Annotated in this window: 74 protein-coding genes and 2 tRNA genes (1 of these 76 only partly in view); 28 read left to right on the forward strand and 48 right to left on the reverse strand. The window is 54.8% G+C overall.

What is annotated here, in order from left to right:
- From ACLHIL_RS00645 to metG, 5 genes are all read right to left on the reverse strand, one after another.
- Nucleotides 1–339, reverse strand: partial view of a 4-(cytidine 5'-diphospho)-2-C-methyl-D-erythritol kinase gene (locus tag ACLHIL_RS00645; protein WP_411295928.1) — the beginning only. The gene continues 564 nt to the left of window position 1, outside the view; 339 of the gene's 903 nt are visible here — the first part of the coding sequence; the start codon lies at nt 337–339; its stop codon lies off the left edge, out of view.
- Between the two features lie 4 nt (nt 340–343).
- On the reverse strand, nt 344–1,282 hold the full coding sequence (rsmA, locus tag ACLHIL_RS00650; protein ID WP_411295929.1) for a 16S rRNA (adenine(1518)-N(6)/adenine(1519)-N(6))-dimethyltransferase RsmA: 939 nt from the start codon (nt 1,280–1,282) through the stop codon (nt 344–346).
- Nucleotides 1,282–2,481, reverse strand: coding sequence for a G5 domain-containing protein (locus ACLHIL_RS00655; RefSeq protein ID WP_411295930.1), 1,200 nt, complete (start codon nt 2,479–2,481; stop codon nt 1,282–1,284). The genes rsmA and ACLHIL_RS00655 overlap by 1 nt, the downstream gene beginning before the upstream one ends.
- Nucleotides 2,482–2,763: 282 nt before the next feature.
- Complete coding sequence (locus ACLHIL_RS00660) at nt 2,764–3,714, reverse strand: TatD family hydrolase (protein ID WP_411295931.1); 951 nt, start codon at nt 3,712–3,714, stop codon at nt 2,764–2,766.
- A gap of 12 nt (nt 3,715–3,726) precedes the next feature.
- Nucleotides 3,727–5,556 (reverse strand): methionine--tRNA ligase, encoded by a 1,830-nt coding sequence (metG, locus tag ACLHIL_RS00665; protein ID WP_411295932.1) that lies wholly within the window; start codon nt 5,554–5,556, stop codon nt 3,727–3,729.
- A 100-nt stretch (nt 5,557–5,656) separates the two neighbouring features.
- Between metG and ACLHIL_RS00670 the strand changes: the two genes are divergently transcribed.
- Nucleotides 5,657–6,664: an isochorismatase family protein gene (locus ACLHIL_RS00670; protein WP_411295933.1), complete on the forward strand. Its 1,008-nt coding sequence runs from the start codon at nt 5,657–5,659 to the stop codon at nt 6,662–6,664.
- 402 nt (nt 6,665–7,066) lie between these two features.
- On the opposite strand, the gene rsmI is transcribed toward ACLHIL_RS00670, so the two are convergent.
- Nucleotides 7,067–7,897 (reverse strand): 16S rRNA (cytidine(1402)-2'-O)-methyltransferase, encoded by an 831-nt coding sequence (gene rsmI / locus ACLHIL_RS00675; RefSeq protein ID WP_411295934.1) that lies wholly within the window; start codon nt 7,895–7,897, stop codon nt 7,067–7,069.
- Between the two features lie 400 nt (nt 7,898–8,297).
- On the reverse strand, nt 8,298–9,437 hold the full coding sequence (locus ACLHIL_RS00680; protein ID WP_411295935.1) for a metallopeptidase family protein: 1,140 nt from the start codon (nt 9,435–9,437) through the stop codon (nt 8,298–8,300).
- A gap of 117 nt (nt 9,438–9,554) precedes the next feature.
- Between ACLHIL_RS00680 and ACLHIL_RS00685 the strand changes: the two genes are divergently transcribed.
- The 3 genes from ACLHIL_RS00685 to ACLHIL_RS00695 all read left to right on the forward strand — a co-directional run bounded on the left by ACLHIL_RS00685 (nt 9,555) and on the right by ACLHIL_RS00695 (nt 13,417).
- On the forward strand, nt 9,555–11,507 hold the full coding sequence (locus ACLHIL_RS00685) for a dolichyl-phosphate-mannose--protein mannosyltransferase (protein ID WP_411295936.1): 1,953 nt from the start codon (nt 9,555–9,557) through the stop codon (nt 11,505–11,507).
- 114 nt (nt 11,508–11,621) lie between these two features.
- On the forward strand, nt 11,622–12,893 hold the full coding sequence (locus ACLHIL_RS00690; protein WP_411295937.1) for an O-acetylhomoserine aminocarboxypropyltransferase/cysteine synthase family protein: 1,272 nt from the start codon (nt 11,622–11,624) through the stop codon (nt 12,891–12,893).
- 179 nt (nt 12,894–13,072) lie between these two features.
- On the forward strand, nt 13,073–13,417 hold the full coding sequence (locus ACLHIL_RS00695; RefSeq protein ID WP_411295938.1) for a DsrE family protein: 345 nt from the start codon (nt 13,073–13,075) through the stop codon (nt 13,415–13,417).
- A gap of 358 nt (nt 13,418–13,775) precedes the next feature.
- On the opposite strand, the gene ACLHIL_RS00700 is transcribed toward ACLHIL_RS00695, so the two are convergent.
- Complete coding sequence (locus ACLHIL_RS00700) at nt 13,776–15,029, reverse strand: class I SAM-dependent methyltransferase (RefSeq protein ID WP_411295939.1); 1,254 nt, start codon at nt 15,027–15,029, stop codon at nt 13,776–13,778.
- Nucleotides 14,999–16,075, reverse strand: a complete 1,077-nt coding sequence (locus tag ACLHIL_RS00705; RefSeq protein ID WP_411295940.1) for an aldo/keto reductase — start codon at nt 16,073–16,075, stop codon at nt 14,999–15,001. The genes ACLHIL_RS00700 and ACLHIL_RS00705 overlap by 31 nt, the downstream gene beginning before the upstream one ends.
- 232 nt (nt 16,076–16,307) lie before the next feature.
- Between ACLHIL_RS00705 and ACLHIL_RS00710 the strand changes: the two genes are divergently transcribed.
- Both ACLHIL_RS00710 and ACLHIL_RS00715 read left to right on the forward strand, forming a co-directional pair.
- A complete protein-coding gene (locus ACLHIL_RS00710) occupies nt 16,308–17,612 on the forward strand; it encodes an AI-2E family transporter (protein ID WP_411295941.1) in 1,305 nt (434 codons plus the stop codon).
- Between the two features lie 267 nt (nt 17,613–17,879).
- Complete coding sequence (locus tag ACLHIL_RS00715; RefSeq protein WP_411295942.1) at nt 17,880–20,153, forward strand: HtaA domain-containing protein; 2,274 nt, start codon at nt 17,880–17,882, stop codon at nt 20,151–20,153.
- A 566-nt stretch (nt 20,154–20,719) separates the two neighbouring features.
- On the opposite strand, the gene ACLHIL_RS00720 is transcribed toward ACLHIL_RS00715, so the two are convergent.
- Nucleotides 20,720–21,439: a TetR/AcrR family transcriptional regulator gene (locus tag ACLHIL_RS00720; protein WP_411295943.1), complete on the reverse strand. Its 720-nt coding sequence runs from the start codon at nt 21,437–21,439 to the stop codon at nt 20,720–20,722.
- 121 nt (nt 21,440–21,560) lie between these two features.
- Here ACLHIL_RS00720 and ACLHIL_RS00725 point away from each other — a divergent pair, with 121 nt between their 5' ends.
- Nucleotides 21,561–24,287 carry a YhgE/Pip family protein gene (locus ACLHIL_RS00725; protein ID WP_411295944.1) on the forward strand — a complete coding sequence of 909 codons (2,727 nt, stop codon included), beginning with the start codon at nt 21,561–21,563 and terminating at the stop codon, nt 24,285–24,287.
- A gap of 447 nt (nt 24,288–24,734) precedes the next feature.
- Here the strand turns inward: ACLHIL_RS00725 and ACLHIL_RS00730 are convergent, their stop codons facing one another.
- The 5 genes from ACLHIL_RS00730 to ACLHIL_RS00750 all read right to left on the reverse strand — a co-directional run bounded on the left by ACLHIL_RS00730 (nt 24,735) and on the right by ACLHIL_RS00750 (nt 29,118).
- Nucleotides 24,735–25,679 carry an L-lactate dehydrogenase gene (locus ACLHIL_RS00730; protein WP_411295945.1) on the reverse strand — a complete coding sequence of 315 codons (945 nt, stop codon included), beginning with the start codon at nt 25,677–25,679 and terminating at the stop codon, nt 24,735–24,737.
- 48 nt (nt 25,680–25,727) lie between these two features.
- Nucleotides 25,728–26,504: a hypothetical protein gene (locus ACLHIL_RS00735; RefSeq protein ID WP_411295946.1), complete on the reverse strand. Its 777-nt coding sequence runs from the start codon at nt 26,502–26,504 to the stop codon at nt 25,728–25,730.
- Nucleotides 26,505–26,506: 2 nt separating this feature from the next.
- On the reverse strand, nt 26,507–26,665 hold the full coding sequence (locus ACLHIL_RS00740; protein ID WP_411295947.1) for a ribbon-helix-helix protein, CopG family: 159 nt from the start codon (nt 26,663–26,665) through the stop codon (nt 26,507–26,509).
- A 352-nt stretch (nt 26,666–27,017) separates the two neighbouring features.
- Nucleotides 27,018–28,073, reverse strand: a complete 1,056-nt coding sequence (locus ACLHIL_RS00745) for a S66 peptidase family protein (RefSeq protein WP_411295948.1) — start codon at nt 28,071–28,073, stop codon at nt 27,018–27,020.
- 64 nt (nt 28,074–28,137) lie between these two features.
- The gene (locus ACLHIL_RS00750; RefSeq protein WP_411295949.1) at nt 28,138–29,118 is read right to left on the reverse strand and encodes a sugar-binding transcriptional regulator; all 981 of its coding nucleotides are present in this window, start codon (nt 29,116–29,118) and stop codon (nt 28,138–28,140) included.
- 178 nt (nt 29,119–29,296) lie between these two features.
- On the opposite strand from ACLHIL_RS00750, the gene ACLHIL_RS00755 reads away from it, so the two are divergent.
- From ACLHIL_RS00755 to ACLHIL_RS00790, 8 genes are all read left to right on the forward strand, one after another.
- Nucleotides 29,297–30,499 carry an ABC transporter permease gene (locus ACLHIL_RS00755; protein WP_411295950.1) on the forward strand — a complete coding sequence of 401 codons (1,203 nt, stop codon included), beginning with the start codon at nt 29,297–29,299 and terminating at the stop codon, nt 30,497–30,499.
- Between the two features lie 266 nt (nt 30,500–30,765).
- Nucleotides 30,766–31,773, forward strand: coding sequence for a substrate-binding domain-containing protein (locus ACLHIL_RS00760; RefSeq protein ID WP_411295951.1), 1,008 nt, complete (start codon nt 30,766–30,768; stop codon nt 31,771–31,773).
- A gap of 219 nt (nt 31,774–31,992) precedes the next feature.
- Nucleotides 31,993–33,705 carry a sugar ABC transporter ATP-binding protein gene (locus ACLHIL_RS00765; RefSeq protein ID WP_411295952.1) on the forward strand — a complete coding sequence of 571 codons (1,713 nt, stop codon included), beginning with the start codon at nt 31,993–31,995 and terminating at the stop codon, nt 33,703–33,705.
- A gap of 17 nt (nt 33,706–33,722) precedes the next feature.
- The gene (locus tag ACLHIL_RS00770; RefSeq protein ID WP_411295953.1) at nt 33,723–34,337 is read left to right on the forward strand and encodes an SIS domain-containing protein; all 615 of its coding nucleotides are present in this window, start codon (nt 33,723–33,725) and stop codon (nt 34,335–34,337) included.
- Nucleotides 34,338–34,340: 3 nt separating this feature from the next.
- Entirely contained in the window at nt 34,341–35,945 is a 1,605-nt protein-coding gene (locus ACLHIL_RS00775; RefSeq protein WP_411295954.1) for a xylulokinase, read from the forward strand.
- Entirely contained in the window at nt 35,935–36,774 is an 840-nt protein-coding gene (locus tag ACLHIL_RS00780; RefSeq protein ID WP_411295955.1) for a hypothetical protein, read from the forward strand. Before ACLHIL_RS00775 ends, ACLHIL_RS00780 begins: the two co-directional genes overlap by 11 nt.
- Nucleotides 36,775–36,777: 3 nt before the next feature.
- Nucleotides 36,778–37,419: a transaldolase family protein gene (locus ACLHIL_RS00785; RefSeq protein WP_411295956.1), complete on the forward strand. Its 642-nt coding sequence runs from the start codon at nt 36,778–36,780 to the stop codon at nt 37,417–37,419.
- Nucleotides 37,420–37,855: 436 nt separating this feature from the next.
- Complete coding sequence (locus ACLHIL_RS00790; protein ID WP_411295957.1) at nt 37,856–39,850, forward strand: MFS transporter; 1,995 nt, start codon at nt 37,856–37,858, stop codon at nt 39,848–39,850.
- A gap of 207 nt (nt 39,851–40,057) precedes the next feature.
- Here the strand turns inward: ACLHIL_RS00790 and ACLHIL_RS00795 are convergent, their stop codons facing one another.
- The 9 genes from ACLHIL_RS00795 to ACLHIL_RS00835 form a co-directional block, all read right to left on the reverse strand.
- Nucleotides 40,058–40,894 carry a PRD domain-containing protein gene (locus ACLHIL_RS00795; protein ID WP_411295958.1) on the reverse strand — a complete coding sequence of 279 codons (837 nt, stop codon included), beginning with the start codon at nt 40,892–40,894 and terminating at the stop codon, nt 40,058–40,060.
- Nucleotides 40,895–40,934: 40 nt separating this feature from the next.
- The gene (locus ACLHIL_RS00800) at nt 40,935–42,968 is read right to left on the reverse strand and encodes a glucose PTS transporter subunit IIA (protein ID WP_411295959.1); all 2,034 of its coding nucleotides are present in this window, start codon (nt 42,966–42,968) and stop codon (nt 40,935–40,937) included.
- Nucleotides 42,969–43,552: 584 nt separating this feature from the next.
- Nucleotides 43,553–44,182 carry a hypothetical protein gene (locus tag ACLHIL_RS00805; RefSeq protein ID WP_411295960.1) on the reverse strand — a complete coding sequence of 210 codons (630 nt, stop codon included), beginning with the start codon at nt 44,180–44,182 and terminating at the stop codon, nt 43,553–43,555.
- Nucleotides 44,169–45,422, reverse strand: coding sequence for a hypothetical protein (locus ACLHIL_RS00810; RefSeq protein ID WP_411295961.1), 1,254 nt, complete (start codon nt 45,420–45,422; stop codon nt 44,169–44,171). The genes ACLHIL_RS00805 and ACLHIL_RS00810 overlap by 14 nt, the downstream gene beginning before the upstream one ends.
- Nucleotides 45,415–46,200 (reverse strand): ABC transporter ATP-binding protein, encoded by a 786-nt coding sequence (locus ACLHIL_RS00815; protein ID WP_411295962.1) that lies wholly within the window; start codon nt 46,198–46,200, stop codon nt 45,415–45,417. Before ACLHIL_RS00815 ends, ACLHIL_RS00810 begins: the two co-directional genes overlap by 8 nt.
- Nucleotides 46,201–46,266: 66 nt before the next feature.
- Nucleotides 46,267–46,593: a hypothetical protein gene (locus tag ACLHIL_RS00820; RefSeq protein WP_411295963.1), complete on the reverse strand. Its 327-nt coding sequence runs from the start codon at nt 46,591–46,593 to the stop codon at nt 46,267–46,269.
- Nucleotides 46,594–46,854: 261 nt separating this feature from the next.
- Nucleotides 46,855–47,850, reverse strand: a complete 996-nt coding sequence (locus ACLHIL_RS00825) for a class C sortase (protein WP_411295964.1) — start codon at nt 47,848–47,850, stop codon at nt 46,855–46,857.
- 124 nt (nt 47,851–47,974) lie between these two features.
- Entirely contained in the window at nt 47,975–49,573 is a 1,599-nt protein-coding gene (locus ACLHIL_RS00830; protein WP_411295965.1) for a SpaH/EbpB family LPXTG-anchored major pilin, read from the reverse strand.
- Between the two features lie 139 nt (nt 49,574–49,712).
- On the reverse strand, nt 49,713–53,420 hold the full coding sequence (locus tag ACLHIL_RS00835) for a hypothetical protein (protein WP_411295966.1): 3,708 nt from the start codon (nt 53,418–53,420) through the stop codon (nt 49,713–49,715).
- Nucleotides 53,421–53,967: 547 nt separating this feature from the next.
- Here ACLHIL_RS00835 and ACLHIL_RS00840 point away from each other — a divergent pair.
- A tRNA-Ala gene (locus ACLHIL_RS00840) sits at nt 53,968–54,040 on the forward strand.
- A 382-nt stretch (nt 54,041–54,422) separates the two neighbouring features.
- Here the strand turns inward: ACLHIL_RS00840 and ACLHIL_RS00845 are convergent.
- The 3 genes from ACLHIL_RS00845 to glp all read right to left on the reverse strand — a co-directional run bounded on the left by ACLHIL_RS00845 (nt 54,423) and on the right by glp (nt 57,916).
- The gene (locus ACLHIL_RS00845; protein ID WP_411295967.1) at nt 54,423–55,049 is read right to left on the reverse strand and encodes a hypothetical protein; all 627 of its coding nucleotides are present in this window, start codon (nt 55,047–55,049) and stop codon (nt 54,423–54,425) included.
- A 62-nt stretch (nt 55,050–55,111) separates the two neighbouring features.
- Nucleotides 55,112–56,284: a DUF6667 domain-containing protein gene (locus tag ACLHIL_RS00850; RefSeq protein WP_411295968.1), complete on the reverse strand. Its 1,173-nt coding sequence runs from the start codon at nt 56,282–56,284 to the stop codon at nt 55,112–55,114.
- A gap of 417 nt (nt 56,285–56,701) precedes the next feature.
- Nucleotides 56,702–57,916 carry a gephyrin-like molybdotransferase Glp gene (gene glp / locus ACLHIL_RS00855; RefSeq protein WP_411295969.1) on the reverse strand — a complete coding sequence of 405 codons (1,215 nt, stop codon included), beginning with the start codon at nt 57,914–57,916 and terminating at the stop codon, nt 56,702–56,704.
- A 96-nt stretch (nt 57,917–58,012) separates the two neighbouring features.
- On the opposite strand from glp, the gene ACLHIL_RS00860 reads away from it, so the two are divergent.
- Together ACLHIL_RS00860 and ACLHIL_RS00865 are read left to right on the forward strand one after the other, a co-directional pair.
- Nucleotides 58,013–58,636, forward strand: a complete 624-nt coding sequence (locus tag ACLHIL_RS00860; RefSeq protein WP_411295970.1) for a 5-formyltetrahydrofolate cyclo-ligase — start codon at nt 58,013–58,015, stop codon at nt 58,634–58,636.
- 915 nt (nt 58,637–59,551) lie between these two features.
- Nucleotides 59,552–60,340, forward strand: a complete 789-nt coding sequence (locus ACLHIL_RS00865; RefSeq protein ID WP_411295971.1) for an SAF domain-containing protein — start codon at nt 59,552–59,554, stop codon at nt 60,338–60,340.
- Nucleotides 60,341–60,389: 49 nt separating this feature from the next.
- On the opposite strand, the gene ACLHIL_RS00870 is transcribed toward ACLHIL_RS00865, so the two are convergent.
- The 6 genes from ACLHIL_RS00870 to ACLHIL_RS00895 all read right to left on the reverse strand — a co-directional run bounded on the left by ACLHIL_RS00870 (nt 60,390) and on the right by ACLHIL_RS00895 (nt 68,064).
- A complete protein-coding gene (locus ACLHIL_RS00870) occupies nt 60,390–60,719 on the reverse strand; it encodes a hypothetical protein (protein ID WP_411295972.1) in 330 nt (109 codons plus the stop codon).
- Nucleotides 60,720–60,724: 5 nt separating this feature from the next.
- Nucleotides 60,725–64,990, reverse strand: a complete 4,266-nt coding sequence (locus ACLHIL_RS00875) for a hypothetical protein (protein WP_411295973.1) — start codon at nt 64,988–64,990, stop codon at nt 60,725–60,727.
- 303 nt (nt 64,991–65,293) lie between these two features.
- Nucleotides 65,294–65,366 (reverse strand) — tRNA-Arg (locus ACLHIL_RS00880).
- A gap of 110 nt (nt 65,367–65,476) precedes the next feature.
- Nucleotides 65,477–66,403 (reverse strand): universal stress protein, encoded by a 927-nt coding sequence (locus ACLHIL_RS00885; RefSeq protein ID WP_411295974.1) that lies wholly within the window; start codon nt 66,401–66,403, stop codon nt 65,477–65,479.
- A 116-nt stretch (nt 66,404–66,519) separates the two neighbouring features.
- On the reverse strand, nt 66,520–67,260 hold the full coding sequence (locus tag ACLHIL_RS00890; protein WP_411295975.1) for a C40 family peptidase: 741 nt from the start codon (nt 67,258–67,260) through the stop codon (nt 66,520–66,522).
- Between the two features lie 120 nt (nt 67,261–67,380).
- Nucleotides 67,381–68,064: a metal-dependent transcriptional regulator gene (locus tag ACLHIL_RS00895; protein ID WP_411295976.1), complete on the reverse strand. Its 684-nt coding sequence runs from the start codon at nt 68,062–68,064 to the stop codon at nt 67,381–67,383.
- A gap of 242 nt (nt 68,065–68,306) precedes the next feature.
- Here ACLHIL_RS00895 and serC point away from each other — a divergent pair, with 242 nt between their 5' ends.
- Complete coding sequence (serC, locus tag ACLHIL_RS00900) at nt 68,307–69,644, forward strand: phosphoserine transaminase (protein WP_411295977.1); 1,338 nt, start codon at nt 68,307–68,309, stop codon at nt 69,642–69,644.
- A 709-nt stretch (nt 69,645–70,353) separates the two neighbouring features.
- Here the strand turns inward: serC and ACLHIL_RS00905 are convergent.
- From ACLHIL_RS00905 to ACLHIL_RS00920, 4 genes are all read right to left on the reverse strand, one after another.
- Entirely contained in the window at nt 70,354–71,859 is a 1,506-nt protein-coding gene (locus ACLHIL_RS00905) for an NCS2 family permease (RefSeq protein ID WP_411296005.1), read from the reverse strand.
- Between the two features lie 157 nt (nt 71,860–72,016).
- Nucleotides 72,017–73,300, reverse strand: a complete 1,284-nt coding sequence (gene manA / locus ACLHIL_RS00910) for a mannose-6-phosphate isomerase, class I (protein ID WP_411295978.1) — start codon at nt 73,298–73,300, stop codon at nt 72,017–72,019.
- Between the two features lie 44 nt (nt 73,301–73,344).
- Complete coding sequence (locus ACLHIL_RS00915) at nt 73,345–74,154, reverse strand: DUF3027 domain-containing protein (RefSeq protein ID WP_411295979.1); 810 nt, start codon at nt 74,152–74,154, stop codon at nt 73,345–73,347.
- Complete coding sequence (locus ACLHIL_RS00920) at nt 74,147–74,521, reverse strand: cold-shock protein (protein WP_411295980.1); 375 nt, start codon at nt 74,519–74,521, stop codon at nt 74,147–74,149. The genes ACLHIL_RS00915 and ACLHIL_RS00920 overlap by 8 nt, the downstream gene beginning before the upstream one ends.
- 275 nt (nt 74,522–74,796) lie before the next feature.
- Between ACLHIL_RS00920 and ACLHIL_RS00925 the strand changes: the two genes are divergently transcribed.
- From ACLHIL_RS00925 to ACLHIL_RS00940, 4 genes are all read left to right on the forward strand, one after another.
- On the forward strand, nt 74,797–76,743 hold the full coding sequence (locus ACLHIL_RS00925) for a hypothetical protein (protein ID WP_411295981.1): 1,947 nt from the start codon (nt 74,797–74,799) through the stop codon (nt 76,741–76,743).
- Between the two features lie 527 nt (nt 76,744–77,270).
- Nucleotides 77,271–78,026: a PspA/IM30 family protein gene (locus ACLHIL_RS00930; protein ID WP_411295982.1), complete on the forward strand. Its 756-nt coding sequence runs from the start codon at nt 77,271–77,273 to the stop codon at nt 78,024–78,026.
- 218 nt (nt 78,027–78,244) lie between these two features.
- On the forward strand, nt 78,245–78,997 hold the full coding sequence (locus ACLHIL_RS00935; RefSeq protein WP_411295983.1) for a response regulator transcription factor: 753 nt from the start codon (nt 78,245–78,247) through the stop codon (nt 78,995–78,997).
- 22 nt (nt 78,998–79,019) lie between these two features.
- Nucleotides 79,020–80,504: a sensor histidine kinase gene (locus ACLHIL_RS00940; protein WP_411295984.1), complete on the forward strand. Its 1,485-nt coding sequence runs from the start codon at nt 79,020–79,022 to the stop codon at nt 80,502–80,504.
- Between the two features lie 391 nt (nt 80,505–80,895).
- Here the strand turns inward: ACLHIL_RS00940 and ACLHIL_RS00945 are convergent, their stop codons facing one another.
- Nucleotides 80,896–81,846, reverse strand: a complete 951-nt coding sequence (locus ACLHIL_RS00945; protein WP_411295985.1) for a lysophospholipid acyltransferase family protein — start codon at nt 81,844–81,846, stop codon at nt 80,896–80,898.
- Nucleotides 81,843–82,655, reverse strand: a complete 813-nt coding sequence (locus ACLHIL_RS00950) for an SDR family NAD(P)-dependent oxidoreductase (RefSeq protein WP_411295986.1) — start codon at nt 82,653–82,655, stop codon at nt 81,843–81,845. Before ACLHIL_RS00950 ends, ACLHIL_RS00945 begins: the two co-directional genes overlap by 4 nt.
- 96 nt (nt 82,656–82,751) lie before the next feature.
- Between ACLHIL_RS00950 and ACLHIL_RS00955 the strand changes: the two genes are divergently transcribed.
- Nucleotides 82,752–85,163: a hypothetical protein gene (locus tag ACLHIL_RS00955; RefSeq protein ID WP_411295987.1), complete on the forward strand. Its 2,412-nt coding sequence runs from the start codon at nt 82,752–82,754 to the stop codon at nt 85,161–85,163.
- A gap of 493 nt (nt 85,164–85,656) precedes the next feature.
- Here ACLHIL_RS00955 and groL read toward each other — a convergent pair whose 3' ends face one another.
- The 3 genes from groL to ACLHIL_RS00970 all read right to left on the reverse strand — a co-directional run bounded on the left by groL (nt 85,657) and on the right by ACLHIL_RS00970 (nt 88,823).
- A complete protein-coding gene (gene groL / locus ACLHIL_RS00960; protein WP_411295988.1) occupies nt 85,657–87,276 on the reverse strand; it encodes a chaperonin GroEL in 1,620 nt (539 codons plus the stop codon).
- Between the two features lie 632 nt (nt 87,277–87,908).
- Nucleotides 87,909–88,526, reverse strand: a complete 618-nt coding sequence (locus ACLHIL_RS00965; RefSeq protein WP_411295989.1) for a LytR C-terminal domain-containing protein — start codon at nt 88,524–88,526, stop codon at nt 87,909–87,911.
- 9 nt (nt 88,527–88,535) lie between these two features.
- On the reverse strand, nt 88,536–88,823 hold the full coding sequence (locus ACLHIL_RS00970; protein WP_411295990.1) for a DUF3263 domain-containing protein: 288 nt from the start codon (nt 88,821–88,823) through the stop codon (nt 88,536–88,538).
- A gap of 71 nt (nt 88,824–88,894) precedes the next feature.
- Between ACLHIL_RS00970 and ACLHIL_RS00975 the strand changes: the two genes are divergently transcribed.
- Nucleotides 88,895–89,575, forward strand: coding sequence for a uracil-DNA glycosylase (locus ACLHIL_RS00975; RefSeq protein ID WP_411296006.1), 681 nt, complete (start codon nt 88,895–88,897; stop codon nt 89,573–89,575).
- Nucleotides 89,576–89,934: 359 nt separating this feature from the next.
- On the opposite strand, the gene ACLHIL_RS00980 is transcribed toward ACLHIL_RS00975, so the two are convergent.
- The 6 genes from ACLHIL_RS00980 to ACLHIL_RS01005 form a co-directional block, all read right to left on the reverse strand.
- A complete protein-coding gene (locus tag ACLHIL_RS00980) occupies nt 89,935–90,987 on the reverse strand; it encodes a LacI family DNA-binding transcriptional regulator (protein ID WP_411295991.1) in 1,053 nt (350 codons plus the stop codon).
- A gap of 107 nt (nt 90,988–91,094) precedes the next feature.
- Nucleotides 91,095–91,976 (reverse strand): carbohydrate ABC transporter permease, encoded by an 882-nt coding sequence (locus ACLHIL_RS00985; protein ID WP_411295992.1) that lies wholly within the window; start codon nt 91,974–91,976, stop codon nt 91,095–91,097.
- Nucleotides 91,973–92,947 carry a carbohydrate ABC transporter permease gene (locus ACLHIL_RS00990; RefSeq protein ID WP_411295993.1) on the reverse strand — a complete coding sequence of 325 codons (975 nt, stop codon included), beginning with the start codon at nt 92,945–92,947 and terminating at the stop codon, nt 91,973–91,975. The genes ACLHIL_RS00985 and ACLHIL_RS00990 overlap by 4 nt, the downstream gene beginning before the upstream one ends.
- Nucleotides 92,948–93,041: 94 nt before the next feature.
- A complete protein-coding gene (locus ACLHIL_RS00995) occupies nt 93,042–94,394 on the reverse strand; it encodes an ABC transporter substrate-binding protein (RefSeq protein ID WP_411295994.1) in 1,353 nt (450 codons plus the stop codon).
- Nucleotides 94,395–94,448: 54 nt separating this feature from the next.
- Nucleotides 94,449–96,809 (reverse strand): glycoside hydrolase family 36 protein, encoded by a 2,361-nt coding sequence (locus ACLHIL_RS01000; protein WP_411295995.1) that lies wholly within the window; start codon nt 96,807–96,809, stop codon nt 94,449–94,451.
- Nucleotides 96,809–100,099, reverse strand: a complete 3,291-nt coding sequence (locus ACLHIL_RS01005; RefSeq protein WP_411295996.1) for a hypothetical protein — start codon at nt 100,097–100,099, stop codon at nt 96,809–96,811. Before ACLHIL_RS01005 ends, ACLHIL_RS01000 begins: the two co-directional genes overlap by 1 nt.
- Before the next feature lie 482 nt (nt 100,100–100,581).
- On the opposite strand from ACLHIL_RS01005, the gene ACLHIL_RS01010 reads away from it, so the two are divergent.
- Genes ACLHIL_RS01010 through ACLHIL_RS01020 form a run of 3 tightly spaced genes read left to right on the forward strand, consistent with a single transcriptional unit; the run spans nt 100,582 to nt 103,524 of the window.
- Complete coding sequence (locus tag ACLHIL_RS01010; protein ID WP_411295997.1) at nt 100,582–101,448, forward strand: PRD domain-containing protein; 867 nt, start codon at nt 100,582–100,584, stop codon at nt 101,446–101,448.
- Nucleotides 101,420–103,030, forward strand: coding sequence for an N-acetylglucosamine-specific PTS transporter subunit IIBC (nagE, locus tag ACLHIL_RS01015; RefSeq protein WP_411295998.1), 1,611 nt, complete (start codon nt 101,420–101,422; stop codon nt 103,028–103,030). The genes ACLHIL_RS01010 and nagE overlap by 29 nt, the downstream gene beginning before the upstream one ends.
- Before the next feature lie 8 nt (nt 103,031–103,038).
- Nucleotides 103,039–103,524 carry a PTS glucose transporter subunit IIA gene (locus tag ACLHIL_RS01020; protein ID WP_411295999.1) on the forward strand — a complete coding sequence of 162 codons (486 nt, stop codon included), beginning with the start codon at nt 103,039–103,041 and terminating at the stop codon, nt 103,522–103,524.
- Nucleotides 103,525–103,576 lie beyond the last annotated feature (52 nt).

The raw sequence follows: 103,576 nt of genomic DNA on the forward strand, positions 1-103,576 counted from the left end.
GTCGGCTGAACCACCAGCCATCCCGCCAGCAACCGGAATACGTTTTGTTACCTGAATGTGAGCCCCATAGCTTGACCCCTGATCTGCCGCCCTACTGGCATAGCGTTCGCGCAATAACATGGCGGCTCGCATAACCAGATTTCGTTCATCACACGGCAAATCGCTGCCTAAGCCGGTTATCGACATCGACAGATCCGGCGCCAATGTGGCCTCAATATCGTCGAAAATATCTAAGGATTCAAAGACGGTATCGAGCGGGTGGAATCCATCTGGACGCGGAGCTCCAACCCGCAAGGCAAGATTAATTTTTGCGGGAACACAGACTTGTATGCGCTTCACGTGCTTATGGTAGCGAATTGGCATTGCCAAGGGCATCTGCTGTGTGGGCAATCGCCATGAAGTCATCTACTCCGAGCCGCTCTCCACGCACACTCGGATCAATCCCTGCCTGCACTAAAATCTCTTCCGCCCGCTGGGCACTGCCAGCCCAGGAGGAAAGCGCCGCCCGCAACGTCTTTCGCCGCTGCGCAAATGCCGCGTCAATCACTCGGAAAGTTGACTCCCGTAAACGTTCCGGACGTGGCGTAGCACGTCGTTCCAAATGCACCAGAGCAGAATCAACATTGGGAATCGGCCAGAAAACAGAGCGCGAGATCTTCGCCCCCTGGCGAACCTCCATATCCCAGGCGGCTTTAGCTGACGGCACACCATACACCCGCGATCCTGGGCTAGCTGCCAGCCGCTGTGCCACCTCCATTTGAACCATGACCGTCACACGGTTAATCGTCGGGCATAACTCGATTAACCGCAGGAGAACCGGAACTGCCACATTGTAGGGAAGATTCGCGACTAAAAACTGCGGATCGAAGTGGTGAGTGACCTCTGTTTCTCGGGCAGTGCTGGCGCTCTCAGCCGCCTGGTAGCACGCTTTCGGAATTGCGAACTGCTCTGGAGTTATCCGTAAGGCGTCTGCCTGGCACACCGCAAACCGCTCGTTATCCTGTGGAGCGTACTGCGCCACCGTCTGAGGTAACAGGGCTGCCAGCGGCGGATCAATCTCTACCGCACTCACCACAGCTCCGGCCTCCAGCAAAGCCAAAGTTAGCGATCCTAACCCAGGGCCGATCTCTAATACCCGATCTGCGGGACCTACCCCAGCATCTCGCACAATACGGCGAACAGTTCCACCGTCATGCACAAAATTCTGACCGAGAGTTTTTGTTGGTCGAATTCCCGCAATATCTGCGAGCTGACGGATCTGCGCTGGCCCTAACAGGGGCATTAATACCAGCCAACTGACTGCGAATGGCCCCACGCCCCGCACGGCGTGCCGTACCGACCGCTAATATATCCCAATCCCCAAGCAATCTGGGTTGCCGGGTTGGTTTGCCAATCCGCACCAGCCGATGCCATCTTCGTTCCAGGCAGTGCCTGCGGAATCCCGTAAGCGCCAGAGGAGCGATTCATCGCGAGCGAATTCCAGCCGGATTCCCGCTGCCAGAGTGCATCCAAGCAACCCCACTGATCCATTCCCCAGCCGTATCCGCCTAACATGCTCTGGGCGATGGCTCGGGAGGATCCCGGAGAGACGGGGGTGGCGTTCGCCGGCACGGAGACGCCACCAACGGGGGCGGGAGTGCCGGCTGGTCGAGTTCCCACCCGAACCACTTGAGGTTCGGCGGCTTGGGTCACGGTTTCCATCGTGAGTACCCGTGAGCTCTCCACACCGTCACGGTACGTCACCGTGAAGCTGCGCGTGCCTTGACCATCAGCACCTGGCTTTTCCACTTCTTCCTTGCCCACTTCCAGCTCATTCGTTTCTACCCGCTGAGTTGGATGCGGATCGGTAAAGGCTTCATTTACCGTCGCCGTCGTCACTCGGACGATCTGAACTGCCTGATCGGTTACCTCGCTAGATAACGGCACCGAGATTTCGTCGCGCGCACCGATTGAGATTCCGGCTTGGGCAAATGCCGCGGCATACGTCTGACCAACTGTGGCGCGTAAAGTCTTCGTCGCCCCATCGACGGTAACAGGGAAAGAGATCGTCGAACTGGGAGTCATCGTTTCCTGAGGCTGCCCAGCATCAGATGTAGCAGCTTGCGCGGGTTCTAACTGGAGTGGCCCGGAAACAGAACTTAACGGAGCAGCCACCGCGATTCCGGCAGCAACCACGGCGATTGACGCCGTACCGATCAATTGCAGATTCTTCGAGCGTGGCCGCCGACCCGTGTGAAGATTGCGCGCCCCGGAGGTCACCAATTCAAAGTTCATCTTCTCCGCATACGATGGCCCACCGGCGACGATAACGCGATTGAGAACGGGAATCTCAGCGGTGTCAGCAGATGGCGTGGATAGTTGCGCTTGTGCGGCGCGTTCTGCCATACGACGGGCACGACGCGAGCCTGGCTTAGGAGCCACGCTAAGGCGGGACGAATCAAAATCCACGCTCGGGGTGCGGTTGGAGCTATGAGCTGCCACGTATTCTCCTCATGAATCGACTAGGCATATTCCTAGCGGTCACGAATAGTGTTCCGACATAGATTGTAATCAAATCGTTATCTTCTGCAACGCAAAGTGTGCAAGATGACATCTCACCTATGCGTGTCGCTCCCGCTGAGCTCTTTCAGATACCTGACAATACCGGCCAGATATAACGCCAATATTTCACGGATATAGCAAAGAAAACAGCACGCACATTGAACGATAAAAAGCCGGATTACCAGTAATTAAATCAGTGACATCGCAAGCAAACAGCGCCACTTATATCCCGTAGACGCAACGCGTATTCTCATCGACCAAAGCACAAAAATCAGCCACATCCATCCCCCGCAAATCCGCCAAGAACTGCGCAGTATAGACGACTGCCCACGGCGCATTCGGATGCCCGCGAAACGGTACTGGAGTCAGATAAGGCGCGTCAGTTTCCAACAAAATCAACTCATCAGGCAGCTCACAAAAAGCCTGCCGAATAGCAGTATTTGCAGGATACGTGGCACTACCACCGAAAGAGCCGTACCACCCATTTTCCCGACAGATCTGAGCTAGCTCAACATCACCGGAAAAGCAGTGAAAAACCGTTTTGCTTGGAGCACCATCCGCACGTAGCACATCCACAACATCTTCATGCGCGTCGCGATCGTGAATCTGCATGGGCTTATCGACGTCTTTCGCTAATTCAATATGCGCGCGAAATGCCTGCACCTGGGCTTCCCGCCCGGCAGGACCCGTCCGGAAATAATCCAATCCCGTTTCCCCGACGGCACACACCGCATCGTCGCGTACCAGCTCAGCAACCCGCGCGAGCGCAGTATCTAAATCAATGGCGTGATGTTCACATACGCGCGGCTCTAAACCATCTGGGGCAATCTCCCGCACCCCCATGTGCATTGCGGCTTCATTCGGGTGAATCGCGATGGCAGCCCAAATCTGTGGGTACTGACGTGCCAGCTCCACCGTCCATTCCCACTCAGGCCACTCACACCCAGAAGTAATCGCTGCCCGAACGCCGCAACGCTCCATTGCTTCCAGGAGGTTGCTCAGCAATAGCGGTGGCTTCCACATGCCCGCCTCATTGCACGCCTGACGCATAACGCCATCTGGCCCAACTGGCGGATCACGTCGGATATGCGTGTGGTTATCCACAATAGGGACCGCCAGCGGCTGCGGAATATCCGGGAAGGCCCGCTTGCGATCCTTTTGCGAGGTAGTCAACGGCACGCCACCTCACGCCTTCGGCGCAGATGTATCGTCTGATAGCCCTAAGCGCGCCAGCTCTTCAGCCACTACTGACTCGTCAAGTTTGACGAACGCCGGTTTCGGTTTGGCAATCGGAGCCCCGGGTACGACCCATTGCCGCCCCCACGGGCGAACCTGCCGGTAATCGCCAGTGATGATCGGATACGGATGACCATTATCCAGATCTTCCACCTCAACAAGCTGCGGCATAGGCGCAATATCGCCAGTGCCACCCAACACTGCGTCAATAGTGTTCGACGAATGAGGCAGGAATACGCACATCATCGTATTGAGATCTGCCACTGCTTGAATCAGCGTGTGCAAAACCGTTGCCAAACGCTCGCGCTGGTGCGGCTCTTTCAACTTGAACGGCTCAGTGCGCGCCACATACGTATTCGCTTCAGACACCAAACGCATGATTTCCGCCAGTGCCGCCCGCTGCTGATGCGCTTCAATCAAGGAGCCAACCGTCGCAAATCCAGCTTCGATAGCCGACAGCAGGGCATCATCAATATCTTCACGCACGCCCGGCGTAGGAATCTCGCCAAAATTCTTCGCAATCATCGCCGCTGTGCGGTTGACCAAATTACCCCAGCCGGCCACCAACTCCGAGTTGTTCCGTCGGACAAACTCACTCCACGTAAAGTCTGCATCCTGGTTTTCTGGCCCAGCGATCGAAATGAAATACCGCAGTGCGTCTGGCTGGTAGCGTTCCAACACGTCACGCACGTAGATCACAACATTCTTCGAGGTAGAGAGCTTGCGCCCTTCCATCGTCAGAAACTCAGAAGCCACGACTTCCGTCGGCAAATTAAGCTGACCAAGCGCACCTGCTTGACCGCCGCGCGCCCCAGCTCCGTTATAGGCCAATAGCTCAGCCGGCCAGATTTGCGAATGGAAAACGATATTATCCTTGCCCATGAAGTAATACGACTGAGCCTGTGGATTCGTCCACCACAGCTTCCAATCTTCTGCACTGCCCTCACCTGCGGCTTCACGGCGGCGCGCCCATTCAATAGCTGCAGACAGATAGCCGATCACCGCGTCAAACCAGACGTACAGCCGCTTATTCGGCTTATCTTCCCATCCCGGGATCGGAATTCCCCAGCTAATATCGCGGCTCATCGCCCGTGGACGAATGTCTTTCAACAGATGCTGGGAGAATGCAATGACGTTTGGCCGCCACGAACCAGATTCTTCAACACCATCGAGCCACTGCCCTAATGCCTGTGCCAACGCAGGTAAATCCAGGAAATAGTGCTCCGTGGAGGTAAATTGCGGCGGCAATCCGGAGACTTTGGAAATTGGCTCAATAAGATCTTGCGGGTCAAGCTGGTTTCCACAGGTATCGCACTGATCCCCGCGCGCTCCCGCACAATGGCACAACGGGCAGGTGCCCTCAATATACCGATCCGGCAGGGTATTACCCGTCTTAGGGTCAATAGCGACGGCAGTTTCCTGAACGATCATATAGCCGTTATCGCGGCACGCCACGAAGAGTTCCTGCACTACATGCTCGTGATTCTTCGTCGTCGTCCGGGTAAATAAATCGTAGGACAAGCCGAGTTTAACCAGATCCTCAACGATGATCCGATTGTTGATATCAGCAAGTTCCTGCGGATCTAAGCCCTCTTTTTCCGCAGCGACCAGGATCGGGGTGCCATGTTCGTCTGTTCCCGATACCATCAGCACTTCGTGACCAGCCATACGCATATAGCGCGAGAAAACATCTGAGGGAACGCCGAATCCGGCGACGTGACCGATATGACGCGGGCCGTTTGCATACGGCCATGCAACTGCGGAAAGGATCTTAGCCATGATACAAGGTTAGAACGTTTCTCCCCATTGCGTGAAACCTGAGCCAGCGGCGTAAACTTGTTATACCCCACATTCGCGGAACTACGGAAAGGCAGGGATCATGTCTGATTCACGTCGTGCTCTTTTGATTGTCGATGTCCAACCGACGTTCTGTGAGGGCGGTTCATTGCCGGTGAGCGGCGGAAATGCCGTTGCCGAGCGCATTGCTGACTTTGTGACGGATAACGAGGATGAGTACGCCCTGATCGTCACCACTCAGGATTGGCACGTTGATCCTGGCAAACATTTCAGTGACGAACCAGATTTCGTTGACTCCTGGCCGCCGCACGCTATCGCCGACACTGCCGAAGCCGAGCTGCACGAAGCAATAGCGTCACTCGCGCTGGACGCCTCCGTGAAGAAAGGGCAATACTCTGCTGCATACTCAGGTTTTGAGGGAACAAACGACGAGGGTGATACGCTAGAGCAAATTCTGCGAGAATACAGCATTTCTGCCGTGGATATTGTTGGATTAGCCGAATCACACTGCGTGAAAGAAACCGCGCTCGATGCCTTACGGGCGGGATTCCGGGTGCGTGTCTTTTCCGATCTGACTGCTCCGGTTTCACCTGAACTTGGTGAGGCTGCCCGCGAGGAGATGGATGAGGCTGGTATTGAGCAGCTCGATTCTGAGGATGCTTTTGGTTTTTATGTCGAAGGCGAGGATATCCCCGTTCCAGGTTTAGAGCCGATGGCTGACGAGTCACGGCACTGGCATCCGGAAGACTGGTCAGATATGCAGATCGGCGATCTCGATGGCGATGGCATCCCAGACGATCTCGAAGATGACGAGTACGGGGCCGCAGATTTTGAAGATGACGAACTTCCCCCTGCGCATGACTTCGACGATTTCGCTATGGATGATTACGATGACGAATCTGATCCGGAGCTGACTGTCGATGGCGAGGACGACGAACTAGAGGTCATTGCTAACCAGATTGGGTTGAGCGAAGATCTATCGGCATACGACCTATCGGATTTTGATATTGACGTTGACGATGAGTTTGATTTCTCGGATGACGTTGATGAAGCCGATTTTGATTTCGGAGACATTGAACGGGAGTTCTAACGGATCTAAAGAGGCAGCGTCTGGCGTTTCTAGGGGGCGCTACCTATCTTTTCTACTTTTCTGGAAAGTTCGGTGTCTGTCTTTCCTAAGGGCTCAACGTCTAGCACTTCTAGGAGATCTTTCCAAAAGGTCTACTGCCTAGCTTTTCTAAAAGCCCGACGGCTACCGCTTCTAAGGAGCCGACGCTACATTCTGTACGCTTGACGCTTTCAGGATCTAAGAGTCTCACCAGCCTAAGGTCGAAACTATCAATAGCTTGCGTCCATCTGCTGAAAGCTGGGATATGGGAAAGGAACGAAAAGCGGAAGCAGGATACGGGGAAACAAAAAGAAACGCGCAAACGGAGGCGAGCGAAGGCAGAACGCCGGCTAGTGATTGTGTACGGCCGGATCTTCGCAAAGATTACGCCGTGCGATCTTCGCTAGCTGCCAATGCCAGCCGATACAGCTCGTTAGCTGCTATCTTTTCTCGATGGGCAACGTGTTTTGCTGCGTCCTTGAGGCGCAGCCCGGCGCGATGTAAGGCAAGCACTTCAGCAACGTGTTCCTCGGTGGCAAGGCGAACTGGATCCGCTCCAGCCACCACCACAGTCACTTCCCCGAGAATATCGTCTGCATGGCTGGCCAGCTCTCCAAGAGAACCGCGGCGGATCTCCTCATGTGTTTTCGTCATCTCGCGGCAGATTGCTGCCTGCCGATCTGCGCCAAAAGCGGCAGCCATTGCACGCAAACTGCCAGTGATTCGCCGCGGGGAATCAAAGAAGATCATCGTTCGGGTTTCTGATCGCATAGCGGCGAAGTACCGTTCACGCTCGCCGTCTTTACGAGGCAAAAAACCCTCGAAGGTGAAGCGATCTGAAGCCAGACCGGATAGCGCCAGCGCAGTTAACACTGCTGACGGCCCAGGCACGACTGTTACCGGCACTCCCACCTGCGCAGCTAGCGCCACCAAACGATATCCCGGATCAGATATTGAGGGCATCCCCGCGTCCGTCACCACAACAACGCGCTGACCATTTTGCGCATACGACACTAAGGCAGCACTGGTTTCTCGCTCATTATGTTCGTGGTAGGCAAGCACCCGAGCTGATAGTGGAATCTCCAAACGCCCAGCCAGATTGAGTAACCGGCGAGTATCCTCAGCAGCAATCACATCCGCGTGTGCTAATTCGTGGCGCAGCCGCGGCGAGGCATCATCGTCATTCCCTAGGGGCGTGGCAGCTAAAACGATCATGGCAGTAGCCTACTGTGCCAACACTATACTGACCAGATTCCTTGACGGAGGGCTACATAAAATACCCATCCATCGTAACGGACGTGAGACACCTGCCCGCAGTATCAGCTAAATAGGATAGCGGGCATTACCTGGTAAATGCCCGCGGGATCCGCGCCCGCAACCATCTCTCAATCATCGCGGGCTTATATAGGAGTATGCCCCCCTCCTACCGGCAGTAACGATCTATTCGTGCAACCGTAACGACCTATTCGCGGTTTGACCGTTCAGCCATTTTGACCAGCAATTACCCAATTACCCTAACGGTCTCGACCAGCCACAATTCAACCGTTTTGCCTCGCCTACTCGCAAAAGGCCTAGCTGCTCTGCCGGCGCAGACGCCTCCGCACTCTGGCGAGGACTATGCCCACCCCGTTTCATGCAACATCTCATCGTCAATACCAAAATGGTGCGCTACCTCGTGAAACACCGTGATACGAACCTGCTCCGCGACTTCTTCCTCTGATCGGCACATCCGCAAAGTCGGCTCACGGAAAATCCAAATTCGATTCGGCTCGGCATAACCGAAGAAATCCCCATCGGTCAATGCCCGCCCGTCGTATAAGCCAAGCAATTCTTCTCCGGCAGCGCGGGGCGTATGCTCAGGTAGCGGGTTATCTTCGATAAGAAAGACGAGGTTGTCGAGCTGCTGGGCGAAGGCTTCCGGCAACTCGTCGAGAGCCTCCCCGACGAGTTCTTCAAATCGTTGCGCGCTCATCGGGAACATCCCATCGGGATACCGCTCGTCGTCGCATAGCTCATCAGAACATTCCGCCGTATCAGACGATGATGCCGTATCAGACGATGGTTGCGTCATACATGTTGTGTTCGAGCCTGCATCTTCGAGGCACAATGATCCGTCCTGCCCACCTGGAAACGCATTACCCTCGTGCTCACCTACACGTATCTCATCATTATGCTCGCACGGGTAGGGATTGCCGCGATGCGGCGCATCAACATGCATATCACCGCTGGCGCTAGGTAACTCGCCCTCTGGTGCACAACATTGCGAGGGTGGAATATTAGTTGCCCCTAGTTCGCTATCTGCCATAGCGTTCGCGATCTCCGAGGAACTGACCGACGGATCACTTAGCTCAGGCAAGCCAATACTATCGGCAACATCTGCCACCCCATAGGGGTCAAACTGCGAACGAGGCTTATCTGAGTGGACTGGTTGAGCTGAGCGAGGTACGCGATCCGGCTGTGATAGTTGATCCGGCTGTGATGGTTGATCCGCCACCACGTGCCTTACTCCAGTGTGCCCCTCCTCAAAGAGGCGCACCCCAGCTTGCAGCGTATCAACATGCGTCATAGCAACTGACGGCTCCTCATCACCTCGCGCCGCAACACGACGTGGACTCTCGCTTCTTTCCCCGCGATTTTGCCCACTGCGTATATTGTCCGACGCATAGTCCCATCCATAGTTTTCCCTACTACGCTCGGCACGATTTTCTCCCTCGCGCTCAGCATGATCGGATGGCTGCTGCGAATGTCTCCCCATAGATTCTTCCCCTCGTCCTACCTGACAGTGTAACGAGCTAAGCGCCCGCCTCCTACTGCCCATTACAAGCTACCGTTCTTTGGCAGCGAAAAATCACTCAACCATTAGACTGGCTTCATGTCGCCAACTCAGCCTTTCCTCCTTGGTAGCGGGAAACGCGAGCGTTACGAAAATGAATTATGCGCTCGATTGGGGATTGCCCCGCGTGGGGTCACTCTCCCATATCAAGTGAAACTACATGGCTGGCTGATGACTGTGCTCATTGGCGTCATTGCCGCTCTTACCCGTTTCATTCGGCTCGGCTCCCCGCACGCTTTAGTTTTTGATGAAACCTACTACGTCAAAGGGGCATATTCGCTCCTGCATTACGGCTATGAACGCCGCTGGGAGGGCGATAACCAGAACGATCTTTTTATCCACGGCGACCTCTCTGCGCTGCGCCACGAACCAGACTATTGGGTGCATCCTCCGTTCGGTAAATGGCTCATCGCCCAAGGAATGCGCCTATTCGGCGATAACAACGGATACGGCTGGCGCTGTGCCACTGCCCTATGCGGCGTTCTGGCGGTCATGCTGGTGGTACGTATTGCCTTGCGGCTGTTCCATGCGGTCTTTCTGGCGGGTTGTGCTGGCCTTTTTGTTGCGCTTGACGGCATGGGTATCGTCTTATCACGCTGTGGTCTACTCGATAACCTGTTAGCCTTTTTCGTTCTCCTCGGATTTTGGGCGCTACTGCGAGATCGAGAGAGTCATTTACGTCAGATAGCGCAGCGCGTCGCCGCTGGTCCGGTGGTTGTGCACCATATCCCGCTACCCGACGGAAACCATCGACGTATCCTGCAACCAGCGCCCAGATGGGGTGTGCCTGGTGGTCCGCGCCCGTGGCTGCTGGCGAGCGGGCTATTTTTGGGGTTATCTTGCGCGATAAAGTGGTCCGGTATCTATGCCTTAGCCGTATTTGGGATAACCGTTTTTGTGTGGGGCAGCGCGGCCCGACGGCGAACCCACCATCAGTTGTGGCTTCCGGTGAGCGTAGTGCGCGAAGGGGTTGCAGCGTTTTTCTGGTTTATCCCCTCGGCCTGCCTTGCATACCTGCTTGGCTGGTTGCCGTGGTTTATCAATCCTCATGGATGGGGGCGCCAGTGGGCGCATAGTCAGCGTCTTGCACTGGAGCACGTAACGCACATTGGTGCGACCCACACACCGCCTCTTCTTGATCCGCTTCCGATTAGCTGGGCACCGGACGTCGTCAATTCTTTTATCCACTATCACATCCAAACCTGGCAGTTTCACACCACGCTAACCACGCCACACACTTATCAATCCCAGCCGTGGCTGTGGCTAATCCAGGGGCGTCCGGTAAGTTTTTTCTGGCGCGACGAGACGCAACTATCCGCCAGCTCCTGCCACTGGGATCATTGCGTTAGCGCAATCACGTCAATCGGAAATCCAGCTATCTGGTGGTTAGGGTTGGTTGCTTTGGGTTGCGTTATCTGGGCGGCATTGCACCGACGCGATTGGCGAGCCTGGGCCATTCTTAGCGGTTATGGCGCGATGTATCTTCCGTGGTTCCTTTACAGTCAACGCACGATTTACCAGTTCTACGCGGTGGCTATTCTGCCTTTTGTCGCTCTATCCTTAACTTTCGCGATAGCCGTTCTCACTAAATCCCTGCCGACTCGGTCTCACACTTTGCGCGATATTGAGCAGATTTTCTTCTTACCCCGCCGCCTGGTTGCACCGACGCCATATTCCGAAACAGGCCACCGAACTGCCCCCTTACCCACCCCGACTACTATCTGGCTGCTATCTCAACCCGATTTGACATCACCCACGCGAGGCTCACGCGCATTAAGACACAAAAGGGCAACAGCTACCAGCGCCGGGCAGCACCATCCCTATCCACAGTGGCGAACGTGGCGTTCCTTATCCCGAAGCGCCCGATACCTTATTGCCCTAACACTAGGACTGGTCATAGCGCTCAGTATTTTCTGGCTGCCGCTGTGGTGGGGGATTCCGATTCCGTGGCGGTTCTGGCATATGCACATGTGGTTCCCGTCATGGATATAGCCACAGGCGAAGGTCAATGCAAATCTTTCCGCGCTGTGAACATCTCATTCACCGCCAGGACGCGCGCATTAAACTGACGATACTTTTCTTTTCCCCGTCGCTAAGGAGCGTGCCATGTACGATGCCACTGAGTTAATTCATGCAGGATACCGCCCTGGCAACGGCGAACCTCGCCAATTGCCGATTATCCAATCCACCACCTACGACTACGATTCATCAGAAGCAATTGCTGCCGTATTCGATGAACCAACCCATGCGCTGATTTATTCACGCTTTGCCAATCCCACCGTGATGGCAGTGGAAGAAAAGATTGCCGCTTTAGAAGGTGGCGCCGCCGCAATGGCGACAAGTTCCGGGCAAGCAGCCACACTCATGGCCATTGTCAACCTGTGTTCTGCTGGCGATTCTTTTATTGCGTCAAGTCAGATCTATGGCGGATCAATTAACCTGTTTTCCCACACTCTCAAGCGCTTCGGTATTCGCGTTATTTACGTCGATCAGAATGCCTCAGCCGAGGAAATATCTGCCGCTTTCGAGCCGCGCACGCAAGCAGTTTTCGCTGAGGTGATCGCCAATCCCTCTATGGCGGTATTAGATATTGAGAAGTTCTCCCAGGTCGCACATGCACATGGGGTGCCGCTAATCGTCGATGCCACCTTTGCAACTCCGGTTCTATGTAAACCGATCGCTTATGGGGCAGATCTCGTCATCCATTCCACGTCAAAGTATCTAGATGGTCATGCGGTACAAGTAGGCGGAATGATCGTCGATTCCGGGCGTTTTGACTATGCAAACGGGCGTTTTCCTGGTTTTACTGAGCCGGACGAGACGTATCATGGCGTGGTCTACACCCGAGATTATCCGCAAGCGCCTAATATTATCCGCACCCGCATGCAATTGCAGCGCGATTTCGGCGCTTATCCGGCTGCTCATTCGGCCTTTTTACTGAATTTGAGTTTGGAGACCTTGGACGTCCGTATGCGGCGCCATTGTGAGAACGCTCTGCAGATTGCGCAGTACCTGGAGAGTCGAACGGACGTCATTAAAGAGGTGCGTTATCCTGGTTTGCCGTCCTCGCCATATCACGAGATAGCTACGCGTTATCTATCGGGCGGCTATTCCGGCGTGCTATGTATCGATCTGGCAGGCGGGCGCGAAGCTGGCGTGCGTTTTATGGATTCTTTGCGGCTCATTGCACGTGAGGTTCACGTCGCTGATTCGCGCAGTTGCGTCCTCCATCCAGCTTCGACAACGCACCGCCAACTTTCCGATGCACAGCTTATCGACGCTGGTATCACTGCCGGATTGGTGCGTATTTCGGTCGGATTAGAGGATGTGCGGGATCTGCTGGAGGATCTAGACTACGCCCTGAGCCAACTGACGTAGGGCGAGTTTTCATAGTATTTATCTAGGGTGCGGCTCGGTTTACCCGAGCCGCACCCTATACATTTGCATAAAGCAAGTCACCAAAATATCTTGACGCAAAGCTAATTTTGCTACACCATGGAGGTAACGGAAATCACGGTCGTTATACCGTGCGAATGTATTGTTCAAAGGGGAGATACATGTCGGATTACAAGCTCGTCTTCCATGTCAACGAAAATGATCGCTGGCCGTTCACACTGCGCTCTGTACGCAATTTCGTGCGAGCCAACCCAAGTTACGAAGCAACCGTCGTTGCCAATGGTGCCGCTGTTCGATCCTTCTCTCAGCTCGACACCGATCCGAACCGTATGGCGCGTATTCGCGGTCTAGAAAATGAGGGCGTGAAATTCGTAGTATGTTCCATCGCCCTTGAGGAACGCCAAGTCAAACGGGAGCTCATTCCCGATTACGTCACCGTCGTTCCCGCTGGAATCGTTGAAATTGCGCGCCTGCAAAGCGAGGGATACGGCTACGTCAAGGCATAACCCCTCATCTCACTAGATGACACTGTGGTCCGGCTACCAGCCGGACCACATTTTTCTTCGGCACACCTGTTGAGTGGTTTTTACTATCAGTTCTCCGTCGCCCTACCAAAACACGCAGCTACCGGAAACTGCAAGGGCTTTATACCACCACTTGTTTTACCGAGCTTCATCCGAGCAATCTCCTGCCGCCGTATAACAAAGTTGTTGTGGGGCACTACGCCGCCCAGCTATAGCAGCAATACAGCTATGGCGAACAGCAGCCGCGCAGATACCTGTTACCTGTGAGGCGGGAGGTCTAGGAGCAACGTAAGAGTAGCTCGGCTCCCCTTTATATGTGCAGGTAGCTTAGCTACGCTATCTATTCACTCCCAGTCTCATCATCCGCATCGCGCACTGCTCGCAACACTGTGAAGCGGCGATCCCGCGCGATTTGTGATACATCCACAAAATAGCGCTGAACGATTGCCCGATAGCGTAAATGACTATTGAACACGATATACAGCTCGCCCTTAGGGCGCAGGAGACGAGCTGCGGCCGCAAGCAAGGGCTGAACGCAGGTCATATCCAATGCTGATCCGGCATGAAACGGCGGATTTAAGGCCACGACGTCAGCGCTGCCTGATAATTCACTCGCCGCCGCATCATCCCAGGTTACCCGCGCATGCCCCGCACGAATCTCGGAGGCTAAACTCAACTCCGCCGAAGCAACAGCATCCGAATGTATATCAGTAGCGAGTATCTCCAATGCGCGCAGTCGGGAATCTTCGGCGCGCATATCCTGCCAGGTTCGCAAAAGCGCCAGCGAGACAGTGCCGTTTCCGCATCCTAAATCAACACACGCCAGCGCCCGTTTCACCGCGCCATCGCTCTGTGGCGGATTGAGCAGCCTGGGTAGTTCCTGGGAGACACATCGCGCCAATAGTTGCCCGCCAGGATCTGCGCCCGCCCCATGAAAGACGCCACCAACCCCGTACACCTGCCCCACCGCAGTGTGAGCCTGCGCCGGGCGATAGGGCCGAGCAGGCACTTTGAGCTCCCGAGCAATCAAAGCCCGAAATTTCCCGCGCCCGCGACTCGCATAGACCTGTGAAAAGTGTTGCGCCAGCGCGGCATTGTGCCCACGATCCATATGCTTGTTGTGTGCCCCGAAGATCGCCTTTACATCTCGCCTATGCACATCGGCAATATCGCCCGCTCCTAGATTGGAATAGCTCATCTGTAGTGCGCTAGCAAGATAGTGCAATTCAGCGTGCGACTTCGGCGTTCGCCCAATCATCACGTCCACTGACTGAGCAACGAGTGCCATATCGGGGCGCATCGGTGCGTCTATCCCACATACCGCCACATGGGATTGCACCCCTAGGTGCTGAGCATAGAGCTGCGCCTGGCGAGCTTGCGGTAAACTCCGCGACGCGATCGTCACCCGCAGCGCCCGCCCGTCAACACACAAGGAATACGCCCACCGACACAAGGCACCTGTAGGATCATCCGCAACCACAATATGCAACCCGCGCCGATCAGCGATCTCCTCACTAGCTACCTGAATAATGAGCCGATCACAGGCCGAAACCGGAGAATCGACTACTTCCGCGAGGCCGTCGCGCTCCACCACTGATTAATCCCCGATTCCACTGCGTGCTCATCAATTGCCCGCAGCTCCTCGGCGGAAAACTCCAGATTTTCCACTGCTCCCAAAGAATCATGAAGCTGCTCGACGCTCGATGCACCAATAAGGGCAGTTGTTACCGAACCATGCGATTGTTCACGCAGCACCCAGGCGATTGCCATTTGCGCCAGGCTCTGCCCCCGCTCAGCCGCTAACTCATTGAGCTGACGAACATGATCGAGAGCCTGATCGGTAAATAAATCCTTTGAGACGTTACCCCGCCCCAGGCGCGAATCGCTGGGCACACCGCTCAAGTACCTATTCGTTAACAGCCCTTGCCCGAGCGGGGAAAAGGCGATCACTCCCATCCCCTCATCTGCTGCCGTATTCAGCAGCGACGGCTCCCCATCCTCAACCCAACGATTGAGCATAGAATACGAGGGCTGATGAATAACTAATGGCGTGCCAAGCTCGCGCATAATCTCCTGAGCTTGTGCGGTTGCGGCTGCCGAATATGAAGAAATACCCGCATATCGCGCCTTGCCTGAACGAACAGCATCGTGGAGCGCCCCCATCGTTTCTGCCAAGGGCACATCTGGATCCGGCCGATGATGATAGAAAATATCGACATATTCCAAGCCCATACGAGCCAGTGATTCATCTAAGGACGTCAATAGGTAGTGCCGAGATCCGCCAAAGCCCATCGGCCCTGGCCACATATCCCATCCCGCTTTCGTCGAAACAATGATCTCATGACGATACGCCTGCAAATCTTTGCGCATGATCCGACCAAAGTTTTCCTCTGCCGAACCGTAGGGTGGACCATAATTATTTGCCAAATCAAAGTGAATCACACCCCGATCGAACGCCGCACGCACCAATTCACGCTGCGTTTGGAACGGACGATCATCACCGAAGTTATGCCACAAGCCCAGAGCAATTCTCGGCAACATCAAGCCAGAGCGCCCACAGCGCACAATCGGCACATCCTCATAGCGTGTTTTTGCTGGTAACCATTGATCTTTTGGAGAGAGATAATTTTGATTTGCCATGTCTTTATTATCTCACGACGGATTGCCTCGCATACCTGTTTTCCACAACACACATGAGGCCTCGCTGAGCCAATATAGACGGGATCAAACGCAGCGATCCATTCATCACTGCCCGCCCCTTAGAAAAGGCTCAGCTTTTCTTTATATTTCCCAAGTTTTATTCAGCTAATGCCCAACTCTGGTGGGCTAGAATGAGCCAAACAAAACGCGATCACGACAAGGATCAACAACTATGGGACTCTTTGCTCGTCTGCGCTCAACCAGACATACGAGTGCCAAGCAGCCTAAGACCAGCCATACCTCTCAGCAGCGCCCGTTAACTACTGCAATTACTGACGAGCAGCTTGACACAATCGCCGACAAAAAACAGGCTGGCGTTTGGGACGGCATGGTCGCTCCACCAACCTCACGACCTGGCGCTTTAGGGATCCCCCACTGGTTAGCAAAATACGGCTTAGCCTCCTGGGCCATCATCGGAATAGCGATCGTCGCTTTCGGGATCTGCCTGGTGTTATCCACCATCACGGAAGTATTTCTCGGTGTTTTCCTTGCCTGTGTATTGACCTCCGTTCTCCTACCGATCGTTAACTTCCTGGACCGTTTCATGCCGCGCGCATTGGCAACCGCGCTAGCCATCATCGGCGGTTTCGCCGTATTCGGCGGGCTGGTTAGCTACGTCGTATTTTCCGTGGCAAATGAATGGGATGATCTAGCCACCGAATTCCAACATGGCGCCGACGATGTCTTTAATTTCCTGAGCAACGGTCCATTGCCGTGGCACATATCCCGCGAACAAGCCACCCAAGCGCTATCGAATGCCGTTGCGGAGAGTACTGAATGGGTACAAAATAATTCCGGTACGATTGCCACAACTATTCTGACGAACGCCAGCCAACTTGCTGTGGTTGCCACCGTCTTAGCTCTCGCTATTTTCGTTACCATCTGCCTGCTTGCCCAAGGCTCGAAGATGTGGCTCTGGTTCTTAAACTGCCTGCCAGAGCGCAATCGCGAGCGCATCAATCTTGGCGCGTATGCCGGCTGGGTTGCTTTCTCCGGCTACGCTCGCGGAACCGTTATCATCTCACTGTTAAACGGCACGATGTGTTTCATTTTCTTATTGCTCGTCGGCGTCCCTCTCGTTGCCCCGCTTGCCGTCCTGGTCGTAATGGGCTCATTCATTCCCCTAGTTGGCGCTCCCATTGCCATGTTCATTGCCATGATCGTCGCTTTAGCTTCGGGGGGCGCTATCAAGATGGCTATCGTCGGTTTAGGTATTGCCGGTATCGGGCAGATTGAAGGCCATATCTTCCAGCCGCTCATTATGGGCAATCAGGTTTCCCTCCATCCGGTCGTTGTGGCTATTGGCGTGGCGGCGGGTGGTTTTGCCGGAGGGCTCGTCGGTGCGGTTATCGCTATTCCTATCATGGCGATTGCTTGGTCGGCGTTCCGCACCTTGCATCAGCCCGATCCGAAGCTGAGCGCTATTCCCTACGTTCCAAAGTCGCGAGTTTTGCCTGCGCAAAAATCGCGAAACTAATTCCACATATCTAAATACCCCTGCAGCCCAGGTCGCCAGGGGTATTTTTATGCACATGCCCGCGCTAGTACACCTAATTATTCGCGACGATCTCCTGTCATACTGTCGCTAACTTAATAACTATAAGAAAACACTATCTCCTGGTCACAGCCTAAAAATATATTTATCTATAAAAATTAGGTAACCCTTGCCACGATAGCTGCCATTAAGTTAGGATCGCCTAAGTTGGAAATATGCACACCAACTCATTACCCACAAGGAGAAAGAATGAGACACGCAAAAGCCGGGGTATGGCGCTTTATCTCCGCAGCCCTGACTCTATTCCTCGCATTAATCCTCACATTAAGCGCATATACAGTATCAGCATCCGCCGACGAATCCCCCGCAAACGAAGCGCCCTACGCCATAACCAAAGCAACCTTCACCTGGAATATTCGCGACAGCTGGTACAGCTATTTAACCAGCCCACACGGCGGTGCTCCCGGTAGCGTCACCCCTCGCAACGGCGCCCGCATCATCCGCAAGCAACTATATTGGGGCACTGGTTACGGAAACTGCAGCACGTCAGGAAACTGCACTATCACCTATCCCGGCACATACATTTTTAAAAAACACTCCGATTCTCAAGGTGGGTATTTCCTCGACATCACCATACAAAATCTGCGCATCACGACAGAAGGTAATCATGGCTTCATACTCGCCCACACCCGTTCGCGAGATATGAACAACCCCTCCCAATATCTCGAAAATCCTGATCTTCGCCTGGCAACTTTCGAGCTCGCCACCCCCGTCAGCATCGAAAATAATCAGCTACACCTCAACGGCATTACCCCCACTATCACCCAAGATGCCGCTCCTTATTTTGGCGGAAACTACGGCGGTGAAGCAGGTAGTGCCTTCACGCTAACCGCCGAGGCATACCAACCCAACACTCCTGACGCCCAAGACATCATCCGAGAACAACAACAAGACACCGACCGTATCGACGTCAATGCCTTGCAGTGGTCCGTCATTAAAGATTTTCTACCAAAAGCCACTAAGGACAATCTCCTCTTCCAAACCGATTCCGGAGCATCCCCCGTCTCGAATTACATCGAGTTCAAGGATCCCACCGGAGTTATGGAAAACGGCGTTTTAAAAGTGACGTACCCCGGGAAACTGACGTTATACAAGAACGGGACAGAAGCCGACAAAAAATCACCTATCTTTAGCATGTCAGGAATCCGCCTAGAAATTTCCCGACATGACCGCGGCGAAATCTATATGACGGTATCGCGCGACGCAGGAGCAGCCGAAGAGATACATTTTGGCACGTTCTATGCCCCGATATACACCGATTGGGGGCAATTCACCATACACGCTTCCAACGCCACTGTTCGCCTGGATGATAATGCCCGCCTGGAGTTGCCATATCTCGGTACTTCCGACGATGTTGCCCCATTAAACTTCCGAATCAACTTCGACTGGCTCTCTCCCGATGACGACCAACGCGCTAAAACGTTCCATGCGATATATGACGAACCCCGCCCCGATTGGACGAAACGTTGGCCCATTTTCATTCAAACAACGCCAATCTACCGACCTGAGGTGCCCCACGATGACGTTGTACCAAGCGTCGAGGAAGAAAACGCCGCATGGCAAGATTCACCTGCGCCAGCCGCCCATGATGGGCAGTTCATTTGGGGTATCAAGCGATCTTGGCAAAGCTACATTGGGCGTGGCACACTCGCTGACGGCCTAGAATTCAGCAATAAGAATTACATATGGCCAGCAGCAAATAACACCTCCGCACAACGCTTGGATGATGGCACTATCGTCTTGAGATTCCGCGGGAACGCTTCATGGAATGCCTATGGCGGTTTACTTGACATTGCCCTAGGCGACATCGAAGCCCATCTGCGCCCGCTCAATCCGAACGACTACACACAAGGTTTCGAGAAAGACATCCGAATCTATGGCAAGCTCGCCAACACCAGCTCTTATCGCGATTCACATATGCTCCTCGGCGCCATCCGCGGCGATGTCACCAGCAAAGTCGCTGCCGCTGCCAATGATTCAAGCACCGCTGAACTCGCATTAAACTTGGAAAACCAGCCTTTCTACCTTGGAGAAGATCCAGCACCCATATTCATGAACGTTTACCGAGCGGGTTTACGCATGGACAACGCATCGTTTGCTGGGACAGTTCGCATACCATTTTCCGTTTCAGGATTACCGCAACCGCCTAATCCAACACCAATTTCTCCAGTACCGACGCCACAGCCTGCACCGACTCCTGGGGAAACTCCATCCCCGACGCCACATCCCAGTGGAGTGCCAAACACGATTACACCTGGCACACCGCACATTATCAACACCCTCCCGGCGCACAGTAACGCCACACCAGAAGTCAGTGGCGCAACCCTGCCACACACCGGAGCATCACTCTTTGCTATCGTTTCTGCCGCTGCCGCACTATGCATAGCCGGTATTACGCTCAGTATCCGAGGGCATGCTCTTAGCAATACCCGCATTGCAGGGGGAGAAGATAGCTACAGATAGGGATTTCATCACGCGGTTCGCCCTATCTGGCTCGGTGGTGGAGAGAAAACTCTCCACCACCGTTTTTATTAAGCATGCACTATTCAATTTTTCCTAGCGATGACCGTTACCGCCGTTCAGTAGCCACACACCGCGTACTCCTGTAGTAGTTCACCTGTTTGCCCGAATTTACGACACAGCACGTCGGCTTTTCCCGCTTTACGTCAGCCCAAACTCACACCCAGTAGCAACGATCCGATTCAGGAAACGTCGATAATTTCACCGCACGATCTTGGCTTCTGGCAATAACCAGCTTCACCTACTCTCAGATACAACACGCCATTCGACATATACCATCTCGCTTACCCCCCCCGTCATTACCTAGCTCAAATACCCTATCTACCAAGGAATTCAGAACTTTCGTAATATCTGTAGCCATATTCTGTAGGCAAGAATTGCTCCAATAGCGTTAATCCATGCCTATACACAGCTTCACCATCGGCAACATAGCCAGAGCTTGCCCTACGACAGCGAGATAGCCCGACCAGGCGAGCACAGTGAATGACTACGCGGATTGGCTAAGCGAGCTAAACGGATTTTTCCACAGCGGGTGCAACTGGGCCGTCATAAACCGAGATCATCTTCAAAAACATCGGGATAGAGCCGCGAACCGCCACCGCAATAGAGGCTCGCGTTACGGATTGATCGTGATGATGTTGGAGGAGCAGCCGACGGTAGAGCCGCTCCGCAAAGGCTAATACATAGTGGCCCAACATGTGCGAGGGCATATTGAGCCGGTATCCGCTATCCATCAAGGAGTGATCGACGACCTGCGCGATGTGCTGGGCTAGCCGCTCCTCGTATGAGGACATCAGTTTGCCGATTATCTCGTGCCGTGCTCCGTACAGATTTAGTTCTTCTTGCAGGAGGTAAAAATCGCGGGTTAATGGTAGCGCACAACTAATTCTTTCGGCCGCTTCCATGAGGCGCGCCTCTGCTTCGTCTTGATTGTGCGGCGGCGAGTGAAAGACTACTTCTTGTTCTGCCCGAGACAGGATATTTTCGAGTTGGGTAAGCCGGTTATCGACGATGGCCTGCAGGATATGGTCGAGATCGCGGTAGGAGGAGTAGAACGCGCCACGGGTGAATCCGGCTCGCCGGCAGATTCGCTGAACGCTGATTTGCGCCATTCCTTCTTCCGCAATTATTTGGGCTGCTGTTTCGCGCAGTTTTTCGGCGGTATCTTGCCGACGCGCCGTGGGAGGTGTCGCCAGCCGTTTGGCTCGGGCCTCCGCAATTTTCCCCACTGTGCGCTCCTTCCACGCCGTTGTGTCAACTGTAACACGAACACACTTGATACAGGGGTGTATCATTACGTATCGTCGATACTCTCATATCCTTGCCGATACCGACAGAAGAAGGTGCGCCATGGTTCGTTTTGCTGGTAACAAAATTGCCAACATCGTCATTGTGATCGCTCTTGCGCTCGTCCCCTTTATGTACGCCGGTATCCTCACCTGGGCATACGAGGCGCCCCTTGACCGAATGGATCGCATCCCCGCGGCAATCGTCAATCTCGATCACGAGGCCCAATCCAGCTCTGCTGACGGCACAACACACACCTTCGCCACCGGAGACGAACTCGTCAAACGCTTAACCTCCGACGAAACCCAAGCAGGTTTCGATTGGCATATCACCGACGAGGAATCCGCCCGAGCCGGGCTGAAAGCTGGCACATATCAAGCCATGCTCCTCATCCCCGAAGATCTCTCAGCACATCTGGCAGCAATGTCTGACCCAACCCAAACCCAACAGGTCAGCTCAACGATTCACCTTTATACCGACGATGGAGTCAATTACCTGACCGGCACAATGGCCTCCTCCGTCGCCCTCAAGCTCCAAGAAGCCGCCGCCTCGCAAGGCGCAAGCAAATATATCGACTCCCTCCTCCTATCTATGGGACCACTGCACGACGGATTCTCTCAGGCCGCTGCCGGCGCCGGAGCCCTAGCCGAAGGCAGCGGGAAACTTGCCGCTGGAGCAAACGATCTCGATACCGGCGCCACCAAACTCAACACCGGCGCACAATCCTTGGCCAGCGGCACCGGAGAACTTAAAAATGGCTCCGCCGCGCTATCTTCCGGTGCTGATACGTTGGTATTAGGCGTCGGGCAAATCGCCGACGGCGCTCGCCGACTTTCCACAGGTGCTGCCGGTTTGGATACGGGCATTACGCAATACACTGCTGGCACCGCACAACTTGCCGCCGGCCTCGATGCCGTTAACACCGGATTAACCGTCGATTCCACCAACCCCGACGGCACAACCCGTCCGTCTTTCCTCACCGGATTCACCCAACTAGTCGCCCAATTCCACCCAGGAACTGGCGGGGCTAGCACATTGAAGGACGGAGCTAGCGCGCTAGCAACTGGTGCGACCGCGGCCGATAACGGCCTCACGCAGCTCAACACCGGAGCACAGCAGCTCCTGACTGGCGTCACCCAAGCCAGTCAAGGCGCACATGACCTGCACAGCGGCGCTACTACTCTCAGCGCTGGCGCACAAGAACTTGCTAATAAGCTCGGCGCCACAGACGCTCAATCCCTGCATGGCGGGCTGGCGTCTTTGAAAGAACTGACGGATGGGCTCAATCAAGCCTGTAGTGGCATTGGCAAGATTGATCCGGTCTGTATCGGAATCAGCACCAAACTAGCGGTGAAAGGTATGAGCATAGCTGACCTCTCCCGCGCTATCGATACGATGTCTGCTGGAGTTAGTGCCGCCTCAGATGCGGCCAATCAGATTTCCGCTGGAGGAACACAACTAGCCACCGGCTCTCAGCAGCTTGCTTCCGCATTGACCGCCGGAAACGACCCTGCTCATCCCACTATCTTTGACGGGGTGCAGCGCATCGTAACGAGCACGCAGCCCTCTGCCGATGGTCTTGCCCATCCAACAACATTGAAGGACGCCACCAGCGCCCTCGCCAGCGGGGCAAATACCCTCCACCAAGGCATTGATACCGCTGGAGCTGGTGCCGATCAGCTAGCTAGCGCCCTATCAGGGCAGATCGTTCCCGGAATTCAACAGTTGCGATTCGGCGCTCTGACCCTCAACAATAACTCCCCTGCTTTGATCTCCGGCGCTAATCAGATTCATAGTGGCGCAGCGGCGCTGGCTGCCGGATCAACTACTGCCGAATCCGGCAGCCAGCGTCTGGCCGCCGGTGCGCAACAGCTCGATTCTGGATTAGCTACTGCCCATTCTGGCGCACAACAATTAGCGCAGGGCACGAGCCAGTTAACCGACGGAGCGAAGGTCCTGCATGAGGGCTCCACACAGGTGCAGGCCGGATCTCAAGAATTGCAACATAAGCTCACCGAAGGAGCGAATAAGATTCCGGTTTTGGGCACCACCCAAGCCGCCCATACTGCCGAGATTGCCGCACAACCCATTGACGTGCAAGCCACTCGCCTCAATCCGGTATCAACGAACGGCATTGGCTTTTCCACTTTCTTCATGTCGCTGTCACTGTACGTCGGGGCTATCGGTATCTTCTTCGTCATTCCTGCCTTAGATTTACGCCGCTCTGGCCATGAGCCATTTTGGAAGTCGGCAGCGCGTTCAGCCAGCACTGCATGCCTTTTCGGTATCGCTCAGGCAGCTATCGTCGTTCTCGCCCTTGAGTTGCTCCTCGATCTGCATGCGGCCGATATTATGGGCCTGCTTCTCATCAGCATCCTGTCATCCCTGACGTATGTGGCGATGAATCAGGCCTGCCTGGCGGTCTTTGGCTTCCGTGGACGCTTCTTCTCCCTTGTGCTGATGTGTTTGCAGCTCGGCGCTGCCGCAGGCACATTCGCTTCCGAAACCTTGCCGAAGTTCCTGCAAGTATGCAATGCCATTTTGCCCATGCCTTATACCGTCCGAGGAGTGCGCACCTTGGTTGCTGGCGGCTCTGTTTCGCTGACGGGCGTGGTAAGCGTCTTGCTCGTGTGGATGCTCGTCAGCATTGTCGTCACCTTGTTTGGCGCATACCGACGCACTGGGCTTAAACCAATGCCTTATGATCCAGCTCTGGCGTTCCCTGGTGCTGCCCCAGAAGATCGCCGCTCGTTGGTATCTCAGATTGGTGCGCAACCGGCACGCTCCTGAGGTATCCCTAATCGGGGCTAGGTGGGCGTATGCCAGTCCTCCCAATGCATGACGCCCACCTAGCCGTCCACACCATACGGCTCGCCAGCACGGCGAAAATTATCCGTACTGGCGAGCCGTAGCAGTTATTCAGTTATTCGCTTTTGGTAGCGGCACCCTGGGCATTGCTCATGTAGCATACATCGTGCCGCGAACGTCGTTCTTTCGCCTTACCACGCGATACCGATCAGGAGGAATGCGATCACAGCCGAGAGCAGCCACCGCCAAACCTAGACTCGAGGCCACATACCGAGCGGTCTGGCCCTTGCCACTCCACACCCTGGCCCTCTGCCCGCTCCAGACCACAACATGGCACGCCGCAGGCAAAGCCCCTTAGGAAGCAGGCTATTACCCCTCTCCCTCCTCAACCACATAGGGCGGAAAAGAGGGATACCCAAATATCCTCAGTTAGTACCCGAACTGCGCCGCGACTTGACGTACCGACTGGGCGGAGGCATGCAAGCCATCTAGCTCATTTTGCGTCATCGCCGGAACAACTAGGCGACCAACGCCCGAGCGCCCGACAACCGTCGGCATCGATAGGCACACATCATTAATGCCAGCGATCCCGTCAATATAGGAGGATACCGGCAGGATCGTGCGCTCATCACGCAGGATTGCCTCCACGATACGCGCCCCCGATAGACCGATCGCGTAGTTCGTCGCACCTTTGCCTTCAATGATTCGATATGCCGAGGCCATCACGTCATGCGCTATCTCTTCACAGCGCTGCTGGGTAATACCGCCCCATTCCTTAACTGGCACACAACCGATATTCGTGGAGGACCACAAGGCAATCTCTGAATCGCCATGCTCCCCAACGATATAACCGTGAATCGAGCGCGGGGCAACACCTAGTTCTTGGGCAATCAGGAGTCGATACCGCGAGGTATCCAGCACGGTTCCCGATCCGAACATGCGCTCGCGGGGTAAGCCCGTGATTTTCATCGATGCGTACGTCACTACGTCAACCGGATTAGACACCATCAGGTAGATCGCATTGGGCGCTACTTCGAGAATACTGGGCAACATTTTTTCCATAATGCCGATCGTCGCACCAGCTAGCTCCAACCGGCTCTGACCTGGTTTTTGCTTTGCTCCGGCCGTCACGATAACAATATCGGACCCGCGGCATACCTCTGGATCATCCGATCCCAACACATTGGATACATGGGCAAAGGTCTGCCCCTGGGCAATATCCAAAGCCTCCGCTTCAACTTTGGCTCGGTTAATATCGTATAGGGCGATATCGCGCGCTGATCCTCGGGTAAGACACGCATAGGCAAGCGTGGCACCGACTGCCCCTGCCCCGAGGATGGAAATTTTCGTTGGACGAGAAATAGTGTCACTCATGGCGACAGCCTAACGAGTTTTCTCTTCTAACGGAATGGTCTGATGGACCTATCTTTCCTCAGCCGGGTGAATCTCCACGTGGTGACCGTCTGGATCATGAACGTGTACTTTGGTTGCCGCCGTATCCGTCACTACCTGCGCTGGGTAACCGGCTTGAGTGAGCCGACGGGCAACTTCCGCTAAGGGTTGTGTTGTTTGGAAGCTCAGGTGAACGAGAGGGACTGCGCCACCAACAGGATTGGCAGCTTCTTCACGGACAACGAGCTGCCCCGCATCACCGTGATGCAGGCCGATCCACCCCGAACTATCCGAAGCAGACATCTGCTCCCACCACGAATCTGCTCCTGGGGCACTATGGAAGCCGAGCTGTTCAAAGAATTTCCGATCTGCGGAAAAATCAACGCTGTAGCGTACCATCATGACCTCTACCGATGACGACTCATTCGATGGTGACTCGTTTTCCTGATCGGTGTATCCATAGAGATCATGGCACCATTCATTGATCCATATACCACCACCAGATGGATCAATAATGCCTGCCTGCTTTCCCCAGGCTTCATCCCACACCTCGATCTCGACGCCACGGGCACACATCTCCTGGGCATACGTCTGGGCATCATCAACCAGTAAGACGAGATGCGCCTCGCCAGGATGCCCAAAATCTGCCCCGCTAGCGCCGTGCACGGCAACCGACCCAGCTTTACCGCGCAGGACGGTGTATTCTTCACCGCTGGTGCGAACTGGGCTCAGACCAATCGCGCGCAGAAAATCCGTCATGCGCTGGGGCTGAGTGGTGAAGTAGTAGGGGCACACACTGATATTCATAACTATTCCTCGCTCACTGTTTGTTCGCCGCTGGCAAGATAATGCGTCAATGCGGCCGTCACTAATGCTGATAGCGATATGCCCTCATCAACTGCGCGATGTTTGACCTGCCTAATTAGCTCTGGGTCGAGATAGATATTGAACTGCTGTTTTGCAACCATATTAGTATGCTAGCATGCTAACGATGAATCGCAATAGTGAACAGCACACAATTTATTCCCGACGCCACCTGCGTCGCCGCCGATATGAACAGCAGCAACTAGCCCCGACCACACGGCACACCCAGCACATCACATAAGAAATACGCAAATGAGATTCACTGCTTCACCATCCGGAGAACTCATCGCCTTCTCCCAGGCATATCAAAGAGGGGCTCCAGCACCACACATAGGCCACAGTAGAGCACCGCACACCATAAGACCCCTACGCACGCTATCCGCCATTCCGCCAAGAGTTTTGCTATTAACCACTACACAAGACAGGCTATTCGCGACCATTCAACACCCCAAACAGTTAGCGCCTGTAATGTGCACACACCTGTTGCGCCCGCGGATCGAGCGTCACCTCCCCGCCATACGGAAGCAGAAGTTGCGGGCGCGTATGCCCGAACGGCACACCCAGGCAAATGACCGCATCGGGAGCATAACGCTGGCACGCCCCCACAAGAACCTCATCCATCGCCCGTCGGTACCGCTCCTGCTCCGCAAGCGTCGGCTGGTAATCCAAGGTCGTTGCCGGAACGCGCGCCAACATCACCCCAGAAAATCGCTCCAGCAAACCACGTTCCCCCAAAGCCCGCAAGAAATAGCCGAAAGCAAGCGGCTCCATCAGATCATCGGAAAATTCCAGCAACAAAATTGCCCCATCCAACTCCGCATCCACCGGAGCATGATCGGCCAGAAAGATCTCCTGCAAAACCTGGACACACCCACCCCAGGTGCGCGCACGAATCGGGCGCGAGGATCCAGCCCATTGCCACGGGCCAACCTGCTGGCGCACACCATACTCCGTCAGCGCTCGCGGATCAGCCCAATCATGACCATGATCTTCACTCTCACCAGGATTTTCCAACACCAGATCTACACCAGCGAGCGCACTGCGCAAACACTGCTCATGCCAGGAATCCACCTGCGGGCCAGGCCCAATCTGCACCTGCGTCGAACCACCATAGATTGATGGAATCCCGTGGCGCCACAGCCAGTTAAGCAAATGAGTGTTATCCGAATAGCCGAAAAACGGTTTCGGATTTTCCTGAATAATCTGCGCATCAAGATAAGGCAAAATGGTGATCTGATCGCTGCCGCCCACGCTGGTCATAATTGCCGTGATCGCCGGATCGGCAAAAGCCATATTGACGTCATGCGCTCGCTGAGCAGCAGGAGCTTGCAACATTCGAGTCGTCGGAAACTCCACAACCTCACAACCAGTTATCTCCTGCAAACGACGAACGGCTTGCTCATGCACACGCAGCCCGTATGCCGGCCCTGCCATTGCCGGAGAAAGCACTGCAATGCGTTTATCTTTCTGAGTAGTTACCCTGCCGCAGGAACTCGCCAGTACCTCGCCCATTATCTATCTCATCCCCACCTTAACCACACGCCCATAACGCAATACAGACCGCCACAAACAGCCGTTAGGCTCGTTCTGGTGACTTCTTTTGCGCCCTGTCGAGTTTATCAAGTTGGACGATGCGGGCGGCCGTGGCCGTGGTCGTCACCAGCGTATTTATCACTCCCGAGCGAACCATTGCCAAGATAGCCTGAGCTTTTTCCACCCCGCCAGCGACCGCCACAACCTGCCGAGTATGGCGTAGCTGCTCAACACTGACGGAAATGCGCCGACGCCCTAATGCCGTCTTAACCGCCGTCCCATCGGAGGCGAAAAACAATCCAGCACAATCCGCCACGACTTGCGCCCGATCTAGTTCTGCCACATCGGCTGCTGGCAGCACTTTATCAAGCTGCGTGATACGCTCCGTCCACGAACCAACCGACAGCAGGGCAACATCGAGACTGTCATAACGCTCCATTACCTGCACTGTACTGGGCTCTCTGCGCAAGCGCTCTGCCAGTTGAGCACTGGAGGCAAACATCGGCGCAGCTAAGGCGAAAGTGCGATACGGGCGGTTATCCGCAATGGACGCGATGATACGCAAGGGCGACTGCTGAGCATCTGCTTCCAACATGCCCGTCAGTTGCACCAAATTAATGGGGGGAAGTAGTGGGAGGTAACGCCCGATACATGCCAGGGTGCGCCCCCAGGACACCCCAATACTCATTCCACCACGCACGTATGCCCCGAGAAATCCGGCAGCGGCTCGCCCCAGTTCTTCGCGCAGCTCATCTGGCCCTGCGGGATCGGGAACCAGGATAACCTTTTCCACCTGTAGGTTTTGCGCTAGATAGCGATGCAGATCTTCAGCTTGCACCGTCGGATCAACGACTTCAAAGCGAACAATTCCGCGTTCGCGCGCCGCCTCTAATAACCGTGCAACCTTAAATCGAGAAATCCCCATATGCTCAGCAATGGCAATTTTGCTCTGCCCATGAAGATAAAACGAACGGGCGGCTTGAACCATTAATGCCACTTCCGTTAGGGAATCATCTGCTTCCATAACTCACACCTCGACCACAAGATACGCGCGGAACTACTTACTATACGTAGCATCTTCTATTCTACAGCGCTCAAATGAGCGTAATATATTTGCTCAATTGTTGACATTAGATGTGAGCGAGCTTATGCTCTAGATAATCCACAGCAATGAAGCTGCACGTCATAACGAAGGAGTCGAAATGAAGGCTCGCCGACGAGTACCTCAAGAACTAGGCGTTTTCGGTGTTGTTATCCTGGTGGCAATCATCATGGGTCTGCTGTCCCCACAATTTCGCACCCCGGGAAACCTGAGCGTCCTCCTCCTCAACGGCAGCGTGGTAACATTCCTCGCACTCGGGCAAACCTGCGTCCTGCTAACCGGCGGAATTGACCTATCTGTCGGCTCCAATATCGCCCTCACCGGAATGATCGCCGCCCTCGCCATGAAAGCCGGACTCCCCTGGTGGGCCGGAGCTGCCCTTGCCATAACAACCGGAATCGTCGTCGGGCTATTTAACGGCCTTGCCGTTCACTACGGCAAAATGCCACCCTTCATCGTCACCTTTGCCACCTTCGGCATTTCTGCGTCCATCCCGAAAATTTTGACGAACGCAAAATCCATCACCGTCGAAGACCCCATGTTTGCTTTCTTTGGCAGAGGCTCCCTCTTTCACATTCCCATCCCCATCATCATGGTTATTGTTGCCGCCATTGCCATCAGCCTGCTCCTAACACGAACAGCTACTGGTGTTCGGATCTATGCCGTCGGTGGCAATAAAGAAACCGCCCGCCTCGCCGGCATCAACATCGCCCGAACCACTGTTTTGGTCTACGTCATCTCCGGCGTATGCGCCTCATTCGGCGGCATTATCACCGCTTCTCGGCTCATGGTCGGCTACCCCACCGCAGGATCTGGAACAGAGCAGTTCTACTCCATCGCATCTGCTGTTGTAGGCGGCGTCTCCCTATTCGGTGGCATCGGCACGGTGCTGGGCGCTTTCCTCGGATCACTACTCATCGCAGAAGTCTCCAACGGCATGAACGTTATCGGGGTCGATTCCTACTGGCAGCCCCTCGTCATCGGCGTCATCATCCTCCTCGGAGTAGCTATCGACACTAACAAATCCGCTTTGACCGCCCGACGCAAACGAGGGCAAAACACCTCCGCCGAAATCCCCGCACCCGATACCACCCCATCCACGGGAGTTACCTCCCACTCATCCACTCAGTCAGCAAACGGCAGTCGGTCACTCGCTCTCGTTTCACAAGCTGCCGAATCAACCCAACAACGCTCAGGCGACTCGGCGCAGCTTCAACCCACAACGCAGCGCACACCAACGCCTCGCGAAACCCACTCCACAACACAAACCCCGCCGGCACAACCCCCAACGCCCGGCACATAACGCCTACTAGGCCAGATCGGCACATACGCTTCCATGCCAAGCACTACGGAACCGCCACAAACGCTCAGATAGCACGAGATAGGGCGAACCGCAGCTAAGGCAAAGGGAAACGACCATTCTCCCAGCCAGTGCGAAACGATCACGGAAATAATCCCGCACTACCAAAACAGATACCACCCCTCCTCACAACCCAATCCTCATACGACCAACATAGCGACTCATCCGAGTGCCCCGCACCGGAACCATCACCTACAAGGAGAGAAAACATGCGCAAAACCATATTCGCCGCATCCGCATCTGCCCTCGCCCTCGCCAGCCTCGCCGCCTGCGGCGCTGTCGATACCGGCACCGGCAACAATAAAGAACAAACCGGCGCAGCCAGCAGCGAGGTCAGCGTCCCCGAACAGTGCAAAGCAGATGGCGCCCTACTCGCCGTCCTACTGCCCAATCAGACGAACCCGTACTACGTCGCAATGAAAGAAGGCTTCGAAGAAGCCGCCACCACCCACGGTTTCAAAGCTGAAGTGCAAATCGCTGGTGACGATGATGCCCAGCAGCTCGCCCAGGCTGAAGCCCTCCTGCAAAAGAAACCCTGCGCACTGGCACTCAATCCGGTGAAATCTGAGCCCGCAGCAGCTATCGTCAAAGCCGCCAACGACGCTGGAGTTCCCGTCTTTACGGTCAACGTTCTCGTCGATTCCAAAGCCCTCCAAGCTCAGGGCGGCAGCATTATGCAGTACCTCGGGGCCGATAACCGCGCCGGCGGAGAGCAAGTTGCCGAACAGATCCTCACAGATTTTGGCAAAGACGCAAAACTCAATATCGGTTTCGTCACCGAACCAGACGAAGTGCCCGTCGTGATTCGCGACGAAGGATTCTCTGAGAAAATCGCCAGCGATCCGAATGCAAAAATCGTCGCCAAGGTAGACGGCAACGTCAAAGTCACCGACTCCCTCAACGTCACCTCGGAAATGTTGCAGGGCAACCCCGATATGAACGCCATCTTCGCCTCCACTGGCCCGGCAGCCCAAGGCGCACTGGAAGCAGTCCAAGCCTCCGGCCGCGACGTGAAAGTTTACGGTTTCTGCGCCCCCGAACTACCGCTGACGGCTACCTACCCCGGCTGTGTGGCCCAAGAACCTAAAGATTACGGCATGCGCGTCGTCGAACAGATCCGCAAATTTGTTAACGGCGAAAAGATCGAATCTGAGATTCTGCGCCCGCTGAAGGCATACGTCAAGGGGCAGACCCCTGCTCCCGGCGAAGTGGGCTGATCGCCGCCTACCCGTCAATTCTCCTATCCGCCCGCGCCCTGCAGGGCTAAAGTCCCGCAGCAAAGCGAAAGCCGCAACCCTGCAGAGCAACGGCAACATCTCGGCTCGTTGGTGGCACTGCGAGGAACACTCCTTCAACAGCCTTGATCGTGCCACCACATGCCAGATACCCATTACGGAACCCGATACACCGCAAGAGATAACAGAAAGGTGACCCCCATGAGCACCCGTGGACTGAGAGCCATCGACATCACGAAAGATTACTCCGGAGTGCGCGTTCTCATGGGGGTGAGCCTCTCGCTAGCTCCCGGGGAGATCCTTGGATTAGTTGGGCACAACGGCGCTGGAAAATCCACCTTGCTCAAGATCTTCTCCGGCGCTCACAAACACTCTGGGGGACATTTGATCGTTGACGGCAAAGAGGTCACTTTCACTAGCCCAGCCCACGCCCTCCACCACGGAGTGTCCACCGTCTATCAGGAGCTTTCCCTACTGGGCAATCTCAGCGTGACGCAAAACGTCTTTCTTGGTCGAGAAATTAGCTCCCTACGCGGCCTGGATAAGCGGCGCATGAGCGCACAAGCACGCGATATTATCCAAGAATTCGGCTTAGATCTTGACGTTGACCGGAAAGTCTCCAGTTACCCTATGGCGACCCGCCAGCTCTTAGAAATCGCGATAGCTGCCTCACGCCAAACTCGCTACCTGCTGCTGGATGAACCAACCACCTCCCTAGAAGGTGAGCAGGTCAGCCACTTACTTTCCTACGTGCGAAACCTGGCCACCGATAAGAATATTGGGGTTCTCATCGTCAACCACAAACTTGATGAGTTATACGGGGTAGCTGACCGTATCGTTGCCCTGACGAACGGGCAAGTCGTCATTGATGCCCCAGCAGCCACCGTTGATCGCCGCCAAGTCGTTGCCGCCATTGCCGGGCATGCTTATGCCCAGGCCGACCATCATGCCACAGATCCGCTTAGTGAAGCCGAATCCCGCGCTAATGCGAGCGCACCCGGCGGTGATGGCAGTGGGGCAGAATCTCAAACCAAAGCAGCAACATCCCACACCACGATAGCTACATCCCATGCCGGCAGCGCCGAACCTGGCAGCGAAAATGCCCAATCTCGCAGCGGCACACACCTCAGGACGATCACACCCACACAGCGCGACACCTTAGAACAAGCCATGGCGATTTCTCATGTGACTTCGCCAGCACTGAACGGAGTTGACCTAGATATTCGCGCCGGAGAAATCCTGGGCATCTACGGGCTTTCCGGCTCGGGGCGTTCAGAAACCCTACGGGCAATCGCTGGTCTGGATAAAATCACTGGCGGAGAATTCCGCGTCTTTGGGCAGCCCTACCGCCCACGCACCCCGCGGCATGCAATGCGCTACGGCATAGCTTTCGTCACCGAAGAACGAAAATACGACGGTGTTGTGCCGCAAATGAATTCCTACCAGAACACGGCACTTCCTGTGCTCAATCAGTTCACCACTAATTTCTATCTACACACCCGCCGAATGCGTAACGCCACCTCGCAGCGCTTGAATGAACTCGGATTACGCGGCGATGCCCGTCAGCCCATCGTTTCCCTATCAGGTGGCAACCAGCAAAAAGTGCTGCTGGCTCGCGCCCTCATGCAAAATCCTCGAATTTTATTGCTTGACGAACCCACCAAAGGCGTCGATATTGGCGTCAAAGGCGAGATATACCACCTCTTGCGCCGACTCGCCCACCAAGAAGGGCTCGCCGTCGTTGTCGTCTCCAGCGAAGAAGAAGAGATCTTAGAGGTATCCGATTCCGTCTGCGTCTTTGCTGGTGGAAAAGTCATTCACGGCCCAGTTCCCACCTCCACGATGACGCAGGCCACGCTCCGAGAGTTGTCGTGGACGGAAACCCCCACACCCTTGGCCTCATCCACCCATTAAGAAAGGTCGCGATCCTTATGGAAGACCACGAACTATTAGCGATTGCCCAGCAAGCTGCCCGTATTGAAGCAGCATCTCTATGCGATGTCGCTAACCAGCTAACCGATACGACTGTTGCTATCGCCCGTCGGATTATCGCCCTAGCCGGAAAAGTTATTATCACAGGCGCCGGCACTTCATCTTTTGTGGCCCGACGCATGGCCCATCTGTTATCCGTATCCGGCTCACCTGCCTTATTTATGCACTCTATGGACGCCCTGCATGGCACGATGGGGGCCTTACAAGCCACGGATTTACTCATCATGTTTTCTAAGAGCGGGGAATCTGATGAACTCGTCCGACTGTGCCAGGCTGCGCAACATAAGGGGGTGGCGGTTGTGGCTGTAACCGAAAATACTCATTCCTCCCTCGGGCAGGTTGCCGATATTGTCGTCACTCTTCACACTGCCGATCAGGCAGATCCGGGCAATGTTCTTGGGATGGGATCGACGTTGACTGCGAGCCTGTGGGGAGATTGCGTGGCGCGGGCAGTCATGGCCGAACGCGGGTGGAATATCTGCGATTCTATTGATATGCATCCGGCTGGCGGGGTGGGAAAACGGGCCGATGAGCTACGCAAGGAGCTGAGCTAAATCATGAGCAATCCAGGTTCGCTGGTGCTGGGGGTGGATGCTTCCACCCAATCGGTTACGGTGGAAGCCCGACGCAGCGAGGATTTTACTGTGGTCGGATCGGCGCGTATCCCCTTGGCACGGGCCGTTCCGCCTTGCTCAGAACAAGATCCCCATTCGTGGTGGGCAGCCCTGAGCCAATGTTTGAGCAGGCTGCGCGCTGATGGTATTGATACCCGCGCTATCAGCGCTATCGCGGTGGGCGGGCAATGCCACGGGCTTGTCGCGCTCGATTCGCACGAGGAGGTTATTCGCCCGGCAAAGCTCTGGAACGATACGACCGGCGCTCCATATATTCAACAGCTTGTTCGCGAATATGGCTCGGATTATTGGGCGAATATCTGCGGGAGCGTCCCCACGGCCGCATTTACTGTCGCCAAACTCGCCTATTTAGCAGCTCATGAGCCCGATACCTGCCACCGTCTTGCCCGTATATTACTGCCCCATGATTATCTGAACTTCCGACTCAGCGGAGAATTTTTTAGTGATCGTTCCGAAGCATCAGGCACTGGCTATTTCGATTCACGGGCCAACGAATATCGCCGCGAGGTCATCGCGCAGTGTTTGCGTGCCGGATTGCGTATCAACCTTGAACGCGAAGATGTGCGCACCTGCCTGCCACCAGATGAAAACCATCTGGCCAGCCACAATACTGAGGAAATAGCCGATCAGTGGGCCAAGCAAATCGCTGAGCGTGTTACTTTACCTGAGATACGTTCTGTCGAGAATATTTCCGTGACGGTCAGTGACGATGCCGCCGCTGAGCTGGGTTTGAGCCGCGGGGTTCGCCTCGCTCCCGGCGGCGGAGATCAACATTTAGCTGCCGCCGGAATCGGCTTAACCCCTGGAGATCTGTGCTTTAGTTTAGGGACCTCAGGTGTCGTCTTTACGATCAGCGATACTCCGATTATTGACCCCTCCGGCATGATAGATGGTGTTGCAAGCGTAACTGGTACCTGGCAACCGCTCGTCTGCACCTTAAATTGCACCCTTATTACTGACCATATAGCGCAACTGTTTGGTGTTGATGTTGACGAGCTTGGCCAATATGCACTGGCGGCTGATATTAGCGCTCCACGCCCGGTGATGGCTGCATATTTTGGCGGTGAACGCTCTCCGCAATACCCGAATGCACGCGGTTTATTAGCCGGAATTTCCTCCGATACCGGCCGCGCCGAGCTGGCGTGTTCCGCTTTCGAGGGAGTTATTTTTGGGCTATTGCGCGGGGTACGAAATATGAATAATCACGGTATTGCCACGGATGGGCGCGTATTGGCCGTCGGTGGTGGTGCCCGATCTGCTGCTTATCACCAGCTCCTTGCCGATCATCTGCAACGCACGGTTGCGAGCGTTGACGTGCCCGAAGCAACTGCGCGCGGTGCGGCGCTGCAAGCTATGGCGGTACTGCATGGCACATCCATGACGCAGATGTGCCGTCAGTATGCCCCTGAGGAGAAAACGCGAACTCACCCGCGAGCGCTCCCCTGGCCTGAGGCCTTTTCTTCATATCTTCACGCCTGTGAGCTATCGGTCGCTTTTTGTTCCGAGGGTGCTTCCCATGCCGGTTAATCCCATGCCGGTTAATGCGCAGCCGTCTCAGTTTCAGCCACGGGTTTCTTCAATGCCGGTGGCTCATCGCATACCGGCTGTTGCTACGTCAGATTTCTGTGAGAAACCAGCAGACGGTGGCGAGCTGGCGGGGGCTATCGGCGTACGCATAACCGACGAGGCACGCAGAGATGACGAGCCGGAGCCAGAGGGAGACGCGAAGCTGGAGATTTGGCCTTCGCTTTATGCCCGTATAGCTGACCCGCTGGGGGAGGTTCTGGCGGAATATGCCGCACTGGGGGTCAGCCATCTCCATCTGGATCTTATGGATGGGCATGCCGTTCCGGCGCGTTCTTGGCCAATCACTGAGGTTCGGCAAATCCGTAATCAGTTTGCCGGTTTTCTTGAAGTCCACGTCATGACCCATGAGAGTGCCCGTATCGCCTGCCAGTTAGACGATATGGGAGTTGACCGCATTATTGTTCATCCGCATTTGCTGGCACATGCCTCGCTTCCCGAGCTTGAGCATGCGCGGTGGGGAATTGCTGTGCAACTGACGGATCTTCTCGACACGGAGAATCTCGCTATCGTGGCGAGCTACTGCGAGGCGGCAGATAAACTGTTGTTCATGTCCGTCGCGCCCGGAGTGGCTGGCGAACGCTTCTGCCCGGCGGTGTATCAGCAGATTGAGCGAGCGCGCCAGCAGGGGTTATGCCACGGGAAAGAGATCTGTGTTGATGGTGGAATCGGTCCGGCACAGTTACGTTCTCTAGAGCAGGATGGGGTTCACTGCGTTGTCGTCGGGCGCCAGTACCCCCGTGTTGTTGCAATGCTGCAGGGATTGGAGTGAGCCATGTTGTTCATTGATAGCGCCGATATAGCGGCCATTACTGCTTTACAACGGAGCGGGATTTTTCGCGGTGTGACGACGAATCCGACCATCTTTGCTCGGGCGGGGCGCAACCTGCGGGAAATCCCTGATCTCTATGCCGCGTTGAATGAGCTGCATATAGAGATCATCATGTTCCAAGCTGTTGGGAGTAGCGCCTTGGAGATGAGCCAGCATGCCCGCAATATTGCACAGCTAGGCTCGAACGTCATTGTTAAAATTCCGGCTGCGCCGATTGGTTATGAGACAATCGCGGCGTTAACTGCTGAGGAGTTTCCCGCTCCTATTCTTCTGACGGCGGTCTATCATCCGGCGCAGGCAGTTATTGCCTGTGAACTTGGCTGCTGGGGAATTGCACCGTATGCCGGGCGGCTCAGCGATATGGGTCGTGACCCTGTTGTAACGATCGGCAAGATGGCAGATATTTTAAGTGGCAGTAGTACACGTGTGTTAGCAGCTAGTTTGCGTAATGCCGATATTGTTGGGGATTTAGCGGCGCGGGGAGTTCGTGATTTTACCGTCAGCCCGGAGACTGCTCACGAGCTTATCCACAATCCAGATTCTTTGGCGGCCTTAGCGGGATTTGATCGCGATGTTCGCTGGTAAATGCGGGTGCTACTGGAATAATTAGAGAATAGTCAGCATTTCGCGTGAAGAACCGCTGTACTTGACGATATGCAGTTCTCGGTTTGAAAGTCACCTTGCATTATTTGCAAATTACTACAAATATCGCGATGTTCGCTGGCGGCACGAGTAGTTTGCCGTCGTTCAAAATAGCTCTCGCCTACGAGCAATTCCCGGCGCCTCAAAGAACTCCGAACTCCCAACCCCCATAGAAAATGAAGAAGAACACATTTTCTACCTTGCCCTCATCCCGAAAATTCCGCGTCTTTTAGCGGAAAAACTGCTTTTCTTTAGGGCATATAGCTGACTTACGAAGCGCAAAACAAAAATGCTACGTTGTGCCACGCGCGCATTTTTGCGCGTTAACGTCGTAGTTACCTGCGGCGTTATTTCTTTGTAACAAGGAGAACTACGCTATATGACCCATGCGGCTTCGCACACGCAGCACCGTCCACGCACCGCGCATCCTGGACTTATCCTGGCAGCCGTTGCCACCTCCAGCTTCCTGGCCACCTTTAATGAAACCTTCCTCAATGTTGCGCTAACTCCGATTATGCGCGAGTTTTCGATCAACGAGGCGACGGTTCAATGGGTGACGACCGCATACATGCTGGTGGCCGCCGTGGCTGTGCCGTTAACCGGATTTTTGTACCGCAAATACCCCACCCGTCGGCTCATGCTCACCTCTCTCGGGCTACTGCTTGCCGGTTCAGTGATCGGGATTTTTGCTCCGAGCTATCCGATCCTCATTCTCGGACGGGTTATTCAGGCGGCTGGCACTGGCATGATTGTGCCGCTGGGCATGAATCTCACTCTCGCGGTTGCGCCGCCACAAAAACTCGGCACATACATGGGGATCGTCTCAGCGATGACGACCCTCGGCCCAGCTTTTGGCCCAATTGCCGCTGGCGGTATTTTGGAGTTCACCTCCTGGCATGGTCTGTTCGTAGCTTTTGCCATCATGATCTGTTTGGTCATTGCCCTGAGCATGGTTGCCGTGACGGATATTGCTGAGTTGAGCAATCCCACGCTGGATGTGATCTCCACGGTTTTGGCCTCCCTTGGACTTATTGGAACGATGTACGGGGCGTCCATCCTGTTCTCTGGTCAGGCTCTGACCGGCGGAATTATTTTCCTCCTTGGAATCATCATCTTGGCAGCCTTTATCTTGCGGCAACGCACCTGTGCTCACCCACTGTTGCACCTGTCGCCGTTCCGTATTACTGGATTCAACTTGGGGCTTCTCGTCGTTGTTATTGCACTGATGACGGTGTTCTCGATGAATATGATCCTGCCGGTCTTTATGCAATCTGCTCTCGGTTTTAGCCCGTTGAAGGCCGCCCTGACCTTGCTGCCCGCCTGCCTGGTTTCGTGTCTGCTTGCTCCGGTGGCGGGCAAGATCTTCGATAAGCATGGGCTGCGTATCATGGTCCCACTGGGGATGATCGTCATCGTGGCGTGCGTCTTTGGCTTATCGCGTAGCAGCGCATCGACGACTTCAGCAATGCTCATTGCACTGTATGCGCCCACTATTGCCGGATGCGCGTTAGTGCTTGGGCCTTCGCAGTCCTTTGCCTTATCTCGCTTGGATACCCACCAGTATCCGCATGGCACCACAATCGTCGGCACGAGTTTCCAGTTGGCTGGCTGTTTCGGTTCGTCGTTGTTTATGGGCGTCTTTTCTATGGCGGCTCAGCGTTCTGCGGCAAGCAGTTCGGCTGCCGTAGCTGCTGCGAATGGTTTCCGCGTTGCGTGTATGGTGGCCTGCGCGTTAACTTTCGTCGGCTTGCTGCTGACCTTCGCCTTGGCTCGTACCGAATCTCGGGGCGCTCAAGCCTCTCACACACAGCACCCCTCGCACGTCGTGCATATTTCACCTGAGGGCAATAGTGGCTCTGCCTCAGTTTCTGCACAGCCAAGCGCTTCTGATGAGCTTTCTACATCTATTGGTCTTGCTCCCTATTCCACGGCAGCGTCAGTAATGGAAACTGACGTGTTCTACGCTCCGGCGTCGGCAACGGCCTATGATGTTTTGGCGCTCATGGTCTCACATCGCACTTCTGGGCTGCCCGTGCTTGACGATAACGGCGCACTCGTCGGCTTTGTTACCGACGGGGCAATCCTGCGAGCACTCTCCAGCGAATCTCAAGACAAGATCAATATGGCCTACGTATTTGCACTGTGGGCACAAGGTAAGGCAATGAGTGATCGAGTCGCGGAGCTAAAGGAAATCCCGATTATGGATCTGGCTTTCCGTCGGGTTATCTCCCTCGATAAGGATGCGCCTTTGCAGACGGTGTGTGAAACCCTCTCGGATCGCCACGTCAAGAAGGTGCCGGTTACTGATGGTGATCGACTTGTTGGCGTGATCAACCGGACGGAACTACTGCGTTCTATGGTGAGCGTGGCATAGAGCAGCATCGCACTATCCGTTAATGCAGCAGGTGCGGTGTGCCGGCAGACATTATCCGGCACACCGCACCGCTTTATTTATACTGCGGTGCAGGTTTGTATATCCGCCGCCTACGCCGGCTTATCCTCCCACCTGCTAGCCCAGCGGTCGCCACAACCGGCAGCTTCACTACCAGGGTCGCGGTAACGTCATTTTTAATAACTGGAATTATTTATCAAAGGCCAATCGGGCAACGTGCAAGGTTAAATAGGACAATTCATCATCCGTCAGCGCAGCCCCTAACCGCAGTTCCATAATCGCACCAAGGTGTTGTGCACATTGGAAGGCCTGCGGGTAGGTTTCCTGAATGGTTTGCGCCAATATCGAATGATCACTGACGAGTTGCCGGTGTTGGGTGATACGCACAAATAAATAGCGCAAATGAGTAATGAAACGCGCAACGTGGACGGAACTGGGATCAAAACTCATTCCCCAGGTCGCCTCCACCACAGACAGCATCTGCTGGATAACTCCGGTCATCTGATAGGTCTGCGATAAATCCCCACTCGAAAAGCCCGCATTAACGAGATGTAAGGAAATTGCTACCGCTTCACTATCGGGAAGGGGCGTGGGAAGATGACGGTTAAAGATCTCCAGCAGATGCCGAGCCTGTGCGTATTCGCGCGAATAGAGGTGACGAACCTCAGCTTCCAGCGGGTATTCCACCACCATCTCGGTTTCGATCCGCTTTAGCGCGAACTGTAAGTGGTCGGCGAGTGCCACGACTAACGTCGGGCTGGCCTGCATGCGCTCACTAGCGCAAATTTCTTTGAGCGCATTGCCAATAATGTAGAGATGGTCGGCAGAGATATCTGACAATAGCTGGGCCATGTGGTCAGAGTCTCTGCCGTCCATCGGAATGAAAACCCGGAACAGTTTCGTCTCATCGACGAGATCCCCCGGTCGGGCCTGGAATCCCAGACCGCGACCCGTCGCAATGACGTCTTGGCCTTGCTCATCGCTGGCCAAAACAACATTGTTGTTGAAAACTCGGAGGATCTTCATTCGCTTTATCCAGGCTCGTTTTTGTTATCTGTTCGCAAGTTTAGCGCTGGATGTCGATAACTGGAGCGCCGACAGCGACATTTGTTGCCGGTAACGGCGTCACGCTCGTCAGCGAAGCGCTGTTCGTAACCGTGACGATCGTTGTGGTGTCGAAGCCTTCTGCGGCGATCAGCCCGAAATCAACGTTACACAACGGCTCACCGGCCGCGATGCGATTGCCTTGCGTTACCAAGACCTCGAAACCTTTTCCGTTGAGTTTAACGGTGTCGATACCGACGTGGACGAGCACCTCGATACCGTCATCGGATTTCAAACCGAAGGCGTGACCTGTTCCAGTGACGGAGACTAGGGAACCAGAAATCGGGGCAAGGATTTGGGAGCCAGTGGGGGTAATTCCCACTCCGTCACCTAATACCTTGGTCGAAAAAACCGGATCGGCGACATCGCTAACCGGAATCACATCCCCGCTAACCGGAGCGAGAACCACATTCGTCGGCTCGGCATCTGGCGAACCATCATTTGCTTTGCTTGGCACAGTACTGACGGTACTCTGAGCGCCCTGGGAAGCCGGAGGAACGCTACCTGCACCGTTGACAGCCGCTGCCGCTTCTTCTTTATCGCGGTAACCAGAAATGACGATCAGAGCCATTGCGGTGAAGAAGGCCACCGCAATAGAGACGCCGTACACCCACATCGGCTTAAATACCGGAATGGTTAGCAAGGAGGTGAACACAAAGGCATTCGTCTTTACCCCGTGGTAAGGCAAGCTGAGCAGTGCAATCGTCAGACCACCGGCGAAGCAGCCGACCAGCATACGCGGGTAGATACGCTTGAAGCGCAGGTGGATACCGTAGAGGGATGGCTCGGAGATACCGCCGAAGAGGCCGGCAGCCAGAGCACCAATTGCCGTCTGGCGCATGGTGACGTCTTTATCGCGGATCGACAAGAAGAGAACACCAGCAGTTGCGCCGAAGCAGGCGAAGTTCCAGGCGCCCATCGGGCCTTGGATGAAGTCGTAACCGAGGGTATCGATGTTGATGAGCATGAGTGCGTTCAGCGGCCAGTGCAGACCCAGTGGCACGAGGAACGGGTAAAGCATCGGGATGAAGATCGCAAAGACGAATGGAGCGTGCGTATTCATCCAGGCCAAGCCAGCGCCCAGGCCGTTTCCGAGCCAGATGCCGAGCGGGCCAATGAGGAAAGCGGTCAACGGAATGATGATAAGCAAGGAGAAGAAGGGGACGAACACCATCTGGACGTTCGACGGGAAAATCTTCTTCAATAGCTTGTAGAACACCGCCAAAATAGCCACCATGATAAGTGGCACGAACACGTTGCCACCGTAATCATTGAGCTGCATAGGCAGACCAAAGATCTTAGCAGTACACGCATCCGTACCCAGGACGGCATTCTTCGAGCACACTAGCTCGGTGAACTGCTTGGCGTCCGAGAGCTTCATGAACTCGGGGGTCATCAATGCTGCCATAGCAGCGCCGCCCACCCACGGATCAATATTGAGTTTCTTTGCGGCGTTGTAGGCGATCATGATCGGCAGGAAGTAGAACACGCTGCGCCACATCGCATCGACGAATACCCAGCTTGCTGCCTTATCCGGAGAACGGAAATCGACGTAGCCCAAGGCGTCCATGACGGCTGCGAACGCAATAATCAAGGAGGCGCCGAGCAGAACACCCAGGATCGGACGGAAAGAATCCGACAGGTACTCGAAGAAGGCGTCCACTGCGTGGAACTTGCCCTTAGCCTTGGCGCGAGCTTGCGCTTTAATATCAGCGTCTGACAGCGCACCCGCTCCCCGATAATCCGGATGGTTGGTGATCTGATTAAAGACGCTTTGGACCGCGCCACCGATAATAACCTGGTAGCGGTTACCGCTTTGCGGGACTCCTCCTAATACCTCAGGGATGGCATCGAGTGCCGCTTGGTCAACTTTAGCGGAGTCAACTAGTTCGAAGCGTAGTCGAGTTGCACAGTGCGTCAGGCTCTTAATATTGCTTGCCGAGCCGACGGCACGAATGATTGCTCCAGCGCAATCAGTGTTCGAAGTAACGGACATTCGTTTTCCTATTCTTGTGGTGCATAGGTTTGCAACATTGCCGCCGAGATTCCTGGACTATCGGGTTATAGCCCAGATTCTTTGTGCCCGTCTTTAGGCACAAAAAAAGACCCGAGACACGCGAAGCGTGCTCAGGTCTTGCCTCTGCCATAGAGTTACAATCCTCGTTCTCGACGAACTTAACACCTGCCACAGATCGTGTCAAGACATTTAGACCTCGTATTTTTAGCGCCAGATACGGCAGCTATCTGACCAGCATCTTCCCTCCAGCACCCCACGCAACAAGCTGCCAGCGCCACGGCACCGGCAAAGTACCGCCGCCCCTATGCCTTAACTGAGCAAGGGGTACTCGCTGACCTGAGGGCGATCTACGATCAGCAGCTAGGCAGGTAAGCCCCACACCTCTCTTTACTAGAAGATCACGCCCGCTTTCTAGCACCAGGCACACATACCGCTAACTAATGGACCCGCACCCGCAACTGACATCTGCCCATACAGTAGCCGTTTATTACCGTGCAATAAGCCAATTAATCTCCCGATTACCCGATAGCCAGCACCGGCACAGTTTTAACAACTAAATGTTTTTAGCGATTGCGCCGCGCGGTATATCGCCACGCCACGGCAAGCGGAGTACCAATCACACTCACCGTGATAACCGCAATGACCGTCCAATTCCAACTCGTCGCAAGGAAAATATTGTAGTTATCAAAGGTATGCGCATCACCGGAGAGCTCCACCAGAGATAGCACCACGAAAAGCACAACAAAATAACTGACCGGCCCGACGACCCACACCTTATCGGCGGGTATCCATCGTAGCGATAGCGCTGTTACAAAGAAGAAAAGAGCGAAAATAGCTGCCCAGGCTGGCGCGTAAGGCAAGCGCATAATAATCTCGACAACAGCCGCCATTGCACTACCGAGCACCACAGCCAACGTCGCCGCCGCTATCGTTATCCGGCGAAGCAGCCCGCTATCTTGCGGATCAAAAGAGGTTCGAGCAAAAATTGCTCGCGCCAAAATTGCGACCACTACAATCAGGGAAAACGAGCGAAACGGGACACTCCCTAGACCGCCCACAATAGGCACAACGACGCTAGATCCCGAGAAAATGATTGCAATAACTGCCACCGCCGCAACCACCGCACATGCTCGATTCATACGGCGGGCTTTCCACCACAACAGCAGAAAATTGTTGACGCTACTGGCAGCCATTCGCATCACCTAATTTTGCCAGATGTTGGCTCACCCATTGGTGTTGCTCAGTTAGCGGAGCTAATGACATGCGGCGCATTGCCTGCGGATCAACGTCTGGATGCCCTCCGTGAACAGGTGACGGCTGACCGCCATGCATGCGAAAATCCATCCAACTCACCAGTTCGTGATATGCCTGCGTCTGTTCGGCGAAGGCTTGCTCCGAGCTTGCCGGGCAACGATTCGTGAATGACGCATCCACAATGCCGAATGCCCACTCATGCGTAGTGAACCACATCGTTCCACCGCGAATCGAAAAGATAAGCGCCTCGCCGGTGGCGGTTGGCAAACCTTGCTCGCTTATCACGTCGGGAATTGCGAACCCGAATTCCTGTTTAAGCGTGGCAAGCTGCGCACTGTAGGATAAAAGCTCCGGCATTTTTTGGCTATTTTCTTGCCATACGCATATTTGTGGATGTGTATGTGAGCATTGCATAGCCTGCGGATCGGTGCGCAGCGTCAGATAATCTCCTGGCAGCCATACGCCGAATGTTGCCGCGATGATCGCAAGTACACATCCACTGGCGCTGACCACAAGCAGTGAAAAACTTTTCCACCTGCACGCTACCAAGACTTTCACATAAGCCGTCAGGCACGCACTGAGCAGCACAACGGCAACAAAGAGCGCAAGAGCAGCAATTTTATAACGGTTGACGTCCGTATCAGGATAGCCGTACGTCTGATTGACGATCGCTCCGGAAAAATCCCATGACACCGTCAGCCACAAGTAACTCAGGAAGAATGCGATTGCCTGAGCAAACCATCCACCGATCCAAATGCCACATCCGTAGCCAATCGTCACGCTTCCGAGAAGTTCCAGCAGGGCAAGCAGCACATACGACCACCAGATTCCACCCGTACCAAAGCGATTCCAGCTCACGGCTAGGATGTACATCCAGCCAACCAGATACGGCACGACGGAATAGCAAAAACATCGCACGATACGCACAATATGTATTCGCCAGGGACGCAGCGCCGCACTGACGGCAAAGAAAGAATTTTCCTGCGTTCGCACCGCATAAAAAGCGGCGAATACTGCCCAAATAGGCCCGATATACACGAGAGGAATCTGGCAGATAACCGCCATTCTCGGCCAAATTCCAACCCACGATTCCGCGTCGCGAATCGCCAGGATAACAACCTCTAAAATAACCGTGACCAGCACGACCCAGGTCACAGATTTTTGGCAGATCTTACGCATCGCGCTGCCCCGCTGCCGAATCAATCAGGGCCAAGTATCCGCGCTCCAAAGCCGTATCACCATAGCGCGCATCACCGCCACGGCTAGCGAGATCCGTTGTTGAACCAATGAATCTGACCGTGCCCTGATCGATGACGATGACTTCCTCAGCCACTGCCGCAACATCTTCAACAATATGTGTGCTCAGCAGGATACTCGCGTCACTATATTCTCGTAGAATTCGCTTAAAATCCCAGCGTTGAGCCGGATCCAGACCGACGGTTGGCTCATCTAAAATAAGTAACTGCGGGCGACCGACTAAAGCACATGCCAATCCTGCACGTTGCCGCATTCCACCGGAGAGTTGTTTAACTTTAGAATCGGCGCGATCTGTTAGCCCGACAATCTCGATCGCGTCCATCACGTCAGATTTTTGCTGAGATGGGCTTATTTTACGAAGGTGGGCCACATAGGAGACTAACTCACGAACAGTTAACGTATCCACGCCATCAACACGCTGGGGAAGATAGCCGATATGTGGGCGCACCGCTAAAGCGTCTTTATAGCTGACGACGGATCGACCAAGAATCCTCAGTTCGCCACTATCGGCTGCAAGCTCCGTCGATAAGATCCGCAGTAGCGTCGTTTTACCTGCACCATTTGGCCCGAGTATCCCGTAGATACCGCGCCCGCAGCTCAAAGAAACATTATCTAAAACTCGCTTCTTACCGTAGGAAAACGAGACATCTTTGACACCAAGGATTTCATCATGTGCCGCAGAAGATATAGAGCGTTGCATGGCCAGCCCCTCTCACAATTACAGGCGAGTTTTGGGTAACGCAGGGTTACCCAAAACCAACTTATTTTAGTTATCTCGCCAATTCACTTCTGCAGTACGAACAGTAAAACGAGCTTCATTATCGTCAAACGGACGATAATAGCGATTTGCAACTACGCGAACAAAAGGTCCTGAATAATCAGTTTGGAATCCCTGATCTGCCCAAAGCTGCACACGACCATTAGTACTCGCCGGCTCACACATACCCTTACTATAGGTGTTGTACCACTGTGCATAGCAGCCATGAGTAGTGGAACTCACGCCTCCTGCCAGTGCAGGTAACCCCGTAGTCAGGATCGCACCGCAAGCAAGGACTCCCGTCAGGACCATTTTTCCAATATTTTTACGACCCACAACTACTCCTAATGTAATATTCTTCACATTACAACCGCGGTAAGCGAAGGCTACCACAACTCTTTTTATGGGTCTATAAATTTAATAAATCTCTATATTGAAACTTTTCTCACTGCGATTACTTACATTATCGCTGCAGGATATCGCACTGAATCCTAAAATTCGGTATTATCACCAGCATATCAACATGCGGACTTTATGTTTATTTCTCAAATAAATACAGGAATATGGAAGGCCGCATATAGATCTGATAATCAAGAGCTATCGAGCTTTCTTCGGCCGCGTCGGGGTGCTATATCCAGCACGCCATATAATGATCCCACCAGCAACTAAAGTCACCACATAAATAACGATCCACCACGGAAAGCGCGGCACCTGCGGCTTTTCGCCCGTCACTGCATCAGCCTCCGGAGTGGGGATCCGCTCAGCCGTCACCAAAATACGATGCGTATTGATTCCCAGCGGCGTACACGTCACTAAAGTAAGTAAATCTTTACCAGGCACAATCCGCAGTTTCTCCTGCTCCTCCGGTTCTACAACCTCAATAGTGCGTACCTGATACGTCAGGATCTCCCCAAAAATTTCAATCCGAATATCGTCGCCAACCTCAACTTTATCTAGGTTCGTAAACATCGTTGCCGAGGCTAAACCACGATGCCCAGTAATAACCGCATGAGTATCCGCCCCGCCCACCGGCAATGACGTCCCCTCCAAATGCCCCAAGCCTTTGAGGAGAGTGTCATCCGAGGTGCCATGATAAACCGGCAAATCCAAATCAATAGATGGAATCTGTAGACGTGCCATCATTCCCGACGGGGACGTCACCAGTAAATCGTTATAGTTGAGCTGATTGTCATTACTCGTTCCGGTTCCACTGGGAAGCCTATGATGCGCCTCAAGCTCTGCCCCGAACGTTAAAGATGTGTTGTACCGCCGCGCCAGCGCCAACTGCTCACTGGCTGCTGGCTTGGCTGCTTTCACCTCATTTTCGTATCCGGAAATGATATGCGACTGATTGTATTGATCGACCCAACTCGCAGCACTCGGATACACCATCGAGCCGACCCCCAAAACCACCAGGAGGACAGCAATAAACGTACTCCACGGCCAATGCCACTGACGCCGAACCTGCCGATTTCGACGCAGTAATCCGCGCTTATCGTGCCTCTTTGCCGTCTCGACACTCTCAACATTTTCCGCACGTATCCGCAAATCACTGCGATGTGCTGGTCGGTAGCCTCTGATGCGCAATCTCACATTGCCCTCCAATAGCCGCAGAATCAATGAAACGAGGTGGCGAAGAGTGCAGACTCCTCGCCACCTCGTCAGGACCTCAGATAATGCAGGTCATATCTGCATACCTGACAGTCATAACAATGTGTTACGCCTTATTCGTACGCATACGACGAGCAGCGTAAATCGCCACACCACCGAGGATCAGCATGACACCGGCGATCTCCATGATGACGCGAGCCTGCGAACCCGTCAGCGGCAAGCCGGGGATAACTGGCTTATCGTTGGCAACCTGCACGTCGTAGGTACCCTCGGCAGTCATACCAGTAGTAACCTTGACAGCCATATCATCCTTCAAACCGATGTAGCCATCAGGGGCCTCCGTCTCAACGAGGACGTAGCAACGGCTCTTAGCATTAACCGTCGGATTGATGGAGTCGGAGACAAACAGACTATCAATCTCCAGAACACCGTCGACACCAGTGAAGAAGGTAACCTGATTACCAACTGAAATTGGCTTTGCATTTTCGGCGCGTTCCGCCTTGCACTGACCATCTGCCGGATACGGATCCTTTGCCTCATAAATCTGGAAGGCAGCATTCGCCAAGGCTTTGGAAGGATCATTGCCATCGTGCTTGTAAAGGCGGAAATTACCCCAGTGATCTTCGACTTCGTTAGAGGGAATCGGCGGGGTGGTCGGCGGCGGCGGGGTGGTCGGCGGGGTATCACCCGGCTTGGAATCAAAGTAGAGATTCGCCGTATTCTTGATGGTACCGTCACCGATCTGCCCGAGAGTGCCCTTGAACGTGACAACGAGATCTTGACCTGCAGCAGCCTTAATCTTGATTAAACCAGCCTGCGTCAAGCTCATTGTAACCTTTGAGCCATCCTTAGTGACCGTGTAGTCACCCTTTTCTAGCGCAGTACCGTTGAGCGTCACAGACGCCACATCGCTATATGCCGGAAGGAAACGGCTATCCATCGGATCTTCGACCACGAAGTATTGGAACTGTTCATTTGCGGGGATAGCAGGAATCGTTGCCGTCACCGGGAAGTGAACCTCAGATCCAAAACCTAAACCGTGCTTGTTCTGCTGCTCAATGCTCTTGGAAAGCTTGGAAACAGTGTTCTTCGGGAAGACGGTAACGTCGTAAATCCACTGCTTCGTCTTGCCATCGCGCTGAGTATCCGGGTACGGAATCGTCACGAGAATTGGCGCAGCCTTCTTGTTCACCGTATCAGGAGCTTTGTATTCACAAATCAGGTAGGCATCGACATAGAGACCCGTCAGCTTCGTCTTGCCAGCTTTATCGGTTGGCTCGAAAGCCTTTCCAGCATCGAAGGTGAAACCGGAAAGAGTCGGAGATCCCGTGCCATCTGCGTTGACCGTCGAACACGCATTAGCAAGATCTGCTTCCTTCAACGCACTCAGCTTAGCCCAATTGGCATTGGCATCAAGGTCGTTAACGAGCGGTAGGTTCGAGAAAGGGAAAGCCATGAATTCCACTCCGGCAACTGGAGCCGAAGGAATCTTATCCTCTTCCTTGGTTGGGTCACCAACAACGGGAGACGAAGAGCTCTGGTTCTCGTGCTTGAAAATAGTAATTGAGCCTGTGGCATTGGGATCAATATTGCCCGGGCCTAAATCTCCGCCAGAGATGGCAAGGGCAGTACCGCCACCGAGGCCGAGGGTCAAGACGCCCGCCAGAGCGACCGTCTTAGCCCGCTTCATCCATGTAAGAGCCATGGATTATCCTTTCTTTTTGGTGTTGACCGAGGGGCCAACATCTGTGTGTTTCAGCAACCTCTCCTGTTCGGCTGCTATGGAGGCGTGCCGTGCCCGTATTTCGTGGTGAGATAGCGCTCGGCAACGCAGGTAAGGTAGATTAGCGATTTCCGTTTCTCCCATTGGTACGCAGTACCACCCGACGGAGACCTGACGTGGAAATCAGGGTGACACCGCCAAGCACAGCAAGAGCCATACCAGTGAGGATGAAGAGATCGCGAGCACTTCCGCCACCCGTCAAAGGCAGAGAAGGCAACTCAGGGGTAAACGGCGGCGGCACACGCACCGGAATACAAGCGATATTGTCGGCAATAGGGATTGCACTGTACGTCAGATCTTCATTATCCAGATCCACACTATTGGCGATACCGCTTGCTTTCGAGGTGTGCTTTTGCCCAGAAGTCTCAAGGTTTTCACAGCGTCCAAGCTGCTGAGCATGCGACTGTGCATTGTTCTGGCTATCGCTGGAATTATCCAGCTTGAGAGGAATCGTCAATCGCAAGACGACGTTCCCATCATTAGCCAGACCTTTAATGTCTGCCAGCGCAGCGCCCTCTTTAGCCTTGAGTTTATCTTCAGTTAGATCTTTGGCGAGTGAATCAACAGTGACGCCATCGGGTGAGGAAACAACCTGTAACGTCGCAGTAGTGGAGGTTTCCGTATCCCATACCAGACCAGCAGGAACTGTGAATTGATCGCGAATCATGCCGGTATCAACGGTAAAACCGGAGGTATTCGTAATCGTGATGTCGTAGCTGGCAGTGAAACGGCCATTCTCGCCGGGAATGATCGTATCGCCAATATGAGGATTAGTTCCCACACTCTGGGTTGGGGTCTTAACCACGTGGACTTTCGTCGGCGGCTGATTGCGGATCTCGCAGGTGACAGATTGACCAGACTTTACCGCAACCTGCCCGTTATCGGTGACGGAGACGGCAGCTCCAGTTTGATCCGTACAGCTCCAGGTTGTTCCCCACGTGTATGCGCCGGTGATTTTCCCGTCGTCATTAGGAGTCTCAAAGAGCTGATACGTGCCCGCGGGAACGTTCGTATCCACTGCAAGCTCGCCCGAGTGTGCAGAGCTTCCGGTGACTTGTGCCCCGCCGCCAATTAGACCAGCACCCAGCGTAAAGGCTGCTGAATCAGCGGCAAATGGCGAGGAGGGATCAACGTCCGTGGTAGTACCCGGCAGCCGAATAAACTTCTTGAGAGCCAGATGCGCTGAGGGTTGGGTGGGCACACAGGCGTAGTTGTTAGACGGACCATCAGAATCCCCATCCATTGCCACCTGGTTATAGAAGCCGCCCCCGTAGGTTCCGTTCATCGCACCACAGGTTTGGGCTTGCTCCCAGTTCACTGACGGAATATCGGCACTGAGTTTGAGCACAATATCGTGTTTTTCTACCCCGCTGGCGGCAATCTGCCCTGGGGTGATCGTGAACTGCCCGGAAGTTCCCTGTGATTTCCCATCTACCAGGACATCGCGAATCGTGAATCCATCAGGAATGGAGATGGAATCCGTGATCTGACCAGGAGTACCGGCAGCCTGCCCAATATTAGAGACGGTGACGACGTAGCGAACCGTAAAGGGCTGTGGGCCATTGAGCGACAGCGGATTCATTGCCGGACGCCCTGGGGTAACCACAATGCCGGTTGCTGGATCAATCACTGACTTTTGTAACTTGAACTTCGGCTGGTCGGGCTGGCCAGCGATCTTACCGAAGTGGCATCCAGCCAAATCGTCACCAGAATAAACATTTCCTGATTGAACCGGCGCCAGGATCGTGGAGCGTTGCGTGATCGTCACCGGATGAACGATGCGCTGATCTTCTGGCAGCAACTCGCCAGTGTCATGGTTAATGAGGTCAACGCGCCATAGCTGTTTACCTTGCTGACCAAGGTAGAGATTACCGTCGGGGCCAAAGGCTAGACCACGATAGTTCTGACCTCCCGAGATATTCACCGAGGCGACGACTTTTTCGTAGTCACGCATGACGACGTAATCGCCTTTCCACGTCCCGGCATACATGGACTTATTCCAGTTCTTCGGTTGGAATCCTTTGCCAACATCAATGGAACCATGCGAAGCTGACGCACCATACCATTCGTCTTTGGTCCAGCGCACAAGCTTTCCTTGACCATCGGAGGTCGGCGAGGAGGTGGTGACGTAGGCGTTATCCCAAGCATCAAAGGCAATATCAAGCGGTTCCATGTTGCCAATGCCCATCTCCTTGATAGTGTGGGAGAATTCCCACCGAGGATTAGGCTTAGTCATGTCAATCTTGTAGACCTGAACATTGTTTGCCCGGATAGCATCAGCCGTTCCAACGTGGGTTCCGTAGGTAGCCCAAATCGTTCCATGGTTATCAAAACCAATAGCGAGAGTGTTTTGGGAACGCGGGTTAAATTCTGGGCTCGAAGCTACTGCACGATATTTCTTGGTCTGCATATCGTATTCAATAAGCCCCGTAAAACCAGCGTTCGCGCCCTTCGTCGCGCTACCAACAAAATAGAGTTTCTTATAGAACTTATCTGAAGCAGCGACCGAAGTGTAGAAGGCATCGACCGTCATTGTACTGCCGGCCTGCTTGGGGGTTTTCGTTGTATCAACAGCTTTGACAACCGCTTTATCGTCGCCGGTAAGCGTAATTGTTCCCCAGTCACGCGGATTCATATTAAAACGATCAATGTAATACAGGTCGTTTTGGCACCACGCGCCGGTTTCCGGTGGCGTACCTGGCAACTGTAATGGATCAGTAGCCGTCTCCTGAACATCAAGGATAGGGCGGGTAACCTCAAGCGCCGCAATCACTGGGCGATCTGACTGCCAATCCGTTGCGATTCCAGCCACACAGTTCAAATGCTGACCGTGCTTACGTAACGTCACTGTGGAATTCGCCGGAATCCAGGTATCGCCGGTAAACGTGGAGGTATCAATCCGCCAGTTAGCCGATTGCTTCCATTTCGTATTGGGGTACTGGGCCTGGTAGGGATTGCCCTGGAATGGCGCAGAATTGTCATTCGATTTCCAGGAAGCCATATTGCCCACAACCTGAGCACTGATATCGCGACCTTGGGCGTCCGTTACTGATAGCGAATTCGGCCCCGTGCCTGCTGTTGGGGCAGCATCATCGAGGACGATCTTGCCGCGCCCAGCCGCGTCGCCAATTTTAATATCGGCTAGCCACGCGCCCGAAGTCGTCTTCCACTGATACGTAAAAGTACCTACACACGGATTACCACTGTCTGGAACGAAATAGTAATTACCTGGCATGAGCGTAATATCAGGCGCCGCTGAGGTTTGCGCCATTGAGGATGCCCAGAGCGTAGCGCCTTCAGCCGGAGCGCCTGCGGCCCCCTTTGCTGGGATCTTTGTGCGCTTAACTAAGGTAACTGTGCCATTGTGGGCCGAAGATGGCACCTGGATTGAGGCAGTGTAATTGAGCGCTGTCTGCTTCGTAAGATTGGTAATCTGCCATCCATCAGGAAGGGTGAAATCAGCTTCGGTAACATCCGTCGTCGGAGCAAGACCTTGCGGAAAGCTAATAACAAGATCTACTGGCTTTTGCGCACTGCCCGGCTCGTTGAGATTGGCGAACTCCCAGGTGTAGGTGTAATCGACGTAATCTCCCCAGGTAGGTTGACGCGCTGGCGATACCGCATTACCGCTGGCATCTTTCGCTTCAGAGTGCGTCACACTTGGCGCAATAGCCGCGGTTCCACCCTCGCCAATAGCAGTATCAAACTGCGCTGGCTGAAAGGCATAGGCGATTGATGGCGCAACAAGAGCGCAGGTCGCCAAGGACACGAGACACGCTGCAACAAACCGAGATCTTACCCGGCGAGGCCGCGCGGAACGGGAGGTACCATCGCTGTGTGAGCGACGGGAATACCCTCGCTTTGTATTCATATGTAAAACTCCGAACGGATTGGTGAGGATCTGTAGGAGTACGGCTGAGATTGCTGTCACTGCCGTGTTGGTTTATACAACCACTATTTAGGATGACATCCCCCCCCCTAGAGTGTCAAATGATTTTTCATAACTGACACCCGCGCTGAACTGGCAACATAACAGATAACCTACCCCCTCCATATAAGACAAAGGGAAGTTTTCCTCGATTTGACGCCAAAATATTATTTCTGCGCGATCTGAAAATTCCAGATCATCACATTCACTTAAACCTTGAATTAAAAACATCACAGGCTTAATAGGACCACCCTGCAGACCTGCAATTACGCCTTCAAAGCCTGCAATTGGCTGACAAAGTCTACCGCGACAATAAACGTGACGCAGTAAACGAAAATATCGACACGGTAAATACGCTGGTTCTCTGCTAGAATCATCCGAGTACAGCGGGGCTATGGCGCAGTTGGTAGCGCGTTTCGTTCGCAATGAAAAGGTCGGGGGTTCGAATCCCCCTAGCTCCACAACACATCCCGTATTTTCCGGTTTGACCAGGGAAGATACGGGATTTTTTGTTACCCTCTAAAACCTCTATTCCCCCCATAGTTTCCCCCCCATAAAGCGCGCTTGAAGTATGGACTCCCAGCTATCTAGTCAAGCCGTTCGCCCGCTTACTGGCAGAAAAGCAGATGACCCAACGGGCCCAGCACGCGCACCCCACCAAGCACAACAACACGGTTAGATCCACCATGCAGCCAAACAGATCTACTACATAACCGAACACTCCATCACCCGACAACCAGGGGTGTATAAGAGAAGCACAGCCAGATCTGCGAGTTCATCACCCCTACCGATACCGCATCAGCGCGCAATGGCAAAGGAATATCCGCCACCCTCGGGATAGCTCTAAACACTAGAATATGATGAGTTTTCACTGAGCGTTTCTGTAATAAACGCCCGCACATGGGCAGCGAAATTCACCGGCGCATAGTCAAACCAATCCCACTGCGCCTGGGCAATCTCTGCTCCCGACCAGCCAGCTTTCTCCAGTGCGTGCAGCGTCGATACCGCTCCGCTATCCTTTTCTGCGACGACGACATGCCGCCGATAGCCCACCTCTGGCTGGCAGGCCAGACTTCTCACATCTCTCCCGCTCACCGCATCCAGGAATTGCACAGCGTGGGTGCGTTCCAACCGGTGGCCGGCATGACGAGCCAGACGTGCGGTTGCTTTGAGGTATCGCGCGGTACGCCCAGATATTTCTAACGACGGACCACTAAGAAAAATGCCCGCCACCGGATGCATCCCACTATCGGCAAATTCAAGCGCAGGGATTGCCCCTAACCCCTCAGCAACGAGATAGATCGGCTCGTCAATACCCGTCGCTGCAATATCGCGAGCAATAGCTTGCACTGGCTGTGATTGTGCGAGGAATGGCGCCGCCACTGCCCAGGTTGGTGGCAAATAATCAGCAACTGCTCGCCACACCATCGGCCCATAGATCCGACTATGCGCAAAAACCACTGCGACCATTACGCTGCCCTTATCGTATCCAGTATCACCGGGTCGAGATCAGCACAGATAACTATGCATGACTACGCGCGGCGGCGATCCAGCAAGGCATCGAGCGTGGATCCGCCCCCAAGAAGATCCTGACGCGTCTCCTCTGCGCCAGTTGCTTCCGGAGCAGCATGTGGCGCGTCAAGCTGTGCGTCTCCCAGCCGCTGCCCTAAGCGAGTCGGACGGAAAGGAACATCAGCCGTCGGCGCTTCTGGCGCAACATACGGTTTGACCGCGCGCTTAGTAATCTCGGGTTTAACCGTGTAGCTCGGCATATCAGCAACAGCAGAGGGCTGGGCGAAGGCAGAGGTACCAGCCGATTCCATACTACGCGAGGCCTTCCCATCATTCGCCTGCGCCGCCGCGCCACGAATCTGACGCATACGCGCTGCGCTATGGCGCAGATTATCTGCCGGAGCATGATGTGACGCCACGGCACGGCGCGCAAGCGCTGACTGATTGCCATCAACACCCTGGGAATCGCGGGAAACCTGAGCTGTACCGGCAGCCACAACGCGCTCATACGGCTGTTGTGCCTCATCATTGGCTTCATTGGCTACCGCTTGCGCGCGAGCAACTACAGCTTCCGTATCCGCATATTCAGCGTATTCAGCACGTTGATCCGTTGCTCCACGATCGGCTTCGGAACGAATCTTGTTTTGCAAGGTCGCACGATATGGCTTAGCCGCGCCCAACAGGTTGTTTGCCCGCGCAATACGCGTGCGGTCCTCGTCGTTGAGCTTCGTCCAGGTTGATACCAGGCAGCCAAAACCAAAGAGATACGCCCCGGAAATCACGGTAGCAAGAATTGGTAGCACGACAGGCATAGTCGTCAAACTGGTAACGACCCATAACGCTAAAGTGATAACGGCACATACAATCCCGCCCAATAGCCCACGCTGCTGGTATGCGTCACGGCGAGCAATTCGCGCCCGCGCCCGCGAACGGTCACGTGCGACGCTGCGCATCTTTGTTGCCTCTGGGGTCCGCGTCGTTGCCTGCACCATTTTCCGCTCCGTTAAATAGATTCGTCCATGCTCTCCGCCGGTTTGCGTCAATTGCCGCTCCTGTAGGAGCCTGAGGTTGCCGCTGTAGCGTTCTTCAATTGGCGCGTCAGCCATGACGGATCGCTTTCGGGTGATTTGTGGAACGACGTATGCCAGGAGAAATAACACTCCTAACGCGAGTACCGCCCCATCAACACCCATGCTTCAAAGCTATGCAAGACTTCCTTTAATCGCGGTATCTCGCGGGGCGTGTTGCTTTTTCATAGGAAAATACCCAACATACACACGGCGACAAAACGGGCACTAATAACAGGATCACCATACTGCACATGACAAGTGCGTCACACCGCGCCTATCAGCGCCGCATTAGGAAGAAAGGCACAGCAAGGATGCACAGTTGAGGAGCCACTCAGTTAAGAAACACTGAGTAACACCGATAATCGAGCAGAGACTTCCCATACATCTCACAACTGACGCAAAACGGCTATCAGAGGACCCTCGGCAGATACTACAACTGCACACACAACACCAAGACCACCAGCGCGACAACGCAACCGGCCAAAACTGCCGGCGGTTATCTTTTTAGCTCCTGCGTCTTAACTGCGCCTCATACCAGCCCTAGCGATCCAAAACCACGCACTCTAAGCGATCGCCAGGCTGAACAATGCGCTGCTGTTCCGGAACAACCGCCAAACAATTCGCCTCCGACAGCGCAGTAAGAAGCGGCCGTGCCGGATCGCCAACCGGCTCAACAATGTAGCCATCATTCGGATTGCCCACCACACGCGCTCGCACAAATTCCCGAGACTGCGCTGGCGACTCCCAACCCCGCTGAACCACTGCTTCCACGGAACGCCGATGAATCCGAGAATAGCCCGCCATATGCAATAACGCCGGACGGATAAAGACCTCGAAAGCTGTCAGCGCCGCAACTGGCGAACCCGGCAAACAGAACACCGTCGTATCCGATTCCAACGTTCCCACGCCTAATTGCCGCCCCGGCTGCATGGCAATATTGTCAAAACGCACCGTCCCCAGCGGTGAGAGCACCTCTTTTAAGGTGTCACCCCCACCATAGGAAAGCCCACCTGTGGTGATGATAATGTCAGCCCGCACAAGCTGATCTTCCAGCAGTTCCCGCAATTGTCGTTTATCGTCAGGCACTGCACCGACGCGAAATACTTCCGCCCCCGCATCTCGCACCGCCGTTGCGAGCGCATGAGAATTCGCGTCATAGATTTTCCCTTTTGTGGCTGGCATTCCCGGCTCTTGCAACTCGTCACCAATCGCCATAATCACAACCCGAGGAGCCGGATGGACGCGCACCGTCGCATGACCAGCCGACGCGAGTAAAGCAATCTGCCGCGCACCAATTCGCACTCCAGCGCGCAAAAAGACTTGACCAGCTTGCAGATCTTCGGCGCGCGCACGAATATTTTCGCCAGCATTCGCCCCGCGGGTAATCCGCACCTGCGCTCGACCCTGATCGGTCGATTCGATAGGAACGACGGCTTGTGCCCCCTCAGGAAGAACCGCCCCTGAGGAAATCCGCACTGCCGTGGCCGGAACCAGGAGCGGCGGGTCGATCGTATCTGCCCGCACATCCTCCGCCACTGCGACGATAGCCGGATTTTCCGCGCTCGCCCCCGCAATATCAGCACACCGCACTGCATACCCATCACGCGCTGCCAAATTAGCCTGCGGCACATCCACGAAAGAGCGAACGTCCTCCGCGAGCACGCATCCCACAGCATCGCTCAAGGCAACGTCGAAAGCGCGCAACGGCTGGGCAACGCTGATACATTCATCAAGATGCTGGGCAACGCTCTTCATGTGATCTCCAAACCCCGTTATCCACAGATGACGTTCTCAGTTTACCCGAGAGCTGACAGCGCACTGTGAGGTTGCGATCCATGAAAGAATGGAGCTATGTCGATCCCAACGTTGAGAATCCCGAATTTAGCAGCCGCCGATGTTGAAGAAGGAAAACAATTGCTGCGTTCGGCGATTCGAGAGCACCGAAAACAGCGCAGTCGCAAACTCCTGGAACGCTTAGGGCAGTCCTGGGCACAGACGATCCTACCGCTGCTTGACGGGCGGCATCGCGTTGCGTGTTACGTCAGTACTGGATTTGAACCGCCATCATTGCCAACGATTCTGGCCCTCCATGAAAGCGGCAAGGAAATCCTGCTCCCTAAACTTGGGCCTGGGCTATCTCGGTGCTGGGGCATATTTACCGACGTGGATTCGCTAGTGAATATGGCCCCAGGTCGCCCACCAGAGCCAGATGGTCCGGCATATCCGAATGAGATTTTGCATGACGTTGACGCACTAATTATTCCAGCGTTGGCGGTATCGCGTCAGGGTGCGCGCCTTGGGCAAGGCGGTGGCTGGTACGACCGCGCCTTGAAGAAAGCGCATCCGAATGCACTCATTGGGGCGATGATTTTCGACGAAGAGCTGTTGAGCGAGGAGATTCCGCAAGACGAGATGGATGTGCGCGTCCCCTACGTCTTCCACCCCGAGCAGGTCATCCGCACGGCAACGGCTTAATTTCTACATCCGCCGCCATATTTCAGAGATTGTTTCACGCGGATCTGAACGAAACTGACGCAGCATGCCGTTTTCGTTGGCGGGTTGCTGCGTCGTAAAAGTGTTTGATTTTGCTGGCTAATGCTGAATCTGGCAGTTCCAGGTTCGCTCTGGATGGCACAGCTCCATGAGGTATTCCACCGGCTATTTGTCGGCATTATCCGCCTGATACTACTCCTTAGATGGGTAATTCTACGGCGGCCGCCGAGGATGAATCGGGAAACCTCATCCAGGAATTACCCGAAGAAAGCCCAGCTGGGTGTAGGCAATCTCGGATAGCTTGGCAGTAGCCTGCGATCTTGCATATTCAATCCATATGCACATCCCGTTTACCCCGGATAGACATCCCGTTTAATCCAGATGCACATCCCTGGCGCTGCACGCCCGCTTTATCTGTTCTCGCAGTTAAGATCCGCCTCATAACGTGGCACATGGCGGCACTCCCCAGAGGAAAACACGAACTAGGGCACAGCAAAAACAAATAAGCACTAACTAGGGCTGGGAAAACAAAACTGCAGTATTTCAAGTTCTCTTAGGCACTCAATAGTAGCGATTCACCGTGCAGTTGGTAGCGTTTGGAGGCGCGATAAGAAGGACCCCAATTTATCTCTATCGCTTTCATTACTGTTGCCTTTTATCGCTCTCGCCGCTGCCGATGATATGGCGGAGCTGATGAGCGCTGTTGCTATTGGCAAGATGCGCTAAACGCAGAGCACTCAATGGGCTGAAAGAGAATATACACAAGATTCATGGTCAGCTTGATGGGGGCGAACAGGCGAAATAAAAACGTTATCCACATGTTCTTTACTGTCATCCTTTTCCACAGGCTAGCGCCCGCGCTCATTCTCAATAGCGCTGACGGTAAGACTGGGTTACATGGCTCCTATCTTTTCCGCCCGCAATTCCTCCGCGAACGCACATTCCTCGGGTTCTCATGGCTCATCCCGCACGCGTCAGTCTCCTCATGCTGCCCGTTCTGCTCGATCTAGCCCGTTACGTGCCGTCTTATGGAGATGGCGTTGGGTTATCGCCAGCGTCATTTTGGCAGCAACCATCTACACATTCATTCCTCGTTCTGCACCTGAAGCGCGCTATCCTATCGTCGTTGCTAGCCATGAGATTTTTGGCGGACGCAAACTCAGCACTGACGATCTCGAATTACGTATGAGCACTGAGGTTATCCCTGATGCCGTCACAGATATCGAAGCTGCTACTGGGCATTACCTCGTCGCCCCGCTCTCCGAAGGCGCCCCCATTTTGACGCGCCACCTGCTAACTGCACAGTTTTTCCATAATGCTCCGCCAGGCACTGTTATTGCCGCCGTCGAGTTAGCAGCCGCAAGTGCAGTCATTATCGAAACTGGCGCAACAATTGATTTATACGCGCCTCCAGATGAATTTTCCGGAGCTGGGCAGGCCACCCAAATCGCCACCGAGGTATTCGTTGCCGGAATAGCCACCGACGAGCACACCAAGAATTTCCTCTCAGAAACTCCCGATACCCACACCTACTATCTGGCAATCCCACGCCAATCCATCGAGAACGTGATTGGCTACGCAACGCATACGCCGCTATATGCCGTTGTGAATACCTCAGCATATCGGGGTGAATCTGGCGATCTGACCGCCCCATCTCAAACGAGGATCCCTAAATCGGATCCCTAGGCGGCAACGCCATAGCTACAACAGCCCTACAACGGCTCTACAGCGTTCCCTACAGCTTGCCAAAATGCGGTGGCAGATCCCCCAAGATCTCTCGATCTCGGGCGGATAACTCAGCCTCAGCAGAACGCGCTGGGCGCCCAGAGCGCCCTGCAGAGGCCGACGCAACCTGCGAACCCATCGGGCGAGCATCCGTTGCGTGGACTGCCGCTTCAATACCAGCAAGCTCTCCCGATTGGATACGCTGTGCGTCAACGCGCGATAACCGCACAACTCGGCGGGAATTACCCTGACGCACCGGCTGCTCCGGAACCACCGTTTCCAGAAGCTCCTTTGCCGGATCAATATTCTGGGATAGCTGAGGCAAATCGTCACAATCCACGGTAGCTAGTCCTCTGCCCGTTCCAGGTCAGCCTTTTGGCTATCGAACATGCCATCTGCAGATTCTGGGGCGTCCATATTCTCCGTATGGCGGCTCAAAACACCCTTGCCATCAGCCAGATCATCACCACTATGCTCCTCATCAGCGCGAATATCATCACCGTATGCCCCTGATACTCCGATCAGCCCAGAACGCCGCACAACATTGCGCAAGATTATCTCCACTTGTTCTCCACGGCGTTCAATACCCAGCTCGGCGCGCAATTCAGCGATAAATTCCCGCTCATCTCGCGCCACTCCGTCGGTCGCAATCCACGTGACCATATCGTCAAGCTGATCGTCAGTGTAAGCAGCTAACCGCAATCCGGAAACAATCTCCGGACGCCGCGCCCGCGGGCGGATTGCCGGAATCACCGCGCTGGGCGCACTCGAATCCGGAAGTTGCACTTCCGCACCACCAGCCTCTTCACTGGCACTTTCCTCGCCCACAACATCCATTCCGTCATCGCTTAAATGCGGAACGACCACCGGAATCTGATCCGGCCCACTGTAACGGCTGAGTAACAGCTCCTCAATACGCGCAACCTGACCATCTGGATCAACAAACAAAGACGACGAGAACGTCTGGAATACTGACCATCCTCGCGCCTGTAGTGCCTCCACCCAGAACCGATCTCGTCGGCGCAACGAATGTTCCGCAACATAATCAGCATCATCTACCACAACCGCAACCGCAAAAGTACCATCGCGACCTGCGACCAGTGGAATACGACGAGAATTCGGATAGCCGTATGCGCCGCGAACATCCCAGCCGCGTTCCTGCAAACGGCACGCAACATCAACAAGCAGCGGATCCGTCACCTCGCCACTGACCACCCGTGAACGCTGCTCACGCCCTGCCTGGTCAATCAGCTTTGCCAATAACCGCGGCCCCGGAGTGGAAACTCGTCGAATATCAATATCTCCTGGGCCTAAAGCCGAGAAAATCGTCAACTGCGAACCGGCAGCAGCAATCGCATCGATCAACCCCGCTAGACCAACCGGCGTCGCCAAAGCACCAAACGTATGCAATACGCGACCATGAACCGTCTTGCCGTAGCCGACACTTAAAATGATGTGATCGCGGCGAATTCCACTGGCCCGAGTAATATCCGTGACGAGGAAACCCGCTAACCGAGAAACATCCGTTGAGCCGACGCTCGCCAAAGCCTCCCGCACTCGCTCCGCATGGCGAACCGACACAGTAATAACCGCTAAAGATTCCTCCGGACGAGTCATCGCATGTTCGAGAACCGCGTCCACAACCGCGTCCGTCTCAACCTGCGTCGTCTCCACCGCCCCATCACCAGAGCTACTCGGCACACCACGGCCATCCACGGCAATAAATCGCGAGGAGCGCGCCCGATGAACCGAGGGAATCGGCTGCAATTCGTAACCAATCTCCGTCAAGGCTTGAGTGGCTAACTCGTCATACTCCGCCCCAAAAGTCGGCAACTGTGCAACCGGAAGGACCTGCGAGAACGCTGTCATCGCTCCTGCCCCAGGCCGTCGAGTATCCCCTACCACCACGGCTTGACGCCCGCGCATCATCGAAGAAATCAGCGGAGCAACCGACTCATTCGCATCCACAATCACCAGATCTGCCCACGGCATTGGCGGAATATACTGCGCCAACACCGTCGGCGGAATCACCCACACCGGACGGGCAACCTGTACCAAGCGCGAATGAGTCGCGATAATATCCCCCAGATGCGATACGCCTTTACTGAGCGCCGCGTCTAGCTTCAACGTCTCCGAACGCCGCGACAACATCATTGACCGCGCATTATTAATAACCGCCCGTAACACCGGCCCTGCCAGACTTGCCGTGTGCTCACGATCCAAACGGCGCAATTGCCCTAATAGCTCTTCTAAATCACGCGGACCAAAACTGGCCAGCACCGGCGAGCTTGAAATCAACTGCTCAAACTGCGCAGCAGTTAACGCCAACTCCAGTTCACCGTTAATCCGATCCGCCGGCACCGCCCGGCGCATAACGTCATCTAAGAAATCCTCAAAGCCACTATCCCGCAAGTCCGCCAATGCGGCATTGCGCTGCGGCAACGTCGTCATATGGTCGGCGTCTGCCGTCAGCCTAGAAAGCAGCTCCTGCAAATCCGTGAAATCGAAAGTGCGCAGATCCACCCCGCCGAGGTAGCCACTCAGCACATCAATATCCGCTTCCACATCCTCGCGGGTACTGCGAATCTGAGCCATCCCATCAGGTAGCGACGGCCATCCACCATCAGGTGAGTACCGACGCCACACCTCGCGTCGCTCATGAACTTTCACTAATTCGGCATGAATATCCTCTGGGAACTCCCCCGGACGCACCAGATCCATTGCCTGTTTCTTATAACGGCGCCGATCCGCCGATTTCATTGAGTGCCCCTGAGAATCGCGCCATTCCCGCGAAGCCGTTGCAATAACCATATTCATCGGAGACGTCTCGAAAATCTGAGGCAAGAACGTATCCAAAGAATCTGAAATTCCGTCAAGCACATCAATCTGTTCAAACCACTGCGCCAAAGTGGTGGACTGTTTCAGCCCCGTCTCCCCAGCCGCGCGAGAGGACTGCGAAATCGCCTGCGGAACGTGAATCTCTGCCAACCGGCGAGCGCGATCTAAAGCGTCAGCACCATCAGCAACATTATCGATCCGCGCATTCGACCACGCTGAGCGCGTCACCTGCGGATCAAAAGCTCCTAGCTCGCCAGCCTCCTTGAAAGACTCTTCAACAGCCTCCAGCCCCTGCGTGCGAATCGTCCGTACTGCACGCGACGATAGGCGCACCCGAGTCTGCGGGGCGTCTGCCTGGCTAGTGAGCGTAGCCAACTTTTCCAAAATATCGTGAACCGAGGTTTGCCACACATCATCGTGATGGTGAAGATCGTGAACGAATTGGCGAAGTTGCCGCCGAACCGCAACTAATTCCTCCCGCACCTGCAGCATTGATTCGGTTGGCATATCCGGGCGCGCTAACCGCAGCCCAGTACGAATCCGCTGGGGTACAGCGTCAATATCTGAAAAATCTAAAACCAGATCCCCCAAGCCGAGCCGATCAAGCTCAGCTATAACCGAATCCGCTGCTGAACGACGCGAGGGAACGACAATAACTGAACGATTCGACGCCGCCGCATCCGCGCAAATCGACGCGACGGTTTGTGTGCGCTTCGAACCAGGCGGGCAGTCCAAAACGATTGAACGCCCCGAGGCCACCGCTTCAACTGCATTCAATTCCGCGACGTCAAGATCCCCCGCACCGCGCTCCACTTCCGGCGCACGATCCTCATCACCCCCAGGGGGCAAAGGTGCCGCTGATAGCTTTCGCGTCTCTTCATCCCCAGCCAAGGCCATCATAATGCCAGAGGTGCGAATATACGGCTCCATCGCTTCCAAATCCGCAACGATGGTGCGCTCGGGACGTTCAAAACATCCCAGCAGTACTTGCGGCTCATAAGCGAAAGACGGCAGATACATCCGCCCAATCGTCGCCACCATATCCACGATACGGTCCGTGCTGGTTTCCTCAGCCGCTGCCCGATTCAGTTGCGCCACATGCTCATGCGAAGCACCATGATCGCGCAAGGCTTCAATAACAACCGGATTAATTGAGATCCGGTTGAGCTGGCGCACCGTCGCGTCGCCGCCTTCTTCAAAAGTCAAGGAGACAGAACGCATCAACGCAGGGGCGGAACCGGAACGCGGGCATCCCTGCCAGGTTAGCCGCCCGACGCTCATCGCAACCGGCGCATTGCCATATATCTCCGTCATGCGCTGCACTGTGGCATGCAACCGAGCCACATTATTTAAGGCGCGTTTTTGCGCAAAAGACTCCCGAATTAGCGAGGTGATCCGAACTGGCGAACCCGAGTAGAACGTCGCTGACCCCGTTGGGTGGGGGTGGGTCAGATCAATGACTCCATTCATTGCGTCCGACTGTTTTTCTTCAGCCCGACGTGCCCGCGCCGATAGCTCCTCATGCCACTGTTGATAGGCGGTATCGAGGAGCTGCTCACGACTTGGCGTCGGCTCAGGTGCAGGAATCGACACCATTGCTTCTGGCTCGTCTCCTGCCTCCGCAGGCGCTTCGTTATTCTCTGCGGCACTGTCAGCCGAGAGGGCAGATTGCGCGTCAGATACCGGCTCGTCCTCAACGCTCGGAGCGCTATCGGGATGCGGCTCAGTATCGGCACTTTGATTCTTATTCTTGCGTCTAAAGAAAGGAGTCACGTCTTTACAGTACCTATCTCAGGGATTCAGCGGGGAGAACGCCGCCCTATCGCCTTCGCTTATCACACATATTCTGTGTAGTACCGACGCTTCCAGCCTTTATGAATAAACCTCGGGTACTACGGCGAATTGGCTATCAGATCATTCCGACGGCATGCTCTAGCAAGCCGAGATTTCCGCGTTATTTCAAGATTTACCGGCAATGAATGAGCCGTAAAAAGTGGTTACGTGCCGAGCGTGAGAGGATAAAAATGACTGGGAGTGAGCCACAAAATCCTTGTGATAGCAAGGAAAAATCGGTAGTGCCCCCGATAGGAATCGAACCTACGACACCGGCTTTAGGAGAGCCGTGCTCTATCCACTGAGCTACGAGGGCCAGCCTGTTGATCTTATCGGATGGGCTGCGGTGTCGCCATTTATCACCGCAGCCCATCCGATCATGAGAGGTTAAATCAGCAGATCATCTCCTGTTAGCTTTACCCTGTTTCACTCTTCGTCATCAACGATTTGTGCGGGTAGTGGCCCTACGTCGTCACCGGGGCGCACACGCCGAGGAACCACCATCGTCGGGCATGCTGAATACCCGAGCAACGTCTGTGATGTTGACCCGAGCAATAACCCAGTAAAGCCGCCTCGCCCTCGCGTTCCTAGCACCACCAGATCGTTTTCGTCGGATAGTTGCGCAAGAATATGCGCCGGGCTGCCTTCGCTTGCCGTCACGCTGTACGAAATCTGGGTATCGCCCGCTACCTCTTTAAGCTGTTGCGTAACAGCGTCCTCCATCTCCGCCAGGTGTTCTTCCCGGAAATTCACCATCGGCACCCATCCGGCCGCCGCTGGATTCACAACCGTCACTACCTGCAGGTGGGCTTGCCATCGCTCAGCCTCCCACACCGCCCGCTGTAAGGCGATCTTGGCAAAGTCTGAGCCGTCCACCCCGCATACCACGCGCTTTATGGGTAAACACTTTTCGTCGCTATCTGTTGGGACGACAACAGTTGGGCAATACGCATTTGCCGGAACAGCCGAGGATACCGTTCGCAAGAGCCGATCTGCTAACCGCCCTTTCTTCTGCGAACGCCCACCGACAACGATCAGTGCCACCCGTTTTGACATCTCGACGAGCACCTCAGTGGGATCACCAAATTCTAGGGCTGAGGTCACTTCCACCCCTTGCCCGTCAACTTGAGATACCGCGGCGTCAACAATCTCTTTTGCTGCCTCATAAAGATAGTTAACATTCCCTTGGGAAGCCTGGAACTCAGGGAACATGTACTGCGAGGGCAATTCGTACCCGCAGACGATATGTAGCCGCGCATCCCGCGCCCGCGCCTGAGCATGTGCCCAACGCAGAGCGGAATTTCCGGCGTCAGATCCATCAATTCCTACCACAACAATGTTTTCGTGTGCCATAGCATCCTCCTCACCCCTCATTATGTCACCATTTTGTGAGGTGGAACATAGAAAAAGGAGCCCTTTCGGACTCCTTCTCGAAAATCTACGCTTTTGCCAGTGCGTTGCGAAAAATATCAGCCAAAGACGCGGATAACCGTCGGCGTGTAACCTGCCCACGAATCCGGACCAACGCGGGTTCCCATTGCTTGATTCCATGCAGCGACGTTCTGCCCGCCACCGACGGAGATGGCGACGTGCCCTGGCCAGTAAAGAATATCGCCTGGCTGCGCCTCCGAATACGGAACTTGATGACCGACGGAGAGAACCGAAGTCGTTGACCCGCCAATAGCAACACCATGCTGGGCATATACCCACCGGACGAAACCGATGCAATCCCAACCGGCTGGCGTCGTGCCACCCCAGATGTACGGAGATCCAGTGTGAGCCATCGCCGTGCCCAGAACAGATCCGCCAGCAGCCGAATCGTAGGAGACTTCAACTGAAGCAGCTTCTCCGACGAGGGAGCTACGATCAACATTTTGCGTAGCTGCCGGAGTTTGCGCTTTCTCATCCTTGTTTTCGTCTGCCTTTGCCGCAGCTTGCTGCGCATGGGCATCCAGGGAGACTGTGTGCATCGTCCATTGAGCATCGGATTGGGTGTTCAGTTCGACGGAAACTGCTTGGGGAGCTTGGACGGTGTGCGTTGACGTTGTGGTGGCTGTGTTTGCTGCTGCGTCAGCGTCCGTGGACTTAGCAAAAGCCAGTGGCGCACTTAAACCCATAACCATTCCAGCCGCAGAAGCGGTCGCAATCGTTGCGAGAGTCTGTTTCGAGAAAGTTTCACGCTGCTTAATCAGTACGTGACGTCCCGCCATGAATATCTCCGTCGTTGTTGCTTATCTCTGTAACGTTTATGCGGTCGCGAAAATCGACCTGACACAAGCATAACGATTAGATCTCAGATTGTCACAATTTGATAACAATGGAATAGCTCACTACCGCTCACGGATGAAAATACCGCGGGCAACATCCCCCGACAGACGGACTGCATGTTCCCCGCAAGAGACTAATACATCCCCGTCGCGCACTTCATTAACGACGATATCTGCCCCCGGCAGCACTCCCTCGTCATAAAGCATCTCAAGAATATCCACATCCAATTGCACCGACTCGGCAATCCGCGCAATTGTGTATATACGCCCGTGAGCAGATTCCTCTAAAGTACTGAGCGCAGTCACGCCATCCTGGCTCACCGTATAGATCTCCTGAGCCTCCCGATCAGGAATGGGATTACCGTAAGGATCAGAATGTGGATCATCAAGCAACTGCGCGATTTTATCCGCCACATCTTCAGAAACGACGTGCTCCCAGCGGCAGGCCTCGTCATGCAACTGCGGCCAATCAAGTTTGATAACATCACTCAACAATCGCTCAACCAGCCGATGCCGACGCATCACATGAAGCGCTTGCTGCAATCCCTCCGCAGTGAATTCGATATGACGATTCGAACCGACGTGCAATAAACCGTCGCGCTCCATACGGCTGACGGTTTCTGAAACCGTCGGGCCAGACTGCTCTAATCGCTCAACAATTCGGGCGCGCAAAGCAGGAATATCCTCTTCATACAACTCATAGACCGTCTTGAGATACATCTCAGTGGTATCAATCAGTTGACTCACGACGCCTCCCGCTTCTTTCTTTGTTCATATTATCGAACACCTCTGCACAAATCGACGACGTGCGATTTCGCAAGCCAACTATCCCTTATTTACCCTCACCGCCGCGTATTTACCCTCACGCCATACGCTTCCCGCTCGCCACTCGCATAACCAACCGTTACAGCGGGAAACCGCTACAGTACGATGTGTTCGCTAGCCGGTCACCACCTGCGCATACGCCCCAGGAATGAGACGATAGCTACATGGCTATTGCACGCTCACCCGAACCACCGAATCCACCGAATCTGCAAAACCCGCACGCACCCGAATCGGAGCAGACCGAGCGCGATTCCTTGCTGCCCTCAGCACCGCCGCGCGCCACCGCCTCGGCAGGTTCGCACACTGCCAACAATCACACGGAAACGTCACCTGCCACAACCGCTGATGGCACTATGGCTTCCGCCAGGTATTCACCTCGCTCCGCTCAGTATTGCGAGGAAACGCCTGCCTCTGCCTTGCCATACATCCACGATGGACGCTTCGGCTCGGGCCCGTCAAAAGTTCGACGCGAACATCTGCTCGCCCTCACCGATCCACACAGCCCTATCGGCACTTCACATCGCCAGAGCGGCGTCCGAGAAATCGTCGGTCAGATCCGCCAACACATCGCTGATCTGTTCCATCTTCCCGATGGATATGAGGTCATCCTTGGCAATGGTGGAGCAACTGCAATCTGGGATGCTATCCCGTTTACCCTGGTCGAAGGTCGCGCTCAATGTGCTGTCGTCGGGGAGTTCTCCGCAAAAGCCGCCCGAGCAGTGGAGCGCGCTTCTTGGCTTGATCGCCCACAGATCCGCCGAGTTGAGCCAGGGCAATATATTGGGTGCGTGCCAGATGCCCAGGTCGATACCTATATATACGCACACAATGAGACGTCCACGGGCGTATGCTCTCCCCTCGTCTCTATGCCTGACGGACTCACCGTTGTCGATGGCACTTCGATTGCTGGTGGCGCGCTGTGCGATCTGAGCACCACAGATTTTTACTATTTCTCCGCCCAAAAATGTTTTGGGGCTGACGGGGGTTTGTGGCTGGCGATTGCCTCTCCAGCAGCACGTGAGCGAATCGAACGCCTCAGTGCTTCGCGGTGGGTTCCTGATTTCCTCAATCTGCAATTAGCTATCGAGAATTCGCGCAAAAACCAAACCTTGAACACTCCGGCTATCACCACGCTGCTCCTTATTCATAGCCAGCTCGCGTGGATGCATGAGTGCGGTGGTTTAGCTGCAATGGCTCAGCGTTGCCAGAGTAATTCGCAAGCTATTTATACCTGGGCGGAGAATCACGCCTACGCTCGCCCATTCATTGAGCCGGATTACCGTTCTCCAGTTGTGTGTACCGTTGATTTTCACCCCGAAATCGACGCCCAGCAGATGGCACGGATATTGCGGGAGCGTGGAATTCTCGATATTGAACCGTATCGTAGCCTCGGGCGCAACCAGTTACGGATCGCCGCGTTCCCAGCGATTGAGCTAGCTGATATCCAGGCATTGTTAGAAACGATTGATTCGATTATCGCCAGCGGGATTCTTCGCTCCTGAGCTGACGTTGAATTCCTTCCGGCGGATTTATAGCGTATGAGATAGCGGTTCATTTGGGCCGACGGAGGATTTCGGCGTCCGTTACCGGCTCAGAGCAGGGAACTCTCGATTGTGTTACCCAGGCCGGCATGGACGGTGACTCGCAGAATCATGCTCGTTGCTGGGCAGATACCTGCCGTGCCCAGTCTGCAAGGCGCGCCGCTCATCTCAAAGAGGAAACATCGCACTATCGCCCGCGAACGCACGCGCGCTTAGTAGCCGCTCTCCCGTTAACGAAAATGCCTGCCGCACTGGATTTTTTCCTGCCACACTGGAAATCTTTCCTGCCGCACCAGAACAAATCGCACCATCAAAAAACTGCCACCACGCCACCATCGAAAAAGCACAGCGGTTGGGCTGCCAGTAGCTATCTCAGCGCATACTACGGGTACGTATCGGGCAGCAATAACCTGCACCTCCCGAGAAAGTGGCACTTTTTAGAGTGGATGCACGCGGCGGACCATTCGACTGCCGCAGTTACTTCATCACGGATACCCCACATGTATCAATGGCCGGTATGCGCTCATATTGCGCATACCGGCCATCATAGAATCAGCCTTTTTAGCTCACTGATCTGCGGCGTAATGCCCACGCCCGCTCATAGACCGCACGATAAGACAGTCACATTCACCGGCGACGACAGGCATTGCCCGCAACGGGCGTTCACCTTTTATGCCACCCCTAATAAATGGTTGATTGGTTCAAGCGCGAAGTAGATCATGAATAAGGCTGCAGTCAGATACATCAAGGGGTGTACCGACTTCGCTTTCTTCGTCACTAGCTGCATGAATACGTAGGTAATGAACCCTACCCCGATACCCACCGTGATGGAGTAGCCGAAGGGCATAAAGACGATAGTCATGAAAGCCGGAATCGCAATCGCTAGATCATTCCAGCGAATCTCCGTCACCTGTTGCATCATCAGGAAACCGACGGCAACCAGCGCTGGAGCAGCCGCCTCAGAGGGCACCATCGCAAACAGTGGGGCGAGGAATGTGGCCAGAATAAACAAGCCACCCGTCACAATGCTTGCCAGACCAGTGCGCGCTCCGTCTGCTACGCCGGTGGAGGATTCCACGAAAGAGGTATTTGAGGATACGCCACCTGCACCACCTGCAATTGCACCAATGGAGTCAATGAGCAGGATGTGCTTAGTGCGCGGCGGATTCCCGTCAGCTTGCAAGAGATCTCCTTCGCTGGCAACGGCAACCATCGTGCCCATCGTGTCGAAGAAGTCGGCCAGCATAACCGAGAACGCCAGCACAACTACTGCCAGTACGCCGATCTTGTGGAAGGGGCCGACAACTGAGAATTGCCCGATCGTTGAAAAATCTGGGATTTGGACGGGAGAGCCAGCCAGCGCAGGAACGGTCAAGCTCCAACCGCCAGCATTTTCGGCGCTTTTCACGCCAAGTTTGCCAATTGCTTCCACGACGAGGGATAGCGCAGTACCAGCCAGGATTGCCCACAAGATAGCGCCTTTGACGCCTCGAACCATCAAAGCCATCGTGATACCTAGACCAACGATGAATACAACTAGCGGCCAGGCCGAGATAGAGCCATTGACGCCAAATGCCAGCGGGGTGGCCCCTGCTCCGACGATACCGGCGTTGAGTAACCCGATGAGGGTGATAAACATGCCGATACCAACCGAAATAGCGGTGCGCAAAACGCGGGGAACCGCACGGAAGATTGCTTCTCGTAGCCCCGTCAGGACGAGCAAGACGATGACGATACCTTCAATAACAATGATTCCCATGCCGTCAGCCCAGGTCATACCCGGGAGCTGAACGATGGTGTAGGCAACGATCGAATTTAAGCCCAAACCGGCGGCCAGGGCCAGTGGGAAGTTTGCCACGGCTCCCATCAGGATAGATAAGATACCGGCAACCAGTGCCGTGCCTGCCGCAACAGCCACCATATTAGGTGTCGTACCGCCACCGAGATATTTGCCGGTGGAGTCGGGGCCAGACAGGATAATCGGGTTGAGTACCAGGATGTACGCCATCGCGAAGAATGTGACGAATCCTCCGCGAATTTCTCGCGCGAGAGTTGATCGACGTTCGGTAATTCGGAAGGTGCGATCTAACCAGCCAAGTTCTGCCTCGGCGGCGATCGGGGTGGTGTGCTTATCGTGAATCTCGTGCTGCGATACGGTCGCAGTGCCATTGGAAATGCTCACCCTTTGAGTCTCACATGGCAAAACAGCCGGTCACAAGATGAATCTCAAAATCTGGACGTAATCTCGCCCATATCCATCTCAATATTTAAGATTTTCGACACATACTGAGATGGCTCAGGTGAATTTATCCTTATCGCGGTTTATCTTCCGATTACGGGACGCCAGCGAGAACAAAACGCCCTGCCCCACGAGCCAGCAGCCCGCCATCATCAGCTCGAACAAATATCGCTTGCCCAGTATTGAGCAACCCATACTCACCGCTATCCGCCCACAGCTCAGTTGCCCCCTCTAAGCACAATACGATCCGCGGCCCACTCCCACGTAGCCGAACCCGCTTATTGGCATTACGCAAACTAATAATCGACAATTCAAAATCGTCAACCGGCGCATAATACGTCGCCTGTACTGGGCTGAGCGCCTCGGGAGCGATCCGGATTGGCGGAGCCGCCACTGTTTCAATCACCGACAACAGCTCTGGAACATCAATATGTTTAGGCGTCATACCAGCCCGCAAAACGTTATCCGAATTCGCCATAATCTCCACACCCAAACCCGCAACATAGGCATGGACCGTTCCGGCTGGCGTAAACATCGCCTCACCAGGTTTCAACGTCACCGGATTAAGCAATAAGGACGCCACCACCCCAGGATCCCCCGGATAATGTTGCGCCAACTTCCCCACCAGCGCGTCAGCACGCGGCGAGGGAGACACCTGCGGATCACGCGCACAACACGCAGCAACCACACGCATCACTGCTTCAGCATCGGGGCGCTCATTAACCGACAGCAGCCCTGCAAAAGCTGAACGCACCCCATGAGCATTCGGCGATAGCCGGATCTGCTGGGCAATTCGATCCGTCACCGGAGTATTCAAACCTGATAACACACCAAGAATTCGGCGCGGAGTGCGAAACCCGACGAGCGCTTCAAAGGTCGAGATAGCGTAGACCAACTCCGGCTTATGATTGGCGTCGCGATAGGCCCGATGCGCCGCAGCACGATCAATACCCGCCTGCTCCTCACGCGCAAAACCCCGCTCAGCCTGCGCCTTAGACGGATGCACCTGCAAAGAAAGCGGCTGCGCCGGCGCAATAACCTTCAACAAAAACGGCAACTCCGCGTCCCCGCCACCAGAAACCAGATTCGCCCCCAACACCCCCTGCGGATCACCCGCAATATATTGGCGCAAATCTACTGCAGATCCCGCTTCACTATCAGGAGAAACAGGGGAAAACAGATGCCCTCGATCACGAATATCTGACGGATTAATCGCGAGCGCACGCGCCCCCACACCAATGCGCGCTGGAGCCGCCGGATGCGCCCCAAACCACAACTCTGCTACCGGAAAATCTGCCGGTGGCAAGCCAAACATTCGAGGGATAGCGCTTGGAGAACCCCACTCATAATCGCGTACTCGCCCCTGAATAATATGCATGTGTGCCTTGTGCCGTCTCTGATCCCACAGCCCGCAAAATCTAGCTAGTCATCCCCCGCGCTTGAGGAGCGATCACGGCGCACCTCATAGCCCTCATCCAAAACAGGTTCAGACTGCTTCCATATCTGTTCTGGATGTTTCGTATCCGTCTCCGAATGAGCACCACAGCCATGATCGAGCGAGACTACACGCCCATCGAAAGGCGACCACTCATTCGCGCACACCCCGAACAACTGCCGAGCAGATCCGCCCATGTGCATGAGATACCCGCAGGTCGCACACGCCGCCTTCGCCATCCGAGTCGCCTTATTACGCGGGCCAGCATCCCCGGCATACCAACGCTGGAAAGCCGCACTGCGCCCATGCGCAGATAACACCCGCGCACGCCCAAGCCCCAACTCAAATTGTGCTAACTCGTCGGCGTCAACACCCGTCGCTTCAAAACCTTCATCCAATAACGGATCCGTATTCGCCTGCAGATTCGCATCATCAGGCTGATATGGGAGACGATCGGTATCGCTGACGTCCTCCGGACGCAACCGATCCGCCCACGGCACCCATTCCGGAGCAAGCAAGGCCTCCGGCCCAGGCAACAATGCCACCTCATCAACACAGCCACGCCGCGCACGCGGCACCCGAGATAAGGTCACCGCCCACAGCCAACCGCGATACCCTGGCAATAAACACGTGAACGTATGGGTAACCACCCGTTCCGCTTCCTGCACGACACCGGCATGCTCACCGATATTCTCAGCCCGCGTGACATCCAGCAAGGCCTCCCGAGCCTGCTCAACCGCCGCGGCCAACACCTTTTCCCGTATCGCTGCCGAAGAGGGAACCAACCGATCAGACATCAAAATCCTCAGCTAATGCGCGCAACGCCTGCGCAATACGCGGCCCTCCATCGGGATAACGACCACGCCGCAAAGACGTCGAAGCCGCGTCAAGGATCTTAATGAGATCCTCAATAATCGGGACCATCGTTTCCGGAGATCTCCGATTTGCCGCAGCCAATGACGGCTTCTTCTCCACAATCGTCAGTTGCAATGCCGCCGGGCCACGTCGGGTATCACCCACGCCGTACTCCACTCGCATACCTGCTCGTAACCGCGCACCAATCGGGACTGCGCTTGCGGGAAGATAGACCTCAGCGCCATCGTCACCTGCAATAAAACCAAAGCCCTTCTTCTCATCGAAGAACTTCACCTTTCCGGTTGGCACGACTCACTCGCTTTCTGCCGACACTCGGCACGACTGCACATACATTAATCCTTACCTAGTATCGCACTTTTCTGTGCAAAAATGGCAGTCGAGCCGGCGAAAATCTCTTCACTACCAGCCAAATACATTCCAGCTTTGGCATGAGAGTTCCCCATATTCTCCCGCAGCACCTCGATATACTGAGCACAGGATGACAGCTAGCGCATGATACACATGCAAAGAGGCGCGTCCTTTCCCGCTCGTGCCCTGAGCACCAGAACTTCTTGGAGGCCTGTGTGAACGCCCGTCGTATCCTTAGCGGAATAGTATTCGTCTTTGCCGCACTGATTTTTCCGACCACAGCCCTAGCCGCTGAACCACTCGACGAACTCAACGGGCATCTGGATGATCGGGCCAAAGTTATCACCGACGCTTCCTCCGTCCGCGATGCTATCGACGAGGTACCAGGGCAGAACCTGTGGGTCGTCATCGTGCCAAATACCGGATCAATGGATGTGGAAAAATGGGCACGAAAAACGCATGAACGTGCTCACCTGGACGAATCCGAAGCGCTCTACGTCATTTCGGTGGATACTTCCGAGGTTGCGTGGTACGCCCACAAGCACGTCTCTGGCGTCTCCTACGAAGCAATTGACGCCGCTACGGACGATCACGTGCTCTCGCTTATGACCGATCATGAATGGGATAAAGCCATTATCGCCTTAGCGAAAAACGTCCATGATGAGGTAAAAGATGGCGGCAGCTCCACGTCTTCCTCCCAGGCACATCCCGTCAATTCCGCCGTCACCAAAGGGCTTATTGGCATAGGCGCTGGCGGGCTGGTTGGATTTGGCGCATATACCGTCATCACTCGGAAAAAGCGCAAGGAATCCCACGAGCAGGCCACGCAAAAGACAATCCGCGACGCCTCCTCAGAGCTACTGGATATTGACAATGCGGTACGCGCTGCCGCTAATGAACTCGATTTTGCTCAAGCAGAATTTGGCGTGGAAGCTACCCGACGTTTTTCTGCCACCCTACAGAAAGCCCAACAGGCAACCAGTGAGGCATTTCAGCTTCACAGCCGACTCCACGATACAAGTATTCCGCTTGCCGACACCGAAAAGATCGCACTATCGCAGCATATTACTGAACTCGTCGGGCAGGCTCGCACCGCCTTAGAAAAACACACCACAGAGTTTTCCACCCTGCGTCAGTTGGCATCCGATGTGGAAAAATCCATGTCAACTATCGCCACACGCGCCAGCGAAATCACAGCACGCCTGAAACTCGGAACAGACGCCCTGGATAACCTGGCAATCCAGTACCCACCCTCAGTGCTGAAAACACTGGAGACGTATCCCCAGCAAATCACCACGCTGTTAACGGCAACCGATCAATCCTTAACACACGCGCGCCAGGAACTCGAAGCGGGGGATCGCAATGCTGCCGTGCCGTATGTGGCAATGGCTAACAAAACTATTGACGAAGCCTCCTCCTTGGCGGAATTACTGATTAACGCCCCGACGGAACTAGATAAGCAACGTGCCACCGTTCAACAGCAGATCGACTCCCTCAGCGCAGATGTTCGCGATGCGCAACGTTTAGCGCCGGATGATCCCAGCGTTCAGCCCTTTGCCCAGCAGGCAACGCAGGTATTGGAGCGTGCCCGCACCGAGAAGATTGACCCGTTCGCTATCTCAGTGGAACTACACGAGACGGAAACCCGTATCGACCAGGCGCTCGCACCTTTCCGGCAAGCCGACGAGAATCGTCAAAAGCTGGAAGATCGCGCACAACAAGCTCGGCAAATGGCGGTACAGGCAATAGACGATGTTGACGCGACGATTTCGCGATACCGCGCTGGCGTGCGCGGCCAAGCCCGCGAACAGCTTTCCCGCGCACGTTCCTTCGTCGCACAAGGAGACGAAGCACAAGAACCAGCAGCGAAACTGGAGTATTACGAGGCAGCCCGCAAGGGAGCACAAGCTGCTCGCGACATGATGTGGTCAGATATGGGCGGCTCAAGCGGGGGGCAATCGCTGGGAGAAACCATCATTAGCGGGTTAGTGCACGGTATCGTCTCTGGCGCGATCTCCGGTGCATACCGTGGATATGGGCGTCGCTCTGGCGGATTTGGCGGCTTTGGATCCGGCGGATCCGGTGGTTTTGGCTCGGGTGGATTTGGATCGGGCGGCTTCGGAAGCAGCGGAGGAGGCAGCACCGGCCATCGAGGATTCTAAGCGCGCTGCTAGGCGCCGTGCCTAGCAGTATCTAGAGCTACCAGAACCGTAGCTTTATGAGGATTCCTCAGCGTTCATCGGTTTGCGCATATTCTTCCGCCCCACCCGCAATACTGACGTGTAGCGCTTCGTGTGGGAAGAGGCCACCTCAGATGCCAAGCGCTAGTTCATCACTGACGCTGCTCCCCTCCTGAAAGCTAACTCGTCAGGCCTTATGGAATCACAGCAATGAGCGATAGAATCCGGTAACTGATGTAAAACCAGGCAACTAGAGCTAAACGCGAGAGCAGATAACTCCCCGCCGAAGCCGCGTTTAACGCAGATATAACCGTCTTTGCGTACGCGCTGAGGTAGACTGACGAAAAGCACAGCACGAATCACGCCAGATCCACCTTAAAACCACTGAAAGTACCGAACCAGCAACAACCAAAACAAAGCAAGAACCCAAAGCGATTCACCAGAATCCACCCGAGGGATGCCCACATTCGATATTCTTAAAACATCATCCTCATAGAAAGGTACATCACATGGCAGAAAAGCAGTCGATCCTCGGCCGGATCGCACAGCTCACCAAGGCAAATATCAACGCGTTGATTGACCGAGCAGAAGATCCCCAAAAGATGCTCGATCAGATCGTTCGCGACTACACGAACTCGATCGCTGAAGCTGAAGACGCCGTCGCAGTCACCGTCGGTAACCTGCGCCTGGCACAAGCTGACTACAACGAAGATATCGCCTCTGCCCGCGAATGGGGGCAAAAAGCCCAAGCTGCTGTGGCAAAAGCCAAGGAAATGCGCGAAGCCGGCGACGAAACCAACGCCGCCAAATTCGACAACCTCGCCAAAGTTGCCATTGAGCGTCAAATCCAGCACGAAAACGAAGCCCGCACCGCTGAGCCGATGATCGCCTCCCAAGAGGAAGTCGTCACCAAGCTCAAGGACGGCCTGAACATGATGCGCTCCAAGCTCACCGAGCTGAAGTCCAAGCGCGATCAACTCGTTGCCCGCCAGAAGAGCGCCACCGCGCAGAGCCAGGTCAACAAGTCCCTATCGTCAATCAACGTGCTTGATCCCACCTCCGAGCTATCTCGCTTCGAAGATCGGGTACGCCGCGAAGAAGCCCTCGCCGCTGGTCAAGCTGAAGTTTCTGCCTCCTCTATCGAAGAGCAATTCGCCCAGCTTGAGGATTCCTCCCTCTCAGCTGAAGTCGAAGCACGGCTTGCCGCCCTGCAATCCGGCAGCAAGCCTGAGCAGATCGAAGGAAAGGAATTCATGAGCTACTAAAGAGCTCCGCTCTTTGCATAGCTCATGCGATCTAGCAGATGTGCCGGTGCTCGCATAATGTCAGGCGAGCACCGGCACGCAACATTTTCCCCGCCCACACGCACCCCACATACAAGCTGGCCTTATCCACCCTCTGACGTCCACTCACCCAACACTGCCCCACACGCGCAATGTGGGAAACCTTGGCACGTCCCGCTCCAGCAAGGCAAGATGAGAACATGGTGTTACATCCCAATACAAGCGCAAATGCAGAAGCAAAGATCCTCGTCGTCGATGATGAACCAACCATCCGCGAGCTGCTCTCTGCCTCACTTCGCTTCGCCGGCTTCGACGTCGCAACCGCCGCAGACGGCAATGAGGCACTCCACGTCGAATCACGTTTCCAAGCCGACCTCGTCGTCCTCGATATTATGCTCCCCGATATGGACGGCTTTGAGGTGCTCAAACACCTCCGACAGCGCGAGCCCTCCCTCCCCGTCATCTTCCTTACCGCCCGCGATGACGTCCACGATCGCGTGCGCGGCCTAGAAGTCGGTGGGGATGATTACGTCACCAAACCTTTCTCCCTCGAAGAAGTCGTCGCCCGAATCCATGCCATTTTGCGGCGCACCAGCCCAGAAACCAACGAATCGGCCATCTTGCGCTATCACGACCTTGAAATGAATGAAGATACCTACGAGGTCCGACGCGCCGGTCACGAAGTCGATCTATCCCCCACGGAATACAAACTCCTGCGCTACCTCCTCATTAACGCCGAACGAGTCGTATCAAAAATGCAGATCCTCGAACACGTATGGGATTACAACTGGGAAGGCGAAGCCTCCATCGTCGAATCCTATATCTCCTACCTACGTCGAAAGATTGACAGCCCTGAAGCTCTCGGCATGAGCGACCCCGACGAAATCCGCCTCCTCGAACCAATAATTCACACCAAACGCGGCATTGGCTACGTGCTGCGGCGAGCGAAATAACACCACGTAGGAGCAAAATCCCGTGCCCTACCGTTCCCAACCCTCCCCGAAAGTCTGGCATACCCTTTCCTTTCGGATCGTCGTCGCCTTCGACGTCCTACTCACCCTCGTCCTCATCATGGTCACCTTCCTGGCGACCTTCACCCTGCGTAACTCCCTCGTGGATGATACCGATCGCTCACTGCGTTCCTCGGGGCGTACCCTGGCAACCGTCACCGTCGAACAGCTCATTAACGGTTCCCAATTCCAAGTCCTGCCCTCCGAGTTCTACTTTTTCATCAGCTACAACAACCCCAATGATGACGACAAACCCCTCGGCAAATTCGAAGTAGTCAACTCGCAGATCACCGCCGAGCATGGCACACCCGCCAACCCGGTCCAGCTCGCCAAATTGCCGGTCAATTCCCCGCAAACCGTCCCGTCTACCCTGCCCGATCAGGAATGGCGAATCATCACCCTAGATCTGAACTTTTCCCCGACGACAATCACCAGCGTCGGCACCGTCGTTATCGGCATGCCGCTACAGCCAATCCAAGACACTGTTGGGAATCTGGCCCGCACCCTCGCCACTCTCGTTATCATCATCCTGATTCTCGGGGCGCTCATCTCCTATTTCCTCGTCGATCATTCCCTCACCGGGCTGCGTGACATCGAACGAGCCACCCACGAAGTCGCCGCCGGAAACCTCTCCGTGCGGGTACCCACCGGCATTGAAGGCTCAGAGGTTGCCCTCCTCGGTGAATCTATCAACAAAATGCTTTCCCGCGTCGAACAATCTTTCGCCGCCCAAGTGGCCTCCGAACAGCGGATGCGCCAATTCGTCTCCGATGCCTCCCACGAATTACGCACCCCGCTCGCCACTGTGCGCGGATACGCCGAGCTATACCGGCTAGGTGGCGTACCCGAAAAAGATATTCCCACCGCCATCGCCCGAATCGAATCCGAATCAGAACGAATGGCACACCTCGTTGACGATCTTCTACAACTGGCCCGACTCGACGAACGACGCAAAATCAACATGCAGCCCGAAGATCTCGCTGCCATCGCCCTTGATACCGTAACGGACTTCCGAGTGCGCGCCACCGACCGATGTGCCCGCGTCATCGGATTAGACGGAGGCGAGCCACAATCCGTCATCGTCAAAGCCGATCATGAACGTGTTACGCAGGTGATTACCAATCTGCTTTCCAATGTGCTCACCCACACCCCCGACGGAACACCCGTTGAGGTCGCCGTTGGGATTGACCCATCCGATTCACATATCGGTATCGTCGAAGTGCGCGACCACGGCCCCGGTATTGCCCGCGACGACTGGGATCGCGTCTTTGAACGGTTCTACCGCACAGATTCCTCGCGTTCGCGGGGATCTGGCGGCTCAGGACTCGGCTTAGCTATTGTGGCGGCAATTATGCAGATCCACCACGGTTCTGCAACGATAGACGAAACCTCAGGTGGCGGGCTAACCGTTCGGCTACGTTTCCCTGGCGTCTTGCCTAATACTCACTAGAGCTACACTGGCGAATAGACGACATACCGAAATGAGCGCACTTACATGCGTTCCACAGTGGCAGTGATAACTCTGGAACGCTCTGGTCACCTGCGCATTTTGGCAACCGTTATGATCTGAGATTTTTGGCTATCTATTCGTTGCCACTCGCCTACCCATATAGCTGTTTGACGGCCCATATTGGGAGCTACGTGTACTCACATCTGCTCATCGTTGATCGGCGGCTGGCTTTATAGCTTGCCTCTCATAAAGCCAGCTCACTGTGGGAAATACCGGATTTGACGATCTCCTCAAGGCGTTCCCCGTCGATCCGTGCCCCTTGGCGTTCCTGCCAGCCCGCCCATTGCCATCAATATCAGGCACCTGCACTGGCCACCGTCCCCATCTGCTGTTAATCCTTATCTGAGGCCCTATCCGGCGCAGACTCAGCCGAGCCAATGCCAGGGTCTGCTACCGCACTGCCATCAGATAGCGCAGTAGCCTCTGAGGAATCGCCCGCACGTGCAGCATCACGAGCTGATGGCTCGCTCACCCCAGCGTCTGCCCTCATATCAGCCAACTCACCAGTGCCCATCGGTTCGCCAGCAGCCATCGGCCCGCTCCCTACCCGATCTGCATCGGCCTTATCTGCCACCATCCCAGCCTCAACCGGATTCGCTGTTTGCTGCTCCAACATCGCCGCAATACGGCTGCGCACCCGCCCCATAAACGCAACCGCGTCCTCATAGGACTGGGGGTACATTGGCCGACTGATATACAGATTCACTGGCGGATGATTCAAGGTCGGCAACTTAGCTCCCACCGGCATCGCCTCATGCCCGCCACTCATCGCTAAAGGCACAATCGGCACGTTGTACTTGATCGCGAGTGCAGCCGCGCCCGGCTTGAATTCCCCCAGTTCGCCCGTGCGAGAGCGCGTCCCTTCCGGAAAAATCAAAATCGGGATACCTTCGCGCAATAGTCTGCCCGTCATGCCTTTTGCCATCCCGCTGCGCGGATCATCCGAACGAGATTTGCGCTCAATAGGATAGGTGTTGAAAAACAAAGACGTCAGTTTAGAAATCGTCGGCTTGCGATAAAAATAATCAGCCGCCGCCCCCGTCGCCAACCGCTCCGTCATGTGCTCAGGCAACAGCGTAAAAACCATCGGCGCATCCAAATGCGAAGAATGATTACCGACGACGATATACGCCCCCGTCAAGCCCTCAACATTTTCCTGACCCGATACCGTGGTATTCAGCAGGGTTTTGATAACTGGGCGAGTCAGAAAACGACGCACATTCTTGCGCGCATCGCGTCGGGACTCGGAATGGTAATCGTCGAGTGGGTGCAGTGAGCTCATCGTCGGCCTTTATTCAATGTAACTACCGCCCGCTTAACCAGCGAAGCCGGCGCATGTTTTGCCACAAAAGCAATCGCTTTGAAACGCTTTGAGGGGACGGATCGCGTCTTTCCCCGCTCAACATCACGCAGACAATCAGCCACCACGCGATCCGCATCCAGCCACACCCAATTCGGGATAGACGAATTCGACACTCCAGTGCGAGCGTGGAACTGTGTGCGCACCCATCCGGGCAGGAAAGTCACCACCTGCACCCCTAATGGCGCTGCGGCAATCGCCAAGGAATCTGACCACGTGCGGATGAACTCTTTGATCGCGGAATATGCTCCCATTGGGGCAAGCGCCGCAACCGAAGCAGTATTGATAATCACGCCCTCGTGTCGGTCTGCCATCGCTGCCGCCGCTGCGCCGCCTAACTCCATCGGGGCCAAACCCATCAGCTCTGCACCCTGGCGTAGTTGCGTGGCGTCGCGAGTAATCATGGAGGCATATAACCCAGCGCCGGCATTATTCACAAAGATCGTCACAGGTGATTCCTCATTGAGGAGGCGTTCTTTCACCTGGGCAAGATCTGCTGCGCAGGTTAAGTCTGCTGCCAGCGTCTCTACGTCTACCCCGTGAATCCTCATCTGTTGCGCGGCCTGGCTTAGGCGTTGTGGATCTCGGGCAACGAGAACTAGATCAATTCCGCGTGACGCCAAGGAATACGCAAAAGCTAGGCCGAGTCCTGATGACCCGCCGGTGATTAAGGCGCGCCCGTGCAGACGCGAACGTGACGATGCCATATATGCCTCATTATGTGTGCTCATAAAACGACCCTGTGGATAGATCGTGTGTTCCAGCGTATTCAAATCCTACCGTCATTCTAGGTAGAATCATTCCTGTACTCGAATTTATGGAGTTCCATGTCTCGAATTGATATTCCACAGTGGGTTATCCAGTCTTTCGTGCGCTCAGCGGTAGCTGTTGGCGCGACGGTAGACGCAAAGGATATAACGGCTGTTTGCACGCACCTCGTTGAGCTATGGTCTGGCCAGGAGCGGCGTTTCCACAATACGCAGCATCTGTTTGATTTGTTGACCCGGATTAACACGCTCGCCTCCGAAGCACATAACGCTGAGCTTGTTCGGTTGGCAGCGTGGGGGCACGGTATCGTCTTTTCGTCAGCCGATAAGGACGTCTATGTGCGCAATGGCGGCGAAGATCGGTCAGCCTCGGCAGATTTGGCCGCGCAGATCTATCGTTCCTTAGGTATTGATCCGGCGATGTGCCAGGCCATTCGGACGATGATTCTTTCCATGCGCACCCGCCCCACCTCCATGACGGATACTGGCGTGATTGAGCCGATAGATATGGATCTGATGGTCCTCATTGACGCACATCTCGGGTTTTTAGCCAATCAGCCGCAGAAGTACCGCAAGTATATGACTGCCGTGCGCGAGGAGTATGCGCATATTCCTGACGAGCGCTTTTTTACTGCGCGTTTAGATATTGTCACGCGCTTGCTGGCACGCAAAGCCTTGTTTAGTACACCGCTGGCAAAGCAATGGGAGCAGCTAGCACGAGAGAATTTAACGTCGGAGCAAAAACGTCTCGAATGTGAACTGCGCAAACTCGCAAACAGTTCGACGGGCGAAATGCCGCGCGTCGTAGATAACGGTGAAGCGGTGCGCAATCAGGATTCACTATCGCCGACATTCACTTCTGTAGATTGTGCTTGTATTAGTGGCGCAAGTGCCCCGGAGAGTGCGGCGTCTGCGGCGGAGGCCCCATATTCCTCGGCTGTTGGCGCAGATTCTCATCCGCTCGCCGATGCTCCTCATCTAGCGGGTCTATCTGCCGACGCGCCTCATCCAGTTGCACATACGGATTTCCCATTAGCTACCGGTACGGCATCTCATTCAGTATCGCCTGGTATGGATTCCTCGTCAGCTACGGCGAATCCGACCGTGCCAACGCCAGGCATGGCAGACCCAGCACCTGATCCTAATACGTTTACAGTGGAGGGGCAGGAGGCTTCTCTGGCTCGCATGAACGGCGTAGCTATTCCTTATGCACAAGCAGATCCAGCGGCCTCCACGGCAGGCCAGGGAATTGCCGATTCTACGGAGATTTTCTCCTCTTCTTCTGGTTCTAGTGTGGATACGCCTTCTTATGAGTCCTGCGGCGAGCCATCTGTTGAGGACGTTCCCTCACCGGCTGCACCGATTCAGCAGCCGCGTGCAGTGCGTATCAATCCGCCTACTGCCCCCACTCCGCCGCTGCCCGATCCAGTGACAGCAGATCCGGTGATAGCAGATTCCGCAGTTTCTCTTGCAGCGCCAACATCCCAGCATGCTCATGGGGGCGTGCCATCTGTGCCTGCCGCGCAACCTGAGGGCGAACTGGAGCGAGCAGCCTCTGGTCAGCCACCTTTCGGCGCATACTCGGCAGGATCGGCATCTGAGGCGCCTGGGGCGCCACAAACACACGGATCGGCTGGAACTGCTGCAGCTTCTCCGGCCTCAACGGGATCTTCTGATCCTGCGCTTTCTTCAGATTTTGCGGCTTCTTTTGGTGGGCAGGGATCATCTGGTTCTACGGATTCTCCCAGCTCAATAGACGATCCCGTTCCTGCTCGTTCATCTGACCCTGCTCCTTCATCTGACCTTGGATTAGCTGCACAGGCTGATAGCTCCGCTAACTCGGCTGAGTTTTCGACAGGTTTTCCTGCTTCTGCTGGCTCTACTGCTGAGGCTCGCCCCGCTAGCTCCCCTGTTAATCCCAATGCGACGGGTTTCTATCCTCCGACGAGTTCAGCAGCAACTCAGGGATCAGCACCAGCTAACGTTTCGGAACCGCATCCGATAGCCCCTCAGGATGGGTGGGCAGCAGGAACTCCTGCGCACGCATCTGTTAACACAGATCATTCGTCATTAGAGAATGCTGCTCGTTCGCTAGAAAATGCTGAGAATTTACCTGCGACGGCAGATTCTCCCATGCCATTGGCGGATTTTATTGACGATCTCGATGATGATGACGACGATGATGTTCCAGTGATTCAGCGCGATGATGAAAATGAGCTGTGGAGTACGCCAGGGGCTGCCCCCTCACAGATCCATCTCGGTCGTTCTTCCTTGGAATCACTGAATGATGATTTTGAACCAGGAATCCCCGATCGGCCACTCACCCCAGAGGAAGCTCGTCAGGCTCGGCGCAATGAAATCGCTCGCGAAGCACGAATGCGAGTTGGGAAGGTACAAAGCGAAAAAGCGGATCGCCACCCTAAGCCGGAATCTCTCATACGAGACGATTTACCGCCAGGGTTTATCGAATAATCTGCAGTGTGCCCATCGAGTATTCGGTGGGCACACTGCATAAAACACAGGCTGTAGCTCGCCTGGGAGGGTAATACTCGCGGTTTCGTGTAGTAGCACTATGAACATGTGCGCTATGCGCTTATACGTTATGCTCCGCCAGGGCGCATTATTCGCGATCCTGCGAGAAACTGTGGCACAAGCTCCTAGCAGGTAACCATTTGCCACTCTCGCACGTTTTACGCATCGCCCTGGCGGCACTGCACCTTGCCTCTGGTGCGTCGTTTGCCGGTGCAGTCTCCGGCGCACTGCAAGATCTGCGTAGCCAAAAAGGCGAGCTGTAGGGTCTACGTAGCCGAAAATCTACACTCCCAATTTTTCCAGCCACATAGCCTTGCCATTCACATTGTTACCGTGCCAGGTATTCCCGCATAAAAGAATGTATCGGGGCGCGCTGCACGTAATCGCAGCGCGCCCCGATGTTCCACCGTTGTTTTACAACAGTAGATGTGTTTTAGTACATGCCACCTGCGGCAGCCGGATCAGCCTCATTCGACTTCGGCTCTGGCTTATTGGCAACGACTGCTTCCGTCGTGAGGAAGAGGCCAGCAATTGAGGCAGCATTCTGCAGTGCCGAGCGGGTCACCTTCACCGGATCAGCAATACCAGCGGCAAGGAGATCTTCATACTCGCCCGTCGCAGCGTTTAGACCCTGACCAGCCGGAAGCGAACGGACCTTTTCCGCCACAACTCCGCCTTCCAGACCAGCATTTTCTGCGATCTGCTTGAGCGGTGCTTCCACTGCCACGCGAACGATCGAGGCACCAGTAGCCTCATCGCCTTCCAGGCTCAGGTTCTTAAACACTTCATCCGCAGCCTGCAGAAGAGCAACGCCACCACCAGCGACGATACCTTCCTCAATAGCTGCCTTGGCGTTGAGAACCGCATCCTCAATGCGCTGCTTGCGTTCCTTCAACTCAACTTCGGTTGCCGCACCAGACTTGATGACAGCTACACCGCCAGCGAGCTTCGCCAAACGCTCTTGGAGCTTCTCGCGGTCATAATCCGACGTGGACTTCTCGATCTGAGCGCGAATCGTGGAAACGCGACCCTGAATATCCTCTGCCGTGCCTGCGCCCTCCACAATCGTGGTGGCGTCTTTCGTCATAACCACCTTGCGAGCCTGACCCAACATCGGAATATCGGCGTTCTCCAGCTTCAGACCAACCGTTTCCGAAATAACCTGACCGCCCGTCAGAACTGCCATATCCTGGAGCATTTCCTTACGACGATCACCGAAGCCCGGAGCCTTCACGGCGGCCGACTTCAAAATGCCGCGCAGCTTGTTCACTACCAAGCCAGCGAGGGCTTCGCCTTCAATATCTTCCGCGATAACGACGAGCGGCTTGCCCGTCTTCATGATCTTCTCCAGCAGCGGGAGCATATCCTTCAGGTTCGAGATCTTGGATTCGACGAGCAGGATGTAGGCATCTTCGAGCACAACTTCCTGGCGCTCTGGATCCGTGACGAAGTACGGGGAGAGGTAGCCCTTATCGAACGACATACCTTCCGTCAGTTCAAGCTGAGTACCGAAGGTGTTGGACTCTTCGACGGTAACGACGCCTTCCTTGCCCACCTTTTCCAGCGCTTCAGCGATCAGTTCGCCGATTTCCTTATCGCCGGCAGAGATAGCAGCCGTCGCCGCGATTTCATCTTCCGTCTCTACTTCTTTAGCGTTCTGCAGGAGCTGCTTAACCACGGCATCCACCGCAAGATCAATGCCCTTACGCAGCGCGATCGGGTTTGCCCCGGCCACAACATTGCGCAGACCTTCCTTTACGAGGGCCTGAGCGAGGACGGTTGCCGTCGTCGTACCATCGCCAGCGACATCATCCGTCTTCTTGGCAACTTCTTTGACCAGTTCGGCGCCGATAGACTCAAAGGGATCTTCCAGCTCAATTTCTTTAGCAATAGAGACACCATCGTTTGTGATGTTGGGAGCGCCCCACTGCTTATCGAGAACAACATTGCGACCCTTCGGGCCAAGCGTAACCTTAACCGTGTTGGCGAGGATATCGAGACCTCGCTCCATACCGCGGCGCGCTTCTTCATCAAAGTGAATAATCTTTGCCATGCGTTTTCTGTTCCTCCACATTAGTGGTTGGTTCATCAGCCGATGCCCGCGACGGACGATACGTATTTCACCGTTCCTATCTCAGCGAAAGACGCACCTCATCGACCGTAGAATTATCACTCTCAGTTCAAGAGTGCCAATAATGATTCTGGCACTCGGAGCACGTGAGTGCAAATTCTTTCCACAGAGCAATCCAACATTTCACCGCCGGCAAAAGTTGAGCCATATATGGTCAACTTTTATTCCCTGATAGCACTTCAGCTCTCGCGCGGCGATCTATCCTCGCACACCCATCCACGACACCGAACACGCCGCAGCATAAAAGGCACATCCTAACCGGCTACCACGCACGAATCCGCCCATCCAACAGCACTACGCAATCCAGTAACCTGCCCGATGCCAACAACACGCCGACATCCCAAACGCCACGAAGCTAAACTTGAATATTTCCGCCAACGAGAGGCACTCATTTCCCGCTATTTTCCGACGGACACCTCAATACACTACTGACGCACCGGCAAAAGATACGACGAAGTTGCTAGCACAAAAGCAAACCTATCCTCGAACCGAGAACTAAACAGTGCCAGGCCCCATCCGCGCGCACGTAGCAACCAAGCAGCGCAGATAATCCCTTAACGAAGCACAACAACAATGGCGACCTGGTACGCATTGACCAATTCCTGATCAGCGCTCACCTGGGAAATCCCCAACGTCTGAGCCACAAATTTGGCCGTCACCTCATGAGCGGGATCCGCATACAAAACAGTCGATTGTGCTGGCTCAGCCCCTCCACGCCAATCAGCGGCCGTGATATTCGGCATCCCCGCCTGAGCTAAGGTATTCGCATTTCGGGCAGCAAGCCCCGTCTCCCCACGGGCATTAAGCACCACAACATGCAATTGCTTATCTGGCTCAGGGGCAGGCTGCTGCGGCGCCGGAGCCGCTTGCCCCTGCGGTTGAACATTCGGATCAGCCTGACCGCCTGCAGCATTCGGATCAGCAGGTGCATTTTGCCCATTGGCATCGTTTGGTGTTGACGCCGATTGCTCCGTCTCAGAAGATTGCGCAACATTTGCCGAGTTTCCGCTAACCAGATGATGAATAAGCACGCCACACAAGGGAGCAAGAATCAAGATAGCGATTACTGCCAAAACCCATGAGCGCGCCCCACGCGGTTTACGATGCGCCCCGCGAACTGTTAAATCAGCCGCGAGAAGATCAAATTCGTCTTGAGGATATTTCTGAGCCACGCCCCTAGCCTACCGCGAAGCAGCCCGAGGTGTGCATTCATCGAGCCAGGCATCGCGCATATTTCGCAGACGGCCCACCAACGCCGGATCTGCCTGCCATACCCGCTCTGATTCCAACATGCGCGACAAATGTAAATAGTACTGAACTGGAGTCATCTTCAACTGAGTGCGGATCTGGCGTTCCCGATTCCCTTTTCCGCTGGCCCACCACCGACGCTCAAAAGCGAGAATCTGCTCCTCGCGTTCGGTTAAACCACGTTCACGAATCGGCTCGTTACCCTCCTCAGCTTTTCCCATAGCCCTATTGTACGACTAGCCACAACAAGAATTTTTCTCCCCCTCGCAACACCCACGCTCTACCCACTAAGCTGAAACCTATGAAGCCACTGAGCGAAATTATCGATCCTGGTTGGGCGCGTGCCCTTGCCCCCGTCGAGCCTGCCATACGCGCAATGGGAGATTTTCTCCGCGCTGAAAATGCCGCACACCGTGGCTATCTTCCCCGTGGCACCGACGTTTTACGCGCCTTCACCTATCCTTTCGAGCAGGTTCGTGTCCTGATCGTCGGTCAAGATCCCTACCCCACTCCTGGTCATCCCGTCGGGCTATCGTTCTGCGTAGCACCAGACGTGCAGCCCATTCCCCGTTCTTTGGCAAATATCTATCAAGAATTACATGACGACCTCGGCATAACCCCGCCTACCAACGGCGATCTGACTCCCTGGTGCGAACGCGGCGTCATGCTGCTAAATCGAGTTCTCACCGTCACACCTGGTCAGCCTGCCTCTCATCGAGGAAAAGGCTGGGAAGCCATCACTGACCATGCCATTCGCGTACTCGCGCAACGCCACCAACCGCTGGTTGCCATCCTATGGGGGCGGCACGCACAAGAACTCGCGCCACTACTTGGCTCAACACCGCTGATCGTCTCCCCGCATCCTTCTCCGCTATCAGCCAGTCGTGGCTTTTTCGGCTCGCGCCCCTTCTCCCAAGCCAATGCTCGACTCATCGAACAAGGAGCCACCCCAATTGACTGGTCACTGACGTAATCCTCGGCTGTCCGTTCCCTTATCCTTTATCCTCACATCCCACTATTCGTCAGCTCGCGACCGTATTCCATAAAGATAAAGGGGCAATATCCCTGGCAGTGACCGAAAACTGGCGCGGACCACTGCAATAGCAGCCGCTACCAACTCCGCTCAGTAAAGCACCGCCCTCACCAGTGAGCCCTAAAACTGCACGCCCGCACCTCTATCACAAAGAAGAAGCCGCGCCCTCCTCAGTATCCGCGCACGCGTAAACAACAGATTTCACTATGCCATCGCTATTATTTTTGGTTCACCACCGCAAATAGCTCGCGTCCTCAACCGCCAGAAAGATTCTGGCAATATTACCTATCTTTGCCCAATTACCTATCTCTGCCTGCAGGCGGGCAAGCGGTAGATTCACGGACTATCAATTCCCCTGGAATCTCCACATACTTCGTCCAGTTTTCCGTTCGCCCACGCCCTGCATCAATGTCATCAATTTTGTCAGTCAACATGGTGAAAGCCCGCCGACCAGCCTGTCGGAAATCCTGCCGTAACGTCGTCAACGCCGGATTCCACACCCGCGCAATAGGATGATCGTCAAAACCCACAACCGACACGTCCTGCGGAACGCGCCTACCCATATCACTCAGCCCGCGAATAACACCCATCGCGATCTCGTCATTGCCAGCAAAAATTGCCGTCACGTGCGGATCTTCCGCCAATCGTCGGCCAATCTCCCTGCCACTAGCCGGATCCCAGCTGGCCATAATCGGCTCCGGCTGATAAATCCCCGCCTCCTGGAGCGCCCGCTTCCATCCAGTGAGGCGGCTATACCCACCGACTCCACCAGGAATAGAAATATGGACAACACTGCGATGCCCCAGATCCAAAAGATGCCGCGTCACGTCATATCCCCCGACGTTCTCACACATCGAAATCTGGGCAACATCCTCCGTGCGTTGCCCAGCAATCATCACAACCGGCAAACCGTCAGGCAGCACCGAAAACGCATGGCTACTCAGTTCGTCATAATTAAGCAAAATAACCCCAGCCGGATTGTGATCCAAGGCAGACTGCACAGACGTTCGCACCTCACTACGAGAGCTACCCGCCAACATGGCAATATTCAAGCTGTAGCCCGATTCTTGTGCCTGCTCTTCAATCCCATGCAGGGTTTCCGATTGCCCAAACAAGGTGGTATTTGCGCACAGTACCGTAACAAAACTTGTGCGCTCTCGAACCAACGCACGGGCAATCGGGCTCGGACGATAACCCAACATGTCGATCGCTTTTGCTATCTGCTGGCACTTTTCCTCGCTTACCTTCCACCGATCATTCAAATACCGAGAGACTGTCGGAACGGAGACGCGAGCAAGTGCCGCCACATCTTTAATAGAGGGCGGACGCTGACGGGCCTGAGAGGAAGTCACAGATTATGTCCTTTACCTACCAACAACACCTATCGTTTTCTGCAGTCACCGACGCGATAGGCCTACATCGCGCCAACACTACCACGCCGATGAGCACACAGAATTCCCTACTTGACGGCCCCTCCAGTAATTCCAGAGATAATCCGTCGTTGCGTGAAAGCAAAAATCCCTAAGAGCGGCAAACTCATCAAAATGATGTACGCGAAAATCAGATGCCAGTTATTCAGGTACAACCCCGCAGATGCGACGTTATACAAATTCAACGGCAACAGATCCATCTTGCCAGAAAGAATGAACAGCGAGTAGAACACGTCATTCCAGATATACAACGTGACCAAGATAGTTGCCGTTGCTAAAGTCGGCCCTAACAAAGGCAAAATAATTGTGAAGAAAATGCGCGCCGGCTTCGCGCCATCAATTCGCGCCGCCTCCTCCAAAGAAATAGGAATCGTGCGAATAAACCCCGTGACGAAAAAGATAACCGTCGAAAGATAAATCCCCACATACACGCAGATCATCCCCGGGGCAGTGCCAGCCAGACCGATCATCTTCAGCAGCATCATGACGGTCACTACTGCCGGCGGCAGGATCAAACCGGAAATACACAGCGCATAGAGAAATGCCATTGGTCGCGTGGTACGCCGAGCAAGCACCCATGAAGCCATTGAGCCAAACAACAGCGCCAAAAATACTGACGGAACAGCTACCAGCACCGAACCGAAGAACGCCTTAATCATCTCGCCATCCGTCAGCACAGTGGCAAAATTCTCCAGCAAATGCCACGAGGACGGCAAACTCATTGACGGATTAATCGCTTCGCCTTGATTCTTCGCCGCAGTGATAATCAACAGCCAGAAAGGAATACCCAATAAGACCATCAGAACGAGGATTACTGCCAGAGCATGTAGGGTTTCTCGCAATCGGGAATAGTTACGCCCGCGCCCGACGCGATCATTTGTGCGCACACCATCAAAACTCAATGCGGTCATAGGATCTTTGCCTCCCTACGGCGTAAATACCAGATCAGCGGAATCGCCATAAGCATGACGAGGAGGAAGAGCACCAGGCTCATCGTCGTTGATTGCGAGTACAAACCTTGCCCAAAGGTTCGCCAGATAAAGAGGTTGATAATTTCCGTCGTGCCACCTGGAGCGCCCTCCGTGGTTGCTTGCACAATATCAAAGCCATTCATTGATCCGAGTAGCGAGGTGGCAACATTAAAGGTAAAAGCTGGTGCGAGCAAGGGGAACTTGATACGCCAAAAGAGCTGCCACGGTGAGGCTCCGTCGATACGTGCCGCTTCCAAAACGTCAGGATCAATCGTCTTCAAACCTGCAAGAAAGACGAGCATAGCTAAGCCCATCCACTTCCACCCATGAATCGCTGCAACAACTACAATCGTCCAGGTTGTTGATCCCAGCCATTCGACGTGAATATCACGCCCGCATAATACGGAGAGAATCTGGTTTAACGCACCATCTGTCTTAAGAACTGCCTGCCAGATATACCCCACCGCGAGGGCCGACATAATCACCGGAACAAAGAACATGACGCGCGCAAAGCGATTGAGCCGAGTATCTCGTTCCAGGAACACTGCCAGCGCCAAGCCGAATCCATTTTGGAATATCGCGACGAGCACCGCATACACAATCGTGACCCGCAGATCCCGAAGCAGCGTCCCATCACGGAATAGCGTTACGAAATTATCGAAACCATTGAAACGAATCGTCGTAGAGTAAGCTGACCAGTTCGTGAAAGCATAGGCCAGGTTCATTACCGTGGGAATGAAGAAGAAAATAAGGAGCACGCTCAGCGCCGGAATCAGGAATCTCAGCGGATAGCCTTTATACAGCAATGCCGGTGACTGTTCCCGACGCCGCGCCCTAGCAGAGAGCACCCGCGGCACGCTATCTCCCTCATGGACGGCAGGCTCCGTCACAGTGTTCGTGTTATACGCCATTTGTTAGGTCCTCATCGTGGTCGGATCATCGGCGCACCCGTGGCATAGCCTGCATATTCACAGACGCTCCCAACGATGTGCGCCGATGCACCTTTTAGAAACCTTCCGCTCCCTGAGCTTTCGCCAAGTTGGCAAATTGCTCTTGGGTAGCGCGAGTGACATCTTGCGGCGTCTTGGTTCCGTTAATCATATCCGCAAGATTGATATACAAATCTGGGTTAGCGATAGCTAAGGATTGCATAGAGCCAACCGAGTTGTTGATCGCTGCAGCCGAATCAACCAAGGCCTGCGGTACGGTTGCCGGCGAGGGGACATCCTTAATAACAGAGATGATTGACTGATCCTGAACGAAGTTCTGATAATCCGTCGTCATCCAGAAATTGAGGAATTGCCGAGCAGCAGCTTCTCGCTGCTCATCACCCGTCTTGAAGGCAACCACCGAATTGTTTTGCTCTGGAATAACCGTCCCGATCGTCCCCTGTGCCGAAAGCGGGAAGAAACCAATCTTCTCATCCAAAGCCGCTTTATCGTTATGGGCCATTGCCGCAATCTGGTTGAACAGAGAGTTCACGCAGACGATCATGCCGGTGCGACCTTCCCATAATGCCGTGGCTTCATCAATATCCTTTGCCGATCCGGCATTCGAGTTATACAAGCCTTGATCGAACAATGCCTTGTAATTGTTGACTGCACCCTGGATCGTCGCGTCTGAGAATTTCTCTTCTGCCTTATTGACTCGATCCCACAAGCCATCTCGAGCTGCCTCAGCTAACTGGATCTGAACAGCGTATTGGGTTCCCCAACGCGAACCGCCCATCTCAAACAGCGGCGATTCCACACCGGGTACCTTTGCATCGCGAATCTTCTCAGCCGTCTGGACAAACTCATTCCAGCTCCCCGGAGTCTTGGTGATACCAGCGGCTTCAAAGACCTTCTTATTGTAGAAAACACCCATCACCGGCGGGGTGGAAATAATGGCGGCATAGCGCGTCCCATTCACCACACCACCAGAATCAGCAATTCCTGGCGTGTAGTTATCAACCCAGGGCGCATTATCGAGCTTCTGCAGCTTGTTTTGCGCAATAAAACCACTCAACATGGATTGCGTCGGCTGCCAGAACGCCAGATCTGGCGTATCTCCCGTCGTCACTTTCGTTTGAATGTTTTGCTCGTATGGATCAGGAATTGTGGTGACGTTAATCTTCGCACCCGTCTTTTCCTCAAAGTCTGCAACGACTTTCAGCGGGACCTTATTCGAGTTTTGTGCCACCCACAGATCCAGCTCAACGCCATCCAACTTCGCTGTTGGTTCAGGCCAATAGCCCGCTTCGGAGGGATCTGCCCCGCCAGCTCCTGGATCGGCAGCCGGATTCGAACATGCTGCAAGGCCAAAACATGTGGCCAGTGCAGCACCTGCAGCCACAAGTCGTTTCGTGGATATCTTCATTGACATACCTTTCTTCAATGACAATCTGCGTTATTACCCGTCGTCAGGAATGAGCTAACACACCGGCGTGTCAGCTAAGAATGTGCCGTCCTCTCCTTTCACCGTAATAGCAAAGGTACGGGCGGCATAGCACCGACGTGGAAGTCGGATGTGCAGCCCATCTGCCCGAACCTCAACATCCCACTGTGAGAGATCGGGCCCGGATGGAAAGACCGTATGAACCTGATATTGCTCACCGACAAAGTTCGGTGGTGCGATGACGATTTCCTCGCGTTCACTCTGACGCGCCCATACTGTTAATACGTATGTGCGACCATCTGCTAATCCGTAGGCCACAACATCTGAATCCCAGCACGGCAATCCCAGCGGCCACCAGGGGTACGACTGTCCAATGAGGGGGCGGATCCAGCCTCGGTAGGCGTCCATCGCCTGACGGAGCATATCTCGCTGCCAATGCTCCATCCGATTGATATATCCGGAAAGATAAAAATTCCCTAGTAGAGTTGCCGATGTCGCAAAAGCAAACGTCTCACGATCCATGTGTTCATGCGGGTATGCCCAGTTACCTGCCTGTTCTGGGGGAACAAGCATCGCCGCACTGGCAGTGATCGGCGGATATAACCGCCAATCTTGCTGATCGGAGGTTGATTGCACATCAGTGCGAGAGGTCACGCCAAAATCTTGCCGCATACCGCCCGAGGCGCAGTTTTCGATCATCAGCTCTGGATGGTCTTGGCGCAAAGCCGATAACCAGTGATAGTAGGCGCGCACGTGCTCCAATAATCCATCGCCGAGCGAATCTGCCTGATAATCCGTGCCCACACCCGCCGTCACGTTGTAATCAAATTTGAAGTATCCAATATCGAAGTCAGCAATGAGTCGCTCAACGGCTTGGCGCATGTATTGCTGAGTGACGTCACTGCGAAAATCGAATTGGTACCGACCCTGCTCTACAATCCGCCGCCCACTACGTTGCAAGAACGCGGAATCGGGCAGAGTATGCGCGATAGGGCTATTTACCCCAACCACGTCTGGTTCTATCCAAAGCCCTGGTATCATTCCTGCGCGGCGAATGGCATCTGTGACTTCACGTAAGCCATTTTTTCCGGGGAAGCGCCACCGAGATGGAATCCACTGCCCGACGGTATCCCACCAGTCGCCATCATCGGCATACCATCCACAATCCATAACGAAGACGTCGCAGCCAACCTCACCGGCTGCCTGCACTAACGGCATGAGCGCGGCCGTCGTGGGATCGCCGTTAATCGTATTCATATAGTCGTTAAAGATGACGCGCGGGTAGGCTTTTTTACTCCCTCGCTCACGCATATTGCGGCGATATGTCGTCAGCTCACGCATTGCCGCATAACGGTTGGCAGCAATACCGACGGATACCGGCACTGACGTAAAACTTTCCTCCGGGGCGAGGATATGCATCCAGGAATGATTGAGCTGATTAGGGCCAGCGAGTGCAAAATATCCGTCGGTGCCTAAGTCGCCGATCTCCCAACGCCACGGTCCGGAGTGTTCGATCTGTGCAACCCAAACCGGCCCGCCTTGATCTTGGCACTCGGTACCTGCCGTTAGCCGAGTTCTGGATTCTGCGAACTGCCCTGCGGATTTTATCTGGCCGTCTGCCATCTGTCTGAGCTGCTCGGTTAAAGCGTCGAACCGCGGCGACGCCTCCAGCATAAACATTGGCGCCGCCGCCGCAGTTGACCACGTACTACTGGAAGATACATGGTATGACCCCCGCGGATAGCGTCCGGTCATATCGTTGCTCAGTGCCGGAAAAAGATCTGTCAGCTTTCGTTCCTGCCAGCGCCCTTCAGCGAGCCAATCGAATTTGCCCTCAATAACTGACCACGCAGTAGCCCATGCCGAATTACCTTGACGCGCCTCGGCTTCTTTCACTTCACCGCAGTGGCTACCCGCCCCAATCGTTGAGCACCAACTCGTCACCGACTCCACAGCAATATCTTGCCGCCCACGGTTATATACCGCCGTTTCGGCTCGGAACATGGCACATTCACTCGGCAGGGTCAGGGTGAGATCTGCTTCTATCTGATAATCCTCGGCTGCGAGTGACAAGACGAGAACATCAACTTCTACCCCGTTCGCTAATTGTTGGTGATACGTTATATGGCTGCGATACCGTAGTGCTGCTCCTATCTCGGTATGCACTAGGCGATCACTGACGTGCCACCGCTCCGTATGCGAACACAGTATTTCGACTACCGGAATCGCTCCATCGAGGCCCAGCTCTACCCCATCGGCGCTTATCGCAGAACAGAAAACTGGCTGTGCGCTACCCCAGGTAAACTCCAGTTGGATATGCTCGTTTCCCCAGGTCAATCTCGATTGCATGGTTTTGTCTCGTCTCTCGTCTCGATCCTGTGTTCCCTGCTTCATCATCAGACTCGCTCCTGCGCTATACGATGACGCGGCTGCCGTGTGCCCCAATATGCCAAGCAGCTGCCAAGCGCAATGAACATCGCTGCGCTAATTCCCAGACCTATTGTTGACGCTCCGGTATGTGGCATCGCCGCCAAAGTTGGCGAGTGCGCACCAGTAAAATGTGGCGCGTTAACCGATCCATCAGGCGTTGACCCCGGATGCGTTGGACTCGGGTTCACAGGCGGAACAGTATGCCCTGGATTGGCTGGTTGGTTCGGAGCAACCGGCACATGCGATCCGCCCGGCTGGTTCGGGTCAGGTTCCGGTGCTGGTTGCGGCGGGTTATCCGGCAGTAACATGCGCGTTATCGGCTGCCCGTCAACCGCCGGATAGAACACTAAACGGTCGATATTTGGCGCCACTCCCCAGGACACTGCACCTGCTCCCGTCCCAGCCGGATCCCAATTGCCGACGGTGATCGGATGTTCGTCAGTTTCAACCATGACGGATCGGTTCATGAAATTCAGATCAGAATAGGTGTATCGGAATGCACCTCGACCACATTCGCGCTCACCACAGCGCAGTTGCAGGCCCAGATCAACAACTTGCGGGTTGTAATCATGCCGCCCAATAAAGGCATCATTGGAGAATCGAATCGCCACATGATATCGACCGGCTGGCACTACACCCGCTGGAATCGTCAGTGTTCCAGGCTGATCTGTTCGTACCGACGGCGTATTGCGCGAATCGCGTACCACCACTCGGGTAGGATCACCGAAACCTGCTGGACCACTTTCCTGCGTCTCAAACTGATTGCCCAGCCCAACGACATAACGCTGCCCTACCGCATTGGATCGACTGTCAGTAACCACATGTGCTCCACCAGAAAGCTGAAGATCTTCAGCCTCCACCGCGACCACATTGCCTGCTTGAGCCCGCCACGTCTGCACATCGCGCAGGCGAATCCCGTTTCCAGTTAACGAAATTTTGTTTATCCCTTCGGCCAGCCCTAGTCGAAGCGTCGTTGACTGTAATCCGCTTTCTCGTACTGGAATATCGGCAATGGCAACATCATTGAGCTTCACGTCAAGGTGCGAGCCAGAAATCGCATAGTAGGTTATTTCCACTTCATGCATCCCGCACTCCCACGCCAACACGAAAGCATGTGCCGCCCCAGCAGAAATATCTGCGAATCCGCGCGTCGGTTCGGCGTAGTTCAAGGCTGCATTTTCCGTCAGGCGCATAATACTTGCCGGATATATTGTGTGCTCTGTACGCGGCGAATCTAGAGACCCCAGGTACGACAAGAACAATTTATCGAGCGTATTATCGAAATTGTCATCGCCATGAAGAACCAGGGTATGTTCCCCAGCAGGCAAGCTCAGATCTGCCCAGCCATCACCGCGATATAGCCATTTTGCCGATCCTTTCATGGCTAATTCTGCACCATAGGAGACGACACCAGCCGCTGCACCGTCAAGCGTCAGGGTATTTACCCCAGGCACGCCAGTATTACCAGAGATGACCTGGAGACGATACCGACCAGGGGTGTCGATGTGAACCGTCCAACTGGCGGTACTGCCAGTTTTGAAGCTACCCACATCAGCATTGCCGGATGTCATGAAGAAATCCCAGCCTCCTGCTTGCGGCGGCTTCTCGTAGGAGCGCGCACCTCCTGCTAGGGCTAAATGTTCTGCTTCAATGACATGATTCTCCTGCCCGCGCGCACTATCGGTGAGCAGTTCGCGATCCTGATGGGGAGTGACGAGGAGTTGATAGCTGGCATAGCGATCAACAGATGTCGTCTTAACCGTCATGCTGCCACTACTGGCGTCGACCCCTGATTCGGCGTATATCACTCGAGGTGGGTTAGCAACTGCGTCTGGGCCAGTGAAGGCATTTTCTCGGATCTCAACGTCCACTTTCGTATCTAACCCGACTGCGGCTAAGCCCTTGAGCTCAATGGCGATAGGAATATTCGCACCCGTATTAGCAACCTCTGCGGAATTCGGAGCTTGCGTCGCCCCGCCGTACAAAACCGTCGCTTTCCTATTTTTCTCATCAAATGCCGCAATCGCCTGCAAAGTATCCGTCGTTGAAGGATATGGCACTGTTACCGCTACGGTATATTGCCCGCGTAAATCGCCGTACCATGCGAACTGCCACCAGCCCGAATTAGGGGAATTAGCGCGCGCCATATTATCGGAAAGATTCCCGGCGTAATTCCAAAACGCAGTTTCTGCTTGAACTTTAGTCTGTTCAAACATGGACTGCCATTGGATGAGCTGCCCAGGCGTTCCCATATCGCGCAGTTCGCCATACTCGGTAATATTGATCGCCAGCGGGCCGACGTTATGCTTCTTTTCTAATGCCCGATATTCCTGGTAGTGCGCTTGATACCCACGCAGTGAATCCCGCCCTAGTTCATGCCAGACGAACACCGCCGGAACTGTGCCATGATTGACCGTATGAGCCAGAAAAGCATCTGTGCGATGTGAACGCCAGGTCGCATCTCCTGGTCCAGCAATACGCGCATGCTCTTGATGCGGATAGGCCTGATATATATTGGGCTTTTCGTGGTTTCGATACTGTTGCCATACGCGCTGGATGGTCTGGAATGCTTTATCCCAATCTGCGAGGAACACATGCGCAAAAATTGGGGCTTCCGCATTGTCATCGGAGGCATACCAATTTCCAGCGTCGGGTTCATTGAATGGTAGGAACGTGTAGCGGTCAGGATTTTGCGTCTGTGATAGTAGCTGGTTCATCACTAGCTCTATCACTTCGTCATAGTCCCAACGCCCATTCGGCTGATCCTGATACGTCCCATATCTGGGATCGTCCACCGGAACATCAAGGACGTAACTGCGGGTATCTTCTGGCCGCCGCCCACCGTTATAGGCCCAATCGGGATAGTAATCCTGCATATATATGACGAGTTCTGCCCCGCCATTGTTGAAGAATTCTTTTTCCATCACAAGCGGATCGCCGCTAGGATGTTGACGACCATATACGGGTTTTTGTGCAGAGTTTTCCACTCGCGCCCCATCAAGAATTGCTTCCGTTGGGGCACCGCCTGAGCCAAGCCCATACAAGGTTCCGGTTGCGCCACCTCGGAATTCTCCGGTGGGGTGGGAATAATCCACGGTGAGAACTTGGGCTGGTTTTTCTCCCGATTCTTCCGGCGATGCCGGATTCTCCACCGCCGGTTGAGCATACGCATATCCGAAGGTATTGGCGCATAGAAGAGCAATCCCACCTAGCGCAATACTGCAACGCAGTTTTCTATATCTTTCGCCTATCCGCATCAGACTTCCTCGTCTCGTGCTCAGGTTTCTCTTCTCCAGCTCCACTTTGAGCAAGATTGAGCTACCCACTGCCAACAGCCTAACATGATAACGCTATCATTCAAAGAGTTTTTTGAAAATATCTTTGCTAAATAAAGCAAAGTAGATAATGGTTTCCAGCAAAAGAAACTATGATAATAACGTTTTCTTAGCCTAAATCTAGGTAGTTCTACTTACCTATAGCTACTCGGCGCGGATCACTGCAGCCCCATCTATAACTGCCGTGCACATCTACCGCACATCGCGCCCATAACCCCACGCGGCATCGAAACAAATTCCGAAAATATGGCCGACACTACTTTTTCCTCTAGAAAAACGAACCCAAACGTCCTATGCTAAAGGCAGATCGAAACAAGTTGGGCGTCACTGATTACTCAGGCGTTACCGGAATGAGGGTCGCGGTGCGAGGCTGCGTCTCAAATGTCGCTCAAAGAGGAGCCCGAGTGGACGAAAGACGTCTTCACGTAGTGCGCGTGTTCAACAACAACGTGCTACTGGTGCGCGCAGACGACAGCGAACGCGTTGTCGTAGGCCGCGGCATCGGCTTTGGGCGCCGAGAAGGGGATTCGATCTCAGTAGATACAGTCCAGCAATCCTATGTTGAACTAAGCTCCGAACAGGAAAGATTCCTTGATGTCATCCGGTCCGTCGATCCGAGGGTATTAGAGACTGTCTCTGCCGCCGTCGATTTCGCTAACGACCTCCTCGGGGATCTACAGCCCTCGGTATATCTACTGCTTGCTGACCATCTCGCCTTCGCCGCCCAGCGGCTCGGATCAGGCGAGGTTATCCGCGACACTCTCTGTTCGGAAATCAAAGCTGTTTTCCCAGAGGAATACGCGGCCGGCCAACTGGTACTACACTTCGTCAATGCCAGACTCAATCTCGATCTTCCCGAGTCTGAGGCCGGATTCATTGCGCTCCACCTCAAAGCGGCGCGCACTGGAGATGCGGTCAAGCAGCCCCTCGAGCAAGCCAACGAACTTGCTCGGATCATTGACGATATTGGCGTTATGCTCACGGAAAGTGGCACTGCCCGCAGTGTCGATAACATCCTATTCACTCATATTGCCCAACTGATTCGTCAGTTGCGCAATGGGCATATGAGAACGAATGACGCACGGTTATCGATTGAACGAGATCTCCCTGATGATATGTCCATCGCTCGGCGGATCATCTGCCGAATTTTGAACGTACCGACGTTGCCAATGGCAGCACAAGGGGAGGCCGCTTTTCTTGCCATGTTTTTCCATGGCTGGCGTCAATCCACACACGAGTCACATGTCGAAAGGACATATGGTGAAAGATAAGCTAATGATGGCCTTGCAGCGATTTGGCAAGGCGATGATGGGCGCGGTTGCTGTGATGCCCGTCGCCGCACTCCTCATGGGTGTCGGTTACTGGATCGATCCCGAAGGCTGGGGCGCAAACAGCGCTATCGCAGCCGTTCTTATTAAGGCTGGCGGAGCCGTTCTCGATAACCTCGGATGGATCTTCGCTATCGCACTTTCCTTCGGTCTAGCGCGCGATTCCAACGGCGCTGCCGCACTGTCTGGTTTCCTTGGTTTTGGAACCGTCAAGCTCCTCATTAGCGCAGGCACCGTCGCCGGCTATAAGGGCATTGACGTTACCAAGCTCGAAGGCGACGATCTCATCGCTTGGAAGGCTCACGGTTGGGACGCGATCAACGATAAGAACGTCCTTATCGGTATCCTCGTCGGTATTCTTGCCGCCTGGGTCTACAACCACTTCCACAAGACGAAGTTGCCAGACTTCCTGGCCTTCTTCTCTGGCCGCCGCCTCGTCCCGATTATGACGTCGCTGCTGTCGATCGTGCTATCCGGTATTCTCTACATCGTCTGGCCGATCATCTACAACCTGCTGTTCACCTTGGGTGAGAAGATCCAGAACATGGGCCCACTCGGCGCAGGTATCTACGGCTTCGTTAACCGTCTGTTGATTCCGACGGGTCTGCACCACGCAGTGAACTCCATCTTCTGGTTCGACGTCATCGGCATTGATGACATCAACAAGTTCCTCCACGGCGGCGAGACGATTGCTGCTGCTAAGGTTGCTACCGACGCTGCTTCCTGCCCGGGTCAGTGGGTAAACGGCGCTTGTGAGGTTATCGGTTTCGTTGGCCGCTACCAGGCTGGCTTCTTCCCGATTATGATGTTCGGTCTGCCGGCTGCCGCCTTGGCAATGTTCCTGCGCGCCAAGTCCACCCAGAAGAAGGTCGTCGGTTCGCTCATGTTCGCTGGCGCTCTGGCTTCCATCTTCACCGGCGTTACCGAGCCACTCGAGTTCGCCTTCATGTTCGTTGCTCCGCTGCTCTACCTGGTACACGCGCTGCTCACCGGCATTGCCGTTGCTGTCGCGGCCGCTTTCCACTGGACAGCCGGATTCGGCTTCTCGGCAGGCTTGGTGGATATGGTGCTCTCGGCACGCAACCCGCTGGCCAACCAGTGGTACATGCTCCTCGTTATGGGCGTGGTATTCGCTGCGATCTACTTCTGCGTGTTCTACTTCCTCATCGGTGCCCTGAACCTGAAGACTCCTGGCCGCGGCGAGGATCTCGACAGCGAGGCACAGGCTGTGCTGACCGGCAACTCGGATTACACCTCCATCGCTCAGCGCATCATCGCTGGTCTGGGTGGTCCGTCCAACATCGACCTTGTTGATTACTGCGCAACCCGCCTGCGTGTGACCGTGAAGGATCACCTGCCGGTGAAGGAAGCCGAGATCAAGAAGACCGGCGTTGCTGGCGTGATCCGCCCGTCGCAGAAGTCTGTCCAGGTCATTGTTGGCCCACAGGTTCAGTACGTCTACGACGAGGTTGCCGCACAGCTACAGAACAGCTCCGTCGCCCTCCAGGGTGAACAGCCCGCCTAGGGGATAATGTGTTTGGACTAGGTAAGAAAAAGGTCACGCTGAACCCGCCATGCTCGGGCAAAGTGGTCGGTATCGACGCAGTCCCCGACCCAATCTTTGCCGACCGCATGTTGGGAGACGGATTCGCTGTCGAACCTGATGCTGATCAGGCGACGATTGAGTTCTGCGCTCCAACTGCTGGCAAGCTACACAAGGTGTTCCATACAGGGCACGCCTTCACATTGATTAGCACCGACGGTTTAGAGCTGCTGGTTCACATCGGCCTTGAAACTGTTGAACTCAAAGGTAAAGGTTTTGACGTACTCGCCAAGGACGGCGATGAGGTCCAAGCCGGTACGCCGATCGTCCGTGTTGCCGCGGATGAAGTGCGCGCCGCCGGATACAACCTCATCACGCCCATTGTGTGCACCAAGCCGAGCCAAGTTGATTCGGTATCGGTTGACGCATCGGCGCGCGCTATCACTGATTGTGCGTGTACGGTGAAACTGGCATAGTTCATCACCTGTGGTGGGTGCGAACGCATCGCCGTTCGCACCCACCACGTTC

Source organism: Trueperella sp. LYQ143 (assembly GCF_046599595.1).
GTDB lineage: Bacteria > Actinomycetota > Actinomycetes > Actinomycetales > Actinomycetaceae > Trueperella.

Excerpts from the sequence above, each read along its gene's own strand:
- ACLHIL_RS00750 (WP_411295949.1), bottom strand. The coding sequence starts at position 29,118 with ATGGAAGCAGATGATTCCCTAACGGAAGTGGCATTAATGGTTCAAGCC.
- ACLHIL_RS00690 (WP_411295937.1), top strand. The coding sequence starts at position 11,622 with ATGTACGATGCCACTGAGTTAATTCATGCAGGATACCGCCCTGGCAAC.
- ACLHIL_RS00815 (WP_411295962.1), bottom strand. The coding sequence starts at position 46,200 with ATGCAACGCTCTATATCTTCTGCGGCACATGATGAAATCCTTGGTGTC.
- ACLHIL_RS00885 (WP_411295974.1), bottom strand. The coding sequence starts at position 66,403 with ATGGCACACGAAAACATTGTTGTGGTAGGAATTGATGGATCTGACGCC.
- ACLHIL_RS00670 (WP_411295933.1), top strand. The coding sequence starts at position 5,657 with ATGTCTGATTCACGTCGTGCTCTTTTGATTGTCGATGTCCAACCGACG.
- ACLHIL_RS00850 (WP_411295968.1), bottom strand. The coding sequence starts at position 56,284 with ATGGGTGTTGATGGGGCGGTACTCGCGTTAGGAGTGTTATTTCTCCTG.
- ACLHIL_RS00810 (WP_411295961.1), bottom strand. The coding sequence starts at position 45,422 with ATGCGTAAGATCTGCCAAAAATCTGTGACCTGGGTCGTGCTGGTCACG.
- rsmA (WP_411295929.1), bottom strand. The coding sequence starts at position 1,282 with ATGCCCCTGTTAGGGCCAGCGCAGATCCGTCAGCTCGCAGATATTGCG.
- ACLHIL_RS00775 (WP_411295954.1), top strand. The coding sequence starts at position 34,341 with ATGAGCAATCCAGGTTCGCTGGTGCTGGGGGTGGATGCTTCCACCCAA.
- ACLHIL_RS01000 (WP_411295995.1), bottom strand. The coding sequence starts at position 96,809 with ATGATGAAGCAGGGAACACAGGATCGAGACGAGAGACGAGACAAAACC.
- ACLHIL_RS00800 (WP_411295959.1), bottom strand. The coding sequence starts at position 42,968 with ATGTCCGTTACTTCGAACACTGATTGCGCTGGAGCAATCATTCGTGCC.
- ACLHIL_RS00680 (WP_411295935.1), bottom strand. The coding sequence starts at position 9,437 with ATGGGGAGACATTCGCAGCAGCCATCCGATCATGCTGAGCGCGAGGGA.
- ACLHIL_RS00735 (WP_411295946.1), bottom strand. The coding sequence starts at position 26,504 with ATGAATATCAGTGTGTGCCCCTACTACTTCACCACTCAGCCCCAGCGC.
- ACLHIL_RS00770 (WP_411295953.1), top strand. The coding sequence starts at position 33,723 with ATGGAAGACCACGAACTATTAGCGATTGCCCAGCAAGCTGCCCGTATT.
- metG (WP_411295932.1), bottom strand. The coding sequence starts at position 5,556 with ATGGCTAAGATCCTTTCCGCAGTTGCATGGCCGTATGCAAACGGCCCG.
- ACLHIL_RS00710 (WP_411295941.1), top strand. The coding sequence starts at position 16,308 with ATGGGACTCTTTGCTCGTCTGCGCTCAACCAGACATACGAGTGCCAAG.
- ACLHIL_RS01005 (WP_411295996.1), bottom strand. The coding sequence starts at position 100,099 with ATGCGGATAGGCGAAAGATATAGAAAACTGCGTTGCAGTATTGCGCTA.
- ACLHIL_RS00865 (WP_411295971.1), top strand. The coding sequence starts at position 59,552 with ATGGCTCCTATCTTTTCCGCCCGCAATTCCTCCGCGAACGCACATTCC.
- ACLHIL_RS00915 (WP_411295979.1), bottom strand. The coding sequence starts at position 74,154 with ATGTCTGATCGGTTGGTTCCCTCTTCGGCAGCGATACGGGAAAAGGTG.
- ACLHIL_RS00805 (WP_411295960.1), bottom strand. The coding sequence starts at position 44,182 with ATGGCTGCCAGTAGCGTCAACAATTTTCTGCTGTTGTGGTGGAAAGCC.
- ACLHIL_RS00955 (WP_411295987.1), top strand. The coding sequence starts at position 82,752 with ATGTCTCGAATTGATATTCCACAGTGGGTTATCCAGTCTTTCGTGCGC.
- nagE (WP_411295998.1), top strand. The coding sequence starts at position 101,420 with ATGTCGAAAGGACATATGGTGAAAGATAAGCTAATGATGGCCTTGCAG.
- ACLHIL_RS00970 (WP_411295990.1), bottom strand. The coding sequence starts at position 88,823 with ATGGGAAAAGCTGAGGAGGGTAACGAGCCGATTCGTGAACGTGGTTTA.
- ACLHIL_RS00935 (WP_411295983.1), top strand. The coding sequence starts at position 78,245 with ATGGTGTTACATCCCAATACAAGCGCAAATGCAGAAGCAAAGATCCTC.
- ACLHIL_RS00860 (WP_411295970.1), top strand. The coding sequence starts at position 58,013 with ATGTCGATCCCAACGTTGAGAATCCCGAATTTAGCAGCCGCCGATGTT.
- manA (WP_411295978.1), bottom strand. The coding sequence starts at position 73,300 with ATGCATATTATTCAGGGGCGAGTACGCGATTATGAGTGGGGTTCTCCA.
- ACLHIL_RS00725 (WP_411295944.1), top strand. The coding sequence starts at position 21,561 with ATGGTTCGTTTTGCTGGTAACAAAATTGCCAACATCGTCATTGTGATC.
- ACLHIL_RS00785 (WP_411295956.1), top strand. The coding sequence starts at position 36,778 with ATGTTGTTCATTGATAGCGCCGATATAGCGGCCATTACTGCTTTACAA.
- ACLHIL_RS00685 (WP_411295936.1), top strand. The coding sequence starts at position 9,555 with ATGTCGCCAACTCAGCCTTTCCTCCTTGGTAGCGGGAAACGCGAGCGT.
- ACLHIL_RS00845 (WP_411295967.1), bottom strand. The coding sequence starts at position 55,049 with ATGGTCGCAGTGGTTTTTGCGCATAGTCGGATCTATGGGCCGATGGTG.
- ACLHIL_RS00755 (WP_411295950.1), top strand. The coding sequence starts at position 29,297 with ATGAAGGCTCGCCGACGAGTACCTCAAGAACTAGGCGTTTTCGGTGTT.
- ACLHIL_RS00780 (WP_411295955.1), top strand. The coding sequence starts at position 35,935 with ATGCCGGTTAATCCCATGCCGGTTAATGCGCAGCCGTCTCAGTTTCAG.
- rsmI (WP_411295934.1), bottom strand. The coding sequence starts at position 7,897 with ATGATCGTTTTAGCTGCCACGCCCCTAGGGAATGACGATGATGCCTCG.
- ACLHIL_RS00790 (WP_411295957.1), top strand. The coding sequence starts at position 37,856 with ATGACCCATGCGGCTTCGCACACGCAGCACCGTCCACGCACCGCGCAT.
- ACLHIL_RS00795 (WP_411295958.1), bottom strand. The coding sequence starts at position 40,894 with ATGAAGATCCTCCGAGTTTTCAACAACAATGTTGTTTTGGCCAGCGAT.
- ACLHIL_RS00705 (WP_411295940.1), bottom strand. The coding sequence starts at position 16,075 with ATGGCAAATCAAAATTATCTCTCTCCAAAAGATCAATGGTTACCAGCA.
- ACLHIL_RS00985 (WP_411295992.1), bottom strand. The coding sequence starts at position 91,976 with ATGACCGCATTGAGTTTTGATGGTGTGCGCACAAATGATCGCGTCGGG.
- ACLHIL_RS00760 (WP_411295951.1), top strand. The coding sequence starts at position 30,766 with ATGCGCAAAACCATATTCGCCGCATCCGCATCTGCCCTCGCCCTCGCC.
- ACLHIL_RS00740 (WP_411295947.1), bottom strand. The coding sequence starts at position 26,665 with ATGGTTGCAAAACAGCAGTTCAATATCTATCTCGACCCAGAGCTAATT.
- ACLHIL_RS00890 (WP_411295975.1), bottom strand. The coding sequence starts at position 67,260 with ATGGCGGGACGTCACGTACTGATTAAGCAGCGTGAAACTTTCTCGAAA.
- ACLHIL_RS00930 (WP_411295982.1), top strand. The coding sequence starts at position 77,271 with ATGGCAGAAAAGCAGTCGATCCTCGGCCGGATCGCACAGCTCACCAAG.
- ACLHIL_RS00695 (WP_411295938.1), top strand. The coding sequence starts at position 13,073 with ATGTCGGATTACAAGCTCGTCTTCCATGTCAACGAAAATGATCGCTGG.
- ACLHIL_RS00830 (WP_411295965.1), bottom strand. The coding sequence starts at position 49,573 with ATGGCTCTTACATGGATGAAGCGGGCTAAGACGGTCGCTCTGGCGGGC.
- glp (WP_411295969.1), bottom strand. The coding sequence starts at position 57,916 with ATGAAGAGCGTTGCCCAGCATCTTGATGAATGTATCAGCGTTGCCCAG.
- ACLHIL_RS00995 (WP_411295994.1), bottom strand. The coding sequence starts at position 94,394 with ATGAAGATATCCACGAAACGACTTGTGGCTGCAGGTGCTGCACTGGCC.
- ACLHIL_RS00945 (WP_411295985.1), bottom strand. The coding sequence starts at position 81,846 with ATGAGCTCACTGCACCCACTCGACGATTACCATTCCGAGTCCCGACGC.
- ACLHIL_RS00950 (WP_411295986.1), bottom strand. The coding sequence starts at position 82,655 with ATGAGCACACATAATGAGGCATATATGGCATCGTCACGTTCGCGTCTG.
- ACLHIL_RS00730 (WP_411295945.1), bottom strand. The coding sequence starts at position 25,679 with ATGAGTGACACTATTTCTCGTCCAACGAAAATTTCCATCCTCGGGGCA.
- serC (WP_411295977.1), top strand. The coding sequence starts at position 68,307 with ATGGCTATTGCACGCTCACCCGAACCACCGAATCCACCGAATCTGCAA.
- ACLHIL_RS00990 (WP_411295993.1), bottom strand. The coding sequence starts at position 92,947 with ATGGCGTATAACACGAACACTGTGACGGAGCCTGCCGTCCATGAGGGA.
- groL (WP_411295988.1), bottom strand. The coding sequence starts at position 87,276 with ATGGCAAAGATTATTCACTTTGATGAAGAAGCGCGCCGCGGTATGGAG.
- ACLHIL_RS00765 (WP_411295952.1), top strand. The coding sequence starts at position 31,993 with ATGAGCACCCGTGGACTGAGAGCCATCGACATCACGAAAGATTACTCC.
- ACLHIL_RS00745 (WP_411295948.1), bottom strand. The coding sequence starts at position 28,073 with ATGGGCGAGGTACTGGCGAGTTCCTGCGGCAGGGTAACTACTCAGAAA.
- ACLHIL_RS00715 (WP_411295942.1), top strand. The coding sequence starts at position 17,880 with ATGAGACACGCAAAAGCCGGGGTATGGCGCTTTATCTCCGCAGCCCTG.